Source organism: Treponema pedis (assembly GCF_017161325.1).
GTDB lineage: Bacteria > Spirochaetota > Spirochaetia > Treponematales > Treponemataceae > Treponema_B > Treponema_B pedis.
On sequence record NZ_CP045670.1, the window covers coordinates 2710557 to 2825899 of the forward strand.

Annotated in this window: 111 protein-coding genes and 5 pseudogenes (2 of these 116 cut by a window edge); 23 read left to right on the plus strand and 93 right to left on the minus strand. The window is 38.0% G+C overall.

Features of this window, described 5'->3' with window-relative positions; translation table 11 throughout:
• The 30 genes and pseudogenes from secY to DYQ05_RS12630 form a co-directional block, all read right to left on the minus strand.
• Positions 1 to 1018: the 5' portion of a preprotein translocase subunit SecY gene (gene secY, locus DYQ05_RS12485; RefSeq protein WP_024465640.1), read on the minus strand. Its footprint begins 305 nt before the window's first position; only the first 1018 of its 1323 coding nucleotides appear in the window; its start codon is at positions 1016 to 1018; its stop codon lies off the left edge, out of view.
• Between the two features lie 11 nt (positions 1019 to 1029).
• On the minus strand, positions 1030 to 1482 hold the full coding sequence (rplO, locus tag DYQ05_RS12490) for a 50S ribosomal protein L15 (protein WP_020966394.1): 453 nt from the start codon (positions 1480 to 1482) through the stop codon (positions 1030 to 1032).
• A complete protein-coding gene (rpmD, locus tag DYQ05_RS12495) occupies positions 1482 to 1667 on the minus strand; it encodes a 50S ribosomal protein L30 (protein ID WP_020966395.1) in 186 nt (61 codons plus the stop codon). The genes rplO and rpmD overlap by 1 nt, the downstream gene beginning before the upstream one ends.
• Positions 1668 to 1670: 3 nt before the next feature.
• Positions 1671 to 2192, minus strand: a complete 522-nt coding sequence (gene rpsE, locus DYQ05_RS12500; RefSeq protein WP_020966396.1) for a 30S ribosomal protein S5 — start codon at positions 2190 to 2192, stop codon at positions 1671 to 1673.
• 8 nt (positions 2193 to 2200) lie between these two features.
• Positions 2201 to 2563, minus strand: a complete 363-nt coding sequence (gene rplR, locus DYQ05_RS12505) for a 50S ribosomal protein L18 (RefSeq protein WP_020966397.1) — start codon at positions 2561 to 2563, stop codon at positions 2201 to 2203.
• Between the two features lie 9 nt (positions 2564 to 2572).
• On the minus strand, positions 2573 to 3112 hold the full coding sequence (rplF, locus tag DYQ05_RS12510; protein ID WP_020966398.1) for a 50S ribosomal protein L6: 540 nt from the start codon (positions 3110 to 3112) through the stop codon (positions 2573 to 2575).
• 10 nt (positions 3113 to 3122) lie between these two features.
• The gene (rpsH, locus tag DYQ05_RS12515) at positions 3123 to 3521 is read right to left on the minus strand and encodes a 30S ribosomal protein S8 (protein ID WP_024465638.1); all 399 of its coding nucleotides are present in this window, start codon (positions 3519 to 3521) and stop codon (positions 3123 to 3125) included.
• 11 nt (positions 3522 to 3532) lie between these two features.
• Positions 3533 to 3718: a type Z 30S ribosomal protein S14 gene (locus DYQ05_RS12520; RefSeq protein WP_080653134.1), complete on the minus strand. Its 186-nt coding sequence runs from the start codon at positions 3716 to 3718 to the stop codon at positions 3533 to 3535.
• A gap of 11 nt (positions 3719 to 3729) precedes the next feature.
• Positions 3730 to 4281 carry a 50S ribosomal protein L5 gene (rplE, locus tag DYQ05_RS12525; RefSeq protein WP_029409954.1) on the minus strand — a complete coding sequence of 184 codons (552 nt, stop codon included), beginning with the start codon at positions 4279 to 4281 and terminating at the stop codon, positions 3730 to 3732.
• The gene (gene rplX / locus DYQ05_RS12530; RefSeq protein WP_024466591.1) at positions 4281 to 4595 is read right to left on the minus strand and encodes a 50S ribosomal protein L24; all 315 of its coding nucleotides are present in this window, start codon (positions 4593 to 4595) and stop codon (positions 4281 to 4283) included. Before rplX ends, rplE begins: the two co-directional genes overlap by 1 nt.
• Positions 4596 to 4605: 10 nt before the next feature.
• Positions 4606 to 4974, minus strand: a complete 369-nt coding sequence (rplN, locus tag DYQ05_RS12535) for a 50S ribosomal protein L14 (protein WP_020966402.1) — start codon at positions 4972 to 4974, stop codon at positions 4606 to 4608.
• A 16-nt stretch (positions 4975 to 4990) separates the two neighbouring features.
• On the minus strand, positions 4991 to 5263 hold the full coding sequence (rpsQ, locus tag DYQ05_RS12540; protein WP_020966403.1) for a 30S ribosomal protein S17: 273 nt from the start codon (positions 5261 to 5263) through the stop codon (positions 4991 to 4993).
• Positions 5264 to 5273: 10 nt separating this feature from the next.
• The gene (gene rpmC / locus DYQ05_RS12545) at positions 5274 to 5483 is read right to left on the minus strand and encodes a 50S ribosomal protein L29 (protein WP_020966404.1); all 210 of its coding nucleotides are present in this window, start codon (positions 5481 to 5483) and stop codon (positions 5274 to 5276) included.
• Between the two features lie 12 nt (positions 5484 to 5495).
• Positions 5496 to 5915 carry a 50S ribosomal protein L16 gene (gene rplP, locus DYQ05_RS12550; RefSeq protein ID WP_144299210.1) on the minus strand — a complete coding sequence of 140 codons (420 nt, stop codon included), beginning with the start codon at positions 5913 to 5915 and terminating at the stop codon, positions 5496 to 5498.
• Positions 5916 to 6635 (minus strand): 30S ribosomal protein S3, encoded by a 720-nt coding sequence (gene rpsC / locus DYQ05_RS12555; protein ID WP_020966406.1) that lies wholly within the window; start codon positions 6633 to 6635, stop codon positions 5916 to 5918.
• Between the two features lies 1 nt (position 6636).
• Positions 6637 to 6999, minus strand: a complete 363-nt coding sequence (rplV, locus tag DYQ05_RS12560) for a 50S ribosomal protein L22 (protein ID WP_029408910.1) — start codon at positions 6997 to 6999, stop codon at positions 6637 to 6639.
• A gap of 4 nt (positions 7000 to 7003) precedes the next feature.
• Complete coding sequence (gene rpsS, locus DYQ05_RS12565; protein ID WP_024466154.1) at positions 7004 to 7282, minus strand: 30S ribosomal protein S19; 279 nt, start codon at positions 7280 to 7282, stop codon at positions 7004 to 7006.
• Between the two features lie 14 nt (positions 7283 to 7296).
• Complete coding sequence (gene rplB, locus DYQ05_RS12570) at positions 7297 to 8124, minus strand: 50S ribosomal protein L2 (RefSeq protein ID WP_020966408.1); 828 nt, start codon at positions 8122 to 8124, stop codon at positions 7297 to 7299.
• A gap of 34 nt (positions 8125 to 8158) precedes the next feature.
• Entirely contained in the window at positions 8159 to 8443 is a 285-nt protein-coding gene (locus tag DYQ05_RS12575) for a 50S ribosomal protein L23 (RefSeq protein ID WP_020966409.1), read from the minus strand.
• Positions 8443 to 9078: a 50S ribosomal protein L4 gene (gene rplD / locus DYQ05_RS12580; protein WP_024467396.1), complete on the minus strand. Its 636-nt coding sequence runs from the start codon at positions 9076 to 9078 to the stop codon at positions 8443 to 8445. Before rplD ends, DYQ05_RS12575 begins: the two co-directional genes overlap by 1 nt.
• Positions 9079 to 9092: 14 nt before the next feature.
• Positions 9093 to 9719 (minus strand): 50S ribosomal protein L3, encoded by a 627-nt coding sequence (gene rplC, locus DYQ05_RS12585; RefSeq protein ID WP_020966411.1) that lies wholly within the window; start codon positions 9717 to 9719, stop codon positions 9093 to 9095.
• A 53-nt stretch (positions 9720 to 9772) separates the two neighbouring features.
• On the minus strand, positions 9773 to 10081 hold the full coding sequence (gene rpsJ, locus DYQ05_RS12590) for a 30S ribosomal protein S10 (protein WP_020966412.1): 309 nt from the start codon (positions 10079 to 10081) through the stop codon (positions 9773 to 9775).
• A gap of 69 nt (positions 10082 to 10150) precedes the next feature.
• Positions 10151 to 11339, minus strand: a pseudogene (gene tuf, locus DYQ05_RS12595) (elongation factor Tu).
• A gap of 523 nt (positions 11340 to 11862) precedes the next feature.
• Complete coding sequence (locus DYQ05_RS12600; RefSeq protein ID WP_206183534.1) at positions 11863 to 12858, minus strand: AAA family ATPase; 996 nt, start codon at positions 12856 to 12858, stop codon at positions 11863 to 11865.
• Positions 12859 to 12871: 13 nt separating this feature from the next.
• Positions 12872 to 13708, minus strand: a complete 837-nt coding sequence (gene thyX / locus DYQ05_RS12605) for an FAD-dependent thymidylate synthase (RefSeq protein ID WP_206183535.1) — start codon at positions 13706 to 13708, stop codon at positions 12872 to 12874.
• A gap of 123 nt (positions 13709 to 13831) precedes the next feature.
• Positions 13832 to 14317, minus strand: a complete 486-nt coding sequence (locus DYQ05_RS12610; RefSeq protein WP_206183536.1) for a hypothetical protein — start codon at positions 14315 to 14317, stop codon at positions 13832 to 13834.
• Positions 14318 to 14566: 249 nt separating this feature from the next.
• Complete coding sequence (locus tag DYQ05_RS12615) at positions 14567 to 15055, minus strand: hypothetical protein (protein WP_206183537.1); 489 nt, start codon at positions 15053 to 15055, stop codon at positions 14567 to 14569.
• A gap of 162 nt (positions 15056 to 15217) precedes the next feature.
• Positions 15218 to 15715, minus strand: coding sequence for a hypothetical protein (locus DYQ05_RS12620; protein ID WP_206183538.1), 498 nt, complete (start codon positions 15713 to 15715; stop codon positions 15218 to 15220).
• A 103-nt stretch (positions 15716 to 15818) separates the two neighbouring features.
• A complete protein-coding gene (locus tag DYQ05_RS12625; RefSeq protein WP_206183539.1) occupies positions 15819 to 16313 on the minus strand; it encodes a hypothetical protein in 495 nt (164 codons plus the stop codon).
• A gap of 104 nt (positions 16314 to 16417) precedes the next feature.
• Positions 16418 to 16909: a hypothetical protein gene (locus tag DYQ05_RS12630; protein WP_206183540.1), complete on the minus strand. Its 492-nt coding sequence runs from the start codon at positions 16907 to 16909 to the stop codon at positions 16418 to 16420.
• A 281-nt stretch (positions 16910 to 17190) separates the two neighbouring features.
• Here DYQ05_RS12630 and ftsH point away from each other — a divergent pair, with 281 nt between their 5' ends.
• From ftsH to DYQ05_RS12650, 4 genes are all read left to right on the plus strand, one after another.
• Positions 17191 to 19218 carry an ATP-dependent zinc metalloprotease FtsH gene (ftsH, locus tag DYQ05_RS12635; RefSeq protein ID WP_290121745.1) on the plus strand — a complete coding sequence of 676 codons (2028 nt, stop codon included), beginning with the start codon at positions 17191 to 17193 and terminating at the stop codon, positions 19216 to 19218.
• Positions 19219 to 19504: 286 nt separating this feature from the next.
• Positions 19505 to 20836: an ATP-binding protein gene (locus DYQ05_RS12640; RefSeq protein WP_206183541.1), complete on the plus strand. Its 1332-nt coding sequence runs from the start codon at positions 19505 to 19507 to the stop codon at positions 20834 to 20836.
• 208 nt (positions 20837 to 21044) lie between these two features.
• Positions 21045 to 21815: an oxygen-binding di-iron domain-containing protein gene (locus DYQ05_RS12645; RefSeq protein WP_020966426.1), complete on the plus strand. Its 771-nt coding sequence runs from the start codon at positions 21045 to 21047 to the stop codon at positions 21813 to 21815.
• 14 nt (positions 21816 to 21829) lie between these two features.
• Positions 21830 to 22687: a methyl-accepting chemotaxis protein gene (locus DYQ05_RS12650; RefSeq protein ID WP_020966427.1), complete on the plus strand. Its 858-nt coding sequence runs from the start codon at positions 21830 to 21832 to the stop codon at positions 22685 to 22687.
• Between the two features lie 30 nt (positions 22688 to 22717).
• Here DYQ05_RS12650 and DYQ05_RS12655 read toward each other — a convergent pair whose 3' ends face one another.
• From DYQ05_RS12655 to DYQ05_RS12705, 11 genes are all read right to left on the minus strand, one after another.
• Positions 22718 to 23050, minus strand: a complete 333-nt coding sequence (locus DYQ05_RS12655) for a hypothetical protein (RefSeq protein ID WP_020966428.1) — start codon at positions 23048 to 23050, stop codon at positions 22718 to 22720.
• A gap of 48 nt (positions 23051 to 23098) precedes the next feature.
• Entirely contained in the window at positions 23099 to 23599 is a 501-nt protein-coding gene (locus tag DYQ05_RS12660) for a pyridoxamine 5'-phosphate oxidase family protein (protein WP_206183542.1), read from the minus strand.
• A gap of 548 nt (positions 23600 to 24147) precedes the next feature.
• Positions 24148 to 25209 carry an alpha/beta hydrolase gene (locus DYQ05_RS12665; protein ID WP_353934605.1) on the minus strand — a complete coding sequence of 354 codons (1062 nt, stop codon included), beginning with the start codon at positions 25207 to 25209 and terminating at the stop codon, positions 24148 to 24150.
• A 21-nt stretch (positions 25210 to 25230) separates the two neighbouring features.
• Positions 25231 to 25476: a hypothetical protein gene (locus DYQ05_RS12670; protein ID WP_206183544.1), complete on the minus strand. Its 246-nt coding sequence runs from the start codon at positions 25474 to 25476 to the stop codon at positions 25231 to 25233.
• 131 nt (positions 25477 to 25607) lie between these two features.
• On the minus strand, positions 25608 to 25808 hold the full coding sequence (locus DYQ05_RS12675; RefSeq protein WP_206183545.1) for a hypothetical protein: 201 nt from the start codon (positions 25806 to 25808) through the stop codon (positions 25608 to 25610).
• The gene (locus DYQ05_RS12680; protein WP_206183546.1) at positions 25805 to 26671 is read right to left on the minus strand and encodes a hypothetical protein; all 867 of its coding nucleotides are present in this window, start codon (positions 26669 to 26671) and stop codon (positions 25805 to 25807) included. The genes DYQ05_RS12675 and DYQ05_RS12680 overlap by 4 nt, the downstream gene beginning before the upstream one ends.
• Before the next feature lie 103 nt (positions 26672 to 26774).
• Complete coding sequence (locus tag DYQ05_RS12685; RefSeq protein ID WP_020966435.1) at positions 26775 to 28118, minus strand: RNA-binding domain-containing protein; 1344 nt, start codon at positions 28116 to 28118, stop codon at positions 26775 to 26777.
• Positions 28119 to 28261: 143 nt separating this feature from the next.
• Positions 28262 to 28459: a hypothetical protein gene (locus DYQ05_RS12690; RefSeq protein ID WP_206183547.1), complete on the minus strand. Its 198-nt coding sequence runs from the start codon at positions 28457 to 28459 to the stop codon at positions 28262 to 28264.
• A 133-nt stretch (positions 28460 to 28592) separates the two neighbouring features.
• Positions 28593 to 29081, minus strand: a complete 489-nt coding sequence (locus tag DYQ05_RS12695) for a hypothetical protein (RefSeq protein WP_020966437.1) — start codon at positions 29079 to 29081, stop codon at positions 28593 to 28595.
• A gap of 33 nt (positions 29082 to 29114) precedes the next feature.
• On the minus strand, positions 29115 to 29354 hold the full coding sequence (locus tag DYQ05_RS12700) for a hypothetical protein (RefSeq protein ID WP_206183548.1): 240 nt from the start codon (positions 29352 to 29354) through the stop codon (positions 29115 to 29117).
• 120 nt (positions 29355 to 29474) lie between these two features.
• On the minus strand, positions 29475 to 30056 hold the full coding sequence (locus DYQ05_RS12705; protein WP_252723401.1) for a hypothetical protein: 582 nt from the start codon (positions 30054 to 30056) through the stop codon (positions 29475 to 29477).
• 446 nt (positions 30057 to 30502) lie between these two features.
• Here DYQ05_RS12705 and abc-f point away from each other — a divergent pair, with 446 nt between their 5' ends.
• The gene (gene abc-f, locus DYQ05_RS12710; RefSeq protein ID WP_080658477.1) at positions 30503 to 31963 is read left to right on the plus strand and encodes a ribosomal protection-like ABC-F family protein; all 1461 of its coding nucleotides are present in this window, start codon (positions 30503 to 30505) and stop codon (positions 31961 to 31963) included.
• Positions 31964 to 32035: 72 nt separating this feature from the next.
• On the opposite strand, the gene DYQ05_RS12715 is transcribed toward abc-f, so the two are convergent.
• The 3 genes from DYQ05_RS12715 to DYQ05_RS12725 all read right to left on the minus strand — a co-directional run bounded on the left by DYQ05_RS12715 (position 32036) and on the right by DYQ05_RS12725 (position 37053).
• Positions 32036 to 33292 (minus strand): YeeE/YedE family protein, encoded by a 1257-nt coding sequence (locus tag DYQ05_RS12715; protein WP_024465547.1) that lies wholly within the window; start codon positions 33290 to 33292, stop codon positions 32036 to 32038.
• A 31-nt stretch (positions 33293 to 33323) separates the two neighbouring features.
• Positions 33324 to 34670, minus strand: a complete 1347-nt coding sequence (locus DYQ05_RS12720; protein ID WP_024467768.1) for an APC family permease — start codon at positions 34668 to 34670, stop codon at positions 33324 to 33326.
• A gap of 685 nt (positions 34671 to 35355) precedes the next feature.
• On the minus strand, positions 35356 to 37053 hold the full coding sequence (locus tag DYQ05_RS12725) for an FAD-dependent oxidoreductase (protein ID WP_206183550.1): 1698 nt from the start codon (positions 37051 to 37053) through the stop codon (positions 35356 to 35358).
• A gap of 456 nt (positions 37054 to 37509) precedes the next feature.
• Between DYQ05_RS12725 and DYQ05_RS12730 the strand changes: the two genes are divergently transcribed.
• Positions 37510 to 38706: a tetratricopeptide repeat protein gene (locus tag DYQ05_RS12730; protein WP_206183551.1), complete on the plus strand. Its 1197-nt coding sequence runs from the start codon at positions 37510 to 37512 to the stop codon at positions 38704 to 38706.
• Between the two features lie 172 nt (positions 38707 to 38878).
• Here the strand turns inward: DYQ05_RS12730 and DYQ05_RS12735 are convergent, their stop codons facing one another.
• The 6 genes from DYQ05_RS12735 to DYQ05_RS12750 form a co-directional block, all read right to left on the minus strand.
• Positions 38879 to 39505, minus strand: coding sequence for a leucine-rich repeat domain-containing protein (locus DYQ05_RS12735; RefSeq protein WP_206183552.1), 627 nt, complete (start codon positions 39503 to 39505; stop codon positions 38879 to 38881).
• Positions 39493 to 40419 carry an InlB B-repeat-containing protein gene (locus DYQ05_RS12740; RefSeq protein ID WP_206183553.1) on the minus strand — a complete coding sequence of 309 codons (927 nt, stop codon included), beginning with the start codon at positions 40417 to 40419 and terminating at the stop codon, positions 39493 to 39495. Before DYQ05_RS12740 ends, DYQ05_RS12735 begins: the two co-directional genes overlap by 13 nt.
• Before the next feature lie 277 nt (positions 40420 to 40696).
• Entirely contained in the window at positions 40697 to 41053 is a 357-nt protein-coding gene (locus DYQ05_RS14530; protein WP_353934584.1) for a hypothetical protein, read from the minus strand.
• Positions 40996 to 41538 (minus strand): glycosyltransferase family 2 protein, encoded by a 543-nt coding sequence (locus DYQ05_RS14535; RefSeq protein ID WP_353934585.1) that lies wholly within the window; start codon positions 41536 to 41538, stop codon positions 40996 to 40998. The genes DYQ05_RS14530 and DYQ05_RS14535 overlap by 58 nt, the downstream gene beginning before the upstream one ends.
• A 6-nt stretch (positions 41539 to 41544) precedes the next feature.
• The gene (locus DYQ05_RS14740) at positions 41545 to 42105 is read right to left on the minus strand and encodes a hypothetical protein (protein ID WP_493666652.1); all 561 of its coding nucleotides are present in this window, start codon (positions 42103 to 42105) and stop codon (positions 41545 to 41547) included.
• A gap of 25 nt (positions 42106 to 42130) precedes the next feature.
• The gene (locus tag DYQ05_RS12750) at positions 42131 to 43927 is read right to left on the minus strand and encodes a hypothetical protein (protein WP_206183554.1); all 1797 of its coding nucleotides are present in this window, start codon (positions 43925 to 43927) and stop codon (positions 42131 to 42133) included.
• Between the two features lie 484 nt (positions 43928 to 44411).
• Here DYQ05_RS12750 and DYQ05_RS12755 point away from each other — a divergent pair, with 484 nt between their 5' ends.
• A complete protein-coding gene (locus tag DYQ05_RS12755) occupies positions 44412 to 46007 on the plus strand; it encodes an ATP-binding protein (protein ID WP_206183555.1) in 1596 nt (531 codons plus the stop codon).
• 467 nt (positions 46008 to 46474) lie between these two features.
• Here DYQ05_RS12755 and DYQ05_RS12760 read toward each other — a convergent pair whose 3' ends face one another.
• Positions 46475 to 46918, minus strand: coding sequence for a helix-turn-helix transcriptional regulator (locus DYQ05_RS12760; RefSeq protein WP_206183556.1), 444 nt, complete (start codon positions 46916 to 46918; stop codon positions 46475 to 46477).
• Positions 46919 to 47290: 372 nt separating this feature from the next.
• Between DYQ05_RS12760 and DYQ05_RS12765 the strand changes: the two genes are divergently transcribed.
• The 7 genes from DYQ05_RS12765 to DYQ05_RS12795 all read left to right on the plus strand — a co-directional run bounded on the left by DYQ05_RS12765 (position 47291) and on the right by DYQ05_RS12795 (position 58771).
• A complete protein-coding gene (locus DYQ05_RS12765; protein WP_194075961.1) occupies positions 47291 to 48196 on the plus strand; it encodes a helix-turn-helix transcriptional regulator in 906 nt (301 codons plus the stop codon).
• A 343-nt stretch (positions 48197 to 48539) separates the two neighbouring features.
• Positions 48540 to 48974: a GNAT family N-acetyltransferase gene (locus DYQ05_RS12770; protein ID WP_024466051.1), complete on the plus strand. Its 435-nt coding sequence runs from the start codon at positions 48540 to 48542 to the stop codon at positions 48972 to 48974.
• Between the two features lie 142 nt (positions 48975 to 49116).
• The gene (locus DYQ05_RS12775) at positions 49117 to 49635 is read left to right on the plus strand and encodes a ClbS/DfsB family four-helix bundle protein (protein WP_206183557.1); all 519 of its coding nucleotides are present in this window, start codon (positions 49117 to 49119) and stop codon (positions 49633 to 49635) included.
• 138 nt (positions 49636 to 49773) lie between these two features.
• Complete coding sequence (locus DYQ05_RS12780) at positions 49774 to 50616, plus strand: AraC family transcriptional regulator (RefSeq protein WP_206183558.1); 843 nt, start codon at positions 49774 to 49776, stop codon at positions 50614 to 50616.
• Positions 50617 to 51184: 568 nt separating this feature from the next.
• Complete coding sequence (locus DYQ05_RS12785; RefSeq protein ID WP_020966462.1) at positions 51185 to 55027, plus strand: N-6 DNA methylase; 3843 nt, start codon at positions 51185 to 51187, stop codon at positions 55025 to 55027.
• A gap of 40 nt (positions 55028 to 55067) precedes the next feature.
• On the plus strand, positions 55068 to 57728 hold the full coding sequence (locus DYQ05_RS12790; RefSeq protein WP_024465530.1) for a PD-(D/E)XK nuclease domain-containing protein: 2661 nt from the start codon (positions 55068 to 55070) through the stop codon (positions 57726 to 57728).
• Positions 57725 to 58771 (plus strand): nucleoid-associated protein, encoded by a 1047-nt coding sequence (locus tag DYQ05_RS12795; RefSeq protein WP_024465531.1) that lies wholly within the window; start codon positions 57725 to 57727, stop codon positions 58769 to 58771. The genes DYQ05_RS12790 and DYQ05_RS12795 overlap by 4 nt, the downstream gene beginning before the upstream one ends.
• A gap of 235 nt (positions 58772 to 59006) precedes the next feature.
• On the opposite strand, the gene DYQ05_RS12800 is transcribed toward DYQ05_RS12795, so the two are convergent.
• From DYQ05_RS12800 to DYQ05_RS12825, 5 genes and pseudogenes are all read right to left on the minus strand, one after another.
• Complete coding sequence (locus DYQ05_RS12800) at positions 59007 to 59363, minus strand: FMN-binding protein (protein WP_020966466.1); 357 nt, start codon at positions 59361 to 59363, stop codon at positions 59007 to 59009.
• A 487-nt stretch (positions 59364 to 59850) separates the two neighbouring features.
• Complete coding sequence (locus DYQ05_RS12805; protein ID WP_206183559.1) at positions 59851 to 60648, minus strand: ABC transporter ATP-binding protein; 798 nt, start codon at positions 60646 to 60648, stop codon at positions 59851 to 59853.
• A gap of 12 nt (positions 60649 to 60660) precedes the next feature.
• The gene (locus DYQ05_RS12810; protein WP_206183560.1) at positions 60661 to 61656 is read right to left on the minus strand and encodes a FecCD family ABC transporter permease; all 996 of its coding nucleotides are present in this window, start codon (positions 61654 to 61656) and stop codon (positions 60661 to 60663) included.
• A pseudogene (locus DYQ05_RS12820) lies at positions 61653 to 62794 on the minus strand (FecCD family ABC transporter permease). Before DYQ05_RS12820 ends, DYQ05_RS12810 begins: the two are co-directional and overlap by 4 nt.
• Entirely contained in the window at positions 62794 to 63795 is a 1002-nt protein-coding gene (locus DYQ05_RS12825; RefSeq protein ID WP_206183563.1) for an ABC transporter substrate-binding protein, read from the minus strand. Before DYQ05_RS12825 ends, DYQ05_RS12820 begins: the two are co-directional and overlap by 1 nt.
• Positions 63796 to 64189: 394 nt before the next feature.
• On the opposite strand from DYQ05_RS12825, the gene DYQ05_RS12830 reads away from it, so the two are divergent.
• Positions 64190 to 65164 carry a helix-turn-helix domain-containing protein gene (locus DYQ05_RS12830; protein ID WP_194075971.1) on the plus strand — a complete coding sequence of 325 codons (975 nt, stop codon included), beginning with the start codon at positions 64190 to 64192 and terminating at the stop codon, positions 65162 to 65164.
• A gap of 17 nt (positions 65165 to 65181) precedes the next feature.
• On the opposite strand, the gene DYQ05_RS12835 is transcribed toward DYQ05_RS12830, so the two are convergent.
• Both DYQ05_RS12835 and DYQ05_RS12840 read right to left on the minus strand, forming a co-directional pair.
• On the minus strand, positions 65182 to 66045 hold the full coding sequence (locus tag DYQ05_RS12835; RefSeq protein WP_206183564.1) for an Rpn family recombination-promoting nuclease/putative transposase: 864 nt from the start codon (positions 66043 to 66045) through the stop codon (positions 65182 to 65184).
• Between the two features lie 360 nt (positions 66046 to 66405).
• Positions 66406 to 66576 carry a hypothetical protein gene (locus DYQ05_RS12840; RefSeq protein WP_187289348.1) on the minus strand — a complete coding sequence of 57 codons (171 nt, stop codon included), beginning with the start codon at positions 66574 to 66576 and terminating at the stop codon, positions 66406 to 66408.
• Positions 66577 to 66840: 264 nt separating this feature from the next.
• On the opposite strand from DYQ05_RS12840, the pseudogene hutU reads away from it, so the two are divergent.
• Positions 66841 to 68869: pseudogene (hutU, locus tag DYQ05_RS12845) on the plus strand (urocanate hydratase).
• 88 nt (positions 68870 to 68957) lie between these two features.
• Here hutU and DYQ05_RS12850 read toward each other — a convergent pair.
• From DYQ05_RS12850 to DYQ05_RS12875, 7 genes and pseudogenes are all read right to left on the minus strand, one after another.
• Positions 68958 to 69761 (minus strand): ADP-ribosylglycohydrolase family protein, encoded by an 804-nt coding sequence (locus tag DYQ05_RS12850; protein ID WP_206183565.1) that lies wholly within the window; start codon positions 69759 to 69761, stop codon positions 68958 to 68960.
• Positions 69762 to 69780: 19 nt separating this feature from the next.
• Entirely contained in the window at positions 69781 to 70797 is a 1017-nt protein-coding gene (locus DYQ05_RS12855) for a hypothetical protein (RefSeq protein ID WP_252723403.1), read from the minus strand.
• Positions 70798 to 70803: 6 nt separating this feature from the next.
• Positions 70804 to 71193 (minus strand): annotated as a pseudogene (locus DYQ05_RS14540) (LPP20 family lipoprotein); the annotation flags it as partial.
• A gap of 84 nt (positions 71194 to 71277) precedes the next feature.
• On the minus strand, positions 71278 to 71931 hold the full coding sequence (locus tag DYQ05_RS12860; RefSeq protein WP_206183566.1) for a hypothetical protein: 654 nt from the start codon (positions 71929 to 71931) through the stop codon (positions 71278 to 71280).
• Positions 71932 to 72024: 93 nt separating this feature from the next.
• On the minus strand, positions 72025 to 73377 hold the full coding sequence (locus tag DYQ05_RS12865) for a hypothetical protein (protein ID WP_024468722.1): 1353 nt from the start codon (positions 73375 to 73377) through the stop codon (positions 72025 to 72027).
• A gap of 21 nt (positions 73378 to 73398) precedes the next feature.
• Positions 73399 to 74988, minus strand: a complete 1590-nt coding sequence (locus DYQ05_RS12870) for an ATP-binding protein (protein WP_206183567.1) — start codon at positions 74986 to 74988, stop codon at positions 73399 to 73401.
• Positions 74989 to 75040: 52 nt separating this feature from the next.
• Complete coding sequence (locus DYQ05_RS12875) at positions 75041 to 77443, minus strand: Lon protease family protein (RefSeq protein ID WP_206183568.1); 2403 nt, start codon at positions 77441 to 77443, stop codon at positions 75041 to 75043.
• A 32-nt stretch (positions 77444 to 77475) separates the two neighbouring features.
• On the opposite strand from DYQ05_RS12875, the gene DYQ05_RS12880 reads away from it, so the two are divergent.
• The 4 genes from DYQ05_RS12880 to cbiT all read left to right on the plus strand — a co-directional run bounded on the left by DYQ05_RS12880 (position 77476) and on the right by cbiT (position 81518).
• Positions 77476 to 78588 carry a hypothetical protein gene (locus tag DYQ05_RS12880; RefSeq protein ID WP_206183569.1) on the plus strand — a complete coding sequence of 371 codons (1113 nt, stop codon included), beginning with the start codon at positions 77476 to 77478 and terminating at the stop codon, positions 78586 to 78588.
• 127 nt (positions 78589 to 78715) lie between these two features.
• Positions 78716 to 80350: a sensor domain-containing diguanylate cyclase gene (locus DYQ05_RS12885; protein WP_206183570.1), complete on the plus strand. Its 1635-nt coding sequence runs from the start codon at positions 78716 to 78718 to the stop codon at positions 80348 to 80350.
• 15 nt (positions 80351 to 80365) lie between these two features.
• Positions 80366 to 80965, plus strand: a complete 600-nt coding sequence (cbiE, locus tag DYQ05_RS12890; RefSeq protein ID WP_194075983.1) for a precorrin-6y C5,15-methyltransferase (decarboxylating) subunit CbiE — start codon at positions 80366 to 80368, stop codon at positions 80963 to 80965.
• Complete coding sequence (gene cbiT / locus DYQ05_RS12895; RefSeq protein ID WP_020966485.1) at positions 80952 to 81518, plus strand: precorrin-6Y C5,15-methyltransferase (decarboxylating) subunit CbiT; 567 nt, start codon at positions 80952 to 80954, stop codon at positions 81516 to 81518. The genes cbiE and cbiT overlap by 14 nt, the downstream gene beginning before the upstream one ends.
• On the opposite strand, the gene DYQ05_RS12900 is transcribed toward cbiT, so the two are convergent.
• The 5 genes and pseudogenes from DYQ05_RS12900 to purL form a co-directional block, all read right to left on the minus strand.
• Complete coding sequence (locus DYQ05_RS12900) at positions 81515 to 82585, minus strand: hypothetical protein (protein WP_206183571.1); 1071 nt, start codon at positions 82583 to 82585, stop codon at positions 81515 to 81517. The genes cbiT and DYQ05_RS12900 overlap by 4 nt on opposite strands.
• A 148-nt stretch (positions 82586 to 82733) precedes the next feature.
• Positions 82734 to 84426, minus strand: a pseudogene (locus DYQ05_RS12905) (diphosphate--fructose-6-phosphate 1-phosphotransferase).
• Between the two features lie 119 nt (positions 84427 to 84545).
• Complete coding sequence (recR, locus tag DYQ05_RS12910; RefSeq protein ID WP_024465676.1) at positions 84546 to 85133, minus strand: recombination mediator RecR; 588 nt, start codon at positions 85131 to 85133, stop codon at positions 84546 to 84548.
• Between the two features lie 18 nt (positions 85134 to 85151).
• On the minus strand, positions 85152 to 85448 hold the full coding sequence (locus tag DYQ05_RS12915) for a YbaB/EbfC family nucleoid-associated protein (protein WP_020966489.1): 297 nt from the start codon (positions 85446 to 85448) through the stop codon (positions 85152 to 85154).
• 87 nt (positions 85449 to 85535) lie between these two features.
• The gene (purL, locus tag DYQ05_RS12920) at positions 85536 to 88373 is read right to left on the minus strand and encodes a phosphoribosylformylglycinamidine synthase subunit PurL (RefSeq protein ID WP_206183572.1); all 2838 of its coding nucleotides are present in this window, start codon (positions 88371 to 88373) and stop codon (positions 85536 to 85538) included.
• A 476-nt stretch (positions 88374 to 88849) separates the two neighbouring features.
• On the opposite strand from purL, the gene DYQ05_RS12925 reads away from it, so the two are divergent.
• Positions 88850 to 89293 (plus strand): hypothetical protein, encoded by a 444-nt coding sequence (locus DYQ05_RS12925; RefSeq protein WP_206183573.1) that lies wholly within the window; start codon positions 88850 to 88852, stop codon positions 89291 to 89293.
• A gap of 90 nt (positions 89294 to 89383) precedes the next feature.
• Here the strand turns inward: DYQ05_RS12925 and DYQ05_RS12930 are convergent, their stop codons facing one another.
• From DYQ05_RS12930 to DYQ05_RS12975, 10 genes are all read right to left on the minus strand, one after another.
• Positions 89384 to 90730, minus strand: coding sequence for a hypothetical protein (locus DYQ05_RS12930; RefSeq protein WP_024469577.1), 1347 nt, complete (start codon positions 90728 to 90730; stop codon positions 89384 to 89386).
• A gap of 3 nt (positions 90731 to 90733) precedes the next feature.
• On the minus strand, positions 90734 to 91486 hold the full coding sequence (gene tpiA, locus DYQ05_RS12935; protein ID WP_024466927.1) for a triose-phosphate isomerase: 753 nt from the start codon (positions 91484 to 91486) through the stop codon (positions 90734 to 90736).
• Positions 91487 to 91567: 81 nt separating this feature from the next.
• Entirely contained in the window at positions 91568 to 92590 is a 1023-nt protein-coding gene (gene galE / locus DYQ05_RS12940) for a UDP-glucose 4-epimerase GalE (protein WP_206183574.1), read from the minus strand.
• 48 nt (positions 92591 to 92638) lie between these two features.
• Positions 92639 to 93805 (minus strand): methionine adenosyltransferase, encoded by a 1167-nt coding sequence (gene metK, locus DYQ05_RS12945; protein WP_024465787.1) that lies wholly within the window; start codon positions 93803 to 93805, stop codon positions 92639 to 92641.
• Between the two features lie 212 nt (positions 93806 to 94017).
• Positions 94018 to 95628 (minus strand): ATP-binding protein, encoded by a 1611-nt coding sequence (locus DYQ05_RS12950; RefSeq protein WP_024466930.1) that lies wholly within the window; start codon positions 95626 to 95628, stop codon positions 94018 to 94020.
• Positions 95629 to 95845: 217 nt separating this feature from the next.
• On the minus strand, positions 95846 to 97207 hold the full coding sequence (locus tag DYQ05_RS12955; protein ID WP_024468656.1) for an MATE family efflux transporter: 1362 nt from the start codon (positions 97205 to 97207) through the stop codon (positions 95846 to 95848).
• Positions 97208 to 97213: 6 nt separating this feature from the next.
• Positions 97214 to 98185, minus strand: a complete 972-nt coding sequence (fmt, locus tag DYQ05_RS12960; RefSeq protein ID WP_206183575.1) for a methionyl-tRNA formyltransferase — start codon at positions 98183 to 98185, stop codon at positions 97214 to 97216.
• A 3-nt stretch (positions 98186 to 98188) separates the two neighbouring features.
• Positions 98189 to 98689, minus strand: a complete 501-nt coding sequence (gene def, locus DYQ05_RS12965; protein WP_024465786.1) for a peptide deformylase — start codon at positions 98687 to 98689, stop codon at positions 98189 to 98191.
• 4 nt (positions 98690 to 98693) lie between these two features.
• Complete coding sequence (gene gpmA / locus DYQ05_RS12970; RefSeq protein ID WP_024466934.1) at positions 98694 to 99437, minus strand: 2,3-diphosphoglycerate-dependent phosphoglycerate mutase; 744 nt, start codon at positions 99435 to 99437, stop codon at positions 98694 to 98696.
• 136 nt (positions 99438 to 99573) lie between these two features.
• Complete coding sequence (locus DYQ05_RS12975) at positions 99574 to 101271, minus strand: P83/100 family protein (protein WP_024466935.1); 1698 nt, start codon at positions 101269 to 101271, stop codon at positions 99574 to 99576.
• A 261-nt stretch (positions 101272 to 101532) separates the two neighbouring features.
• On the opposite strand from DYQ05_RS12975, the gene DYQ05_RS12980 reads away from it, so the two are divergent.
• Together DYQ05_RS12980 and DYQ05_RS12985 are read left to right on the plus strand one after the other, a co-directional pair.
• On the plus strand, positions 101533 to 102528 hold the full coding sequence (locus DYQ05_RS12980) for a PASTA domain-containing protein (RefSeq protein WP_020966504.1): 996 nt from the start codon (positions 101533 to 101535) through the stop codon (positions 102526 to 102528).
• Between the two features lie 57 nt (positions 102529 to 102585).
• Positions 102586 to 103314, plus strand: a complete 729-nt coding sequence (locus DYQ05_RS12985) for a hypothetical protein (protein WP_020966505.1) — start codon at positions 102586 to 102588, stop codon at positions 103312 to 103314.
• A gap of 78 nt (positions 103315 to 103392) precedes the next feature.
• Here DYQ05_RS12985 and dnaB read toward each other — a convergent pair whose 3' ends face one another.
• The 13 genes from dnaB to DYQ05_RS13050 form a co-directional block, all read right to left on the minus strand.
• On the minus strand, positions 103393 to 104751 hold the full coding sequence (gene dnaB, locus DYQ05_RS12990) for a replicative DNA helicase (RefSeq protein ID WP_020966506.1): 1359 nt from the start codon (positions 104749 to 104751) through the stop codon (positions 103393 to 103395).
• Between the two features lie 8 nt (positions 104752 to 104759).
• A complete protein-coding gene (locus tag DYQ05_RS12995; protein ID WP_206183576.1) occupies positions 104760 to 105440 on the minus strand; it encodes a hypothetical protein in 681 nt (226 codons plus the stop codon).
• Between the two features lie 109 nt (positions 105441 to 105549).
• Complete coding sequence (locus DYQ05_RS13000) at positions 105550 to 106227, minus strand: tetratricopeptide repeat protein (protein WP_020966508.1); 678 nt, start codon at positions 106225 to 106227, stop codon at positions 105550 to 105552.
• 527 nt (positions 106228 to 106754) lie between these two features.
• Positions 106755 to 107267 carry a Smr/MutS family protein gene (locus tag DYQ05_RS13005; RefSeq protein WP_020966509.1) on the minus strand — a complete coding sequence of 171 codons (513 nt, stop codon included), beginning with the start codon at positions 107265 to 107267 and terminating at the stop codon, positions 106755 to 106757.
• An 11-nt stretch (positions 107268 to 107278) separates the two neighbouring features.
• Positions 107279 to 108703: a hypothetical protein gene (locus DYQ05_RS13010; protein ID WP_206183577.1), complete on the minus strand. Its 1425-nt coding sequence runs from the start codon at positions 108701 to 108703 to the stop codon at positions 107279 to 107281.
• A complete protein-coding gene (locus DYQ05_RS13015; protein ID WP_020966511.1) occupies positions 108652 to 109263 on the minus strand; it encodes a tetratricopeptide repeat protein in 612 nt (203 codons plus the stop codon). Before DYQ05_RS13015 ends, DYQ05_RS13010 begins: the two co-directional genes overlap by 52 nt.
• Positions 109247 to 110203, minus strand: a complete 957-nt coding sequence (locus DYQ05_RS13020) for a vWA domain-containing protein (protein ID WP_024470155.1) — start codon at positions 110201 to 110203, stop codon at positions 109247 to 109249. Before DYQ05_RS13020 ends, DYQ05_RS13015 begins: the two co-directional genes overlap by 17 nt.
• A 28-nt stretch (positions 110204 to 110231) precedes the next feature.
• Complete coding sequence (locus DYQ05_RS13025) at positions 110232 to 111197, minus strand: VWA domain-containing protein (RefSeq protein WP_252723404.1); 966 nt, start codon at positions 111195 to 111197, stop codon at positions 110232 to 110234.
• A complete protein-coding gene (locus DYQ05_RS13030; RefSeq protein ID WP_206183578.1) occupies positions 111184 to 112119 on the minus strand; it encodes a hypothetical protein in 936 nt (311 codons plus the stop codon). Before DYQ05_RS13030 ends, DYQ05_RS13025 begins: the two co-directional genes overlap by 14 nt.
• Positions 112104 to 113051: a DUF58 domain-containing protein gene (locus tag DYQ05_RS13035; protein WP_024470029.1), complete on the minus strand. Its 948-nt coding sequence runs from the start codon at positions 113049 to 113051 to the stop codon at positions 112104 to 112106. The genes DYQ05_RS13030 and DYQ05_RS13035 overlap by 16 nt, the downstream gene beginning before the upstream one ends.
• 46 nt (positions 113052 to 113097) lie before the next feature.
• On the minus strand, positions 113098 to 114408 hold the full coding sequence (locus tag DYQ05_RS13040; RefSeq protein ID WP_252723405.1) for a hypothetical protein: 1311 nt from the start codon (positions 114406 to 114408) through the stop codon (positions 113098 to 113100).
• Positions 114409 to 114445: 37 nt separating this feature from the next.
• Positions 114446 to 115219 carry an outer membrane lipoprotein-sorting protein gene (locus DYQ05_RS13045; RefSeq protein ID WP_024465649.1) on the minus strand — a complete coding sequence of 258 codons (774 nt, stop codon included), beginning with the start codon at positions 115217 to 115219 and terminating at the stop codon, positions 114446 to 114448.
• A gap of 40 nt (positions 115220 to 115259) precedes the next feature.
• Positions 115260 to 115343, minus strand: the final stretch of a protein-coding gene (locus tag DYQ05_RS13050; protein WP_252723406.1) for an efflux RND transporter permease subunit. The gene runs 2643 nt beyond the window's last position; the window shows 84 of its 2727 coding nt (coding positions 2644-2727); the start codon falls outside the window, past its right edge; the stop codon is at positions 115260 to 115262.

Sequence of the window (115343 nt, forward strand, 5' to 3'; positions counted from 1 at the left end):
TCTGTTTTGCAATTTCCATCGGATTTAATGTAACTTGTGTATAAAAGTAAGCAAAGAAAATTATCAAAACAATATATAGGATATTATACCCCCAACCGTCGGAACGCAAAAACCTCGCAATACCTGCAATCCATGCCGCTTTCGTTCCAAGCGTCTGCGAAAGCATAAGCGGGAACGTCAAAAAAGACGATGCAAAAATAATCGGAATAACTCCCGACGGGTTAATCTTAAAAGGAATGTAGGTGTTTTGACCTCCGTACATCTTTCTTCCGATTACCCGTTTTGCATAATGCACCGGTATTTTTCTTTGTCCCTGCTGTTCATAAACTACCAAAGCTATAATAGCTACAAACATTATAAAGGCAATAATGACGAACACAAGGTTTAAATCGGTGTTGCCGGAACTTACCAATTTAATAAGCTCCCAAATAGCCTGAGGAAGACGCGCTACAATTCCGGCAAAAATAAGCATGGAAATACCGTTACCTATACCGCGTGCCGTAATTTGCTCGCCCATCCAGATTGTTATCATAGTTCCCGTAGTAACGGTTACCATTGCAATAAATATTTGCAAAATATGGTTGGAAATTATAACCGCACCGGGGATACTTCCCGCCCAGCTTGCAACCGCCGTAGACTGAAGTATTGCAACGCCGACGGTAAGAATCCTTGTCCAAACTTGAATTTTTTTTCTTCCGCCGTCCTCTTCCGCAATTTTTTTAAGCCGCGGAAAAATTATCATCGCAAGCTGCATTAAAATTTGGGTGGAAATATAAGGCATAACGCCTAACATAAATACCGAAAAATTGGAAAATGCACCGCCTACGAAAAAGTCCATGTGGTCCGCAAAGGCATTACCCTGCCCTTGCGTAAAGTAAATTTTCAAGGCATTAGGGTCGATACCCGGGATGGTAAGTACCGAGCCCAGACGGAAAACCGCTAAAACTATGATCGTAAAGAAAATACGACTTCGTAAATCCTTTATTTTGAACATATTCGCAAATACATTATTAGCCATTTTACCGCCTCTTATGCTTCAGACTGAACTATTGTTCCGCCTGCCTTTTCAATTTTTTCCTTCGCCGAGCCGGAAACCTTATCGACGTCAACGGTTAATTTTTTCGTTATTTCTCCTACACCCAAAACTTTTACAAGCAAAGAAGCGTTTTTAATGAGACCCTTTTTTACCAAAGTTTCCTTATTAACCGTATCGCCGTCATTATAGCGGGCTTCCAGCATTTCTATATTTACAATGCGGAATTCCTTTTTAAACGGATAATTTGAAAAACCTTTTTTTGCAACGCGGCGGTATAATGGCATTTGTCCGCCTTCAAAGCCTGCATAAACTTTTCCGCCTGACCTGGCCTGCTGCCCCTTATGTCCCTTACCTGAGGTTTTACCCCAGCCTGAAGACGAACCGCGTCCTACAATCTTTTTTTTATGTGTTGCTCCCGAAGGAACAGTTAAATTAAATTCGGACATTAGTTTAACTCCTTAACCTCTACTATATGGGAAACGGTTTTTACCATACCCAAAATAGCGGGATTAGCCTCATGTTCCATTACGGAATTAAGCTTTTTTAAACCCAAAGAGCGTACCGTTGCGCGGACATGATGTCTTTGCCCGATTGTACTTTTTACCAATTTAACGCTAATTCTCTTTGCCATATCTTACCCCCATACATCCGCAAGGGTTTTTCCGCGGCTTTTAGCAATCTTTTTGCCGTCCATTAAAAGACCGGCAGCGTCAAAAGTCGCTTTTACAACATTTACGGCAGAACTTGAGCCGAGCGATTTGGAAAGCAAATCGGTAGCTCCCGCCGCTTCCATTATTGCACGGATAGTACCGCCTGCAATGATACCGGTACCGGAACAGGCCGGGCGCAAAAGAACGCACGAACCCTTGAATTTTCCTTGAACCTCATGCGGAATTGTTCCGTTTTTAAGCGGAAAGGTTACCATATTAGCCTTTGCTTTTTCGATACTTTTTCGAATTGCATCGCTTACATCGTTAGCCTTACCGAATCCGTAACCGACACGGCCTTTTTGGTCGCCTACAACGGTTAAGGCGGAAAACGAGAATCTGCGTCCGCCTTTTACAACCTTTGCCGTTCTGTTCAGTTTAACGAGTTTTTCAACATATTCTTTTTCGGAATGTTGATTATCACGTTTTGATTCTTTTTGGTGACTCATAACCTCTCCTAAAACTTAATTCCTGTTTTTCTTGCACCGTCGGCAACGGCTTTTACTACACCGTGGTATAAATAACCGTTCCTGTCAAAAACAACAGTATCAATATTTTTTTCCTTGAGGCGGTTACCGATTACTTCGCCGACCTTTGCCCCAGATTCAACATTAACTTTAAGCGCTCTAAGCTCCTGTTCCATTGTGGAAACGGCAGCCAATGTTGCTCCCTGCACGTCATCGATAACCTGAACCGAAATACGTTTATTGCTTCGGAACACCGTCATGCGGGGACGCTCGGCAGTACCGAAAATTCTTTTTCGGATGTGAACCTTACGCTTAAATCTTTTTCTATCTTTATCATTACGTTTTTTGTCCATAATACTACCCTATTTTACACCGGACTTACCGACTTTTCTGATGATAACTTCATCTTCATAACGGATTCCCTTACCCTTATACGGTTCAGGACCTCTGAGCTTTCTTACCTGTGAAGCAAATTCGCCTACAGCTTCTTTAGAAGCACCTGAAACGGTTACTTTAAGCTGGTCGACTTTTACTTCAATACCTTCGGGAATAAGAACGGCAAAGTCGTTTGAATAACCTAAAGCCATCACCAACAGTTTTCCCTGTACTTCAGCCTTATAACCTACGCCGTTTATAACAAGCGTCTTAGAAAAGCCGGTACTTACACCCTTTACCATATTGTTTAAAAGGCTTCGGTACAAACCGTGATAAGCTCTTGTTTGAAGCTCATCGTTTTTTCGGGTTACTATAGCTTCTTCACCTTCAACTTTAATATCTACCGAATCCGGGTGATATTTTTGTGAAAGTTTACCCTTAGGGCCTTCAACGGTAAAAACACCGTTTGCAACATTTACCTTTACACCTGCAGGAATAGCAACAGGCAGTTTTCCAATTCTTGACATTATCCGCCTCCTACCAAACCTTACAAATAAGCTCGCCGCCTACTTGGCTTTCGCCAGCCGCTTTTCCGGTAATTATACCCTTTGAAGTCGATACAATAAGAGTACCGTAGCCGTTAAAAACCCTCGGTAAGCTCTTATAGCCTGAATATACTCGGCGTCCCGGTGTGGAAACCTTTTCTATGCCGTGAATTACGGACGCTTCTTTATCGTCATATTTTAAGAAAACACGGATATTGTTTACACCGTCTTGGGTTAATTTTTTACAATTTTTAATATACCCTTCCGATTTAAGAATACTGATAATCTCCCATTTTACTCTTGAAGATGGAATATCAACCGATTCGTGACCGGCGGAAGCAGCATTTCTAATTTTTGTGAGCATGTCTGCTATCGGATCTGAAACACTCATTATCGCTCCTCCTACCAACTTGACTTTGTAACGCCGGGGATTTGCCCTTCGCTTGCCAATTTTCTAAAGCAAACACGGCACATTTTGAATTTTCGCAAATAGCCTCTGGGCCTTCCGCAAACCTTGCATCTGTTGTACTGTCGTGTCGGATACTTCGCTTTTCTGTTCGCTTGATTAATTTTCGCTGTTGTAGCCATGAAATCCTCTCTTACTTCCTAAAGGGCATACCAAACTTTGCAAGAAGAGCTCTTGCTTCTTGGTCGGTCTTGGCGGAAGTTACCACGTTTACATTCAAACCCGAAATACGTTCGATTTTATCGAAATCGATTTCAGGAAAAATGATTTGCTCGGTAATACCTACTGAATAATTGCCGCGGCCGTCAAAACCGTTCGGGTTTACTCCGCGGAAATCCTTAATACGAGGCAATGCAACATTTATAAAACGGTCTAAAAATTCATACATTCTAGCTCCGCGCAAAGTTACCATTGCCCCCACCTCATTTCCCTCACGAAGTTTAAAGTTTGCTATACTCTTTTTTGCCTTTGTTTTCACAGCTTTTTGACCTGTAATAATTTCAAGGTCGGTTACTGCAGCATCAAGTAGTTTCCTGTTCGTGAGAGCTACACCAACACCCATGCTTACAACGACTTTTTTAAGCCGCGGAATTTGCATAACCGTAGTATAGTTAAATTCCTTTTTAAGCTCAGGGCTGATTTGTTCCGTATAGACTTTCTTAAGCCGAGGTACATAATTACTCATTATAACGCTTCTCCACACTTACGGCAAACTCTTTTCTTTTTGCCGTCTTCTATTTTATATGCAATGCGCGTTTTTCCGCATTTTTTGCATAAAATCATAACATTAGAAGCTGAAATCGGAGCTTCAATTTCGACGATACCGCCTTGGTCTTGCTGATTTCTTTTGCGCATGGCTTTTTTTACCATATTAAGACCGCGGATAATAACCTTGTTTTTATCCTGTAGGACTTTTACAACTTCTCCGCGCTTACCTTTTTCGGTACCTGCAATAACCTCAACATTATCGTTACGGTGAATTCTGATTTTTCCTGCCATAAACATCTCCTTAAAGGACTTCCGGAGCAAGAGAAATAATCTTCATGTAATCGTAATCACGAAGCTCTCTGGCTACAGGGCCGAAAATACGTTTTCCCTTAGGATTTTTATTATCATCAACAATTACGCAAGCGTTATCGTCAAATCTGATATATGTTCCGTCGGGGCGGCGGTATTCTTTAGAAACGCGCACAATAACCGCTTTTTCTACCGTACCCTTTTTAATAACCGATGTCGGCAACGCTTCTTTAACGGCAACAACGATTATATCTCCAATTCCTGCATATCTGCGTTTTGAACCGCCGATAACCTTAATACATTCTACGAGTTTAGCACCCGAGTTATCGGCAACGTTTAATCTTGTTTCTACCTGTATCATTTACCTTACTCCTCGTTTACTTAGCTCGCTCAATAATTTCCGTGAGCCGCCAAGACTTATCCTTGCTGATAGGTCTGTGTTCTACAATCCGTACCGTATCGCCGATGTGAGCCGAATTCTCTTCATCGTGAGCCTTGTATTTTTTGCTGCTCGATACGTATTTTTTGTACAACTTATGAAGTTTTTTGGTTCGAACTTCGACAACGACGGTTTTATTCATCTTGTCGCTGGTTACGATACCGACAAACTCGCGGTTCCCGATTTTTTTTACTTGTTCTTTAGTTTCCACGGGCCTGCTCCTATTTTACGTTTTCACCAGCCAATTCTTTTTGGCGTATAAATGTATTTAACATTGCAATCTCGCGACGCATAGTTCGTTTTTGAACCGGATTATCCAAATGTCCTACAACAGCTTGAAATCTTAACTCCATGTGCTTTTGTTTTAACTCATTGCGTTTTGAAACAAGTTCAGCATAAGACATTTCTTTGTATTTTGACTTAATCTTCATTCTTAACGCTCCTTAGTCGGCTTGAATTTGCTCGGCAAATTTTGTCTTGAAAGGAAGTTTGCTTCCCGCAAGAAGCATAGCTTCTTCAGCCAAGTTTTTTTCTACACCGGCTAACTCAAAAATAACCGTTCCGGGTTTTACTACAGCTACCCAGTATTCGGGAGCACCCTTACCTCCGCCCATTCGGACTTCAGCCGGTTTTTTCGAATAAGGTTTATCCGGAAAAACACGAATCCATAACTTTCCGCCGCGCTTAATCTTGCGGTTTAACGCAACACGGGCGGCTTCAATTTGCCTGTTTGTAAGCAAAAACGGTTCAAGAGAAACAAGACCGAAATCGCCGAAATCGATGCTGTTGCATCGCGTGGCTTCGCCCTTTATTCTTCCGCGCTGAACCTTTCTATGTTTTACTCGTTTAGGACTAAACATAATTTACTGCCTCCCTGTTTGAGCAGGCTTTTCGGAACGCGGCTTCCTTTGCTTTTTAAGCAAGGCTCCCGCATCTTCTTTTTGTTCACTGCCAAACATCATTCCGCCGTAAAGCCACACCTTACAACCGATTTTTCCGTAAGTGGTTTCGGCTTCGGCAAAACCGTAATCTATATCCGCACGAAGCGTATGAAGAGGAACTCTTCCCTCTTTCATTTCTTCGGTTCGGGACATTTCGGCACCGCCCAAGCGTCCCGAAATTCTAATTTTTATTCCCTGAGCTCCGGACCTCATAGTATTAAAACATGCCTGCTTTAATACCTTTCGGAAAGAAGCTCTGCCTGCAAGCTGGTGCGCAACATTTTGGGCAACTAAAGCGGCTTTAAGTTCAGCCCTTTTAATTTCCTTAATTTTTATCTGCACCTTTTTACCGAGTTTTTTTTGTATCGCGGCACCGATTTTTTCAATATTTGCGCCTTTTACACCGATAATAACGCCGGGTCTTGCAGTGTGAATCATAATCGTTATCCTTTGAGGGTGGCGGATAATTTCAACTTCTGCAATGTCGGCATTTTTACACTCGGGGATATCCCTAATCATAGCACGGATTTTTAAATCCTCATGCAATAAATCGGCATAATCTCTGGGGCCTGCATACCAGCGGGATACCCAGGTTTTATTTATACCAAGTCTTAATCCTGTAGGGTTTACTTTCTGTCCCATTTTATTCTCCTGCCCTTTCGTCAACGACAACTGTGATATGACACATGCGCTTTAAGAGCATGTCTGCACGGCCTTTACCCCTGCACCAAATACGCTTCAGCCTCGGGCCTTCATCAATCATAATATCCTTTACAATGAGCATATCTTCATCTAATTGCTTATTTCTGTTAAGAGCATTAGAAGCGGCAGACTTCATTGTTTTAGAAATCAGAGTTGCGCCTTTTTGGGGCATATTTTCCAAAATCGCCATTGCCTCCGGATACGGCTTGTGTTTAACAACCTTCGCAACCGGTCTTACCTTAGTAGGTGAAGCAATAAGAAATTTAGTTGTTGCCCGATATCCTGTTTTTTCAGTCATCTTCATTCACCTATTTTCCAACCTTCTTGTCCGAATTTGCGTGCTTGCGGAATGTCCGTGTAGGCGCAAATTCGCCAAGTTTATGCCCAACAAGATTCTCGGTTATATAAACCGGAATCCACGTCTTGCCGTTATGCACCGAAATGGTGTTACCGACCATCTCGGGAATAATAGTAGAACATCGGGAATAAGTCTTTATCGGCCTCTTTTTACCCGATTTGTTCATTTCGTTTACGTTTTTAAAAAGGCTCTTCGCAATAAAAGGCCCCTTCTTTACTGATCTTGACACTTATTCACTCTCCCCTACTTTTTCTTTCGTCTTGAGACAATGAACTTATCGGAAGGATTGCGCTTTTTGCGGGTTTTGTATCCCTTACAGGGTTGCCCCCAAGGAGTAACGGGATGCCTTCCCTTTCCGCGACCTTCACCGCCGCCTAACGGATGGTCAATCGGGTTCATAGACATACCGCGTACGGTAGGCCTTATACCCAGCCATCTTGAGCGTCCTGCCTTGCCAAGACTTGTATTCATATGATCTTCATTGCCGACTTCGCCTATGGTAGCATAACATTTTTTATGTACTAAACGCGTTTCTCCCGAAGGCAGTTTTATGGTAACATATTCGCCTTCTTTTGCAGCAACCAACGCACCGGCACCTGCCGAGCGTACCATCTGTCCGCCCCTTCCGATTGTAAGCTCAATATTATGAACGGTAAAACCTACAGGGATTACCTCCAGCGGAAGAGCATTTGCAACATCTAAAGCCGCCATCTCCCCGCTCATAATTTTTTGCCCGATTTTTAATCCCTTAGGAGCGATAATATATCGCTTTTCGCCGTCGGCATAGAAAATCAATGCAATATTTGCACTGCGGTTAGGATCATATTCAATCGTTCTCACAGTACCCGGAATACCATATTTATTTCGCTTAAAATCGATTTCTCGGTATCTCTTTTTATGTCCGCCGCCCTGCCCGCGAACCGAAATGCGACCTCTTGAATCACGACCCGCTCTGTTTTTAAACCCCTTTGTAAGAGATTTTTCAGGCTTTTGAGCCGTAATTTCATCTTTGCGCAAATCAATCCGTCCGCGTAGTCCGGGCGTCATCGGCTTATATTCTTTTAGAGCCATCTTGCTATCCCCTTAAAACATAAGCATTTTAAGCTTATGCACCTTCAAAAACCTTAATCGTTTCGCCTTTGGCAAGTTTTACAGTTGCTTTTTTCCAAGAAGAAGTTCTGCCTTCTTTGTAGCGAAGCCTTTTAAGCTTTCCTCGAACATTAACAACAGTACAATCGGTAACTTTAACGTTGAACAATCGGCGTACTGCTTCCTTTATCTGAATCTTTGTAGCCTTTTTTGCCACTTTGAAAACATATTTTCCCTGCTCGCGAAGCTCTGTACTTTTTTCGGTAAGAACAGGCGCGATAAGTATATCATTATATTCCATTATTCGGCCTCCTTACATCCGTAAAATTGAGAGAGATTTTTTGCGGCAGTTTCAAGCATAATAATCTTTCTTCCGTAAAACAAATCATGAGCGCGAAGCCTGTTATAAGATAAAAACGAAAGATGAGGAATATTTCGTCCCGCCCGTTTAAGCAAAGCGTCATCATCTTTTAAAATTACAACGGCACGTTCATTCTTTGCAAAATTATTTAAAATTTTAACCAAATCCTTTGTTTTACCGCTTTCTACCGTAAAATCCTCAACAACCGTAAGCCTGTCGTTTTGAGCTTTTAAACTCAAAATGGATTTCATAGCCAATCTTTTTGCCTTTTTCGGCATAGAATAGCTGAAATCGCGCGGCTTCGGTCCGAAAACAACACCTCCGCCCACTAAAAGGGGAGATTTTTTATCGCCTCGTCTGGCACGCCCCGTACCTTTTTGACTGTAAGGCTTGGCATTGGAACCGTGAACCTCCGCCCGCCCCTTTGTACAAGCCGTTCCGACGCGCTTGTTGGCTAATTCATTATTGATGGCGTAGTAAATAACATCATCATTTACGGGAAGACCGAATACCTTGTCATCAAGATTTATTGTCCTCAATTCTTTACCATCGACTGAATAGACTTTCTTTTCCATGTCTTCTACCGTCCTTATCTTGCACGCTTAACTGCGGATTTTAAGAATACCGTAGCATCCTTTTTACCCGGAACAGAACCGCGAACCATTACAACACCCAATTCAGGATCAATTTTTACAACCTGCAAATTCTGAACGGTAACCTTATCGGAACCCATTCTGCCGGGCATTGTAGTGTTTTTAAAAGAACGACCCGGAGTTGTACATTGTCCCGTAGAACCCGCTTCACGGTGAAATTTCGAACCGTGACTTGCTCTACCGCCGCCGTAACCCCAGCGTTTCATAACACCCTGAAAACCCTTTCCCTTTGAAATTGCGGTAACATCTAAATAAGAAACTTTTTCAAAAAGCTCCACACCGAGCTTATCCCCTACTTTTACTTCTTTTTCAAAGCCGCGGAATTCCTTTAAAAGGCGTAAAGGCTTTACACCTTCGGTAAATTGCCCCGCATAAGGTTTACTCGTATGCTTTTCTTTAAGCTCGCCCAAACCGAGAACAACGGAAGAATAACCGAATTTTTCTTCATTCTTCAAAGCCACCACGGTATTGGGTTCAACCTGAATAACAGTAACCGGCATAAGATGCCCGACTTCGTTGAAAATCTGCGTCATACCGATTTTTTTACCAATCAGTCCAATCATTTAAACACTCCTAAGGTACGCACCCCTGATTAAAGGCCGTCTACCATACATATTTATTGTTTAATTTCTACATCAACACCGGCGGATAATTCCAAAGCCATTAAAGCGTTCATAACATCCGCCGAAGGCTCGATAATATCTATCAGCCTTTTATGCGTTCTCATTTCGAACTGCTCACGCGATTTTTTATTTACGTGAGGAGAACGAAGTACCGTAAATTTGTTAATCCTAGTCGGAAGCGGAATAGGCCCGCAAACCTTTGCACCGGCTTTTTGAACGGCCTGTACAATAGCTTTTGAACTTTGATCAACCAATTCTACATCGAATCCGCGAAGTTTTACGCGAATTTTTTCTTTTATCATCATTTCCTCCGAAAAGATGTAAAACGGCCGATTGCCGGAAAAACCGGCAAAAGCCGTATTTTACATCGTTTATTCGATAATTTGAGTTACCTGACCGGAAGCGATAGTTCGTCCGCCTTCACGAATAGCAAGTTTAAGACCTTGGTCCATAGCAATCGGGTGAATAAGCTCGCCGAGAATCTTTACGTTATCGCCGGGCTTAACCATGTCCGTACCTTCGGGAAGATTTACCGTTCCCGTAATGTCGGTAGTTCTGAAATAGAACTGAGGTCTGTAACCGGAGAAGAACGGGCTGTGCCGTCCTCCTTCTTCTTTTGAAAGAACATAAATTTGAGCTTCAAATTTTGTGTGAGGCTGAATTGAACCCGGTTTGGCAAGAACCTGCCCGCGTTCAACTTCTTTCTTTTCAATACCGCGTAAAAGAAGACCTACGTTATCTCCCGCTTCACCTTCATCAAGAAGTTTGTTGAACATTTCAATACCGGTAACAACGGTTTTTTTTGGTAGGTCTGATACCTACGATTTCAACTTCTTCGTTCATCTTGATTACACCGCGCTCGATTCTTCCCGTAACAACGGTACCGCGTCCCTGAATTGTAAAGATATCTTCAATCGGGAGCAGGAAGGGCTTATCGGAATCGCGTACGGGGTCCTTGAAGTAATCGTCCATAACTTTAAGAAGCTCTTCAATACAAGCCGTATCTTCGGCGGGAGCTCCGTCCTGTAAGGCTTTAAATGCCGAACCCTTTACAATCGGAGTATCTTCAGGGAAGCCGTAAGAAGACAAAGTTTCGCGAACCTCTTCTTCTACCAAGTCTACAAGGTCGGGGTCATCAACAAGGTCAATCTTGTTAAGAAATACGATAATCGAGGGTACACCTACCTGACGTGCAAGAAGTATATGCTCTTTTGTCTGCGGCATAACCGAATCGGGTGCGGATACTACAAGAACGGCACCGTCCATCTGAGCGGCGCCGGTAATCATGTTTTTAACATAGTCGGCGTGTCCGGGACAGTCGATGTGAGCATAATGCCTTTTATCGGACTGATACTCCAAGTGCCTGGTGTTGATTGTAATACCTCGAGCCTTTTCTTCCGGCGCATTATCAATCTCGTCATATTTTAGAAGCTTATCACCGTACTTCTTTGCACAATACGTAATGATTGCCGCCGAAAGAGTAGTTTTACCATGGTCAACGTGACCGATGGTACCAACGTTCATGTGAACTTTCGTTCTGTTAAATTTTTCCTTTGCCATGATATCCTCCTAAAAGACGTAGGCAAGTCTAATATTTCCCGCATTATAAATGACGAGATTTCAAAAGTTAACGAGTCTTTCAAATCGAAAAACAAGCTTAACAGCCTGAATCGAAAAAACATGCAGTGTGATTAAAATCAGATAAGACGGAAGGCTCATATTTAAAGCACTTTTAGTTTATTATCCATAGGTTTTCGGATAATATTCGGATCCACCTGATGACCATCAAAACCGCCGCTTCGATGACTGGTTTGGTATCCTGCGGAATTTATTCACGATTCATCATAAAATGAATACCGGCACAAGCCTGCCTAAAAAAGGTTTTACGGCGGTGCAAAACTCCTAAAGAACACCGGCTTAAAATACCGCTCAATAAGACAGAAACGGTTTTCAGCCATAAGTAAACAAGAAGCTTACTGTAAAATATAAGGAAGTTTATACCATAAAGAAAAAAAAATGTCAAGAGGATTTTTTATTAAAAATTTATAAATATAAGTTGTAAATTTCAAGCTTTTCGGAATTTTTAAGGCTGAGGAACAACGCTTAAAAGTTTTTCTATAATGTCATCGGACGAAAGATTGTCGGCGGCCGCTTCGTAAGAAAGTTTTAAACGGTGCCGTAAGGCGGGGTAAGCCGCATACTTAATATCATCGGGAATTACAAAACCCCGCCCTTCAAAAAGAGCCCTTATCTTTGCACATTTTTGAATTGCAATTGCCGCCCTCGGAGACGCCCCGAAAAGGATATAGCTTAAATAATTTCCGCGCGAGTAGGCATCCTGTTTTACATTTTCTGCAGGACGAGTAGCCGCAACTATTGAAACGGCATACCTTGTTATCTCTTCCGCACATTTTATATTTTCGGCAGTTTGCCGCAATAACGCCAAATCTTCGGAATTTAAAACGGGCGAAAGTTTTTCTTCTTCATCGCCATCTTTTTCGGTTAAACGGGAAAATTTGTTTACAATACCGATTTCCTCTTCAAGCGAAGGGTACGGAACAAAAAGTTTCAGTAAAAAACGGTCAAGCTCGGCTTCAGGAAGAGGGTAAGTCCCCTCCTGTTCTATAGGGTTTTGGGTAGCCAATACAAAAAAAGGAGACGGAAGTTTATACGAGGTTTCTCCGATAGTAACCTGTTTTTCAGCCATAGCCTCCAAAAGTGCGGACTGAACCTTTGCAGGCGCCCTGTTTATTTCGTCCGCCAAAATAATATTTGAAAAAACCGGACCCTTGCGTACGGAAAATTGCCCCGGATTTTGCTGATAAATAAGAGTACCTATTAAGTCGGCGGGCAAAAGGTCGGGAGTAAATTGAATACGTTTAAACTCGGCATTTACGGTTTGTGCAAAAGTCTTTACTATAAGCGTTTTTGCAAGACCGGGAACTCCTTCAAGTAAAATATGACCTCCGGCAATAAAGCCCGTAAGGATCCCGTCTATAAGCTCGGTTTTTCCTACAATTTTTTGAGCCATTTGTTTTCTAAAATTATCTATGACAGTTTTACACCTTGTTTCTTCCATAAATACAAACCTCTTACAACTGCTTTCCGGTTTTAAGTTTTTCATTAAAGCGCTCCGAAGCCTTTCCGGTTAAACCGCTTTCTTTTCCGTCAAGCAAGTTACGTATTGCCTGAAGTTCTTCTGCCGAAAAATTAACTCCGTTTTTTTCGTGCCGCTCAAAAGAGGCGCAGGCAAGCGGAGCAACTTTTTTACAAATGTCAAACATCGTTTCAGCATAAACTCTTATTTCCTTTTGAGCATGGGAATCCATTCTAAGACGTAAAAAATGGAAGAGATTATGTAAATCGATTTGCCAATACCATTCCGTGTAGGTTGATAAGGGAAGGTTTATACGCGCCAATTCGCGGGCAATATTTTTATCCAAAAGCCCGCAATAAGCTTTATAAGAATCTTCCTGCTGCCGGGTTAAAGCCCGGATAACATCGCCGCTCAATTCATCGGAAACAGGTTCCGCTCCCCTGCCCTGCTTGTTATTGGAGCTTTGAAAAGCTATATCGCAAGGCTCCGGAACGTAAAATTCGTTTTTTAATACGGAATATCGGCCTGAAATTTCGTTTAGGCGGGCGGTTCTGTGCCTAATCCATTGGCGGGCAATAAAAATCGGAAGTTTAATATGAAAGGTTAAAACCACTTGCTCAAAGGGAGATGTATGTTTATTCCTTAAAAGATAATCGATAAGGGCCGCATCTTCCCGGACGGTTTTCGTACCCTGCCCGTAAGATACCCGTGCGGACTGTACAATACGTTCGTCCGTCCCCAGATAATCGACTAATCTTATAAATCCCTTATCGAGGACTTTAAATTCTTTATCTAAAATTTTTTCAGCTTCAAGCGATATACAGTGTGCCATAAGTTATATTAGCATAACGGTATGAAAAAAACAAGAAGGCTTGAGTGTTATACAATAAAAAAGCCGTAAAGTAATCACACTTTACGGCTTTTTTCAAAGATTGCTTAATACTCTCGCCTAATTCTACTCATTAACCTTTTTAATGGCATCACCCGTGTAATCCGTAGTTTTTTTTGCTTTAAACCCGCTATGCTCGTCTCCCACAACAAGAGTATCACCTTCCTCTGTATGAGAATATTTTCTATTATTAAAATAGAAGTTACCGTTTTTAAGTGTCCAGCCGGCAAACAGAGCTACAGGGTCATCAGTCCTTTTTAAATCTCCACCCTTCTCCGCTTTCGCATCATAGATTTGCCCGTCGGGGCCGATATAAATGTACAAATGTGTACCGTCTTTAGGATAACCTTGACCCAAATACTCCGTTACCTCCCATACCGTATTCAAAAGTTCGGAAGGCTTTTCAGGGCTTGTATCAGTGCCGGACTTTCCGGGGGTTACAACGGCAGAGTCTTTTTTGGAGTTTATGCCGTTACCGTTGCAGCCCGCAATCGAAATTGTAAGCACCGCCGATATGCAAACGGCTAAAATAAATCTTTTTCGTCTTTTCATTTTAAACACCTCTTTAAATTAAAACATTCGGTTTTATCAAAATAAAAAAGACCGTAAAATAAAGTTACATTACAGTCTTCCTTATTTATTCTAAAAGCACCTTTAAAAAAGCGGGAAAAACTTTTTAAAAGACGCCTTAAATTTTTATCAATGACTTGCAAAAATATCGCAGTCGAAATTTAAGTAAACCTTTTAAAAACAAATATTTTTAAAAGGTTTACTCACGGGTATTACGAAAAATAAAGCGGGCTATCGGGGTAAACAGCTTTTAATCATGTCTTTAGAAGGTGTTCCGCGGGTATCCGCCTTTTTTGCTTTTACATCTACAATCTTTAAACCGCCCTTATTCAAATGAACTATAAGAACTCTGTCTTTTACTTCATAAGAACTTTTACCGTTCGGTGTATATAAATAGCCGTCTTTTACATCTACAAAACCAAAAAAACGCTCTCCTTCATTGGGATATCGCAAATTACCGACCGTATCTTTGACGGCCTCATACAGTTTACCTGCGGAATCCGCATAAATATAGTAGTTAGTTATACCGACCTTGCCATACGACGTGGAATCTACCGATTCAACTTCCCATATCTTATCGAAAATACCGTCAGCTGCGGGCTTGGCAACGGCAACACGCGGCGGACTTACATTGCCTCCTGCCTGGCCTCTGCAACCTGCACTTAAAAAAGCCGCACAAATCAATAACGCTAACGCACCTATAGTTAATCTTAATTTCATTTAAAAACTCCTTAATTTTGAATACACTTTCATATTTATCAATTTTGTTAATTTTGTCAAGAGAATAAACGCTCAAAACATAAAAAAAATTGCTTAAAAAAAAGAAAAAAGCGGCAGTGAAAATAAATTTTCCGTTACCGCCTTGTTATTTTTTAAATAATTTCAGTTTTGCGGAGCATTTTTAATTTCTTCCCCTGTAGGACTGGTAATTCTTTTTGCCTTTAGGTTAAAATTTCCTTGATTGGGAGTAAAATCTCCTACAGTTAAGATATCTCCTGTTACCTTGTGAGGGACTTCCTTACCATCTACCGTAAATTTATTATTTTTAAATTTCACGGTTCCAAATAAATCGGGATTAGGTTTCCTTAAATTCTCCTGATTTAAAGCTTTTATCGCTTCATATATAGTTCCGTCCTCTCCAATATAGATATAGTAATGCTCGCTATTTGTTTCAGGATAAGAATCGCCCCACAGCACTTCGGCTTCCCATACCGTATTTAAAATATTTTCTTGAGCTTCTTTTTTATCGGCTTGGGTTTCTTCTTTTTTGTCGGTTTGTTTTTCAGAACTTGCAGGTTTTACCGGACAAGCCGTTAAAAACATTAAACCTAATAAGACGGTTATTCCTGCAATTAAATTCGATTTTCTTTGTTTATTCATTTTAAACTCCTCTTCATTTTCACGAATATTTTTTTTATTTATCAAATTTAAAAATAAAAGCCGTAAATTTTTACGGCTTTTATTATGTCGTATATTGTAAAAACTATTGAATCTGTTCCGCTTCAGCTTTGTTCTTTTGAACAGCCATTATTTCCTGCCCTGTAGGAGAATCTACTTTAACGGCTTCAAGACCGAAACCGCCCTTCTTACCTGGTTCTCCTACAGTCAAAGTACCGTTTTTCAGCGTATAAGTATAATCTACACCCTCAAAAGTAAATATATTGCTTTTAAAATTTGCACCCTCAAGCCATTTTTGTTCAGGTTCTTTTAAAAAACCGGTATTTTTATCTTTTTCAGCCTCGTATACGGAACCGTCATTTGAAACATAGATATAGCGGTGCGGAGAAGTATCCGGACGGTACTTTCCATAGAATGCGGTTATATCCCATACCGTATCTAAAATATTTTCTTGAACTTCTTCTTTTTTATCGGTTTGTTTTTCAGAACGTGCAGGTTTCACGGGACAAGCCGTTAAAAGCATTAAACCTAATAAAGCGGTTATTCCTGCAAGTAAAACCGATTTTCTTTGTTTACTCATTTTAAACTCCTCTTCATTTTCACGGATATTTTTTTTATTTATCAAAATTTAAAAATAAAAGCCGTAAAATTTTACGGCTTTTATTATGTTGTATATTGTAAAAATTATTGAAGCTTCTCTGCTTCAGCTCCGTTCTTTTGAACAGCCATTATTTCCTGCCCTGTAGGTGAAGTTACTTTAACGGCTTCAAGACCGAAGCTGCCGCTCTTACGGGGTTCTCCTACAGTCAAAACACCGTCTTTCAGCGTATAAGGGTATTTTTGACCGCCTTGTACAAACTGATTATTTTCAACTTTTGCATTACCGCCAAGCAAAGGTATATCAGGCTTCTTTAACTCTGCCCCATTATCTTTTTCAGCTTCATAAACGGTACCGTCCGGACCTATATAAATATAATAATGTTTATTCCCATTAGGATACCCATCATTACCATACCACTTTACTTCAAAAACCGAATTCAAGACGCTTTCGGGTGTTACTTCCGATTTTTTTTCATCGGCAGGCTTTGCAGGTGTTACGGGACAAGCCGTTAAAAACATTGTCAGCAATAAAGCGGATATTCCTGTAATTAAAATAGATGTTCTTTGTTTAGTCATTTTAAACTCCTCTTCGTAATTCTTACGAAAATTGATATATCTCTATTATATATATTTTCTCCTTTTTTGTCAATATAAAATGAATAATAAAAAGCTTTAAGATAATTAAATTTTACCTTACGGCTATGTTTTGTACCGTATTAAAAAAACAACTTGATATTTTTGATTTTTTATGTCATCGGGAAGATAAAAAACAAACCGATATTTTCCCCTTCCTATCGACTTTTTACGTTTTTTTGTGTATTATATATTTAAATAGATAATCGTAATTTGGAGAATTTATGGGCAACGAAAATAAAGATAAGGATAAAAACAAAAATCAAAATGATCCTTTTAACTTTTTTAATTTTGACAATGACGAAAACGACAAAAATATGTCCAAACCCCCGTTTTTTTCGATGTGGCTTTTACTTCCGTTAGTAGTAGTAATTATAATTTTGGTAAACCAATTTATAGCCCTGGAAAGAGCGGCTATGATTCCCTTTTCGGAATTTAAAGACAGGGTTGCGTCAGGGCAAATAAAAAAAATAGTATTGGGTCCCGTTTATTTTACGGGCTATACTACTGCCGAAATTGAAGATAAATCTTTTTCAAGTAAACTTTTTTCTTTTTCTTCTCCCCGAGCTTCCAATGAATATACAACAGCGGGAATCCTTACCGAAGATTTTTTACGCCTTTTAGATGAAAAGAAAATTATTTATTCAATGAAACCTAACGAAAAAAATTATTTTTTGGATATTCTTTTGCAATGGCTTTTACCCTTCGGCATAGTTATTTTATTTTGGAGGGCCGTAATGAAGCGGGTAACGCATAATATGGGAGGCTTGGGCGGAAGCTTTTTTTCTCCCGGTCAAGCAAGGCGTGCCGCAATAGACGAAGGAAAGGTTACTACACGTTTTAAAGACGTTGCAGGCGTTGATGAAGCAAAAGAAGAATTAATGGAAGTTGTGGATTTTTTAAAATATCCTAAAAAATATACCGAAATAGGCGGAAAAATTCCTCGGGGCGTTTTACTTGTAGGGCCTCCGGGAACCGGAAAAACTTTACTTGCGCGCGCCGTTGCAGGTGAAGCGGGTGTTCCTTTTTTCAGAATAAGCGGTTCGGATTTTGTTGAAATGTTTGTAGGCGTCGGAGCTTCCCGTGTACGCGATTTATTCCGCCAAGCCCGCGAAAAAGCTCCGTGTATAATCTTTATAGATGAATTGGACGCTATCGGAAAATCGAGAATAAATTCCATGTCTTCAAACGATGAGCGCGAACAAACTTTAAACCAGCTCTTAGTCGAAATGGACGGCTTTGATAATACCACAGGTTTAATCCTTTTAGCGGCGACAAACCGTCCTGACGTTTTAGACCCCGCTCTGTTACGTCCCGGCCGGTTTGACAGACAGGTAGTAGTAGACCGCCCGGATTTAAAAGGCAGACAAATGATTTTAGAGCTTCACTCAAAAAACGTTAAACTTGACGAAACCGCCAATCTGTCGGAAACAGCAAGAATTACCAGCGGCTGTTCCGGAGCGGACTTGGCAAATATTATAAATGAAGCGGCCTTACTTGCAGTCCGCAAGGGACGAAAAAAAGTTTCAATGAGCGATTTGGACGAAGCCGTTGAAAAAGCCATGATAGGTTTACAAAAAAAATCCAAAGTTATCCGCGAAGAAGAGCGGCGCATTATTGCCTATCATGAAACCGGTCATGCAATTCTGGGAACATTTACGGAAGGAGCCGACAAGGTTCATAAGGTAACAATTGTTCCTCGCGGAACGGGAACTTTAGGATACACATTCCATATACCTGAAGACGATAAACACATCGTAACCCAAAAACAGCTCATTGCCGAAATTGATGTATTGCTGGGAGGACGGGCTGCCGAGCAGGTTACTTTCAATATGGTTTCTACGGGAGCCGCGAACGACCTTGCAAGAGCTACGGACATTGCAAGAAGCCTTATTACGGAATACGGTATGAGTGAAAAGTTTAAAAACGTAGCCTTAAGCAAACGCGGGGCGGGTTATCTCGGAAATAACGAACCTCAACTTGTACGTGAATATGCTGAAACGACACAGCAATATATTGACGAGGAAATTGCTAAAATAATTGATGAACGTTACGAATGCGCCATAAAAATGCTGAACGAAAAAAAGCCTTTGCTTGAATATATAGCACAAAGACTTTTGGAAAAAGAAACGATAGAAAACGATGAATTTAAGGCAATTATTGCGGCCGAAAATAATTTGGAATCGCTTAGCGGCGGAACTTCCGCCGTAACGGCGGAAACGGAAACTGCGGAAAAGCAAACGGAAAATTAAAAAATTCGGCATATAAACCCGGTTTACTTACGGTAAATCGGGTTTATTTTTGCCGATAGCATGAAAAATTTCAATATATACAAAACCTTAAAAAGCAATAACCGGAAAAACTCATTAAAAAATAAATATTATAAAAAGTCCCTTAAAAAAACACCGAATTTACAAAAAACTCCCTTGAAAAAAATAATAAATATTATAAAAAGTCCCTTAAAAAAACGCCGAATTTATAAAAAACTCCCTTGAAAAATAATAAAACTTACGTATAATAAATATCGGAGGCTTTCTTGTGTTAAAAAGAAAAATAGAAAACAAACTCTCGGAATGGAAAAATCTGGAAAATAAAAAACCTCTTATTTTAAGAGGATTAAGACAGTGCGGTAAAACTTTTTCCGTAATGAATTTTGCAAAAAATAATTACGAACACATAATTTACTTAAATTTTTTTGAAAATCCGAGCTATGCAACCGCTTTTTCCGGTTCGCTTGAAACAGACAACATTATAATGCAAATTTCGGCTATGATAGGCAAAAAGGCTGTTTTTAAAGCCGGAAAAACGGTTCTTATTTTAGATGAAATTCAGGAATGCCCGGAAGCAAGAACCGCTCTTAAATTTTTTTGTTTGGACGGACGATTTGATATAATTGCAACAGGCTCTTTATTGGGTGTCCGCGGGTACGGGAAAGCTCCGAAATCCATTCCTGTAGGGTATGAAACCTCTCTTGAAATGTATCCTCTTGATTTTGAAGAATTTCTTTGGGCAAACGAAATTCCCGAAGAGATTATAGAAGTCTTAAAAAACCGTATTACGGAAGTAAAGCCCGTACCCGATGCACTGCATCAAAGAATGCGGCAGCTGCTTTTCCAATATACGGTAGTGGGCGGAATGCCCGAAGCAGTCAACGCTTTTGTAAAAACAAAACAGATAAACACGGTCCTTGCAGTACAAAAAGATATTATCCGCTCATACGAAGATGATATGCTGAAACACGCTCAAACAACCGATAAATCAAAAATTGTAGAATGCTTTAAATCCGTTCCAAGACAACTTGCAAGAGAAAATAAAAAGTTTAAATATTCGGAGGTAAAAAAAGGAGGCAGTGCATCAAAATATACAGGAAGTTTACAGTGGATAGAAGATGCCAGTATTATTACACGCTGTTTTAATTTGGAAACTACGGAACTTCCATTCAGCGGATATTGCATAGATGACGTTTTTAAAGTTTATATGAGCGATACGGGACTTTTTTCCTCAATGCTTGAAGACGGAACCTCTTTTGATATTTTAAACGGTAAACTTTACGCTTATAAGGGCGCAATTTTTGAAAACCTTATAGCCGATATTTTTTACAAAATGGGAAGAAAATTGTATTATTTCAGAAAAGATTCCGGTCTGGAAATAGACTTTCTTATACGCTACAAAGGAAATGCAACGGCGGTTGAAGTAAAGGCTGTAAACGGAAATGCAAAGAGTTTAAAAACCGTATTAAAAAACAAAGAAAAATATCATCTTAAAAACGCAATAAAGCTAGGCGATTACAATATAGGGAAAATAAATATAGAAGAGGCGGAGGTGCTTACTCTTCCTCTGTACGCCGCATTTCTTTTAAGAGAGGTATAAGAAACGGAATAACTTATTTAAATACCTTAAAAGTATTTGTTACAAAACACCTTTAGTAAATTTACATCTGCCGTTGAAAACACAAGCCGTTATTTGTAAGGTTTTTAAGATAAATCAGTGTATAATTTGAGAATTTGGATATACTTGCAATCGACACAATAATATAGTATACTTATCACGTACAAAGTTATACCTCAAGGAGTTTTAGATGAAAGACGCGAACAATATTGACGGAATTGTTTTATATGAAGATAACGACCATAAATTTATTTGGTTGGGTTCGGAAAGTAAGAACAGAAAAGGTGCTGTCCAAACCATGCAATACCTTATTATAGACCATGGACGAGGAGTATTGCTTGACCCGGGCGGAGTTCACCTTTTTTCGCGCGTAGTAACGGCAGTAAGCCGTTTTATATCGGTGGATAAAATCGATACTATTTTCTTTTCACACCAAGACCCGGACGTATCTTCAGGGATTGCTCTTTGGTTGGGTGTAACAAAGGCAAAGGTATATATTTCAGGTTTATGGGTAAGGTTTATGCCGCATTTCGGTATAGTAGATATTTCAAGAATTATCGCCATTCCGGATAAGGGCTTAAATATTGCACTTCCTTCAGGAGCATATATGCGCTGTATTCCTTCACATTTTATGCATTCTCCGGGCCAATTCGGACTTTACGATGAGCGCTCCCGCATTTTATTTACGGGCGATATAGGAGCGGCGGTTTTTGAAGACGATAATGAAACTACTTTTGTTGAAGACTTTTCAAAGCATATTCCGCTTATAGAAGGTTTTCATGTGCGGTATATGGCCTCAAACAGTATCGCACGCAGATGGGCGGAAACAGTGCGCGCATTAAATCCCATTATGATAGCACCGCAACACGGTGCCATTTATAAAGACGAGCAGGTGAATAACTTTTTGAATTGGATATCGAATTTGAAGTGCGGTATCGATTATTTGGAAAGATTATTTTAAAGCAGGAACGGTTTATGAATGAAGATAATAAAAAAATAGTTGAAAATTTCTCGGATTTGGTAGATAAAATAGTTGTTCAATATAACAGAGGTATCGTTCTGGATTTTGTAACTTCAAATTCGTTTGATATAATTGAAGAATCGATAGACAATTTGCAGGAACGTTTTAATACGATTCTTTCTTTATTTGAAGAAATACAAAAAGAAAGCAGTTCTTCTGCGGAAAATGCAGGGAAAATCGATGAGATGATAGGAACCGTTTTGGAAAAAAGAGAAAATGTTCAAAGGGAAGTTCATAAACGGGTTGAACAAATTGAAGCTACAGCAGCAAATGCGCAACATGCCGCCGATGCTTTTACCGTGTTAAAGGATAGAACGGCGGAGGTAAAAGATATGCTTTCAAGTATTCAAGAGGTATCGGTTAAAACCGGAATTCTTGCAATTAATGCTTCAATTGAAGCCGCGAGAGCGGGAAGTTTCGGGAGCGGTTTTAGGATTATTGCAAATGAAGTACGCTCTCTTGCAACTCAAACGGGCGATTTTGCAAAAAATATTCAATCAAAACTTGATGAATTAAGTAAGTCCGTAAGTGAAATAAATGACAGTATGTCCCTTTTTATATCTCTTTTTTCTAAATTTCAAAGTTCGTTTAACGGGGTTTTAAACAATCTTGATGAAAATTCAATAACTTTGAACAAGGCAAGCGATTTCCTTACGGAAATTACTTCATCGATAAAAGAGCAGGATATTACTATAAGAGAAGGTTTTTATTCTCTTAAAAAGATAGACGGTCTTTTACGCGAAACAGGGGCAATACTCGATGTAGTGCAAACCAGCCACGAACACTTGGGCACCTTGTTGCAGCAAAAATAAGAAATTACGGGGCCAAGGCTTATGCGGAGTTTACTCTATAGTATACTCTACATAACCTTGGGATTTTTTTACGATAATTTCTCCTATGCCGGCTCTTACCGTACGAACATTTTTATAGTTGATTTCATCGCCGCCCAAAGCGTTTTTACATAAAGCAACATCGTACCCGGTGCCTATAAGTTCGTTATTCAAGCTGCGAAAATTATTTACAATATCTCCCGCGCATACAATTTCTATATGGGCATCGATATTTTCTTCCGCACAGTACCGGTCAAAATTTTTAAGCTTTACAAGAAGTTTTTCAAAAAGATTCGCTTTTTCGATTCTGAAAAGCACATTTATAAATTTTTTATTATGTTCCATAATATTTCCTTATATTTTATTTATCTTAAGTATATCCGTCAATCGGTTTTATGTATTTTCAGGTTCGTGTTGACCGGGCATAGGCCGCTCCTTTGCAGTCATATTAATAACGGTTAATTTAAAAACACAAACGGAGTTAATATCCGCCTCTGCAAAATGCCAGTCCGTTTTACCCGTATGGTGCTTCATCAACAAGGTAAGAGCATGTTTTTTTTCTTCCGTATTATTTACAAATTGAACCGTTCCGGTTCCTATTATGGACCTGTATGCGTATCCGTAACTGCAAGCCGTATTTCCCGATATAAGACTATGATTAGTATCAAGCTCAAAGCCCGCTTTCGGATTTTTTTGTATTAAATCTATTTTTCTCCCTTTTCCGGCACCGTGAAAATAAAATATAAACCGTCCGTCAATTTCTTCATAGCCGTAATTAAGAGGAATAATATAAACCTCTCCGCAGTCAATAAATCCAAGTCTTATGCAATCGCTTTGTTCTATAATCATTTTAATTGTTTTACAATCGGTTATTTCCCTGTCTTTTCTTCTCATAGATTTTCTCCTATAACATTTTAAAAAAATTATCAAATTTTTAAAAACCTTTCAAGTGTTTTTATAAGTGAAACTTAAAAATATATTTCAAGTGTTTTATTTATCTTCTTTTATATATTGAGGCATAAATGATAACAGGCTTTTTATCACTTATGTTCCGATTTATTTTATTACAACGCCGGTTATTAAATTTCGTGTAAGGTTGTTTTTTTTCGATATTACCTGCCGTTTTGTAATATATTTTTATTATAACAAAAAATAAAATAATTTGTAAGATGAATAAATAATAAAAGTTTTAAAATCTGAAAGTTGTGTGTCATTTTAAAGGGAGATTAGTATAAAACAGAAAATTTTATAATTTGGTTATAGGGGCTTTGCGTTAGCGGCGGGAGCGGAACCGTACAAGTTTTTTAAAACTTGTACGGGTTGTACACAAACGTGCAGTAATTTCTGCACGTTTGTACCGGAGCGAAAGCGGAGCCGCGTACAGAGCGGCGGTTTGTATCACAAACCGCAACGCCCGTCTTTTTAACGGGGCTTTATAAATTTTATTGTGCCTTTATCAATGCTGCAATATCATATTGAACCTGTTTTGCTTCGGGAATAGGATACAGTGCATAAGCGTGATTCATTTTCTCCGCAATGACTATGGAGTGTTCGGCTCCTTGCATTTTTAATAAAGAATGAAATTTTAGTATATCCGGATAGAGAATGTCATGGGTACCTGTGAACATAATAATCGGCGCGATACCGTTAAAGTTTCCGTAAGCCGGACTTACATACGGCTCTTTTATATTTTCTTTACCGCCCGCCCATGCTTCACCTGCAAGTGCGAGATACGGACCGTAAAGCATCGGGTCGGTACTTTCATAGTTTTTTATTTCAGGATGAGTCATAGTTACATCGACCCAAGGAGAAAAAAGTACGAGACGTGCAGGCTGTGCTTGTTGCGTGTCGCGAAGGTAGAGCGCAAAACCGAGTGCAAGTCCGCCGCCGGCGGAATCCCCTATTACGGTTATTTTTTCCGCCGCCGAAGTTTTAAGTATTTCTTTGTAGAGTTCGTTTAATTGCCGGTACACCGTTTTATATGTTGTTTTGGGTGCAAGCGGATAAACGGGAAAAATAACTTTTGCTCCCGCCGCTTTTGCAATTGTTGTAACGGCGGTATAATGCTGATTTACGGCATGGTTAATATATGACCCGCCGTGAATGTACAGAATTATTTTTTGATTTTGATTGTAAAAATCATTCCAGATAAAAACCTGCATACCGCCGATTTCGGTTTCCGTTACGGGCATACCGAGCAGTTCGGACGGATTGTCCGTTTTATCAGGTTTTTGTAATCTTTGTAATTCGGTTAAACCCGCTTCGGCAATTTGAACCGACAGTTTTTTTGTGCCCATAAACCAAAAAGCTTTTTCAATTACCCAACTCGATAAAGACCGATGTTCTATAAATTTGATGTATCCTACAAGAACGGCGAGTATGAAAATCAAAGCAAATAAAATACATAAACACAGTTTTTTTTTATTTTTCATCATAAAATTATTAACCTCCGATATTTTTTTAACGGGATTGTAAAACTTTGAGAGGCTTTTGCCCGTTTGTATTCAATTAGAATACTTCATATTTTACTCCTCGTTTATTCCTTCATTAAATAATTTTTTTATATATCCGCTCGCATTTTTATTATATAAGCACTTTATACATTTACCGTTTTTAAAGATATGCTTGCAATTCGGATATCCATATAATATATGAGCGCAATTAGGACATATAGCGTCCATTTTTGAAGAAGATACCAAAAATGGACTTCCGCATTCATCGCATATTTTTACGGTTTTACTGTTCTCTTTTATATTTGATATTTCGCTCATTTTAATCCAAGTTCCTGCAAATATGCCGTTCTTATTTTTTTCGATTTTTCATGTATTATCAGCTTGCCCGGTTAATCGCAATAATTTGTTTAAGTTCAATTATTATATCACATTATATCTTAATAAAAAAGTTATATGTATTGAAGCATTTTATCTTCTATCACATAAAACGAAAAAAACACTTTATTTGCCGCAGTCTCCTTTCCCGAAATTACCTTCAATATTTTTATGGAATATTCTGCATTTTTCTTTTGTAAATGCTTGAATAATACCGTGTCTAAATACAGATTCCGCTCATCGCTGTCCCCATATATGGTGCAATAGTTTATCATTGAATTTCCTCCAAAAATCCATGCATCCGTTTTTCATCATTTAGCGGATACAGTTCATTTGCTTGATTCAGTAAAAGCAGTATTTTTTCTTTTCGTTTCTTTTTTGCAGTTTCGCTTTTTAAGTTTTCGATTCCTTCAATCAGCTTTTGCGCTTCCGTCTTTAACCTGTGCCATTTTTGCCAATCATAATCCGACATTTTATCCGCTTTTTCTTTTAAACTATTCAATTTTAAAAATTGTTCCGTGATTTTATGAAAATCCTCAGGTTCTCCGAGTATTGCCGGCTCAAAATAAATCTCATCGGAAAATCTTGTTTCTAAAAATGATTTTATCTTTTCACTCACATAGATTTCCTGACTTTTTAATGAATGTACTACAAAAATATCTTTTGCGGACAGTGTCGATTTTACTAATTTTTCTTTAGTATCTTTTTTATCATAATACGCATATCCCTCTTTTTCAGGGATTAAAGCATACAAGTTTCCCAACTCCTGCGATAAGAGCTCATTAGGCTTTCTGTTTGTAATATATTCTTCCGCATCCATATCGCCTGATGGGTACAGTTTCGGTTCATCTGCGGATAAATCCCAATCCTGCCAGTCCAATTTGACAATTTTATCTTTTCGGATTTTTTTAAAATTAAAATTTAAAAAACTTTCTTCTATCAGTTTTTTTATATGCTCTTTTACTATAATAACGGGGCATTCTCTATCGTATTGACTTCTGTATATTTCGGGACAAAAAGGAGCCGTTCTTAAATGACAGTGTTCTTTTTTCTTTTTATCGAAGAAATAAATTCCCTGCCATAGTATTTCTCCGTAATTCCCCCACGGCATTTTTTTATTTTTTAATATATAAATCATAAGTTTCCTCCCTGAGTTTTTTTGCTTTACACCATTTAACAACATCGTCCGTATCGAAAGCGAGATTTCGACAGCCGAAGTTAAATTTCATAAAGCTCCTCTTTTACCCTATTACAATCCAGTTCCCGTCACGCTTTGACCCGATTCTCTCTATTATACTTTTTTCTTGCAAAGTCTTAAAAGTTCTTTCAATTGTTCTTTTGGAAACTCCTATTTTTGCTGCAATATCGATAGACGTATAACTTGGATTTTCTATTAACAGTTCAATCACTATTTTTTCCGTTTTATTCAAACCGACATTCAAACCGACATTCAAACCGACATTCAAACCGACATTTTTATTCGGAAGCACGGCAAGAACTTCTTTTTCAAATGGAATTATGCAATGAATATAGTTACTTTCAATTTCGAAAATTTCTTTTCCGTACTTTTCGACGATTGTCGGTATTCCATGCCCTGTATGTTCCGTCAGCCCCATCGCCAGAAAAATTCGCATCAATGTTATGTTTCTCGGTTTACTTATACCCGCAAAGAATTGTTTCTTACTTAACCCGTTTGGGAGCCCTCCATGTGATAATATTTCCAATCTGTCATTATACATAGATATTTGCGGTTCGGTAATTAACCAGTCATTATGGACTAATGCATTCAGGATAGCTTCATTTACGGCATCATAATCAAATAAATAAATATCTTTTCTCGGTCTGACAGTGGTATCGGAGATACATATATTTTCAGCTTGTAATCTATTTTTTATTTTGCTATAGGTTGTTAAAAGGCACCCACATCCATAGTCGCTCCTTTCGGAGATTGAAGCTTTGTTTTTTCCTTGAAATTTTACAAATATAAAAGGAATATTGTTTTTATCCGATAATAATTCAGCTAATAAATTGTATTCTCCGGCTTCATTTCGTAAGTTTAAATTACTTTCAAAGGTTCGGTCTTCCAGATGATAACCTTTTTCAGAATAATATATTTTAAGCTCTTTAAAAGATAATTCTTTTAAATTTGATTTTTTCTTAATCATGTATTCGCTGTCAATAAATTTCCGCTCATACCTTATTTTTATTTGTTCTGCAGTCATTTCTTTGCAAGTTGTTCCTATCCTTATAGTACATCCGGTAGAAGAAAAGCCATACTTCTTTTGACAATAAATATGGTTTCTGCCTTTACGGATATGAATTAAAACGATTGTTTTTCCGCTATCAAATCTTAGTTCTAATCTTATTTCGTCTTGAGGATTCGGTTCTATTTGTGCTGTTATAACATCGGAAATTCTTCTTAATACTTCATCAATTTTATTGACACCAACGACTGCTCCATTATTCTTTACTCCGATAAGGATTGTTCCGCCGTCTCCATTAAGAAAAGATACTATTTCTTTTGCAATCGTATCAGTATATTTTTCTTTTAATTCTACAGCTTCCGATTCCAAATATTTTTTCATTTTTAAATCCTCCTATTGTGATAAATTATATCATAAGTGAGACATTTATTAAATATAAGTCGATATTTTTAATTTATATTATTAAGAACTGCGAATCTTACAAATCAACAGTGGAACTCACATTTAAGTTTCCTGCCATTGCCCTAAACAATATTACGTCTTTGATAAACTCCGCAATAATTATTAACGACAACTTTGTACTCGCTCGACCTTCCCTTTATTTCTACAACTTTATTATCCGTTAAATTCTCTTCACAAAATAACGGCATAAGTTCTTGCGCATGTAATCTATACTTATCCGTATCTACCGCATTTGTCATTTTACCGCTCTTTTTTGTCATACAATTTAAACCTCCCGTAACATACATTACCAAAATCCAACAAGCCGGAACACAGCTGAACCTTCAATAAATCATTTTAAATTTAAAGTACTTTTACAAAATCACTGTCCGTACAAGTACTTCCAATATGCAATCAGCAGTCTTTATATTTTTCTACAACATCTTTGAATGCCAATGTTGTTCTAACCATAAGTAATATGCAAATACCCGTGCTTATGCCATCCGCAAAAAACACAGCGTGAGCTTCTTTTTTATAAATCCCTGAAAACCCTCTTGCTTTACCTATTTCAATCCGACTTTTTGACGAAATCCATTTATTACTATCTCTACAAAAATCTTTACAGATATATATAGTACTGTCCCAACCGTTATCTATATCATAGTAAAGACAAAGAGCTTTTGCAGATTCTCTTTTTGCTCTTTCAATACACTGCTGCATATAAACATCAATTTTATTAGAATAGCTTTTTAAATTAACTGCAAAAATCTTTTCCATCAATTCATCGGAGACACCAAAGTCTTTAGCAAGTTTTTTTGAGAAAGCTGTTATTTCCGATGTATTTTTTTCTTCTAAATACTTAATACACTTTTCCCAGTAATTCCAATATTCCTGACCGCTCATCCGTATTTCCTTCTCTTCAAAAAATTCAACTTTTTATAAAATAGATTTAAGCCAGTTAAATACTTTTCTTGTAAATTTCGATGTTTCGATATTTTTAGGGAGAATTAAAGTTATTCTATGACGCTCTTTTGTATAACTATTATTAAATATAATCAAAAAAGGACCTTCATCGGAAATTTTATCTGTATAAAAGCCTTTTTCATCCATAAGATCAAACATTGCTTTACTTTTGGCAACATAAATATCTGTTGTTTCATCTTCAGCCTCAATCACAAAATAAGGATTGTCCCATAATGAAAAAGATTTTTTTCATTTCGTGAATGAATACACCCTTTCTTTTCTGTGTATATAAAATGTAATCAATGCCTGTAATCATATAATACCCCTATCCCTCTACTTCCAAAAGCCCAAGAGTTCAAAATCCATACAATCAAATGCATTTATTTTATCCCAATCCCTTGCTAAGACAATATCATCCACCTGCTTTGCTTTATATAATTCGTCCAATGTGTTAAATACTCGTTCACCGCTTTGTATCTCTTTTGCACCGCATCGCTGAAAAGAACAATGGTCTTTATAAATAATTATCATATATTCATAAGGATTGTTTTCAAAATAAAGACTTAGTTCCGCTTCGCAGTTATATTCTCCAATACTCTTTAATAACAACATCTTAATCTCTTCAAAACTAAACTCCGCTTTGTGATGAGTCTTTTCAATCCATGTAATATTTTTCTTTGATTTTTCAGCTGTTTCTTTACATTCTTCTATACTGTAGAAAAGATAATCACCGACTGTCGTAAATTTTTCATCACAGAAAAACAGATAATATCCTTGCGTATTGTCATACTTGCATATTGCAAGGTAATTTATATTTATCATTTTTTCTCCGCCGTTATAATCTACAATTCCGAAGTTATCTTTTTTTGTATAAAACTTAACTTTTGCACCGTCTAAGTAATCGGGAAACATCATTCTCTCCATTTTATTTACGGCAATTCACCTTAAACACCGTACCAATAATTTTGTTTTCGGGATAGCATTGTTTTAATGCTTTCATATTTTCATAAAAATATTTTTTTCTTCCATATATTCGGAAAAAGAATATACCGCCGTTTCGCAACGAAGTGAGAAACGGCATACAATACACGACGTTTGCCGAAAGGTAAACTCGCACGTTTTTTTAATAAGTATATTTCAAAGTATCGGAAAATTCAAGCCTATATTAACAGTAACGCCGACTATCAATTATGCAATAAACCCCGCATTACATAATTGACATCAATAAAATTTTATGTTATATCTTATTATAAGGAGCTTTAACACTATAATGAATAAATAACCTCTTATACTGTACAAATTGAATATTCTCACATCACACGTTTTATAAAACGTTACGGAGTAATAAAAGAGAGGTTATTATGTTAATAGATATTAAAAATCTTACATTTGCATACGAAGGGCAAACAGAGCCTGTTTTTGAAAATCTTACAATACAATTAAACACCGATTGGAAGCTCGGCTGTATCGGGCGTAACGGATACGGCAAGACTACCTTTTTGCATTTATTGCAAAACAAACTGGAATATACGGGTTCTATTATTGCGCCCGTGCAATTCGAATATTTTCCGTATTCCTTTACAAATACGGAAGAGTTTTGCTATAAAATACTTCAAGAGCGTTTTCCAGATATTGAGATAAAAGAACTCGAAAAAGAACTTTCACTTTTAGATACGGAAAGTGCCGTACTTTACCGCAGTTTTTCTACCCTAAGCGCGGGCGAACGGACAAAGCTTCTTCTTGCCGCAATGTTTGTATATGAAAACCGCTTTTTGCTTATAGACGAACCTACTAATCATTTGGATATGTACGGCAGAAAAGCGGTTGCCGAATATCTCAGACGAAAAAGAGGCTTTATTTTAGTTTCGCATGACAGAGATTTTTTAAACCGCACAGTCAATCACATATTGGCAATAGAAAAAAACAATATAACCGTGCAGATTGGAAACTACGATACATGGGAAGAAAACAAAATACGGCGGGATAATTATGAAATTGAAAAAAATATCCGGCTGCGTAAAGAAATCAAACGCTTAAAAGAAGCAGCCCGACAAAGAAAGAGCTGGGCCGATTTAAAAGAAAAAACAAAAAAAGGAGCCGAAGACAAGGGCTTCGTTTCTCATAGGGCGGCAAAACTGATGAATCGTGCAAAAAATATTGAACACAATGCGGAAAAAGCCGTAACCGAAAAAGCAAAACTTTTAAAAAACATTGAGCGTCTTGAAGATATACCTATGAAGCCGCTTATTCATCACGCAAAAAAATTGATAACAGCTGAAAAGCTTTCGGTATTATATGACGGAAAGAAGGTATTTGTTCCGGTCGATTTTAGTCTTTGCGGGGGAGAATGTCTTTGCATAAACGGAAAAAACGGGGCGGGCAAATCGAGTATTTTAAAACTGCTTACAGGTGAAGCTCTTGAATTTACAGGCTCTTTTAACAAGGCCTCAGGTTTAAAAATATCGTATCTTCCGCAAAACTTTCAGTTTTTATCGGGAAGTTTATTTGCATTTATTGAAAAATACAATATAGATACTACCGTTTTTTTAACAACACTGCATAAATTAAACTTTCCGCCCGAATTATTTGAATGTAATATGCAAACTTATTCAAGCGGACAAAAAAAGAAGGTACTTTTGGCAAAATCCATTTGTGAAAAAGCTCATGTATATATTTGGGACGAACCGCTTAACTATATTGATATTATTTCGCGTATTCAAATTGAAACAATGATTTTAAAATACAAACCTGCTCTTATTTTAGTTGAACACGATATAAGATTTACCGAAGCGGTCGGAACGGATTTATTACATCTTAAATAATGTGATGAATCGGTTAAAAGTAATCGGCAACAGTATTTTTACTTTTGCCGATTATCCTCTAACAGGCCGTATCTAACCTATTCTTTTCATTTTTTTCAAAAGAATATTTCCCAAAATTCCGCCTGAGGTTACCACAATAAGGTAGAGCCAGCCGGAAAGTGAAAAGTTTGCAATGGGTGTATAAAGAGCTCCCGCATTACAGCCGTTTGCAAGACGCGTGCCTAAACCCATAGTAAAACCTCCTACGGCAAAAACTATTACGTCCATAAATGTAATTTTAAGTTCGGATTTAAAAGTTTTTGTAAATGTCCCCGCAAGCAATAAGCATACAAGAGTTCCGAAAATAATTCCTATATCCTGTACTGAACCTCCGTTTGCAAAAACCGCTCCCGAAAAAAACTCAGGTGTTTTACCAGTAAACTCTGCAAGGGATTCCGCACTTACGCCGAAAACATATAACAGTTTTCCGAACCAAAAACCGAAAGGTGTGGAAACTCCCCAACCCGATTTCGTTACTCCCATCAACAAGGTAAATAAAACGGCAAAGGCAAAGGCTCCGGTTCCGAGCGACCACGGTTTTGAAAATATGTGTTCATAATTTTCTTTGCTGAAAAATTTATAATTTTTAGTATCAAGCTGTTGTACTTCATCTTGAGCCCGCTCATCTCCTACACCGGAAAAACTGTTTTCGTTTTTTCTCTTCCTCTCATACATATACGAAAGAACGCTTACTATCGAAGCAAACAATACGGTTACCAGTATCGCTCCCAAGTAGCCGCCCTTTCCGTCCGAAGAAAACCAATCGGGTATAAAAACGCCCTTGTGGCTTCCCGTACTTATGACAGAATCTTTTACCCATGAGGCTTTAGCTTGAAACGGAAATCCTAAAAATACACCGAGGCACATAAAGAAAAGCGTAACCGCAGCGCGAGGAAGCCCCGTTACTATATCGGTTAAAGAGCCCGAAGCACAGCATGAGCAAAGGCTCATTCCGAAACCGAACAATAAACCGCCGAGTACCAAACCTAAATTAATAGGGTGAACCGAAAGCTTAAAAGCTTTAGGGTCGCCGAAAATCAAAAAAGATGCGGTAAGAATAGCCGTTACCGTAAACATCAGCATAAGAGTACGCATAAGTTTTGTAGAACCTGTACGGAACGCTCTGTTTACGCTTCCTGCAAATCCGAAAAAGGCTCTGGTTAAAACATAACCTATTCCGATGCCTATCATCCAACGGAAGAACAGCATTTGCGTTTTTAAAAACGCATAACCTAATACAATGCCGAGTATAAGCACGGCAAACCCGATAATGTTTTCTGTTTTTTTCATTAAAAACCTCCCCAATATAATAAACAATTTACTATGAATTACGCTGTTTTGTTCCGAAACGGTAAAAAAGTACACCCAATAGTCCCCATGCAATTAAAAAAATCATAGACCCCTTACTCAATTGCGCGGGAGAGCCCGGTATTAAAAGCAAACCGATAAAAACGGCTCCCACAAGACAAGTAAGAATGCACATAATTTTTTCAAATACCGAAAGACTTTTTTTTATTCCTATAAAACCGACATACGTATATGCCAATGCGGCTAAAACAGACGCCATATCTACAATTAAAATAATTACTTCACGTCCTATCCAAGGCCCTATTAAACTTACGGCTGCAATAAATAAAATCGCTTTGTGATAAATCCCCTTTTCGTTTTTTTCACCTAAAAATTTCGGGCTTAAATTTTCTTGAGAAATAGCGCCGAAAAGTTTACTGCTGCTTATCATAAAACCGTTTATGCCTCCGGTAACGGCGGAAAAAAGAGCAACCAGTAAAAATAAAAAACCTATAATTCCTGTTTTATCCGTTACGGAGCTTCCGACCGCCCATTCGACTTGAGCCGCTTCGGCAGGACCGTAACTTAAACCTGCAATCATATTCAAAAGATTATATAATAAAATTCCGAAAAATATTGCAAGAATTGTCGTGTGATGCGTTTTTGAAGGGCTAAAACCCAAATCGACCGAAACTTGCGGCACTACATCGAAACCTACAAATAAAAACGGAATAATGGCTATGACGGAAGCGGCTTTTATAAAAGAAATTTTTTCAAAGCCTAAATAATTTTCCGAAAAAGCTTTTAAATCGCTTTTTGTAAGAATTATAAAAAATAATCCTATTACTATTATTACAAGCGAAGAACTCATTATATTTTGAATTTTACTGCTTAACTGCAATCCGCGTAAATTTATTAAAGTAAAAATTATGATGGGAGCGGAAGCAATAAGAATATCCGCCAAGTATACGCTTGTCGGGCCGAAATTATACATATATCCCCAAAGCATTACCTTACCGAAAATTTTACGCAAAATTAAAACATAAGCCGTGGCGTTAAGGGGAATCATACTTAAATAACAAAGACTGAGCGACCAGCCGACAGCAAACCCGTGCACCTTTCCCATATTGGAAAGCGTATACGAAAATTCACCGCCCTCCCCCACATGGCATCTAAGCATAACCTGATAAGCTTTTTGTATGATTATAACGAAAACGCCTCCTATGCAAAGTCCTAGTGCCGTGTTTATTATTCCGGAATTAGGTAAAAAAGAAACTCCGGGTAAAATAAAAGAGCCCCAGCCGATGATGGCTCCTATTACCAAGTTTAAAATAGCAAACTTGGATAACCCCGTTTTTTTTATTAAATTATTATTTTCCAAAAAAACCTCCCTATAAATTCTGCAACCGCAGGAATTTTCAAATTCCGAGGATTGTTTATTTTCCGCCGTTTCGCAACGAAGTGAGAAACGGCATACAATCACGACGTTTGCCGACAGGCAAACTCGCATGTTAAAATTAAGCGACGCTATCTTAGGAGCTTAATTTTAACCTCCCTTATAAAATAAGCAAGCGGAAAAAATATCAATTTTTGAGCATTGCTTATTTTCCGCCGTTTCGCAACGAAGTGAGAAACGGCATACAATCGCGACGTTTGCCGACAGGCAAACTCGCATGTTAAAATTAAGCGACGCTATCTTAGGAGCTTAATTTTAACCTCCCTTTAAAATAAACAACCGCAAGAATTTTCAAATTCCGAGGATTGTTTATTTTCCCGCACTTTTGCAATGTAATTAAAAACGGTATAAAATACACGACGTTTGCCGACAGGCAAACTCGCATGTTAAAATTAAGCGACGCTATCTTAGGAGCTTAATTTTAACCTCCCTTTAAAATAAACAACCGCAAGAATTTTCAAATTCCGAGGATTGTTTATTTTCCCGCACTTTTGCAATGTAATTAAAAACGGTATAAAATAATTTTTACGAATTAACTTTCCGCAGATACTTCAAGATATTACCGCCGCTTTAAAATTTTGTCAAAAAGCGGCGGTACCGTTTTTCGGTTTTAGTTAAAATTATATGCCGTAACAATGGGTTTGCGGTTTTGAATCTTATCGGTGTAATATTCGTATACGCTTAATCCCAAGAAAGAGCCCATAATGTTATACACATTTCTATAACCTAATCCCTGCAAGGCGCAAATTGCATTATAACTTCTTTGGCTTGAGCGGCAGTGCAAATATACCGGTTTATCTTTAGGAATCTCTTTCACTCTTTCCCTAAACTGACTTAACGGAATATTTATTGCATTAACGATATGTCCCGCTTCAAATTCGTGCGGTTCCCTTACGTCAATAATGCAGGCGTTTTTTTCTACAAGCTCGCGTACCATAGTAACGGGTACTTGCTTAAATACTCCGTTTAAAATATTGAGAGCTACAAGGGCTGCATGGTTTACAATATCCTTTGCCGTTCCGAACATGGGAGAATAACAAAGCTCCAATTCTTTTAGGTCTTCAAGAGTTCCGTTCAGCATAATAAACGAGGCGATAACATCAACGCGCTTATCTACATTACCCTTTCCTATAGCTTGTGCACCGAGAATTCTTCCTGACGGCTTTTCAAAAATAAGTTTAAAGAAAAGCGGATTTGAATTGGGCATAAGACCTACCTTATCACCGGGGATAAGATAAACGTAATCGTAATTTATTCCGTTCGCTTTACAATCCTTTTCGTTAAGCCCCGTGCATGCCGCATTATAATCAAAGCAGTGGATAACGGAAGAGCCGATAACGCCGGTATTTCTGTGAGGAATTCTGTACATATCATCGGCTGCCGCTCTGGCTTGTCTTTGAGCGGGACCTGCAAGCGTAAGACGGGTCTTTTTGTTTGTAATAAAGTGGCTTACTTCTATGGCATCTCCTACCGCATAAATATCGTCAATATTGGTGCGGTAATTATGGTCTACAAGGATAGCTCCCGTCTCTCCCAATGTAATGCCCGCCGACTTCGCCAATTCCGTTTCAGGATATACACCCAAAGAAAGAACTACAGCCTTTGCGGTAACCTTTTTACCGCTTTCCAAAACTATATTATCATCGTTTATTTCTTTTATGCCGTCACCAAGGATAAGATTTAAACCCTTATCGTACATTTCTTTATGCAAAAGCTGCGCCATATCGTAATCGAAGGGGGCAACAACTTGATTTAATTTTTCGACCAGGGCTACGTTTTTCCCTGCAAGACGCAAGTTTTCCGCAGTTTCAACACCTATGTATCCGGCTCCGATAACGGCAATATCGTTGACGTTATTGGTTTGAATATAATCGTCTATCTTTTTAATATCGACTACATTCCTTACGGTAAAAACATGAGGTTTATCCGCCCCCTTAATCGATTTGGGAACCAAAGGAGAGGCTCCCGGAGATAAAACCAGAGTGTCGTACGATTCTTCAAATTCTTTTCCCGAAGCGAGGTCTTTAACCGTTACGGTTTTTGCCTTTGCATTTATTTTGATAACCTCATGCGAAGTTTTTGCAATAATATTGTATTGCTTTTTAAACTGCTCCGGGCTCATCAAAACAAGATTTTCACTTTTCGGTACAATTCTGCTTAAAAAGAAGGGTAAAGCGCAGTTGGAAAAAGATACGTTAGGTCCTCTTTCAAACATAATAACTTCCGCGCTTTCGTCCAAACGGCGTACTCTTGCGGCAACGGAAGCTCCGCCCGCAACGCCTCCTACGATAACAACTTTTTTTGCCATACTTTTCCTCCTGACAATAATATTTATTTTGTAATACGTCTTATATTATATACTTATTTTTCAGAAAACGCAAGGTTAAAAACGGTAAATAAATTATCTTTTTATTAGAAAAATTATCGATAATTTTAACTATCAGGAATAAACAAAATATCGGTATAAACGTCTTTACAGTTTAAAAACGGTCTATCGGAATAAACGGGAACATATAATAAACCTGTCCCCTTGAAAAAATCTTTCGCAATTATATAAAATATTAATTGATTTTTAATTACAGCGTTTGCCGAAATAAACACCGCAGCGTTAATTTTTCTTCCTATTCAAAAGTAAAATCTTACCTTCTTAAACCGAAAATTTATTTTTTTTTAAGAACTTTAAAAAACATTGACAGCATGTAAATTATAAAGTATAATCGCAAGTGTTATCTTATAGCATTAAAAACTTATAGGAGAAAAATTTATGAAGAAGTTTGCAAGTTTGTTATTTTATTTTTTGTTTGCGCTGAGTTTGATGTCCGATGAAACCGTTACACATACAATGCTTAAACCGACAAAAAATAAAAAAGCTGAAAAAGCTTATTTACAGGCGACAGAGCACTATCAGTCCAAGAACTACGAAAAAGCCGAAGAAGAGTTAAAAGAAGCTCTTAAACTGGACCCGGATTTTATTGATGCGGCCAACATGTTGGGATTGGTATATTACCTGCAATTTAAAAAAGTTGAATCTATAAACACCTTTGAAAAAGCCATAAAGGACGCAAAGAGATTAAAGGTGTCGGACATTATGCTTCACCTTAATATTGCGCTGGCTTACGAATCCAACGGAATGATTGATAATGCAATTGATGCGTACAATTATGTTATTACAACCGATACAAACAACCCGGAAGGTTATTATGGATTAGCTGCATTATTGTATTCTACAGGACAGGAAATTCATGCACTGCGTTTTTTTAAAAAAGCTTTCGCTTTGTATATAGGGAACGAACCGACTTATGCGGCGCAGACTTTATGTTATATATGCAGCTCTTATTGCAGAATCGGTGATTATAACTATGCAAAAATTTGTTATAATGAAATTAAAAAGCATTCTTCAATTTTAAAAGAAATCGATTTTGAACAAAGAGATATGGAAGCTATTGAAAATTCCGCAAAAGCTGAAAAAGCCGCCATTAAAAAAGCCAAATTTAAATTTCAAAAGTACGGATTAAACGTTAATAAAGCTTCTTATTTAAAAGAGATTGACCCTCCTAAAAAATTCGGTATTCCGATTGAAAAAGCTTTTGAATTTAAAGACGGTTCCGGCATAATTTATTATGCCTTTGCAAAAGAAACTAAGGATTCGGGTTTTGACGCAGCTTATGCCTTTATTCATCAAACCTCACAAAAGCTTGCAGGAAAAGAACCGAGTCTTGCCGATATACATTCTTCAAATATTATACAGGATACGGAACTGAAGAAATATTTAAAAGCGGACGTCAACGTTTTAGATATATCGGTTTCTCCCGTTGCTTCTGATGTTAAAAATTATAAACATTTTGTAGCGAATACAATATACCGAAAAGGAGAGGGCATTATATTCCAAATTATACTGCTTAAAGATGATGATTTTAATTTGGATAACTTGGTAAACGCCTATACACTTTGCGGATTTTAATATCCGATTTAATATAAATTAATTTTTCAAGTAAAACAGGTATGAATTGCTCCGCTTTGTCCGGTGCGGCAACCGTTATTATTAAATTTGTTTTAAAGCCTTAGGCTGTACGCCCTTGCCGGACAAGCCGACAAGGGCTGGGCTGAGGAGGTCAATTTCGCTCAGTTTTAAATCAGTCTATGGTTACAGGAGGGGCTCCTACTTTTATATTTCCATCCGGAAGACCTTTACCCTTTGCTTTAGTTTGAACTTCAGCTGTTTTTGCATACACTTCTGCATTTTGATTACACTCATTAAATGCATTTGCTCCTACAGTGGTAACACTTGAAGGCAAACTTACAAGTTTTAAGTCCTTGCATTTTTCAAAAGCGTTACTTCCAAGCTCTTTAAACCCTTCTGGAAAATCTACCCTTTTTATACCGCTGGATTTAAAGACGCTAGAACCTGCTTTAACAAGTTTTGGAGATAAGATAAGTTTACTTAACTTATTGCAACCCTCAAAACTACCGCTTCCGAATTCAATAACATTCTCATACATAATTACAGTTTTTAAATTTTCACATTTTTCAAATAATGAATCCGTAATCTTTGTAATACCTTTAGGAATTGTTACGGTTTCCAAACCGCTGCTTTTAAACACTCCGGTTCCCAACTCGGTAACCTTAGGCATATTTACAGTTTTAAGATTTTTACAACCTGAAAATGCCGAACTGCCTATTTTAGTAACTTCAGGAATTGTAATGCTTTCTATTTCGGTATTGGCAAAAGCTCTGTCACCTATTTCGGTTACTTTTGGCAATTCAATACTTGCCAGCTTTTTACAAGTTTTTTACAACCTGAAAAAGCGTTTTTACCTATAGTTTTGATTCCCTCTTCAATAACCACTTCGGTTAAATCCGTACAATCTTTAAAAGCATTTTCTCCTATATTTTCAATATCCTTTCCGTAAATATTACGAGGTATTACCAGCTTTCCCTTGGGTTTTTCACCGTTATATTTCTTAAGAGTTTTAGTTGTGACATCTATATCAAATGCTTTATCCCATTTTGCATATAAGGTCATAGCTTCAGTTACAATATCGTTTTCAAAGTTCCAAGCAGTACCGCCGAAAGAAGGGTCTTTATACCAGCCTTTAAAAATATAAGTATCTTTTGTAGGGTCGGAATCGGGTTTTTGTATTTTTTGACCGTGCTGTATACTCTGTTGCGGATAAGAAGCGGGAGTGCCGCCTTTCGTATCAAAACTTACAGTGTAAGTCGTAATGCCAGAAGCTGGTGTAACAGTTCCGGAAGTTTCTTCCGAATCGGTATAAGTAACCGAACCTACCTTTTGACCGACAGCTTTCAGTTTATAGTTATAAGACGTACCGTTAGTCAACCCGGTTTTACTTATTGAAAGTTGTGAGGCGGGAAGTTTTTCTTCGGCTCCTCCGTTCCAAACAAGACTATAACCGGAAGCATTAGGAATACCGCCCCATAAAAGGGTTACCTTACTATCTTCTGCGGTTGTATTAACTACCGGTTTGGAAAGCCTTTCCACGGGTGCTGCCGGAGGGGGCGTACTATCGTCAGATAAAGTTGCAGGGGGTGTAAGAGTATTTCCTTTATGGCGGCATGCGGTAACGGAGGTCAAAACGGATACCGCAAAACAGATTAGCAAATACTTGCTATTGATTGTTCTAATTTTGCATCGATTATTTTGTTCTTTATTCATAACAATTCTCCCTAAAAATAATAAACATATTCTTAGAGTATGACAGTTTTTCTCAATTTAGTCAATAGTTTTACCCTGTTTTTCTATAATTTTTCTCTATTTTCTCTATAATTTTTATAAAATTTATTATCTCCAGCACATATTAAGTCAAAATATTATAAAAATAGAGAAATAATATATAATTTTCAAAATATCGAAGAAGATAACGGTCAATTTTCAGATAAAAATTTAGCGGGTTAAGTAAAATAAGGTTTTGTTCTATAATAAACCGGCTGGATTAACAATCGATTCCCTCTCCCCAATACTCGCATAAGATTTTTTTTGCTTCGGGCTGCAGGGCGGGACTGACGCGCTGTAAGTGGTTCAGGTTCATTTTCATGTGGGAGCGGCACAGGTCTTTTAGGCTTAAAAGGATTTTTTCGGCGTTGGGAACGGTAAGAGGGTGTTCTTCGAGATGGGAAAAGATTATCGTAAATACGGAAGCGGCGGAACAGGCGCGCTCCCATTGGTCGAGGGAGGTTATTTCGCGGTTCGAGCTTATGCCGCGCCCGAGTCGGTAGGTGTATACGATTTCTTCTATGCCGTAATAGCGGGAGTCCGCCGCATGTAAAAGAATAAAAAAGTAAATAAGCAAGTCTTCCGCCATGGTACAAAAGGTGTGCGGAATGTCTTTAAAAGCGTTGCGTAAAAGCTCCGTGCGGAAAAGTTTTCCGCATAAAAAACTTGAATGCCCGCACCGGAAGCAAGGGCAGCCTTAATAAGCAGGGCAAGGGAATCGGGCGGCAGGCTGTCGTCGGAGTCGGCAAAAACCGTATACGTGCCGCTCGCATGTAAGCAGGCGGTACGGCGGGCTTCAAGGGTGCCGAGGTTTTTACGGTGCTCAAGTATGCGGACGGAACCGCACAAGGCGGCCAAGGCTTTTTTATAGGGCTTTATGATTTTAGGGAGCAAAGTCCCGTCAGGGCTCCCGTCGTTTACAATGAGCAGCTCAAAGGGAACGGCTACTCCGCCCGCTTTTCCGTCCGTAAATAGGCTTTGCCCTGCAAGGGAATCGAGCAGTTCCGGTAAAACGCTTTCCGTGCCGTAAACGGGAACGGAAAGCGTAATAAGTGGTGCCAAGAATAATTACCATTCAAATGTGTCAGTCATTATTTTAGAAAATTCTATCTCAGCGTTGACGGACTGAATGTTAAACGTATCAAGATTAAAAATAACCACATTATTTTTTTGAACCATATTAGCACTGGTATTATCTTTAGCATAGTACCCGTCCGAAGCGATAATAAGCTTTTTCGGTTTAAGGGCAATAAAGCGGTACGGAGAAAATGCACCTGAAACCGTAGCAGCATTTATATCATCAACACCCGTAAGTGTAGTTTGATAAAGAGGAGCCGGACTTACGGAAAAATCGGAAGTCTTGCCTATAATAATCAGCTTGCCGGTAATAACCGACTTATCCGGGCGAAGCGTATCTCCACCTGATTTTAATACAACTCCGATACGTTTTGTCGTTACCGCATATAAAAAGCCGTCTTTAATATGCAGCGCATTTAAGTTTTCACTTATATATTTGTTAGCGTCTTCAGCAGTACTACCAACATAATAGTTCCAATGGGTTTCCGTTTCATTTACTACCGTTGCCTCACCGGCTGAGCTGCCGCTATGTTCATATTTTTTTACCGTAATTTTATAGCTTTCACCATTATCGTTTTCATTGGTTACCTTTTGTTACCGCAACAAAAAGACCGTCTCTGTTTGCGGCAAGGGCGGTAACCTCTTCGTCGGGGTCAAAAGTAATAGGAGTAAAACCGCTATCATCACCGGCAGTGCTAAAAGCATCGTCCCATTTTAACCGTTTGATTTTATATTTACTATCTTTAAAAGCATAATACAAATAGTTTTTTATATCTTCATTAGCACCGGATACGTCTACTGCAAAACACGTAGGAACAGAAGTTGTAGAAAGACCAGAAGGTGTTATAAGGTTAGTATTATATTCCTCACCGTTTTCCTTCAGTTTAAATTGCGCAATAGTGTAGGCTGGACCGTTTTGTTTACCTACATACAAATTACCGTCCTGGTCAAAACAAAAAACATCGCCATAATCTTGTTGTGATATATTACTAACTATACTAAGGGCACCGCTATAATCGAATCCATGCACACCCTTTTCCCACAACAGAGCTTTTGTATTAGGAGAGCGCCGTTCATCGTATTCGTTAAACCAAGTTACGACGGTTTCCGCAAAGATAAGGGCATTTGTATTAAAACCGAGGTAGGCAATGCGGTTTCGGTTTTTTATAATGCGCGCCTTTTCGTTAATATAGGCGGCGGCAAAGCCGTCGTCGGCTATGTAAAGACCGTCTTCGTCAAAACCTACAACCTTTACAGCCCCGTAAAAATAGTTTCCGTAACCGTAGTTGTTAAGTACGTCGTTTACAAAGTCGGGGGCATCATTAAACCCGATTTTTAAAGGAGGCTCTTCCAAATTATTTATGTTATAGCGCAGCACTCCTCCTAAAGAATAGAGCCGTTTATTATCATTCTCTATTTTTTCATTAAAAGCGTTAAAAAGCACGTAAGCATAGTTCCCTCTTATAAAGATATCGGTTACCTTACCGTCAGGTAAATTCCCGATTTTAATATCATCTTTGATATCTCTGTTATTTGAACCGACGTAAATTTTAGGTTCACCGGGCATATCTTCCCATAAATACACTATCTGCCCGTTATCAATTGCGGCGACATTCTTAAAATGGCTCAGAGTAGTCGACGATAGTACAGAAAGAGAAGAATCTTCTATCACGTACACCTTTCCGCTCGTATCAACAAGATACGTTTCCCCCGCCGTAAAATCGCTCATAATAACCGAGGGGGTAACCGGCTGAGGCGGAATTGAAGTATCCTTTAACTCAAAGGCGTTTCCGTCTTCCTCTCCTTCCGCCGTATAACGCTGTAATTTCCAGTCTGTGGTGTCCTTATACGCAACGTACATGCGTCCCCTGTTGTCGCGGGTAAAGACTTGTCTTTCTCCGTCGGAATACGGGGCGTTTACGGTTTTAGTCCCCAGTGTAAATGTAAGTTTATAACCGTTCCCGGTATCCTGTTGAGTAAATAAAAGCCCGTGTAAGTCCGCTATTTTTTTGTTTAATTTTATGGGCACGTTATTGGTACCTGAAATAACCGCATGAACCGCCTCTCCCTGCCAAGAGCCTGAAGGCGTTATAAGATAAACGCGGATTTTTATTGTTATACCGGTCGGCACTTGAAACATAATGTTTTCTCCGGCATTTTCAACCCTTTTGGTAAGAATAAGGTCTTCCGTTTCGGTGTTGTATACCTTTATTTCTACCGGAACCGTTCCGAATACGGGTAAACCGTCGCTTCCTATAGCACGTCCGCTCTCTCCGAAGTTTAAAACAACCTCGCCGACGTTTTCATTTAAGCTCAATTTGCAAGCTGTAAATAAAACCGTTTGCACCAACAAAATAAAAAATATCTTTTTCATAACGTTCTCCTTGTAAATAAAATAAGGCTTAAATTTCAGGCTAAATTTGAGTGAATCTTTATATCATTATATATCAAAAAAAGCAAAATAACAATGAAAATTAAAAAAAAATTTAAAAAAAAGAGGAAAAAGGCTCTCCCCCTTGTAAATCCGGCATAAAAAGGTTAGAGTCCGAAGTTTTTTGGTGCTTCGAGTTTTTTACGGAAAACTCGAGACAGACTCTTCTAACGAACGTCCTGTCCGTGAAGGCGTAGGGGCTTAGATTGCGGCTCCTGTTTGCAATCGCTTTGGGAACGGTGAAACTGATGAAGCGGCCAATAGAAAACTTATAATAAAAACACCGAGAACCGACACGGATAAAAAGACGGAAACAGGATTTGTAAAACCGGCTGAACAAACGGTATGATTATATCGGCAATTTCTATAAAGAACTCTTCTTTTACAATCCTGAAAAATATGCTATAATAACGGCAGAGGGACGCTTATGGATTTTAACCGAAAACTGCCTATCGGCGTACAAAGTTTTAAAGATTTACGCGAAAAAGAATTTCTTTATGTCGATAAAACCGCATTTATTCCTAAACTCGCAAATTCAGGCAAGGTATATTTTTTAAGCCGCCCGCGCCGCTTCGGTAAAAGTCTTTTTCTTTCGACGTTAAAAGCATACTTTTTAGGGCAAAAAGAATTATTCAAACAGCTTGCAGTCGAGCAATATGAAAATGCAACAGATGAGCCGTGGCAGGAATATCCCGTTTTTTATTTTGATTTTAATGTCGGGGAGTTTAACTCAAAGGACGATTTAAAAGCGCGGCTTAATTTTGAGTTAAGCAGATATGAAGAAATCTACGGCGGCATATCGGACACACCGGCTTTACGGTTTCAAAAACTCCTTGAAAGAGCGTATGAAAAAACCGGAAAGCAGGTTGTTGTGCTTGTAGACGAATACGATAAACCGCTTTTACAAACAATGAATGTAAACGAAACATTAAATGAAGAATACCGCGCAACACTCAAGGCATTTTACTCGGTGTTAAAAAGTGTAGACCAATATGTACGGTTCGCCTTTTTAACCGGTGTTACAAAATTCAGTAAGGTAAGTATTTTCAGCGACTTAAATAATTTACGCGATATAAGTTTTGAAGAAGATTTCAGCTCCGTATGCGGACTTACACAAACGGAACTTGAAAAAATATTTGAACCTGAAATTAAGATATTACAGGAAAAAGCGGCTTGTTCTTATGATGAAATAGTGTTGCAGTTAAAACAAAAATATGACGGCTATCGGTTTCATCAAGCAGGTGAAAATGTGTATAATCCGTTTAGTGTAATAAATGCATTTGCAAAAAAAGAATTGGGAAATTATTGGTTTGAAACGGGCACACCGACTTTTTTGGTAAACTCTTTAAAAGATTGTTCCTATAATATTCCCGACTTGGACGGACATGTGGAAATGGATGCCGCCGGTTTATCCGATTACCGGGCGAACTCAGGTTCGGCAATTCCTATTTTATTTCAAGCGGGATATTTGACAATAAAAGATTATGATACCGATTATAAGATATACCGCTTGGGCTTTCCCAATGACGAAGTGCGCTACGGTTTCTTATATAACCTTTTGCCCGCTTATTCAAATGTAAACTTTTCCGATACGGCGTTTAGCGTTGTTACATTTACTAAAGACTTACGAGCCGGCAAGGTAAACGAATTTATGCAGCGGTTAAAATCGATAATGGCGAGCGTACCTTACGACACGGTAAAAAAAGAAAGTACGGAAAGCATTGCGTTAAGGGAACACAATTTTCAAATATGCGTATACTTAGTCTTTGCACTGATGGGGCAGTTTGTAAAAACGGAAACTCCGTCATCAACGGGAAGGAGCGACTGTACGGTAGAAACCGAAACGGCGGTGTATATTTTTGAATTCAAGTTAAAAGATTCCGCAGCTGCCGCCTTGCAGCAAATCAAGGAAAAAAACTATGCGGAACGGTACAGGGCGGGAAACAAAAAAATCGTGTTAATCGGAGTAAGTTTTAATGCCGAAGAGAAAACCGTCGGTGAGTGGATAATTGAAGAAGCGTAAACCGACGGAATAAATCCGCAAGAGTAAGAAAAGGATACGGCTGACCGTGAAAATGCCGAAAGAAATTGATACGAGTATGTTCGCCCCGTGCGGAATGAATTGTAACGCTTGTTTCAGACAATGCAGATGGCATTGTCTGAAAACGCTGCCCGAGTTTGTAAAACAAACTCGCAATATTGTATGTGCGCTTTTCGCGCACGAATGCAACAGTTTCCAAAGTTCAAACTTTGTTCAACTGTTGCATTTTAAGGAAGGTTTATTTTAAGCGGCTCAAATAGCGCCGCTTAAAAACACTGTCAAGTTTGCGAAGCAAACTTGCGGATTGTATGTGCTTTTTCAGGCTAACGCCTTACAAAAGCACAGGAATTCGACAGTCTCAAAATCTGAAGATTTTTTCAACTGTCGAATTTATAGGAACGGGCTTTACGCATAAAAGAAAATGACTATTCTTTTATCACCATCAGCAATTACAACTGTGTCCTTATCCCAACAATGCGTATTGCTTCTTTTTTTTCAATATGATAGGCAATACCATTTCCTCCCGTTACCTTGACTGAAAATTGTATAGCCGGATAAGCATTTAATTTACTTCCGATGTTCTTAGCTTCAAAAGGAGCTATTCCGTGAACACTCTGAAAAGCACGATTAAATGATGTCGGTGATGAATAACCGTATTTAAGTGCAACATCTATCACTTTCTGTCCCGTTCGTTGTAGTTCAAATCCCGCTTGCGTCATTCTTCTACGACGAATATATTCGGACAAAGAAACTCCTGCTACATAAGAAAAAATTCTTTGAAAATAGTAGACGGAGCAGCACGCTGCGTGCGCCGCTTTTTCAAATGAAATTTCATCTTCCAAGTGTTCTTCAATATATGATAGCGCATTGTTTAATTTTTCTAACCATTTCATAATTTGACCTCTTATAAGAGATAGAATACACGTATTTAAAATTATATTCCTCGCTTTTTATGTTATCTTTTGTAAATAAGTTTAATTGAATAAAAAATTCATATCAATGCGTTTAACGAAAAAAAATATCGGAATGGAAGCAGGGGGAGCCGGGCGGATAGGTACATAAAGCCGTACGGATAAGTATCGTTTTATGTACCGGTGTGCCGCCTTTCCAATCTCTAATGATGCACATTTTTTAATAACAATTATCCCGTCTAACGGCAGCTTGCAATTCAGTATTATTGAAAACTCTTCTTGAAAATTATATAATAAAGGAAAACAAAACATAAGTTTTCGCAAAAGAATCGGAATTTTAGAATAGATTTACCTATGCGCTCGGAAAGACTTTTTGAAATTGTATTTATCCTCCTCAACCGAAAGCAGACAGCTGCACAAGAACTTGCAAAAAAATTCGGCGTATCGGTTCGTACTATTTACCGTGACATAGATATTTTGAGCAGTGCAGGAATCCCCGTGTATACAATGCAGGGTACAGGCGGCGGTATTTTTATTGATGAAAGCTACGTAATCAATAAATCGATTTTGACAAAAGAAGAACAAGAAAAAATACTGCTTGCTTTGCAATGCCTTTCACCGGTTGATGAGATACATACCGAATCTATCGTAAACCGTTTATCCGCAATTTTTCAAAAAAATGCCGATTGGATTATGGTCGATTATTCACGCTGGGAAAACAAAAACGATCATCAAGTTTTTGAAACCCTCAAACAGGCAATTTTGGAAAGAAGAGCCGTCAAGCTGGAATACCTCAGCTCTTACGGAGAAAAAAGTGAGCGTACCGTCTACCCCTTGCGCCTTTTGTATAAATCGAAGGCTTGGTATGCCGAGTGCTATTGTACGGAAAAAAATGCCTACAGACTTTTTAGATTAACCCGTATTCTTTCTATTATAAAGACTTTAAAAACATTTAACCGTGCGGACTTACTTGATAAAATACCTGACGATAAAGAGGCAGCCCCTCCTCTCCTTACAACCATTAAATTAAAATGTACCGCGCAAACTGCCTACAGACTCTACGATGAATTTCCTCCGGAACGTATCACAAAAAATTCGGACGGCTCATATACCCTCAATGCCGATATTCCCCTTGACTCGTGGGGCTTCGGTTTTATCCTGTCGCTCGGCACCGAAGTAGAAATCCTTGAACCGGAAAGTTTAAAAGAAGAAATCTCCCGTCTTGCAGAAGGGATTATGAAAAGGCATAGAAAAGTTTAAATTCTTTTTTTTAACCTGACACTCCCTGACAGGTTGATGTAGTATAATAGACTACATATTTTTACAAGGAGATATGATAAATAGTTCGGCAGAAATTGAGCCTTACTGTTTATTTTTAAGTTTTGTGCGACACACAAAACATCGCTTATTTTATGCGGTTTGTTTATAAACCGCTTGCAAAAACTTATTATAGGATTTGATTCGCTATCCGCTTTAGCGGATTAAGAAAAAACACAGTGGTTGCAAGAACAAATATTCAGCTTGATTAAATGACAAAATGTAGGAAAAGCGATATAATAAGATGAATGAGAAATTGATAAATTAGAAGTTGTAAGGTGCTGAAATGATTAGAAACATAAAAAAAGAAGATGCTCAATCAATACAGAAAATATGCGATATTTCTTTAGGATACATAGCTTCTACTGAGTTAGTGGTTAGGCAAATCGCTAAACTGTCGAACGATATAAATCATCATTGGATTTATGTTTATGAGGATGAGGATTCACATAAAGTTGTTGGTTTTATAGAGGCTGAGATTTATGAGAGCCTTTACTCAGAGGATGGTTTGAACATTCTAGGATTGGCTGTTTTGCCAGAGTTTCAAGGAAAAGGTATTGGAAAGAAACTGATGGAGCATTTAGAATTGAATGCACAAAAAAAATCAATTAAATTTATTAGATTAAACTCAGGAGAAACAAGGGTAGAGGCACACAAATTCTATGGAAATATTGGATATGTATGCGATAAAACCCAAAAGAGATTTATTAAAATTTTTTGATTAAGCAATCCCCGGTTTGTCAAAGTAAAACAACTAAATAAAATCACTAAAAGGAAGTAAAAGAAAATAGCCGATACTTCCTTGCAAAACAAAGCCGCAAGGCTCTGGAGTTTCCTGGAAAAACTTATTATAGGAGAAAACTATGTCGAGACCTGCAACAAAAAAAGATTTATTGGAAGCCGCCGAATTGCAGTTTGCAACCTTGTGGGAGCTCATTGACGGAATGAGCGAGGCCGAACAAACCGCCGATATTGTACCGAACGAACGCGATAAAAATGTGCGCGATGTGCTGACTCATCTTTATGAATGGCACTGCCTGCTCATTGATTGGGTTACATCGAATACAAAGGAAAAGGCAAAACCGTTTTTACCCGAACCGTATAATTGGAAAACCTATCCTGCAATGAATATTGAGTTTTGGAAAAAGCATCAAAACACGCCTTATGGCGATTCGCAAAAAATGCTCAAAAAAACTCATAAAGAAGTTATGAAGCTCATCGAAGGTTTTTCCAATGATGAGCTTTTTTCAAAAAAATATTTTAACTGGACGGGAACGACTACGTTGGGAAGCTACTGCGTTTCCGCAACTTCCAGCCACTACGATTGGGCAATCAAAGATATAAAAAAAGCGTTAAAAAAATACAGGGGAAGTCGCAGTTAAAATTGCGCTCTTAAGACGCACAATGAATTTTGTACAAAAAATATCGGGACGGCGGTTTTATTTTTTTATATACTCTCCATAATACTGATAAAGTAATGCCGGTAAAAAACGGCGTTATAAAACAGCGGGAAAATAACTATGAACAGTATACAATCATTTAACGGAACAATGGACTATCTCGAACGTACTCTTGATACGGAGCTTGATGAAAAAGAAGTCGCGCGCCTTTCTCATTATTCTTATCCGTTATTCAGTAGGCTCTTTTCGATACTTGTCGGTTACCCGCTCAATGAGTACCTCCGTTTCAGAAAGCTCAGCCGCGCCGCCGCCGATTTACGGAACGGCAATGAAAAAATTATAGACATTGCATTTAAATACGGCTATGAATCCCCCGATTCTTTTGCGGCGGCTTTTAAAAAATTTCACGGTGCGAGCCCGAGTGAAGTAAGAAACGGAAAAGAGTTCAAATCATTTTCTCCGCTCAAATTATCCTTAACGGTTAATGGAGGACAAACTATGGAAATTAAGATTGAAAAAAAGAAAGCGTTTACGGTTGCCGGCGTAAAAGTCGAAACGGATAAAACGACCGATTTTCCGCAAGTGTGGGACAAGCTCTTTAAAAAAGTGCCGTATGAAGAACGGGCAAAAATCGGAAGCGGTCAAAGTTACGGGCTCTGTTATGATGTAAAGGACTGCACGGTTTTTAATTACATGGCAGCGTATGATTGTATCGATGGGCAAAAGGCGGCAGCACTCGGTTTATCCGTGCTGCACATTCCGGAAGCGGAATATGCAGTTGTTCAGCTCAAAGGTCCCGTACCCGATTGTATTCATCAAGGATGGAAATATGTTATGGAAACGTTTTTCCCCGAGCAGGGTTTACGCCATGCGGGCACTCCCGATTTTGAAGTGTATCGGGAAGGCGATATGTATGATAAGAACTACACAATGGAATTATGGGTTCCGATTGTAAAAGCGTAGGGGTGTCTTTTTGTTCATGGTAGACTGATATTCTTGCAAGAACGATGTTTCCTATACATAAGGCAGAAACCATCGTTTATTATGTTCCTATAAAATCATCAAGCGCAAATTTTTTTAAAAATCGAGCATTGGTGAATTCCCGCACTTTTGTAAGGCAAAGCCTGAAAAAGTGCATACAATAATGCGAGTTTGTTTTACAAACTCGGGCAGCGTTTTTAGACAATGCCATCTGCATTGTCTAAAATAAACCTTCATATAAATTCGACAACCGCAGAAATCATTAGATTTCGAGGACTGTCGAATTCCTAGACTTTTGTAAGCGAAGCTGAAAAAGTGTATACAATAATGCGAGTTTGTTTTACAAACTCGGGCAGCGTTTTTAGACAATGCCATCTGCATTGTCTAAAATAAGCCTTCATATTTTTCCATTACATCCCCGTATTTTAAGTATGCCGCGAAAAGACGGAGTTTTCTTAATTCACAATTCCTCATGCCCTCTTTAATTTTTTGTGTAAAACGACTATACTGTAGAAAATAGGCATTTTATGAGGATTCAAAATAGAGGCGCATGATAACAAAGGCAAATTTACCGGAAGTATTAAAAAACTTAAGGTTTATTCAATCGAACTTACTATTCTCAAAACATTTTGAAAAGTATAATTGCGGTATAACCGTTGATTTTTCCAACGAAACCATCACCTACCCGCCGGAAATAGATACCGGTGCCAATACAACAACCAATTTTAGCCAAAATGAGAATTTTGTGGTGCTTGAATGTGTGTGCCGGCTACTTGAAAAGGGGTATGAGCCGCACACAATTTTTCTTGAAAAAAGCTGGCAGCTGGGGCATACGGGAAAAAGCGGACGGGCGGATATAACGGTCTACGATAAGGATGCGGATGGAACGCCCAATCAACCCTATTTGATTATCGAATGTAAAACGCAAGGGGAAGAATTTACTCATGCGTGGGAGACAACTCTAAAAGACGGAGGACAGCTTTTCAGTTACTTTCAGCAAGAGCGGGCAACACGTTTTCTCTGTCTTTATACAAGCGGTTTTGCAGACGGTAGCATACAAAACGAATATCATCTTATAAAGGTAGAAGATAATGAAAAACTTTTAGAGACTTTGGAACACCCTAAAACCTATGCAAAAGCGGGAAACAGCAAAGAGCTTTTTGACGTATGGAAAGAAACGTATAAAAAGGATTTTTCTTCTGTAGGGCTTTTTGAAGATGATATGCAGGCATACAGAATCGGTAAAAAAAATTACACCGTTGCAGATTTAAAAGAAATTGATTATTCCTCAATGCAGAAAAAATATCACGAATTTGCAAAGATATTACGGCAGCATAATGTATCAGGGAGAGAAAATGCTTTTGATAAATTGGTGAATTTATTTTTAGCAAAGGTCGTTGATGAAAAAGAAAACGCTGCGAACTTAGCCTTTCATTGGAAAGGAGCCGCTTATGATGATTATTTTAGCTTACAAGACCGTTTGCAAAAACTATATAAAACAGGGATGGAGCAGTTTTTATCGGAAGACGTTATCTATATTGATAACGATGATATATACAATGCTTTTTATCTTTTTAAAAATGATCCCGATGCAACACGTGATACCATTTTAACATATTTTAAGCAATTAAAGTTTTTTACAAACAGCGATTTTTCTTTTATCGAAGTACACAATGAAAACCTCTTCCGCCAAAATGCAGTTATCCTCTTAAAAGTGGTTCAAATGCTTGAAAACATCAAATTAAAAACGGAGGAACAAAATCAGTTTTTAGGCGATTTATTTGAAGGTTTTTTAAATCAGGGGGTAAAGCAAAGCGAAGGGCAGTTTTTTACCCCTCAGCCGCTGGTACGCTTTATCGTTTCGTCTTTACCCTTACAAACGATAATAAACGGAAAGGAACACGCACCCCATGTTATTGATTATGCATGCGGTGCGGGACATTTTTTAAACGAATATGCACAGCAGATTAAACGATTTGTAGAAAAGAAACATTTAAAAAAATATTATTCTGCAATTACCGGTGTCGAAAAAGAATACCGGCTTTCTAAGGTTTCTAAAGTTGCTGCATTTATGTACGGGCAGGATGATATAAATATTATCTATGCCGATGCTCTTTCACGTATAACCGGCAAAAAGAGCGTTAAAAATAACAGCTATTCTATTTTGATTTCTAATCCTCCTTACAGCGTAAAGGGATTTTTAGAAACCTTAAGCTCTGCCGATAAAAACCGCTTTAGTTTAACGGAATTCGTAAACGATACGGTTAAAAATAATGCCATAGAAACGTTTTTTATCGAACGTGCTGCACAGCTTTTGTGCGATGAGGGGATTGCAGCTCTTATCCTCCCTTCTTCCATTTTAAGTAACGGCGGTATTTATATTAAATGTCGTGAAATTATTTTGAGCAGTTTTGATATTATCGCTATTGCAGAATTCGGTTCTGGAACTTTCGGTCAAACGGGCACAAATACGGTAACACTTTTTTTGCGTAAAAAGAAAACCCAGCCCTTACTTGCTGACCATTACAAAAACCGTGTACAAAGCTGGTTTCACAATGATAAGCATAAAGATATTGTCTTTGAAGATTATCGGTTATTTGAAGCCTATTGTAGGCATGTAGGTGTAAAGACGGAAGATTATAAAGCTCTTTTTACCTATACTGCCGATTGGAAAAAAGCATTAGGCTCTTATGAAATATTTAAGGAGTATATTAAAGAGTTTTCAAATGATACCAAAGCAAAAGCTATTCAAAAAAAGAAGATAAGCGGTAAATATACAAAAGAAATGCAAAGCGATGAGCTTGAACGGCATATTTATTATTCGGTTTGTCAAATTGAACAGGAAAAGCTTTTGTTTTTTTGCTTGACTATGACGAACGGGCAAGAGGTGGTTGTGATACGATCGCCTGCCGCAACTAAAGAAATGAAAGTTTTTTTAGGTTACGAATGGAGCGGTGCAAAGGGGAATGAGGGGATTAAATATCTCGGCGTTACTAATGAAAGAGAAGATGACGAGCTTACACATAATAAGGGTATCCGGCATATTAGAACACCGCTTTTTAATCCTGCCGATTTTGAGGACACCGCAAAACTGAATACGCTTATCCGTACCGCTTTTGAAAAAAAGCCTGTAATAATCCCGGATAATTTAAAAGAATTTGCTTCGATCATCCCTTTACCTTTTATGCTTGATTTTAACCGAGTAAAATTTGATAAAGCTCTTAAACTCACCGCAGATAAAAAAGTTGAAATTAAGAGTAAGTATCCGTTGGTAAGGCTGGGAGAGATTGCGGAAATTATTAGAGGTGTAACTTATGATAAAGATATGCAAACCAATGAGAGAACAAAAAATATTATTTTAACTGCTGATAATATTTCTTTAGATGGTACATTTACCGTTACAAAAGAAATATTTGTTTCCGATAGTGTTGTGTTTGATAATGAGAAAAAATTACGTAAAAATGATTGTTTTATGTGTTTTTCTAGCGGAAGTAGGCTTCATGTGGGAAAACTCACTTGTATTACTGAAAACACAAATTACTATGCCGGTGGTTTTATGGGAATACTTCGTGCAAAAAATGGTATTGCTTCTAAATACATATTTGAAATCCTCAATGAAAAGTCTATGCGTGAAATTATTCGGTCTAAAGCTACCGGATCGAATATACTAAATCTTTCAAATTCAATTTCCGATATAAAAATCCCGCTCCCGCCTCTTGATATTCAGCAACACATTGTTGCCGAATGTGAAAAGGTTAATGGAGAATACGGCACTGCGCAAAAAACTATTGAAGAAAATAAACGGAAAATTGAAAAAATAATGAGTGAAGTAAAAGGGGAAATGATGAAAATCAAAGATATGTGCAGCTTAATGAAAAGAGGTAAATCTCCTATTTATGGAAACTCAAATTTGCAAATTATAAAGTCAGGGCAAGCAAGAGGATATACTGATTTTGATTTTGAAACTAAGTATTTTGCAGCAGAACATTTTGATGTTGATAATAGAATATTACAAACTGGAGATATTCTTATTAACTCTACAGGAATCGGCACCGCAGGGCGTGTAACGCTTTTCGAGTTATCAGGTAAATTTACGGTTGATTCTCATATTACCATTTGTCGTTTAAATCAAAATGTTATTCCAAAATTCATATTATATTCGTTGGCAGGAATAGGATTTAAAACAATAGAAAAAATGGCAAACGGTGCAAGTGGACAAATAGAATTATCATTAGAGATTATTTCAAATATCTCATTATGTATTCCTCCTCTTGAGGAGCAGCAGCATATTGTACAAGAAATCGAAAGCTACGAAGCCGCTATCACTGCTGCAAAATCGGTAGTGTCCGCTTGTGCAGATAAGAAAAAAAGGATATTACAGAAATGGTTGTAGAATTAAAATAGGTAACTATATATACGTGAGGAGAAATGAAATGAATGGAAGCTATGCAATAAAGGGGTATTTGGTTCAATCACTTGTATCTTTACTAGATTCTTTTAAATTGGATTGGGAAACTGTTTCCGTGGAGCCCAATGATGAATCTGAAAAAGTTGATATACGATGGACATACAAAAATAATAAGAAAAAATTTGTTCAGGTAAAGTCATCAAAAAATGTCTTTCCATTTTCCTCTGCTGAACATTGGGCAAATGAGCTGGTAGAAAAAAGTGGAAATGATGTTGATGAGTATGAATTAATATTAGTTGGCTGTGTTGACGCAAAACTACGAGGACTTGAAAATAATAAGATTGGAAATGTTTTGATTACAAATAGGAATCTATCAATTGAAGATTTTGAAAATTTAGTTGTTTTAAAAATTAATGAATTTTTTGAAACCAGAAAAGAACCTCTTATTGGTATTAAATTAGGAAGATTGTTTGCTAAAGCAATGAATGAAGATGTATTCCATAAATCTATAAAAGGGGAAAGTGTTACACGTATCGAGTTTGAAAACTCTTTGATGAATGCACTAAATGCAGTTGAAAATTATTTAAAGACCACTCCATATTCAATATTACTTCGTGATTCTACTACAGTAAATGAAAATACAGAATCTACAATTATTAAGCATATTTTAAAATTGATAGGTTGGGATGCCTTTAATTTTCAAGAACAGGTAAAAATTTACGATGAAAAATTAGAGAAGGATAAAGTTTTTCAATTAGATTATTGGGGTAATAGAGATAGTCCATTAAAAGATAATAAGCAGGATATTATTTATGTGAATGCTGATGTAGTATCTACATATCCTTCTAATTTTTCAGAAGAAGTAAAAAAGAAAATTGATGATTTTAATATTGTAAGACAAAGTCTCATTAATAAAAATAAATTTAACATAGAGGAAACTGTTGAACATTATATTCAATTTGTACTTTCGCTTGCTCCATCTGAAAACGGTAAACAAATACAGAGCCTATCAGATTGTTTTCAAACTCAGTATTTACGTGATAACCTAATATATTATACTGTCGATAATAAGCAAATTGATTTTATTATCAGTTCTATTATTACTGCTAGAGAATATAGAAAAGAACTAGTTACAAAATTTTTATATCCAATTACAGAAGACAATTCACAGATGAATAAAATAGGGCGAAGAGATACCTATTTACCGCCTCAATATATTAATTCTTCAATATTACCGATTGTGAAAGAAGATGAACAGAAAATCAGTGTTTTGCTTTTTTGTTCTGATCCCTACAACAAAGAAAGGTTGAAAAAACTAATATGGCTATTAATACGCCTTACAAGCGGGTTAGCAAATGACTATAAGATATATTTTTCAGATTATGATAAACAATATAATAATGAAGTAAATGAAATTATTCGTAACTATAAAAATAACGAATTGGTTAAGAAAATAGAAATTGAAAAATTGAATTTATGCAATTCGAGAGATTTATCAAGAATCCCAATAGATATATCAGATAATTTGAAAGATAGTCATTTTGATGAAACTCGAAATAAGGAAAAAAAGTTAAGAATAGAGCCGCACTTAATAGAGTATCTTCCATACGGTGATTCATTAAAGCCTTTTTTAAATTCAGATGCTATTCTGCCTGATGATCTCAGGTTGTTTTTAAAAAACAAGGGGATTATTTTTAAGACAGCTGCAAAAACAAAAATACTTCAATTAATGACCAGTATATTATTTAGTCCAATCGACATTGAATCTATTGTTGATATCGTGAATATTAAAGATAAGCCGTTAAGTTTAAGCTCTTTACGTTTTGGGTTACTGGATAAGGATGCAAAAACCAAAGATATATTTATTGCCGATATGATTACTATTTCTGATTTACATACCGATTTAAAAGCTGATATACTTTCGTTTGAACCAAAGTATCCACAAGGTGACGATGATATTTTCTGTGTTACAGTACAATTAGCCCAGAAAGAGCCTACTAAACAAGCACTGGTTAGCACTTCATATAGTACTGCAAAAGTTACTGCAGCAGTAGATAGGCAAACAATGACATTAGACTTTATTAAGGAACATAATTCAAAGCAGGCTAGAATTGTTGCAACAAGAATTGTTAAAAAATTGTCAGAAATACTTATTCAAAGAGGTAAAATAGATAGTATTGCTATTGAAACAAAATTTTCTGATTTTAAAAATAAAGAGCGAGTAAACTTTTTACTGAGTTTTACCAATATAGGTTCATCTATTATTTTTAAAGAATGTGATGCAAAATTATTTAAATATATGTATGATGAATCTTTAGAATTACCAGTAGAATGTCAGGATAAAAAAGGAAAAGAGTGTACGATGCAACTACAAGGAAATAAGTTAGATACAATCAATGAACTACAGGAAGATACCTTGAAAGAAATTATTCTTGCTGAAGAATTGAAAATAGAATACCAATATAATATAAGAGGAATATCAGGTCGCTATATTGTTGAGATAAATTTTTCTAATGCATTAAAAAATAAGCCGACCCCAGATGGTTTATTTAAATTTAAAGGTGTAACTGATATAGCGCGCAAAGATAAATTAAAAGTTACAAGTATACAAAAAATCGATAGCGAATTAAAAAATGAGTTTAGACGTTTAATTGACGAAAAATTAAAGGAGTATAAAAAGATATGATTTCTCTTATTGACGTTTATATTGAAAATGCATCAGTACACAAAGTTGGCAATAAATTACGAGGTGAAAATATCTCTTTTTCTCGTTCGATATTGGATAATGATTTGATGGATGAAATTTTAATATCCTACTTCCTTACTCCTTTTACTTCCGAAGAGTTTTATCAGTTTCATCATGAAAGTGATTTAGCTCTGAACGAAGTATATACCTATGTGTCAAAAATATTTGATAATCAGGAACAGCTTTATGAACAATCTGTAAATCTGGCAAAACACCTCTACGAGCAAAGTACACATCCTAAAATCAAAGGAGGGGAGTTTTATACTGTCTACTTCAAAGACTGTATTTTAGACGGTGAAACGCTTGATGCGGTGGGTTTATTCAAATCGGAAAATAAAGATACTTTTTTAAAAGTATTGCATGAAAATGACAATTTTAACTTGCAAAGCGAAAAAGGTATTAACATAAAGAAACTGGATAAGGGGTGCCTGATTTTCAACAAAGAACAGGAAAGCGGTTATGTGGTTGCGGTAGTGGATAATACAGGGAGAGGAGTTGAAGCCCGTTATTGGCTTGATGATTTTTTGCATGTCCGCCGTCGGCAAGATGCATATACGAATACACAAAACCTTATGACCTTAGCAAAAAACTTTATTACACAAGAAATGCCTAAAGAATTTGAGGTTTCAAAAGCCGATCAAATTGGCCTTTTAAATAAATCGTTAGATTTTTTTAAAGCCAAAGATGAGTTTGCTATAGATGATTTTACCAACGAGGTTATGACGGAGCCGGAGATAATCGAAAAATTCCGGCAGTATAAAAAACGCAGCGAAGATGAAAACGGTATTTCAATAGACAATCAATTCCCTGTTTCCGAAGCTGCCCGGAAAAAACAGCAGCGGTCGTTTAAGCGAGTTATCAGGCTGGATAAAAAAATACAAATCGTCATTTCAGGTAACCGCCAAAATATCGAACAAGGCACGGATGAAAAAGGCAAGTTTTATAAAGTGTATTATACCGAAGAGAACGCGTCCTTGAATTAATTAGTAATTTTGCTTGTATAACTAATACCGGATAAGTTTTTTTGTTACAACTTATGATGTTTAGGCAGTGTCGTCACTCCCTTCAACTCTAACGCTGAACGGCTTTCATGACAATGCTTACTTCGTGTTTTATAGAAACGAGTGAGAAACTATCAATTTTCGAGCCTTGCCGGCTTTCCGCCTTGTATACACAAAGACGAAAAACCGCCGGCCAATACGTGAGGTGTTCCTGTCTTTATTTTTTTATTTTTGCCTGTTCCGTACAATCCTTAACCGCATTGCAAATCGCCTTACTCGTAATCGTTGCGGCAGTAATAGCGTCCACCTCCCATGATTGGGCATTGACAATTTTTGCGGGCAGCTCGTTTACCGCACGGTCTCCAATGTCTAAAGTTTCATTATGCGAAATAATCTTGACGGACAATATACTGTATTCGTCAAATGTTACTTCCACCGCAACGGGACCCGCATAACCTTTCGCCGAAGCGGTATAATCGCCTGCGGTATAAACAACTTTAGACTTACTGCAGCTTGTGCAAAACGGCAGTATACAAAACAACATAAGCACGCTCGTTACTATTTTATTTTTCATTTTTTCTCCTTATACATTATCTTTGAGGCTGTTAAAAACCGATGTTTTTAAACAGCCTATTTTTTATCCGTTCAATTTGTGCGCGAAAAGCGCACATACAATAGAGCGAGTTTGTTTTACAAACTCGGGCAGCGTTTTTAGATAATGCTATCTGTATTGTCTAAAATAAGCGTTCTTATAAAATCAGCAAGCGCAGAAAATATCAATTTTCGAGCATTGATGAATTTCTGCCGTTTCGCAACAAAGTAAGAAACGGCATATAATACACGACGTTTGCCGAAAGGCAAACTCGCAGTGTTTTTAAGCGGCGCTATTTTAGCCGCTTAAAATAAGCGTTCCTATAAATTCTGCAACCGCAAGAATTTTCAAATTCTGAGGATTGCAGAATTGCCGCACTTTTGCAAGCGAAGCCTGAAAAAGTGCATACAATAATGCGAGTTTGTTTTACAAACTCGACAGCGTTTTTAGGCAATGCTATCTGCATTGTCTAAAATAAGCGTTCCGTTTTCCTATACGGGAAGCATACGGGAACATGTAACACCGGATGGTTTATAATCTCCGCCTCGATATCAAAAACGTCATGCAAGGTTTGCGGAGTGATAACCTCTGCCGGTGTACCGAAAGCGTATAATCTTCCGTCTTTTATCGCTGCAAGAAAGTCTGAAAACATAATGGCGTGATTCAAATCGTGAAGAACCATTACGACGGTTACACCGTTTTCCCTGTTGAGCTTGCGCAAAAGATACAGAATGTCCAACTGATGGGCAATATCCAAATAGGTTGTCGGCTCGTCCAAAAACAACATGTCCGTTTTTTGTGCAAGTGCCATAGCTATCCGCACCCGCTGCTGCTGTCCGCCCGACAGTTCTCGTATCTCACGGTGAGCCGACTCTGTCATGCCGGTACAGGCAAGTGCCCAGCCGATAATTTCTTTATCCTGCATACTGAGGCCGCCGAAAGAAGAGCGGTACGGGAATCGTCCGTATTCAACCAAATCACTTACCGTAATACCGTAAGGGCTTTGCGTTTCTTGCGGCAAAAGAGCAAGTTTTTGCGCAACAATCTTCGCCGGCATTGTATGAATTGCCTCTTTATCCAGATATACAAAGCCTGAATCGGGAGAAAGGATACGGCACAGCGTTTTCAAAATGGTGGATTTTCCGGAGCCGTTTGCCCCGATAAGCGTTGTGATTTTACCCTCAGGAATATCTAAATTAAGGTTTTCAAATACTTTCTCGCCGTTATATCCTGCGGATAATTCTTTTGCCTGCATACGGGATTGCATAAATCTTTCTCCTTAAAACCGCTTATGAAGTAAAAACAAAAAGTACGGGGCTGCGAGGCAGGCGATTACGATGCCGGCAGGAATTTCGCGGGGCTGAAAAGCCGCACGTCCGACCGTATCCGCCGAAAGCAGCAGGAGCGCTCCGAAAAGCATGGACACCGGCATTAGTATTCGATGTCTGCCGCCGATGAGTTTCCGCGCTATGTGCGGAGAAACAAGACCGACAAAGCCTATCCCGCCGCTGACGGAAACACATGCCGATGTGAGAGCAACGGAGGCTGACAAGAGCACTCTTCGCTCCATTTCCACACGGACACCGAGGGATAAGGCGGAATTTTCTCCCAAAGTAAGGATATCCAAGATGTTTATTCTTGTAAAAAGAATCGGAAGCAGGATAACCGGATACGGCAGTAAAACCCTAACCTGATACCAGCTTGTTCCCCACATATTCCCCGCAAGCTGCCGTGCGACAATCTGATAACTGCTGTTATCCATATTTGCAGCCATAATCAGCATAAAAGAGGAAAAAAGTGCTGTAAGACCGGCTCCTCCCAGCAAGAAATATGTAGGATTCAGTTTTCCTTTCCGTTCGGCAAAAAGGTAGAGTATTCCGGTTGTGCACAGTCCTCCCGCTATGGCGAAAATCGGCTGAAAGACCATTGTGCGTATGTGCAATGCGGGAAAGAAGGTTAAAAACAACATCACGGCAAATCCCGCTCCGGCATTGATGCCCAATATTCCCGGGTCTGCAAGCGGATTTCCCGTTACCGTTTGCATAATACAGCCTGAAACGGCAAGCCCCATGCCGCATAAAAGCGCAAGCACAATCCGCGGAAGCCGGAACTGTACGGCAACTACGGAGGCTTCCTCCGAGGCGGGGAACAATAGGCTTTTAAATAGCACGGAATGCGGTATTTTTGCGTATCCGCTGTTTACGGAGACCAGCACCCCCGCTGCAATCGGCAAAAGAAGGACAAGCGGTACACAGTTTTTGTATGCTTTTTTCATAAGGTATGTATCCCTTTCCGGTATGTAAGTGCAAAAAAGACGGGTACACCGATTATGGATACCAGTGCCCCGACAGGTGTATCGAAAGGGGCATTGACCGTGCGGGCTACTATATCCGCTATGACCAGGATAATACCGCCTAAAAGTGCGGATATCGGCAGTATCCTCTTATAATCTCCGCCGACAAAAAAGCGGGAAATATGCGGGACAATCAACCCGAGAAAGGATATCCCTCCTACAAGCGAAACGCTTGACCCGGCTAAAAGCAGTACCGCAAAGATACATATCAGCCGGACGGCACGGACATTGATACCGAGTCCGGCGGCACTGTCTTCCCCCAAGTCAATGCCGACAAATACCCCGATAGCAGCATAGCGATGCCGCCTGCCGTAATAATAAACGGTGCAATCAGCCGTAAACTCTGCCATGTAACTCCCGATAAGCTGCCCGCACTCCAAAAAGACAGGGGCTTTGTAATGCCGAAAGCAAGAGAAACCGCCTGACTCAGCGCGGTAAGTAAGGCTGAAACCGCAGCCCCCGCTAAAATCAGTCTAAAAGATTCCGTTTTTCTCTTTCCGACACCGAATTCATAGACGAGGGTCGCCGCAAACGCCGCCCCTGCAAAAGCCGAAACTATCGTAACGATTTTCGGAGCGGCAGGCAAAAAAACGGCGGTCAGTGCAACGGAAAATCCCGCTCCGGCATTGATTCCCAAAAGACCTGCGTCAGCCAAAGGATTGCGCGTAAGCCCCTGCATGACGGCACCGGAAAGAGCAAAGGTGGCTCCCGTAATACAGGCGGTCAATGCTCTCGGCATGCGCATATCCATTATGATTTTACCGATGCCGGAAGCGCGGGCAGGATACATGATGGTATGTGCAAAGGTTTCAATGTTTCCTCCGGCTATCCCGGTACAGACGGAAAACACAATCGAAAGAAGCAACACCACCGTTAATACGCCGATTAAAAGCATAAACGATGCGGCAGACAGTCTATGTCTTCTTTGTACGGGCGCTTCATTCGCCGCTTTGCAGGGTTCTTTGTGTGCTGCTGTGTGCGGGAGTTTGTGTGCCGCACAATGCGGTACACGGTGCGGTACTGTGTACCCGCATTCTTTTTTCAGCCGAAGCCTATCCATTATTCAACATTTCCGCGATTTAAAATTGCATTTGCGAGTTTTTCCAGATAGAGGGCTTTGCCCGTAGCCGTATATGCCATGTTATACTGTTTTTCATTTTTACCGAAATGCACATTTCCTGCTTGTACGGCTTTAAGATTTTTCCATGCGGCAAGTTTTCCCGTGTCTCCGGCAGTACCGTCATCGCTGAAAAAGAAGATGTGATCCGCATCAATCAGCGAGAAGTATTCGGCATCAACAACCTCTCCCCAAACATTCTCAGGCACTCCCGCCGAGGGGTTGAGTTTCAGTTCGTCATAAATCAATTCACCCGGTCCTCCGGTGCGGTAAACATAGTAAGAACCGAAATGAACGGAATTTGCTTCCAAAACGGCAAAGGTTTTATCGCCGACCGCTTCCTTGATTTTTGCCGAAAGCCCGGCAGCCTTACTGTCATAGTCCGAAAGCCATTTTTCCACATCATTTGTTTTATTGAACCACTGCCCCAACTGTTTAAAACGGCCGCGCCAATTTACATAGCTGATGTCGTCGTTAATCATAACCGTAGGAGAGATGTTCTTAAGCTGTTCGTACACCTTGTCATGCCTGATATTCATAATGATGAGGTCTGGCTTTAATTGCGCAATTTTCTCAAGATTTAAATCGCCCGTCGAAGAAGCTCCGGAATAATTTCCTACAACTTCGATATTGTTTTCGGCAAATGACTGTTTTAAATGCTCCGGAACGGATACCCCGTCAAACATACTGGTGTTAGCCGAAGCAATCACGTTCATGTTCAAAATCAAAAGCTCCTCCGTCAATCCCGCTGCATCAACAATACGCTTCGGTTCGACAGGGATAGTAACGTCTCCTTTCATGTCCTTTACAACAACGGTTCCCGTGTTTGCACTGTTTTGAATTGCCTTATCCGATGAGCCTTGCTTTTCGTCCTTCTTTGAAAAACAAGCTGTCAGAGAAAGTACAAGTGTAAGACATAAAAGTCCGATTATCCTTTTTTTCATTTTCATTTCCTTCAAAATAACGGTGCCGTAAATTTTATTAGGCTAACTTATAAGTGAAATTACCGATTAAAATCAGTGTTTTTAGTATAGCTTATTTTTTGCTTGTTTCTGCCCCGTAACGGAGTTTTTTTACCCAAAGCGGGACAGTACCGGCTTGCACTAAATATATAGAAAAACTTGACATATTAGTTATATCTAACTATAATTTTACGCATAACGAAGGTTTATTTTAAGCGGTAGAAATACTACCGCTTAAAAACACCGGCGAGTTTGCCTTTATGCAAACATCGTGTATTGTATGCACTTTTTCAGCTTCGCTTGCAAAAGTGCGGTAAAATCATCAATCCTCGACATTTGATATTTTCTGCGCTTGCTTATTTATAGGAAAATTTTAATGGCGTATTTCCCGTTTAAATATGAAGCTTCGGATATTTTTCCGCGCCGGATGCTTGCCGTTCGGCCGGGATTGCACATAGCTGCGTCCGCCGGAGTATGTACGGATAAAACAAAAAGAGAAACGGCGGCTTTATCCCCGCTGTTTGAACTGAGTTACACACGGAAAGGCACTGTTTGCGGCGAAGTGGGGCATACACTTGTAGAGGTTCGTCCCGGTAATGCCGCACTCGGTTTTATGAATTCCGTCAGCTGCCGCTCCGAATATAAAAGCGGTGAAGATGTGCAGCTTTATTCCATTTGGGCAAGTCCCCGTGTATTTGACGGATTGTGTGAAGCCGTCGGCGGAAAATCTGGAATCGGTTTTCAGGATTTCCGGAATAGGGATTATTCATGCCGCTCTTTTACGATGGATATGCAGGAAGAATATATTTTAGGAAAATTGGACAGGTGTTTTTCCGGAGGGCGGGATACAATAAATCGTTTGCTGGTCGAAAGCTGTGTACTGGAGCTCTTGTCCGTCAATCTGGAGCGGTTGCTTTTTGACGGCTGTGTGAACCGAGCGGGCGGTTTGTCTAAAACGGAAACGGACAGTTTAAAACAGGCCAGAGAGATTTTGCTCCATAGGCTGGAATCGCCTCCTACACTGCTTGAGCTTTCCCGTTTGGTTCACTTGAATGACTGTAGATTAAAAAAGGCGTTTAAACTCTTTTTCGGCAAGACGGTCTATGAATATGTAAGAGAACAACGGCTTGAAAAAGCGTTCCATTTGATAGAAAGCGGCACGTGCAATGTAAGCGAAGCGGCATGTGCCGTAGGATATACAAATATAAGTCATTTTTCCGAGGCGTTTCGGAAAAAATATCGTGTATTACCAAAAACGGTAAAAAAGAAGGCGGCTGAGGTTACGCCAGATTGTTTTTTATCGAATGATAATACTATTGAAAATAAACGGCTGTGTGCATTGGTTATTTAACGGAAATGTTGAGGAAACTACAGCTGTTCTATTTCGCTTTTGGTTAAATTTGTTGCCTGCATTATTTTTTGTACCGAATCGCCAAGCCGCTTTAATACTTTTGCCGTTTCCAGTTTGTTTTGCCTCACGCCGTCGGAAAAGCCTTGTGCTATACCTTTTCTCATTGATTCATTTATCATAGAAACGCGGTCGCTCTCGTATCGCCATGCAGCTTGGTAAAGGGCACGTTGCTCTTCAACAGTGTAGAATTCTTCCATCGTGTCTTCGGCTTTTTGCATTAAAGGATTTTCTTTTGCCAACATCTTCCTCACCTCCTTCTCGTCGGTTTGTATAAACAGCAGCCATTTTTCCAGTTCGCTGCGCTGTTCTTTTGCTATTTTCGTTAAATCCAAAAAGTGGATTTCAAGCATGCCGTCCAGCTCGCTGTGTTCTTCCGTTTCCAAAATCTTATAGACGGAGTGGATTTTATTAGCAAGGTGAAACGGCTGGTTGAGGATGTTTATCGCTATGCATTTTTTGAGTTCGCTGTAATCGGCTCCCTTACTGAAGTCTTCGAGAAAAAGCTGCGTCCAATAAAAAATGCTGCGTGTGGTAAAGTACTCGAACCAGATGTTTTGCATTTCGAGGTTGATTTTTTCGCCTGAGTGCAGTTTGATTTTTATGTCGAGTCTGCCGGTTTTTTCATCGTAAAAGCGGGTAGTAAGCTCCGTGTTTTCAAGCCGTACATCGGCAAAAGTATTTTCTTGCATTCCGGTTACAAGCGAGACGAATTTTATGAGAATGTCTTTATTCTTTTCCGTGCCGAAGACTTTTTTAAACGCATAGTCGTTGCGGACGGTGAATTTTTCAGGCGGTGCAAGTGTTTCTAAAGTGCTTGCCATAGCGTCTACCCTCCTCATAGTTAAGTATAGCATAAGATACGGGGATTTAAAAGGGGGATAGAGAACCCCGTTCCGAGCAGGGTTTTCTCTCTCCCCCTGTGACCCCCTCTCTTTTCAAAAGAACCGCTTAGGGGCTTAGATTGCTGCGCCGGCTTGCAATCGCCTAAGAACCCCGCCCAAAAAGGTACGTCCTGTACCTTTTTGGGCTTCGAGTTTTCTTGCAGAAAACTCGCGACAGTTTTTTTTGGGGCCGGTTGCGGGGGCAAAGGCGCTTCGCTGTTTGCCTGTGTGTGTTGAGGCAAGGCGCTTCTACTCCAGCTTTTTTCGATAATGAGCCCTTCCTCGATAAGTTTCTTTTAATTACTTCATACGGCTGCTTGTAATAACAATACCTTCTATCTTGTCGGAAGACTGCGTAATGTGTATTTCAGTAATTTCAAATAGACAATCCAATTTAATGTGTTTATGACGGATAAATAAATCTTGTCTTCTTTTACATTCATGCATTTTTACAACAAACTTACAAAACATAGGAATTCCGAATTGTAAAAAGCTGTATAGTATATGAAATACTGTAAAGAAAAACGGCATTCAATTTAACGGAAGGCGTCTTTTTTTCATATAAAAAAAATTCTATAACATCACTATTATCGTTTTGTAAATTGATTTTTAATTTTTATGCGGTAAGAGCCTCCCCTCGGCGATTAAAATAACATTGAATATTTTAATTATTCGTGTTATACTTAATCCTTAAAAAAAGAATTATATAATTTTTAATATTTAGGGAGAACCAGTATGATTACAAACAAAGAAATCGCTTCTGCAATGACGATTAAACTTGATGCGGTGCTTCCGCCCGACCCCGTGTTTGAAAAAGGAATCAGGCGGGCTCCGAGCCGCGGCTTTAACTTAAGTAAGAGCCAAACCGAAACGGCATTAAAAAATGCCCTCCGCTATGTTCCCGAAGAGCTGCACGAAAAACTCGCTCCCGAATTTTTGGATGAGCTTTTCACTTACGGACGCATTTATGCTTACCGCTACCGCCCTCAAGGAAATATTTACGGCAAACCCATCGATGAATACAAGGGCAAATGCCTTGCCGCAAAAGCCATGCAGGTTATGATAGACAACAACCTCGACTTTGATGTTGCCCTTTACCCTTACGAACTGGTAACTTACGGTGAAACCGGTTCCGTTTGTCAAAACTGGCTTCAATACCGGCTTATCAAAAAATATTTGGAAGAATTAACCGAAGAGCAAACTCTCGTTATGGAATCGGGGCACCCCTTGGGGCTTTTCCCCTCAAAACCCGACGCACCGCGCGTTATTATCACAAACGCTTTAATGGTCGGAATGTTCGACAATTATAAAGACTGGGAAATAGCGGAAGAAATGGGCGTTGCAAACTACGGGCAGATGACCGCAGGCGGCTGGATGTATATAGGGCCGCAAGGCATAGTACACGGCACTTTCAATACGATTCTCACTGCGGGCCGCAAGGAACTCGGCGTTGCCCCGGACGGTGATTTAAAAGGAAAACTCTTTATCTCTTCCGGACTCGGCGGAATGTCGGGTGCTCAGCCTAAGGCTTGCGAAATTGCAAATGCAGTCGGCGTTTTTGCCGAAGTCGATAAATCGAGAATCAACACCCGTCTCGAACAAGGCTGGGTTCACGAAATGTCCGATAACCTCGATGAGATTTTCAAAAAAGTAGACGAGTATTTAAAAAAGAAAGAGCCTATTTCAATTGCCTATCACGGAAACATCGTAGAGCTCTTACAATATTGTGTAGATAAAAACATTCACATAGATTTACTTTCGGATCAAACCTCCTGCCATGCTCCTTATGAAGGCGGCTACTGCCCCGAAAAGATGACCTTTGAAGAACGCACAAAAATGCTTTACGAAAACAGAGAAGAATTCCGTAAGCGTGTGGACTCAACCTTAAAACATCATTTTGAACTGATTAAAACACTTTCAAAACGAGGCACCTACTTTTTCGATTACGGCAACTCGTTCCTCAAATCGGTTTTTGACGCGGGCGTTAAAGAAGTTTCCAAAAACGGCGTAGACGAAAAAGACGGCTTTATCTTCCCCTCGTATGTGGAAGACCTCATGGGGCCTGAACTCTTCGATTACGGTTACGGGCCGTTACCGCTGGGTTTGCTTATCGGGAAAACCGGAAGACCTCGACAAAACCGATGCCGCCGCAATGAGCTGCATTAACCCCGACCGCCGCGGACAAGACCGCGATAATTATTACTGGGTACGCGACGCCAAAAAGAATAAACTCGTTGTCGGCACGCAGGCACGCATTTTGTATCAAGATGCGGAAGGCAGACGGGACATCGCTTTGAAATTCAATGACATGGTACGAAAGGGTGAAATCGGGCCGGTTATGATGGGACGCGACCACCACGATGTCAGCGGCACCGATTCGCCGTTCCGCGAAACTTCCAACATCAAAGACGGAAGCAATGTGATGGCGGATATGGCCGTGCAGTGCTATGCCGGAAATGCCGCCCGCGGAATGAGCCTTGTAGCCCTCCATAACGGCGGAGGAGTGGGTATAGGTAAGTCGATTAACGGCGGATTCGGGCTTGTTTTGGACGGAAGCGAGCGGGTTGACGAAATTATAAAATCCGCAATTATGTGGGACGTAATGGGAGGAGTTGCAAGACGCAACTGGGCACGGAACGAAAACTCGATTACCACCAGTATGGAATACAACAAAAACTATTCAGGCTGCGGACACATTACAATACCCTATGTTGCAAAAGACGAGTTTGTAAAACGGCTTGTTGAGCAAAAATATAAAAAATAGAATAAAACGTCCTGTATATTTTTTAAGTAAAATATACAGGGCTTTATTTAACCCGGAATATAAAAGTGCCGGTTGATTATACCGTTTTTTAAATTTCCCAATCGAAAAGTTGTTGAAATCCTTTTACCGTTGCAAAGAGAGTCTTACCTATTTTATCTTCCGCTTGTCGGATAAGCTCTTTAGGAATTTTTTTATAAAATGCTTCGGCAATTGAACCTGTAATGCATGCCAGCGTATCGGTATCTCCGCCTATGTAAACGGCTTTTTTAATTGCATCTTCAAAAGAATCGGAAATTAAAAAAGCGAACACAGCTTGAGGCACGGTATTTTTGCATGCAATTTCAAACTTATAATTTTTATGAAGTTCTTTAAGATTAAATTTAATAGGATAACCTATTTCTTTTTCTATAAATTCTTTTATAGTTTCTTTTGAAGAACCGCTCCTTGCAAGAAAAATAGAGCCTGCAACCGCTTCGGCGCCGGCTATTCCGTCAGGGTGATTATGAGTTACGCTTGCAGCTTCCGCCGCTTCCGAAAGTGTTTTTTCAAGCGTATCAAAGGCATAGCCTACGGCTCCGGTTCTCATAGCCGAACCGTTCCCGTAACTGTTATATGCCTGCGGATTTTTTGAATTAAACCATGCATGAAATCTTTTCCCGTACCCCGCATCTTTATATTTTCTTGCGTATTCTAAAAGATACAGACGATAAATACTTGCGGAATTTTTAAAACCGTTTTTTTTCATATATATTAAAGCATCCGCAACGGCAATTGATAAAATGCTGTCATCGGTAAAAAAACACTCACTTGAAATAATATTTTTTAAAAGCGGTTTTTTATTTGAGAATTCATAAACGGAACCTGCAATATCTCCTATAACCGCTCCTATCATTTTAAATTCCCGTAATTTTTTATTCCGTTTTTGCTGCAAAAACGGAGGCTATTTGTTTTGCCAGCGCAAACGATGCGGAGGATATTGCTTCCGTTTCGGAAAATCCTGCACCGCGTTTTGAAATATCCTGTGCATAAATTATTTCACCGGTTTTTAAATTATGAATTTCAACTTCAGCAGTTAATTTTGCAAAAACTCCCGAATCGATTATTTCAATATTGTCGATACTTACTATTGCACAAATAATAAATTCGGCAAATGAATTTTTAGAATTTATTTTTTTCGCATCGAAATTCATTTTTTGTAAAATTTCAACCACGGCTTTTTCCGTTTCCGATTTTATTAAACGTTTTCCGTCTTTGCCGTACTGTTCGGCAAAAACATCAACTTTTTTATTTTGAATAAATTGAGTTTCCTTTTCCTGTTCAATCGTATAGTTAAAACCGACGGCGGACTTTACTGCAATCTTTTTTAGTTCGTTTATTTCTTTTTCTGCAAAATGTTCGTTCGTATCTTTTAACATTTTACGTAATTCTTCAATATCCGTTTCAATTTTTACCGTTCCCGTACAAGCACTTTCTTGGAGCGGTAAAATAAATTCCGCAATACCGTCCGTTCCGGCTTCAATTTTTTCCGTAAATATTTTTTGTTTTGCACCGGCCGAAACATATTTTATCGTATATGTTACAATTAAAGGAAGCTCTTCTTCGAAACAATTTATTTTAAATGCGGGTAAAAACTTTCCGCTCTTACCTTGAACGGAGACTTCCGTTGCGGGTTTCAGCTCTATTTTTTTTAAGCTTTGTTTTGCATTCTTTATATCGGCTTCAAATTTTATTTCGGCATTTTCAAGCTTAAAATTAAAAGCTGCACAAGCGGCTTGTACATAATTATAAGCGGCGGCAAAATACTTTTTTTCGGAATAAAATTTTTCGGCATTTTTTACGGGAAGATTTACGGCATTTGTTTTTTCTTCCGCGAGATGTAAAAGACGCATTTTTTCTTTTTGCAGCTCCGTTTTATCGTAAGCTGCCAAAAGATAAACCGTAGAATCGCTAATGTTTTTTTCTATGTATCTTTCTTTTATTTTAAGGCCTTTTATATTTGCTCCGGAGTATTGTTTTATCTCCCGTTCAATAATTTTATCGATATTGTTAATATCACCTGAAAGTATTGAAGTTGTATTCGCTTTAACGGAAACCCCGAATATTTTTAAAACTTCACCGATTAAATTATTTTTCGCATCATTTTCGGCAAGAGTTAAATTTTTATTTGTTCCGGAAGCGGTAAAGTATTCATATTGAGAATCGGCTTTAGGGACGTTTAATACCCAGTCGGGAATATTTCCGTTGTTTTTTATCTCGGAATTTGTAGCACATGAAAAAATAAGTAGAGTTACACTGAAAGATATAATAAAAAATATTTTTTTTATTTAATTGAGGCATAGGTTTTATTTTTAATTGCAAATTATGAAAAGAGGCTCAACCTCGATCCATAATTTGCCGTAATGAAATTTTTAAATTCCTTCTTTAAGAGCTTCACGAACTCTGTCGCGTACCGCTTTTTCGGTTTCCGTTTTGGGCTTAACTTCATCTGCACCGTTTACGGCATCATTTATAAGTCTGTCCAAAGTTTTTTTAGGAATACTGTACAATATGATATAAGTAAAATCATCGGCTTCGGGTTTTCCTTCCGAATCGAAATAACGCATTTGTACCCAATAATCGCTTTCTTTTTTAAAGCCTGAAAGTTTTGTGTCCGTGACGGTTTTTACAACATCTTCAATATATCCGTCGATTTTATCTTTATCGCCGGCAGCTGCCGCAGCGGCCTTACTTTCAACTCTCATTTTTACCATTCTTGCCATTTCGGACGGAACGGAAAAATCTTTTGTCCAAAGTTCGGCACCTTCTAAACTTTTAGACCGCGGCGATTCGAACTTAAAAAGATATACGTCTTTGTAGTCCGAATTTTTTTGAAGGCTTTGCGGTTCTTCCGCTACCCAACCGGGAACATCTTTGTTCCATTTTAAATTTTTGTGGTCGATAAGTTCAGGCTTTTTTACATTTGCAGAAACCGTTCCTAAGGTTTTAGGCCCCTTCGATGCACAGTCTGAAAAAATAGCTGCCGCTACAGCTAAGCCGATAATTACATTTATTGCTTTTTTCATTATTTTTGCCTCCTAGCAAAAAAGTTTTATTTTAAATAGGCTTTTGCCTAATTAAAAACAAATTCAATAGTTTAAATATGCGGTTAAGCGATTTTAAAATCCCGATTTAAAAGTTAAGGTTTTCCCTCTAAGCACTACAAGTTCCATTTTTTCAAAACCCGGAACGGCTTCGGCAGTATCATAAACAATTGTTTCCAAATCGTCAATTGTACCGAAAAGAAAAACGGCATATTTTGTTTGAGCCGCCGATTGATGCAGAGTTTTTAAATCTCGTACATTGTTTTTTAATTCTTTTCTGAATCTTGCCATACTTTTACTGTCCGGCGTATCATTAATTGTAATTTCGTATCTTATTCCCCCTGAATATGCTTTTGCCAAAAGGATTTTTGCCTGGTCAATTGCAAGCGGTAAAGCTTTATATACCGTCGATTGAATTGCATTCGATTGAGCGTCGTAACTGCTTGTCTTACTGAAAGTTTTGGGGCTTGAATAGGGCACGGAGCCTAAAAGTTCTCCCGTAGACGGATTAAAAATTTTTAATGTAATTTTTGCAGAACCGTAATAACCTCCGTTTTCATATCCGCCTTCGGTTACAGCGTCAAGTTCCATATAAATGTCGGCATTCAGTTTTTGTGCAATGAATTGAATAACCGAAAGATTTTCCGAAGAGCTTTCGGTATAAATAAGAGAGTTGTCTTTTTTTAATTTTTCAACTTCGGCCGCATCGACGGCTCTATAACCTTGTTTTAAAAGATAACCGTTTGCCGTTTCTACGCCGCTTTTTAATAAAAATCTATCCGCACTTGAGTTTTCCGCATTAAAAACCATATAAGTAATATTTTCGATATAATTATTTAAAAACCGAATATTTTCTTTACCTTGAGAAGAAGCTATAGCTTCGGCAAGAACGGTATCCGCATCTTTATGGTTTCGGGCTGCCGAATTTTCATTATCGTTTATTGCGCCTTCTCCGAAGGCCAAATCGTCTATTGTTTTAGGGGCCGGCAAGTTTTCGCTTTTTTCACTTATACCGGCACTTTGAAGTAGAGAGGCAACTTCCCGCATTTTTACAGGAACTACGGCTTTACAAATATAAAGATTTCCGTTTTTGGATTTTTGTAAAATTTTCATATCGGCGTTTACTATATAGCGGTTGGGATTTTCCGTATTGTATAGAATTTCTTTTAGACGCTCCTGATTTGCCTGTTCGGAATAAAGTCCGATGATATCTATAACACCTTGCCGTATAGCACCGATTTTAGCCTTGTTTATTGAGCGCATAAAAGATTCATCTTCGCCCAAACTTGTATATTCCTGAATATCTCTGTATTCTGGAGTTTCAATATTTCGGGGTTTCCCGAAACCGTTTTTTGTGCTTTCTTCAATGGCTGCACACGAGGTAAAAATTAAAATAATTGTTCCCAATAAAAATATCTTTTTTTTCATTTTTTTAATCTTCTCCGATTATTAAATATTTTCCATTTTCCATTCGCCTAAGTTTTCTTTTTTTTCATCAAAGGCTACACCTATAAGTTTTATACTTTTATTTTTTGCCCTATACTTTTCGCCGTAACCCCTTTCTTTTATTTGCTCCAAAGCCTCTTCCGCACTTCCTTTTTCTAAAAGTTTTATTTCAAATACATACACGCTCTCCTCCGTTTCCACTATACAGTCAGCTCTTCCTTTTAAACTGTGCACTTCCGTTTGCGTATACTGCCCCATCAGCGTAAAAACAAGATACAAGGCTATATGATAGTCCCTTTCCCTCATTTCCGAATTCGTTTTATCCGCACAGCTGTAAGGCAGCCCTGCATAACGGCCGTTAAACGCCTCAAAATTCTTCCACATTACCGCTTTCAAATCTTCTACAAACCTTCCTACAAAAAATTCTCCCACCGCTTTTTTACTTAAATATTCGGGCAAAAGATTTTCTAAAAACGCATACTTTACCTCTTCATTCGGAAACTTAAGCGAAAAGGAGCGGAAGCGGGGATTGTATTCTTTTAACGTTAAATATCCCGCTTGAAATAAAATCGGTATAGGGTTTTCAAGTTTAGGCTCGCTGTTCCGTAAACAATCCAATGAAACGCTTTCAGTGTTATCCAAGGTTCGAATATCGAAATTCCCTTGCTTTAAAAGATTTATTAAAAAAGTCGGGGTGCCTGTTTGGTACCAATAATTTTCAATTTCTTCCGCCGATAAACAACTTAACAAACTGAAAGGATTGTATAAATGTTTTCCGTTTTTTGAAAATCTGTAGCCGTCATAATGAGTTTTTAACTCAAGCATTGCTTCATCAAACTTTAGGTTGTTTTTTTCAGCGAGTTTTTTTATTTCAGGGGTAAAAGTGTTTTTCAGTTCTTCTTCGGTAATGCCGCAAATTTCCGCAAAACCGTCATCGGTGCTTATGTTGATAAACTGGTTCATATCGCTGAAAATACTTAATCGTGAAAACTGGCTTACTCCCGTTAAAAATACAAAGCGTAAATGTCCGTCGCTTGCCTTTAACACTCCGTAAAAACCTTTTAAAATATTTCGGTATTTTTCGTTTAATTCGGCATTTATATACTGTGTGGAAAGAAGGGGTTTATCATATTCGTCTACAAGCACTACTACTTTTTTCCCGGTTTTGGAGTATGCCGAAGCTATTACGGCATAAAACCGCGAGGCAAAATCTTTTGCTTCCGATGTGCCGTATATTTTTTCATATTCCGAAAGCATAAAGTCCAATCTGTTTTCCAAGTCTTTAACGCTGTCATATTGTCCCAGACTGAAATCAAAACGCAAGACAGGATATTCCTGCCAAGGCTCTTTTTGGGACACTTCATATTCGGCAATTTTTAATCCTGTAAACAATTCTTTTTTGCCTGAAAAATAGGCTTCCATTGTTGAAAGTAAGAGGCTTTTTCCGAAGCGTCGCGGCCGGCTTAAAAAATAGGGCTTACCGAAGGTTACCAGCTTCCAGATAAATTCCGTTTTATCAACGTAAAGATAGCCGCTTGTTATGAGGTCTTCAAAACTTTGTATGCCTATGGGCAGTTTGCGCAAGGGTTCCATATAAAAAGTATAGCATAAAAATGAGGCTTTTGCAAAGGTATAAATACTTATTTTACTTTTTTATACTTATTTCCTTTACCTTTTCGTAAAACTCATTCAGTTTGGAAGAAATTTTTTGCGTATACGTTTTTTCGTCAAGACCGGATAAAAGTTTAATGCCTTCATCAATGGTTTTAATTGTCCAAATATTAAATTTTCCTTCGGCGGCAGCCTCGATAATTTTTTTAGGTAAAAAAAGGTTTGTTTTATTGCTGTACGGAATCATTACACCTTGACTGCCGGTAAAACCTAAAATCTTACATGTATTAAAAAAGCCTTCTATTTTTTCACTTATTCCGCCTACGGGCTGTACCATTCCATGCTGGTTTAAACTTCCCGTTACGGCAATATCCTGCCGCATAGGGAATTCTCCTATTGCCGAAATCAGGGCTAAAAATTCTGCACAAGAGGCGGAATCGCCGTCGATGTAGCTGTAAGACTGTTCAAAACAAATACTTGCCGAAATTGAAAGAGGTGTGTTTTGCGAAAATTTTTGACGTAAAAGCGAGGTAATAATTAAGTGCGCCTTATCGTAAATTTCACCCGAAAGTCCGGCTTCATGTTCGATATTGACTATACCCCCTGTTCCCGGAGAGGCTTGGGCCGTAACAGCTACCGGTACGCCGAAAGCATGATACCCGCGCTCTTCTACGGCAAGCCCGTTTATCTTTGCAATTTTTTTGCCTGCAACATCTATTAAAATTTCTCCCAGTTGAACCATTTCCGTAAATTTTTCTTCGGGAAGAGAATGAAAATAGCGGCGTTTTTCTATAGCATCATTTAAAACTTCATTGCAAATTGCTTTTTTACCCTGTTTTTTTGCATAAAAATCCGCTTCAATAATTAAGTCGGAAATTTTAGTAAACTGTGCGGTAAGAAGAGTTCTTGAACCTGCAAGTTCCGAAGAATAAGAAACAAGACGTGCACAGCCCGAATCCGTAAGCGGAAGAGTATTCTTTTTTTTGCATAAATAATCCGCAAGACTTATCAAAGCGTCTATATTTTCATCGTTTTTTTGCATTACGGAATCGAATTCGGCGCAAACTTTAAAGAGTTTATAAAAATCAGGGTCTTCTTGATACAAAATATCGTAAGTATATTCACCGCCTATAATAATTACCTTAAAATCCGCAGGCAAGGCTTCCGGTTTAAAAACACTCGGTGTATGGTTCCCCGAAGGAGGCATTTGTATTTCTATTTTTCCGGATTGGAGAATTCTTTTAAGATACATCCACGAATCTTCTTCTTCAAGTAAATCGCGGAAACGCACGATAAGGTACCCGCCGAAAGCTCGGTGAACAGCGCCTTCTCTAATTTTTAAATGCCCGTTAATTTCAGGGATATTTGAATCGGAGTGAGTTTCTATAGTTCCGAATAAATTTGTAAAGTTGGGCAGATTTTCGGTTATCACATAATTTTTATCGCTTTTGTTTTCACAAATTAAATTTATTGTATATCGTCCCAAAAAGGCTTTTTTTAATTTATTTGATTTAAACTCGCTGCTGTATATTTTCATTCGTTTAATTAAATCTTCTTCAATGCGTTTTAAAAATTTTAAAATCTTTTTTGTATTTTCTTTTTGTTTTCCGTTTTTACAGGAAGAGTTAAAAGTTTCAGTCATTTGAAAAAGAGGCTTTAATTCTTCTTCTACAATCGGTTTAATCGACTCTTTTTGGTGTTCCGTCAGTTTTGTATCCGCCTCAATCCTTTTTTCCCGTAAAAAAGAAAAAAGATTGGACATTTCATCAAGCGAAGCGTAATACTTTTCGCGCAAAATATTTAATTCCTGTTCAGGGAATTTTCCTTGTGCAGCCTTTGACTGTAATTCTCCCATAGGAATTTCTTTTCCTTTGATAACAGGAATTAAATCTACCGATTGATTATTTTCATCTTTTATTTGAAGCATTTTAAAACCCGCTTTTAACATTTTCGTTTCAAATTCCATCAGCAGGGTATTTTCTTCATTATCCGTTTGAGTTATAATCGCCTTTTGTTCCGCGGAAAAAAGCTCCGATTTTAAAAGCTGAAGAGTTCGGGTATGAATTTTTTCGACGGCTTTTTTCAGCATAGTACGGAATATTCTTCCCTTACCTGCCGGAAAAAACAGAGCGGCAGGTTCTATGGGACGGGTAAAATTATAAACATAAGCTATGTCTTGAAGTTTTGCCCGATTAGGTTTATAATTTTTCAAGAGCGATGAAAGAACGGTTCTGCGTCCCGTTCCGGGAGCTCCCATAACGAAGATATTATAACCTTCCCCAGTAATGCCGAGACCTAATTCTATTGCTTTAACGGCTCGGTCTTGACCTACGATTTGAGGTTCAACTCCGTTATGCTTTAATTCCCGGATTTTATTTTCAGGGAACAAAAATTCCAGTTCGTCTAAATTTAATTTTTCGGCAAGGCAGTCCGTCATATAAGCTCCTTTAATTTTTTATGAGGTAATTTATGTCCGATTTTTTGGTTAGTGAGATACTCGTTTTAATTTTACTTATTCCGCCCTGTTTGCGCCCGTTTTCTAAGGGGTTGAAAAAAGCCGGCGCCGTTCCTCTTCTTCCATGGTTTGCCGCCGTTATTCTTCTTTTTATAATGTTCGGGCAGGGCATAACGGTCTCTCTCTTACCTGTTATCGCCATAGCTGTAATCTGTATTATAACAGAATTTGCAAGATTTGTAATGTTCTTAAACGGTCTTCCCAACGGTTTTTATTCCGGTTTTTCGTATTTTTTGCGTATTTTTATGCTTATTTTACTCAGCGGAGTCTTTTTTTGCACTTTTTATTTTTCACCTGAACGCGATTACCCTGCAAACTATTCGGACTTTACAAAAGAGGATTTGATTTTTAACACTAACGGTAAAGAATTTTGCGGAGGCGTTTTTTATAAACCGCAAAATGTCAAAAATGAACATATTACGGTTGCGGTTTTAAGCGCTTATCCGCATTGCAGCTCATACTCCAATACGTTTAGCCGTTTTTTTGCAAATGCGGGCTATAACACCGTTGAACTTACAAATCCCGAAAATATAAATATAAAATTTTTACCTAAACGCTATACGGAATTTTTAGCTTCCTGCAATGCCGTTTTAAAACAGAACGGCAAAGAAGAGAATAAAGAAAAACAAAATTCCGATTTTTTTAATTTTACCGTTTCGGAAATTTTAAATTTAAGAAAAAATTCATCTTTTTACGTAATTGCCGAAGGACGGTACAGGCAAGCCTTATATGATTATTTCGTGCAAAATCCCGGAGCCTTTTCGGGAATCTTTTTTATTCTTTCCGAAGAGGAAGAAATAAGCGGACTTAACAGGGAACGTTCTTGTATTTTAGATGAACGCGGTCAGCTTAAGTTTTCGCATGAGCTTTCGGAATTTCCCGTTTGTTTATTTATCCGTCCTAAGGAAAAACTTTCCCAATTCGGAGAACTGAGATGCGATGATGTTTTAGCTGCAAGGCTTTTAGGAGCTTCAAGAGATTTGGGCAGAAAAGACAGGATTACGGCTGCGGAAGTTTTTGAAAAATGGCTGAAAATACGTGATGAAATTACAATAGGACATCTTTAAAAACAGATGTTTTAAAGGCGTTCCTGAAATTTTTAGATTTTTGATATTGTAAATACATTGTTATTTTTGATGTAATGTGATATAATGAAGTATGATTTGAACAATTTTACTTTAGAGGATTTTCGGCATGAAAAAATCATTATTGATAACATTCATATTTGCAGTTTTTTTATTCGGCATTCATTACTTTATGAATATTTCCAATCATCTACCGGATGAGTTTTCTAAAAGGTGGAATTGCGTAGATAGAGAAGATGCCGAGTGTAACTCGGTATTTAACTTGCCCGTAAAATTTAAAAATCTTACAAATATTAAAATCCAAAGACAGCTTCCTGAAATCCTTGATAAAACTACAGATACTCTTTTCTTTTATACTTCCGAGCAATGCGTTGCCGTTTTTATTGATGATACCCAGATTTATGAATACGGTATGGAAAAAGATACCAGACCGTTTATGAAATCCCCCGCCGCCTTGTGGCATAAAGTAAAACTTGAAAAGTCTTATGAGGGGAAGAAGCTGAGCCTGTTTTTTTCGTATCCGTACAAAAAAAACAGAGGTAAAATTTTTAAAGTTTATCTTTCAAATTATCAAAATTTTAATAAATATTTAATGAAAAAATACTTTCTCGGTTTGGAATTCGGTATTTTATGTTTGGTTTTTCCGCTTGTAGTAAGTCCTTTATGTTGGGTATTCAGAAAATATAAAGATAAAATTATGCATATTCTTTGTATTTGTATTTTTTCGGTACTGGCTGCCGTTTGGTATATTTCGGATAACAAGCTTATAATATTCGTAACAAGTTATCCGAAAGTACTGTTTATGATGTCTATATTATCGTTAATGTTTATCAATTTACCTTCGCTTATATATGCCGTAAATATCAAAGATTTAAAGCTGCGTTCATTTTTATTAAAAGTTATAATTGCATTCAGTATAACATATTTTGTCCTGATTATTTTGGAATTTTTTTCGGTTATAGATATTTACATATATAGAAGTTACGTCCATTTGGGTATCTATGTTTCGGCTCTGACATATTACATTACACTTGGCATTTCCTTAATACGCGATAAACGCAAAGATGTAAAATTACCTTTTTTGGCATATTTATTTTTAATTGCGGGTTCGTCTATAGATTTCTTTATTTACCTTACCGATGAAGAACAATATTCCGCTTCTTATGCATCGTTTTCAGCATTGGTTTTTATAACTTTTTTATTCGTTTCCGCCGTTAACAGTTTACATAAAATGATAGAGCAAAATAAAAAGGCGATACTTCATAAAGACCTTGCTTCCAAAGATTTTATGACAGGCACAAAAAATAAATCTTCATTTCTTTCAGATACCGATAAGGCGATAGTATCTGAAAAAGTTGCGGTAATTGTTTTCGATATAAATAACTTAAAATATATAAACGAAGAATTCGGGCATGAAAAGGGTGATGAAGCCTGTATAAAAGTTGCGGAATTGATAAAGAATGTTTTTTTAAAATACGGTGATTGTTATAGAACTGGAACGGATGAGTTTTCCGTTTTAATTCAAGATTGCACTCAGCTTGATATTTATGAACTGCTTCAAAAATTTATTGAAGTGTTAAATTACGAAAATAACAATCTTTCTTATAAATTGGGGACTGCGATGGGCTTTGCGGTTTTTAATCCTAAAATAGACAATAAACTTAAAGATACTATCGACAGAGCAAAAGACAATATGATAAAAAACAAAGCAAGCCAAAAATTTGCGGAAAACTCCACTATATAAAAAGCGGAAATAACTATGGGTTTAATTATTGCCGGAGCGGGACCGGGAAATATAAGACTGTTAACCGGAGAAGTCTTGGAAGAAATAAAAAATGCGGACATCGTTGCCTCATTTGAGCGCATCGCAGATGACTTAAAAACAATTAAAAGCGGCGTTTTAAAACTTAAATCTTTAACCGATATTATTGATTTACCGTTTGGAGAAAAACGAGTATTAGTGCTTGCCTCCGGAGACCCGTGTTTTTTCGGAATAACCGCTTATTTAAAAACGAAAAACATTAATATGGAGAAAATACTTACAGGTATTTCTTCAATGCAGTATTTTATGTGTAAACTGCAAAAACAATGGCATTCATTAAAATTTTATTCGCTTCACGGCCGCAGCGCGGATTTTACGCAAATGAAAAACGACAAAGCTTTTTTTATTTTAACGGATAAAACCAATAATCCCGATTTTATATCGCAAGAATTAAAGCGTAACACTTTTTGCGGTAAAATTTATGTAGGTTATAATCTTTCTTACGAAGATGAATGTGTAGAAGTTTATAATATCGGAGAAAAAATTAAGGTAAAATCTTTTTTAAATACCGTGATGGTGGAAAATGAAAAATATTAAAGACAGCGAATTTATACGTTCTACGGTACCTATGACGAAATTCAATATAAGAAATCTTTCTATAGCCTATTTGAATATTGAAGCAGGCGATGAGTTTTTAGATATAGGCGGAGGTACCGGTTCGGTTTCGGTGGAAGCGGCTTTAAACGGTGCAAACGTTACCGCAGTTGAAACCGATGATGAAGCCTGCGCTCTTATAAAGCGCAATGCGGAAAAATTCGGAGTAAAAATCAATTTAATAAAGGGAAAAGCTCCGGAAATTCTTTTAAAAAAAGAATATGCTCATCTTAAATTCAATAAGTGTTTTATCGGAGGAAGCTCGGGAGAGTTAAAAAACATCTTTACCTATTTGGAAAACGGTTTGGAAAAAAACGGAATTCTTTGTGCCGACTTTATTTTAATTAAAAATTTAAACGAGTGTTTAGACCTTTTAAAGCAATTTAATTACACCGATACGGAGGTTAATTTAATTCAAACGGCTTCAATGGGAAAGGCCGGTTTATTTAAAGGTGAAAATCCAGTTTATATTGTAAAGGGTATTAAACGGGCTTAATTTAAATCTTCAGCTTTTTTAAGCCAATTATAAAATTCCAAGCCGCTTACAAAACCTTCAGGATTGAATTTATTTCCGTCTACGAGAGGGATTACGTCTTCTTCAACGGTTCCTAAAACAGAATCGAAATAAATTCCGTCAGAGTTCACATCTTTAACGGGGCTTTTTTTCCCTGAATATTTTCTGCTGTATTTACTTAACAATTCCGTATCGTTCCCCGCGATTAAATGCCATAGAAAAAGAGCCGCATCTTTACGTCTTGCATAATCTTTTGCGATATCCGCATCGGCGGCATACCAGCCTGCGGCTTTTAACCTTTCCGCAAGCATTAAAACTTTCCACGCATTAGTCCCGGTTATAAAATCCAAAGCGTTTGTTTCTCCCTGTGTTAAGGCAGTCATATCGGATAAAAGAATTTTACTTCTTTCCAAAATTCGCGCAGTTTCTTTTTTTATGTCGGAATCCACTTTGTAAAATTTGCGGCAATAATCCCGTTCCGCTCCGTAAAGAAGAGTATATTCTTCAGGTAAAAAATCAAGTGATGCGTCAAAATTTACCAAGGCATTTGTATAATCTTCCATAAGATAAAACACAAATCCCAGTTCGCAGATTAGTCTGTAAGAATTGCTTTTTTGATTTATTGCATTTTCAAGATAATATTTTCGCTCTTCGTTTTTTAAAATAAGGCGCGAAGCTGCAAGATGGACATATTCTTCGTACGGATTGTTGTTTTCCGCATTTTTAAGCATTTTTTTTGCAGCCGATTTATCTTTTTTTAAAATAAAATAATCGGCATAGAGAGCATAAAGCTTTGCCTTATATTCCGAATCGGTAGAAGGTACCGCTAAAAGTATATCCAAGTCGGCTTTGATTTTTGCCGACAAATCCGTATTTCCTCCCGATTTTATTTCGGCATATTGTTTTATAATATCTTTTTCTATTTGCTCTATAATCAAAATATTATCGGTCTTTGTGGAACCCGAATAAATTGCATCTTGAGTTTGTTTTATTGTAGAACAAGAAAAAAAGAAAACGCTTAAAAGCGCTGCGGCCGTTAATTTTTTCATAATTTATCCCTTCCTTTTATATATCGTATTTAAGTAAAATATATGCGAGTTTAAAATTTTTTAAGCTTAAACATTGCTTAAGTACTATAACACAAATACGGGAGATTTTCAATGCGGTTTATTTTTAATAACCATAGCTTTTTTAAATTTATTTTGCTTTTTTCCCCTTTCGTTTTTGCTTTAAGTTTCCCTTTTCAAGTAAAAGAGTTTTTGTGGGTATTTCGCATACTTCCGAATCTCCGAAGTATTGAATTGCACCGGGAAATCTGTAAACCGTGTTTATCGCCCAGTTATCCCTGTTTTTTTCAAACTCTTTAAAAGGTTTTCCGTTTAAATCGATTAACGATTTTTTAATAACAGGCACCGTTTTTCCCTTTCTTTTTTCCATTGTCATCATCATAGAAAGCGGAACTCCGTAAGGCTGCCAATATTTAACTTCATCGGTTAAATTTTGAACGGAGGCTATATAACCTGAAAATCCGTTTGCCGCAAGTAAAAATGCGGTAAACCCCAGAGTATAGCAATAATCGGAATCGAAATTTGAAGGAAAGGCGGAGCGGCCCTCGTAACCGAAAAAGTGTGCATAAGTGCTGAATTTTCCGTTAAATTTTCCTTCTTTTTTAAGCTCTTTTATTTTGTTTGTAACAAGACTGATTAAAAGTTTTTCCGTTTCAATACGGGAGACTTGAACATTTCCGTGAGGGTCTCTATCCATTAAAAGCTGTAACGAAATTGTTTCAGGTAAACTGTCGAATAAATTGAATGCTTTTTTTGAAAGTTTCTTTTTAAGCCAATTCAGTTTTCCGGTAAAGGTTTTTAATTTCGTAAAACTTGCAGCATTGGCCGCCATTAAATCGTTAAGTTCTTCTATAAGTTCGTCCATTTCAGGAATAAATTCAATTATCCCTTCCGGAACTAAAACTACACCGAAATTTTCTCCGTTTTGCGAGCGTTTTACAATAATATCGGTAATGTATTCGGTAACTTGTTTTAATGTCCATTTTTTTTCTGCAAGCTCTTCACCGATTAAACAGACATTAGGTTGAGTTTTTAAGGCACATTCAAGTGCAATATGGCTTGCGGAGCGGCCCATAAGTTTTATAAAGTGCCAATATTTTCTGGCTGAATTAACGTCCCGGCAAATGTTTCCTATAAGCTCCGAATATAATTTAGTTGCGGTATCAAAACCGAAAGAAATTTCTATGTATTCGTTTTTTAAATCACCGTCTATGGTTTTCGGTACTCCTATAACCTTAGTGTGTAATTCGGCTTTAATAAAGTACTTTGCCAAAAATGCGGCATTGGTGTTCGAATCATCTCCCCCGATTATTACAAGAGCGTCAAGCCCCAGTTTTTTTTACATTTTTAATGGAATCGGCTACCTGTTCTTCCGTTTCTATTTTTGCTCTGCCCGAACCGATTATGTCAAACCCGCCCGTATTTCTGTATTTATCGATAAGCTCTTTTTTTATTTCGATATAATTGCCCTTTACCAGCCCTTCAGGCCCGTATAAAAATCCGTACAGTTTTGAATTCTTATTGCTTTTTTTTAAAGCATCGTAAAGCCCCGAAATAACATTGTGCCCTCCCGGGGCCTGTCCTCCTGAAAGAATTACACCGAATTTTAAAGGCTTTGAAGTGCAGCCGGATTTTCCTTCTACAAATTTTATAACCGGCATTCCGTAAGTATTGGGAAAGAGTTCTTTTAATTCTTCCTGATTGGTAAGCGCCGCAGTGCTTTTCCCTATTTCAGGTTTTATTGAAGCGAAGTCTTTATAAAAGACATCAGGCATTTTGGGTTTATAATTATATCGCAATCTCTGCATTGTAGAGTAATTCATTGTTTCTCCCGTAAAGGTAAAAGTATAACATATTTTCGGAAAAAGGCAAAGAGGCGTTATAAATTGTTTTACCGAGTTTTTCAGTTTATTTTGTTACTACCCGAATATTTTATATTAACTTAAAATTTGACGCGTCCGTTAAAACTGCGGGCAAGGGTTAATCTGTCGGCATATTCCAAGTCGCCGCCTACGGGAAGACCTGAGGCAAGCCGTGTGATTTTTACGGGTAAATCCTGTAAAACTTTTTGAATGTATAAAGCTGTCGTATCGCCTTCAATTGTCGGATTTGTAGCCAGTATTACCTCGGTAACGCCGCCCTCGTGTATTCTTTTAATAAGTTCCGAAATCCTAAGATTGTCGGGGCCTATACCTTCAAGCGGTGCAATTAAGGCTCCAAGTACATGAAAAAGCCCCCGGTATTCGGGTATTGCCGCAATTGTATTTACATCTTGAGGAAAACCTACTACGCAAATCGTAGATTTATCGCGGGTATTATCGGAGCATACGGAGCAAATTTCATCTTCGGTAAAAGAGCCGCAAATACTGCAAGGGTGAATTTTTTCGTGCAAAACCGAAACGGCTCTTGCAAGTCGTTTAGCTTCTTCAGGACTTTGTTTAAGTAAATGATAAGCGATTCTTGCGGCGCTTTTATTTCCTATTCCCGGAAGTCTTGAAAAACAGTCTATGACATCTTCTATTGCATTCATATTTTAAATTTTGAAAAATTATAGCGGCAGTCCGGTCGCAAGAGGTCCGAATTTGGATTGGATAAGCTCTTTTAATTTTATTACGGCGTCATTATGAGCGGCTCTAATTAAATCCTCAAGCATTTGTACGTCCCTGTTATCTACGGCTATCGGGTCAAGCTCGATGGATTCAAGCTGCAATGAAGCTTTTAATCTAAGTTTAACCAAACCTCCGCCTGAAACGCCTTCAACGCTTTCATGTTCCATATCTTCTTTTAACGAAGAAATCTTTTCTTGAATTTCTTTTGCATTTTTCATTAAATCAAACGGATTCATTTTTTTATTTTATCTTAAATTCGATTGTCTGTCAATCGATATAAAAAGCGGTTATTTTATTCGCCTGTAAGTTATGTAAAATACAGCTTATATTTTATAAGTTTCGCCTATGCAATAAAATGTAGAGCCTTCCATAATTTTTTCAAAAATATGTTTTTTATCTTGCGGGATTTCAACTGTAAGGCAGCCCGTAGTTTCTCCGAAAAGAACGGCAACTTGCGGACAGTTTAAAATCTTATCCAAATCTTTTTTTTGCTTTATCCCTATTCCTCCGAGGCTCATTTCGTGTAAGGTTACCGCAAGCCCTCCTTCGCTTAAATCGTGGCAGGATAAAACGCAGTTTTGCGAGATTGCCTTATGAAGATTTTTGTAAAGTTCAGGTGTTTCTTTTTTTACGGGAGGAACCCTTTCCGCCTTTTCTTTTTCCATTTCGGCGGGAATACCGAAAAGCTCCGCAAACACGGAACCTGCAAAACCGAATTCGGGTTTTCCTACAAGGTAAACCGAAGAGCCTTCTTTTTTAAATTCCGTTCCCGGAACCTTTGCAATATCGGGGACAATTCCTATTGCCGAAATTAAAAGCGAAGGAGGAATTGCAACCCGTTTTCCGTCGGAAGTTAAGTATTCATTATTAAAAGAATCTTTGCCCGAAATAAAGGGAGTACCGAACATTACAGCATTTTCGTAACAGGAGCGGGCCATTTCAAGCAGCGTCCACATTGTATCGGGGCGGGTAGGAGCGCCTAAACAAAAATTATCTAGGATTGCAATTTTTTCAGGGTCGGCTCCTACGGCGACGGCGTTTCTTACGGCTTCATCGATTGCGGCGGCGGCGGCTGCATACGGATTGCAAAGCCCCTGTCCGGGGTTTAAGGCGTTGGAAATCGCAACACCTTTTTTCCCGTCCGTTTCCATAGGTTTTACCACCGCCGCATCTTGCGGAATATTTCCCGCAGCTCCGCCGTACGGACGTAAAATTGTTCCGCCTTGAACTTCGTGGTCGTACAGACGTACAATATCTTCTTTCGAATTTACCGCATGATGATTTAATATGGAATTTAAAGCCTTATCAAAGTCGGGAGTTTTATATCCCGGGTATTTCATTATTAAAGATATGTTATCGGTTTTAGGAGGAGCCGCTTTTAATTCTTTTTGAGGCGGCCCTGAATGTAAAAAGCTGCAATCCAAGCTGATGATTTTTTTATCGGCAAAGCGTACCGTTAAAATTCCGTCTCCGGTAAAAAAGCCCAAATCGGTAAGCTCCACATCGTTTTCGGCGGAAAGTTTTTTAAGTTCATCTAAATTTTTTTCGGGAACGGCAATTACCATACGTTCCTGAGCTTCGGAAAGCCAAATTTCCCAAGGAGCAAGACCTGCGTATTTTACAGGCACGACTGAAAGGTCTACATCGCAGCCTAAAACGGAAGCCATTTCGCCTACGGCGGAAGAATAGCCTCCCGCTCCGCAGTCGGTTATTGCGTTGTAAAGCCCCCTGTCGCGGGCTGAAAGGAGCACTTCAAGAACTTTTTTTTGAATAATAGGTTCTCCTATTTGTACGGAAGAGCCTGCAACATCTCCGGTGCTTGCGTCCATAACCATAGAAGAAAATGTCGCTCCGCGTAAGCCGTCTCGTCCGGTTTTTCCGCCGAGCGAAATTATTCGGTCTCCCTTGAAGGGTTTTGTACGGTGAGTTCCGCGCGGAGCGATTCCCGCACAACCGCAATATACCAAAGGATTTGAAGTATAGGCTTCATGATAATGAACTCCGCCGTTTACCGTAGGAATGCCCATTTTATTTCCGTAGTCTTTAACACCTTCTATTACGCCTGAAATAATTCTTTTAGGGTGCAGCGTCCCTTCGGGGATTTTTTCCGCCGGCATATCGGGTAAACCGAAGCACAAAACATCGGTTACGGCAAAGGGGCGTGCGGAAACTCCCATAACATCGCGGATAACTCCTCCTACACCGGTATTTGCACCGCCGAAAGGTTCAATTGCCGAAGGATGATTATGCGTTTCGGCCTTAAAGGAAATTTCGTATTTATCGTCGAATTCTATTATTCCGGCATTATCTACAAAGGCGGATAAAACCCAAGGGGCGTTTATTTCATCGGTTGCTTTTTTTATATAAGTTTTAATTATACTGTTTATGCAAAAATCAGGATAAAGTTTTTTTTGCTCTTCGTTTAAAGAATTTTTGTCGATATATATTTTTGCTTTAAAAGTTTTATGTACGCAGTGCTCGCTCCAAGTTTGTGCAATAGTTTCAAATTCCGCATCGGTACACTGTTTTTTTGTTTTTCGATAATATTCTCTAACAGCCTTCATTTCTTTTAAATCCAAGGCTGCCCGTCTTTTTTCGGAAAGTTCTAAAAGCTGTTTATCGTCCATTAAAGCGATATCGAAAATTTCAACGTTTGAGTTCGGTTGATTTTCCGAAGTCCATGCGGGTTCTATAGCACCCAGTTTATACCGCTCGATTACTTCGTTGCATAAAAGATTTTTTGCCAAACGGTGTAAATCTTTTTCCGTTAAATTGCCGGTTATTTTATAAGATGAACCGCTTGTAATTTCCCGAACGCCTTTAATGCCCAACTCTTTTACGGCGCGCAAAGCTTCGCGCGAAGAAGAATCGGTTACACCCGCTTTTAATGCGGTTTCTATTATATGAAAGTTACCGCCTTCCGGTTTTTCAGCCGTATCGGTTAGACAATATTCGTAAAGCTCATCGCAAAATAAAAATTCCGCTAAAACTTTTTCTTCCGAAGCTGAAAGATTTCCGCGTACAAAATAAAGCTGCGACTTGGAAATATCTTTTACGGCGGAAAAACCTAAAACCTTCGCCTGTTCGGAAAGTGTGTTGTTTTTCGGCATTTCAATAAAGCCGTTTTGTTTAAGCTTAACGGAAAATCTGTAAACGTTCATATTTAGCCTCGTAAAAATTAAGGATTAAGCAAAGTATAATTTAACCAAAGGAAAAGTTCAAGATGTACCGCGGCTTGCAGATTTGTCAACGTCCCGGTTTTCTTTCTTTTATCGGACGGCAAATCTTTTTTTTTTACATATTTATTTATTATAACATCTTATCACCGGATATTCAATTAAAACGGGAACGAACCGCTTACGGCAATTTATCGCTGCCTCATCAAATTCCGGGCAAAAGCTTTTTATCCTGACAGTTAAGATAAAATAGTCTAAAAACTTAAAAAACCGTGTCAAGGGGGTTGACAAATGGGGGGGGGGGGGGTATAATGAAAGAAATTTTACATATACATAAAACGTTTTTTTTAAAAGGTCTATATTTTAAAACTCATGAAATTTAGACGGAACCGGATAAAAAAAGTTTTATGGAAGTAAAGTTAAAAATTCTGTAAAAGAAGGTTACAGAAAAGGAGTTTTATATGAAACATAAAAATAAGGTTTTCTTTATCGGAATGCTGATTTTTGCAGTCTGTATTATAGCATTGTCTTCAGGCTGTTCAAGGACATGGAAGGTTCAGGGTGTTTGGCAAGTAACAGGCATTACGGAAGGCGGCGTATCAGAGCCATTAGAGAGTTCTTTTGCTCTATATTTTTGTTTTACAGGCAATAATATTATGTACGTGGCTCGGAAAATAGACGGCAGTCTTGTAAGAAGCGGACCCATGGCATATACCGTTGACGGAAACAAATTGATAACAGGCGGAGCTGAAGGCGGTACCTTTGTAATCAAAGGAAAAACCGCAACGCTTACTTCTGAACGTAAAGATCATACCGGAACAACAGTTAAAACGGTTATGACCTTTACAAAGGTAAGCTTTCCTACGGTTAAGGAGATTGAAAAGGCGAAAGAAGAAAATAATTAATTTTAACGTAATAACGAATTTCAGCGGGGTTTAACGTTTTTCAGGTTCCGAAAACGAAAGCCCCGCTTTTTTTTCAGGTAACCGATTAAATTAAAACTTTACGGTAAGGCCTATTCCTACCAAGGGCCTAAATAAGGAGCCTTTTATTTCTTTAAAAGCAAGTCCCGCCTTAAATCCCGCATCAAACCCCAGTTTTATATCTCTGGTTATAAGCCAGCTTGTATGAACAAAGGTTTTAATTCCCGTTTCATAGGGTTTAAACCTTTCAGCCTGATTATATGAGGCAAGAGAGGTATAAAAAATTTGCACTGTAGGTAAAATTTGCACTTTTCCTAAATATGTGTTCCAAATTTCCATACCCAGTAAAACGGAAACCGGTATACCCTCGCTTATTTTCGCGGAGGAAAAACCCGCTTCTATCGCATAGCACGGTCTAAAACGGTAAAAGCCTCTTGTGTGCGATACATGAAGACCCGTTTGAAACACGGAAGAACTCTTAGCCTCGCCCGCCTTTTTTAAGGTAAACTCGCCTGTAAAGAATATCCTGAATTCTACAGGAAAACGGGGCACTTCTTTTAATTGGTCTCCTATTGTTATAGGCCGATTTGAAAAAAGAGTAAGAGCTGTAGAAAAGTCTTCTTCCGTATCGGTTACAACAACAAAACCCGTTTCCGCTTCGTTATTGTTTTCATCGTAACCGATAACTACATATTCATCGCCTTTTTTAACTCCTATATCGTTTCCCAATTCAAAATGAACATTGTTTTTTTCAGTTTTTATAACGCCAGTTTTTATTCTGAAATCTTCAATACCGCGTAATGCCCTTTCAAATTTTATTCCGAAAAATGTAATCGCCGAGTTCAGAGCTTCTTCAAGGTTTTTAGAGGACGCTTTTTCTTCAATTACAAAATAAGCGATTTTATTTTTTTTCTGCATAGAATAAATATGAAACTCTACCGAAAATTTAACTTTATAAGTAAATACGGGTTCTCCGTACGGATTTTCATCGTCGTTATTTTCTTCTTCGATTATTTTTAAAGTATAGCTTTGTACTATAGGCACAATTATATAGTAAGCATTGACGGTTTTTTCCCAGTCGGTGCGCGTAAAAGATTCATGCCCCATAAGAACTTCTTCCGGTATGGGGGTATCGGTTTCACGGGATTTTATAATTGCGGCATTAAATGTTTCCAAATCCAAAGCGGAAAATCTATGCTCCATTGCGATTATATTAAACCGCTCAAGAGCGAAAAAATTCCTCATAATTTCGGCATCGATACCTTCATATAAAATCTCGGGTATAGTCCAACCGTAATATGAAAGAGGAAAGACCGCAATATCCTGTTTTTTACTTATGCTTTGTGCAAAAATCGCTCCCGCAGCTAATATTAAAAAGAGAAAACCTGTAATTTTTTTTATAAAAAAATTAAGTTTCATAATTTAACAGCCGAACATGGCAATCGGCAAAAACGTTTCGGATTTTAATCCTGCCCCGCCTATTAGACCTCCGTCTATGTTTTCTTTTTTAAGTAAGCCTTCCGCATTTTCGGGTTTCATCGAACCGCCGTATTGAATTATCATATCTTTTGAAATTTTTTCATTGTACATTTTTTTCAATACGTCTCTTATATAAGAGTGAATTAAATCGGCATCTTCGGGTGTCGCATTTTTTCCCGTGCCTATTGCCCAGACAGGTTCGTAAGCGATTGTTACTTTTTTCAGATGTTCGGCAGAAACGTCTGCCAGGCAGTTTATAATTTGCGCCTCGCAAACCTCTTCGGCTTTGCCCGCTTCGCGCTCTTCTAAAAGTTCTCCTACGCAAAGGATAACTTCAAGACCGTGCCTGAGAGCAAGTTTTACTTTTTTATTGATAAGGGAATCCGTTTCGCAATAGTTGTGGCGCCTTTCAGAATGGCCCAGTATAACGGTTTTTACTCCTACGTCTAAAAGTTGTAAAACGGAAACTTCGCCGGTGTGAGCGCCTTTTTCTTCCGCACTCATATTTTGAGCTCCAAGTAAAATGTTTGAGCCTTGCAAAATCTTTGCAACGTCTTGTAAAAGTGTAAAAGAAGGGGCTATCATATATTTGTTTTTTCCGTCTTTTAAACCTTCGCGCATTTGTTCGGCGAGTTTACAAGCCTCAAGCCGCGTCATATGCATTTTCCAATTTGCCGCTATATAATATCTTTTCATTTTTTCCTCCGTAAAACGGTATTTTAATAATATATTGATAAAAGTTAAAGTATAGACCTTTGCTTTTTAAAGTTCTTTCTTTTAACTTTCAAAACCGGCAGGGTGTTTTTTATACCAAGCCCAACCGTCTTGGGTCATTTCTTTTAAATTACGCCTTGCTTTCCAGTTAAGTTCTTCTGCGGCTTTTTTAACGTCCGCTTTTAACACGGGAACATCTCCTGCCCTTCTTGAAGTAACTTGGGTTTTAATTTTTATTCCGGAAGCTTCTTCAAAAGCACGGACTATTTCCCAAACCGAATAACCTTGTCCCGTTCCCAAATTAAAAGCATTAAATCCTTTTAATCCTGAATTGATTTTTGTTAAAGCTGCCGAGTGTCCTTCGGCCAAATCGCAAATGTGAATATAGTCGCGAATACAGGTTCCGTCAGGGGTAGGATAATCGTCTCCGAAAATATTAAGCTGCGGGAGTTTACCCAAGGCAACCTGAGCAATATACGGAAATAAATTATTCGGTATTCCCGAAGGAAGTTCTCCTATATCCGCACTTTTATGCGCTCCTATAGGATTAAAGTAACGTAAAGAAATAACGCTCATATTTTTGTTTGCAAAAGCACTGTCGCGTAAAATTTCTTCCGACATTATTTTAGTTTTAGCATAAGGATTAACACCGAAAATAGCGGAAGTTTCCGGTATGGGAATTATTTCAGGTTCTCCGTAAACCGTTGCGGAAGAACTGAAAATAAAATTATCCGTTCCGGTTTCCCGCATTGCAAAAAGCAGGTTTATTATTCCCGAAATGTTATTTTCGTAATATTTAAGCGGTTTTTCTACGGATTCGCCTACAGCCTTATAGCCTGCAAGGTGAATTACGGCATCAGGTTTTGATTGGGCAAAAGCGGAGCAAACGGCAGACTTGTCTTTTAGGTCAACGGTGTAAAGCCGCAGTTTTTTACCCGTTATCTTTTCCAATATCGGAATTATTTTAGGCGATGAGTTGGAAAAGTTATCTAAGATTATAGGTTCATAACCTTTTTCCGCCAAGTCGCAAACAATATGCGAACCTATAAACCCGGCTCCGCCGGATACTAAAACTCTTTTAATCATAAACAAAACTCCTCTTAAGTCCGCTGTTTTTATCCTTATAACTTCCCTTTAAACGGAGCGCTTTAGAGCTTCCGCCTTATCCGTTTTTTCCCAAGAAAATTCCGGTCTTCCGAAATGACCGTAAGCTGCGGTTGCTTGGTAAATCGGACGTTTTAAGTCTAAGGTTTTTATAATTCCCGCAGGCGTCATATCGAAATTATCTTTTACCGCTTTTTCTATTTTTTCTTCAGGCACTTCGCCGGTACCGAAGGTGTCTACCCGTACCGAAACGGGAAAGGGAACTCCTATGGCATAGGCAAGCTGAACTTCGCAGCGCTCCGCAATTTTTGCAGCAACTATATTTTTTGCGATATAGCGGGCCATATATGCAGCCGAACGGTCTACTTTGGAAGGGTCTTTGCCGGAAAAAGCGCCTCCGCCGTGTCTTCCCATTCCGCCGTAAGTGTCTACGATAATCTTACGTCCTGTAAGCCCCGTGTCTCCGAAAGGGCCTCCTACAACAAAGCGTCCCGTCGGATTTATAAAATATTTCGTATCGGGTGCTAAAAGCCCCGTAGGCTCAAGCACGGGTTTTATAATTTTTTCTATTATAGTATTTTTTAATTCGTTATATTCCACATCGGGGTAATGCTGGTGAGATAATACAACGGTATCTATTTTAACGGGTTTAAACCCTTCATATTTTACCGTAATTTGAGTTTTTGAATCGGGACGGAGCCATTTTATAATGCCTTCTTTTCTTAACTTTGCCGCATAGCGCAAAACCGAATGGGAAAACATAATGGGAGCCGGCATAAGTTCCGGTGTTTCGTTACAGGCAAACCCGAACATCATTCCCTGGTCGCCTGCTCCCTGCTGTCCCTTAAATTCTTCCAAACCGTTACCGTCAACTCCTTGTGAAATATCGGGCGATTGGGAGTGAATCATATTCATAACCGCCATAGAATGGCAATCCAAACCGAAGTCGGTATTTGTATATCCTATTTCACGGGCAATGTTTCGCGCTATTTCCTGAATATCTACAAATGTAGATGTTGTTATTTCTCCTCCTACGAGAACCAAGGCTGTAGATGCATAGGTTTCGCAGGCTACATGGCTTTCTTTATCGTCTTTTAAGCAAGCGTCTAAAACCGCGTCCGAAATTTGGTCGCAAAGTTTATCGGGATGTCCCTCGCTTACCGATTCAGATGTAAAATAATTGATATTGTTTTTCATTATGAATTCCTTTATGTCATTAAATGTACTACCGATATAATACTTAAAAAATGTTTTTGTTGCAATGGCGCCCAGATTTTTCGTAAAAATGAAAATAATGCCCGAGAAGGCGGCGGGAGAATTTTTCGATTTTATTCGGGTTATTCTATGTAATCCGTTATAAAATAAGCGGTTGAAAGTTTTATCCGATTATGTCGGAGGTATTTTATTTTTCAGTATCGGACTTTTTCCGTAAGCCATTCTCCTATTGTTTTTTCTTCCGCATTAAAACTTACGCCTATTAAAACTATTTCTTTGTTTTCAGCCCTGTACGCTTCCGCATAATTTTTTTCTTTTATTTGCTTTAAGGCTTCCTCCGCACTTCCTTTTAATTTAAACTCGAAAATATAAATCGTATTTTCGGTTTCCACCGTACAATCGCTCCTCCCGCCTGCACAATGCGTTTCGGTTTTTACAAACTGTCCCATAAGGGCAAACACCAAATAAACGCATATTTGAAAATTATGCTCCCTTAATGCAAGACTTTCTCCGCTTTCCTTCTTTACATTATCGTAGGGAATACTCGCCATTATGGACTTTAACCTTTGCATAAACTCTTCCACCCTGCCTGAAGTAATGTCGCGGTAAAATTGTGCAACGGAAAATGCCGCATTGGAGTAAAGCACATTTGAATAACCGGGTAAAAGGTTGTATAAAAAGCCGTATCTTACCTCATCATTGGGAAAGCCTAGCCTATACAGTTTTACTACAGTATCGTAGCCCTTTATAGTTAAGTATCCCGCTTGAAATAAAATAGGTATTGCAGAATCGCTTTCCGCCCTGTAATCCGATAATCCCGATGCGTTCACTTCCACATTTCCGTCCAAATCGGGTATATTATACTTATAATCTTTTAAATATCTTACCAAAAATGTAGGTGTTCCGGTCTCAAACCAATAATCTCCCAATTCTTTTTTTGCAAAGGCGTTTATTAAACTGAAAGGGTTATACACCGCCTCGCAATTTTGATAAAAACGGTAACCGTCATATTTTTGTTTTAAGTTTTTTATGCACTGCTCATAGCTTAACCTGTTTCTTTCCGCCAAGACTTCTATTTCGGGTTTAAAAGTATTTTCAAGTTCGTTTTGAGTAATTCCGCAAATTGCCGTAAACTCTTCTTCCATACTGATATCACGTAAATTGTTTAAATCGCTGAAAATACTTACCTTACTGAACTTGGTAACTCCCGTTAAAAAGGCAAAGCGTATAACGCTGTCCGAGCTTTTTAATACCGAATAAAAGGCTTTTAAAATTGCCCTGTATTCTTCATTTAATTTTTCGTTTACATTCATTGTCTGCAAAAGAGGCTTATCGTATTCGTCTACCAAAAATACTATTTGTTTACCGGTTTTTTCATATACAGTTTTTAAAAGTACTGCAAATCTTTTTGCGTAGGAAAGAGTATTTTGAACGGGTAAATTGTATTTTTCTTCTTTTTCTTTTAAAAATAAATCTAAGTTTTCCGTTAAGGCTTCTACACAGTCGTATTTACCTACATTAAAGTCCAAGTAAAAAACGGGATACTCCTTCCAAGGCTCACTTTGTGAATTTTCCAAATTTTCAATTGCCAGATTTTTAAAAAGCTCCTTTTGTCCAGAAAAATAGGCTTTAAGCGTTGAAAGAAAGAGGCTTTTACCGAAACGGCGCGGACGGCTTAAAAAATATACCCTGCTTGAATTAACGAGACGGTAAATGAATTCCGTTTTATCGACATAGAGAAATTTATCGTTACGCATAACTTCAAAACTTTGTACGCCTATAGGCAATCTTCTGCTGAAATCCATAATACCCTCCGCTTTGTATTATAGCATAAATTTACAAATTTTATAAGATATTGCGGTTGTTTATTTTCGGTCGTTTTGTAATGCAATGAGAAAGGGTATAAATATTATAAGCCATAACATTTGAAATCCGTTTTTCTATCGGAAGCAGTCAATTGTCCGTAATGACACTACTCCACCGAAGTTTTTTTTACGTTTACAAGAAAAAGTGCTAAAAATTCTAAGAGCTTAAATTAAAAGACTGTAGAGTTTTTCTATAAAAAAAGAAATAAACCGTAAAAACAACACTTGTCAACGTCCACGAAATCGGAAAGGCTAAAACTATTATTTCTATTACAGGATTTAAAGGAACAATAAAAAATATCCATAAAATTCGGGAAGCGCAAATACCCAAAAGTGTTATAATCATAGGTTTAAAGGTTTCGCCTGAAGCATGAATTACCGCAGAAAAAATTTCCGTAAAAACAAAAACTGTGTAAAACGGAGCTAAAATACGCATAAGCCGTTCCATTACTTTAAGAACTTGATAATCTTTCGAGTTAATAAAGAGCTTACCTAAAGGAACATTCCAAAAATAAAGAACCGTACAAATCGCCCCTATAAGGATTAACGACATAATAAGGCCCGTTCGGGTAACTTCTATAACGCGCTTATATTTCCCGGCTCCGTAATTTTGTGCGGCAAATGTTGAAACGGAAACCGTCATAGCTTCAAGTAAAATCCAAATCAAAAAGTCGAGTTTTCCGCAAAGTGCCCATGCAGCTATATTCTCGGTTCCGGTACCGTTTACCCTTGCCTGAATAATCATATTTGCTATAGGGAAAAAAGCGGCTTGTATTCCTATAGGAAGACCGGTTTTTGTAATACGTATTGCGTCATATCTATGAACCTTCAGTTTACTTATTTGTAACGGACTTAAACTTGTTTTTTCAGTAAGAGCAAAAAAAATTATCAATGCACTGAAAAATTGTGCAAGTACGGTAGCAAAGGCGGCGCCTCCTATTCCCCATTTTAAAATACCTATAAAAATTAAATCCAAAGCAACGTTTAATACGGAAGAAATTATAAGAGCATAAAACGGTGTTTTGGAATTTCCCATAGCCCGTAAAATACCTGCACCGATATTATAAAAAAGAGAAACCGCCATACCTGCAAAATAAATTCTAAGATAGGCTAAAGTCATTTCAAAAATATCTTCAGGTATATTCATTATAAAAAGCAAGGCCGGTGATATAAGAACGCCTATAACGGAAAGAACCGCTCCTAAAATAAGAGTAAGAGCCGTCGAACAGTGAAGTGTATTTAAAAGCTCTTTATATTTTTTTGCACCGAATAATTGGGATACTAAAATTGACGTACCTGCCGATAAACCGCTGAATAAATTTACGGGCAATTTTAATAAACTAAGTACGGAATCAATTGCAGCAAGACCTTCCTTCCCCGTAAACTTTCCTACAATTACGGCATCTGCTGCGGTATATAAATGCTGAAAAAAATTACCAGCCAAAATCGGAAGAGTAAAGATAATCAGAGTTTTCCAAATTACGCCTTCGGTAAGATTTAAATTTTCTTTTTTATACATTTTTTTTCAGTTTATATCAAAACCGCTTTCTAAAAATAAGGGGGAACCGTTTAAAAAATCTTTCCAAAAAAGTTTATTTTTTGTTTGCCTTTGTAAAACGGAAACCGCTAAAACACCTTTGCCGGTTAAAACCAAAATACCTGAATTTTTATCGGTACCCAGTATTGTACCGGCTTTTTTACCTTTTACATCTTCTTCGGAATAATCGGTGAAATTTTCGGCTTTGATGATATTTATTTTTTCACCCTGTTTATACGAAAAAGTTCCGGGCCAAGGAGTAAAAGCCCTGATTTTCCGCTCTATTTTTTCCGCAGGCTCGGACCAGTCTATTAGAGCATCTTCTTTTTTTATCATTGAAAAATAAAGAGCCTCGTTTTCGTTTTGGGCTTTTGCATTTTTTAACTTGTTTTTAAAGTCGGAAAGCACCTCGGATAAAAGCGGGCAACAAATTTCCGCACAGCGGGACAAAAGAGTTTCCGTCGTATCCGTTTTTTCTACGGCAAGTTCGGTTTGCGCAAGTACGGCTCCCGTGTCTGCCTTAGGCGCAACAGTCTGAATTGTTATTCCCGTAACTTTATCGCCTGAAAGAATTGCAGCGGGTACGGGAGCACAGCCGCGCCAGCGCGGAAGAAGAGAAGGATGAATATTTATTCCGCCCAAAGGAAACAGCTCCATAGTTTTCGGTCCGAATATTTTGCCGTAAGCAAAACAGACAAGTAAATCCGGCTTTAAATTTAATACTTCTTCTCTGAATTGTGCATTTAATTTTTCAGGAGTTAAAACGGGAACCGAACCTTTTAATGTTCCGTTTATCTTTAATTCTTCTGCGGCAAGGGCAACTTCGGAAGCAATAAGTTTTTTAGACCGCCCTTGCGGAGCCGGAGGGTTTGTAAGTATTCCGCAAAGCTCAAAATTTTCCGCCAAGGTTTTTAAGGCGGGAACCGCACAAGAAGGAGTTCCGGCAAAAAGAATTCTCATCGTTTAAACCCTGTTTTTTAAAAGAAGGGCTTTTTTTTGCTCAAACCTTTTTACGGCCTGTTCTTTTGTTGCCTCATCAAGCCTGTCTAAAAAAAGTACTCCGTTTAAATGGTCGTTTTCGTGCTGAATAACTCTTGCCAAAAGCCCGTCGGCATCTATGGTTTTTATTTTCCCTTCTATATTCATAAATTGAACTCGAATATTTGAAGGCCGCTGCACAACTTCGTATATTTTAGGAATACTTAAGCAGCCCTCTTCCATAGAGCATTGCTCTTGCGAGGTTTCTATTATTTGAGGATTTATAAAAATATATTTTTCGCCTCCCACCGTTGCTATAAAAAGCCTTATATTCCGCCCTACTTGCGGAGCCGCTAAACCTATTCCGTCCTGTTTTTTTAAGGTTTTAAACATTTCGGTAATAAAGTCTTTCAGTTCTTCATCTATTTTTTCTACGGGTACGGAAACTTCGCGAAGCGATTGTTCTCCCATATACAATACTTTCATCTTTTTACTTCTTTTTTCCTTGCGCAGCAACGGCATTAATCTTCGCATTTATTTTTTCCTGATCTCCCAAATATCCTTTTTTTAAGATTTTAAAAGCGGAATCGAATTCGTAAACTAAGGGAACTCCAGTCGGAATGTTTACCGATATAATTTCTTCATCGCTTAAATTTTCAAAATACTTAACCAAGGCTCTTAACGAGTTTCCGTGTGCGGTAATTAAAATTCTTTTTCCTTCAAGCATTTGAGGTTTTATGTTTTTTTCAAAATACGGAACTGCGCGGGCGATAGTGTCTTTTAAACTTTCCGTAAGGGGCAATTCCTCTTGAGGGATACCGCGATATTGTTGTTGAAGATAGGGGCAGCGCTTATCGTTTTTTTCCAAAGCGGGAGGCGCAATATCAAAAGAGCGCCGCCAAATTTTTACCTGCTCTTCACCGTATTTTTCGGCCGTTTCCGACTTATTAAGCCCCTGAAGAGCCCCGTAGTGTCTTTCATTTAACTTCCACGTTTTAATTACCGGAAGCCATTCCCTGTCCATTTCACTTAAAATATAGCCGAGCGTATGAATAGCCCGTTTTAAATATGAAGTATAGCAAATATCGAAATCAAAGCCTTCGCTTAAAAGAGCCTTGCCGCCTTCCTTTGCTTCTTCAATACCTTTTTCCGTTAAATCCACATCGGTCCAGCCGGTAAATAAATTAAGTTTATTCCATTCGCTTTCGCCGTGTCTTACTAAAACAAGTTTCATAAAAATTCTCCGTATTTTAACACTGTTTTCACTTAAATAATATTATAACAATTTTTTCGGAAAAATAAAAGGGGGAAAATAAAGTCCGAGGAGCAAGAAAAAGCCCCCCCGATAAATTCTCAAGGGGGCTTTTTCCTTATTCTGTAACTACAATATTCGTTAAATCGGTAAGTTTAAGCAAACGGACGGCTCCGCTTGAATCTTGTACAAGTAAGCCCTTATCTCCTATTGTAACCGGCGTATAAGGAAGTACCTGTATTGCGGACTTTGCCTGAAGTTCCAATTTATCGTTATATCTGCCGAGATTGTATTTTCCTCCGTTATTGATAACGGCATAATAATCATCTCCGTTTTTTATTAAAACGCTGTCGGCAGCAATATTTTCACCGCTTTGTTTAACGATTTCAAGCGATTTGGAATCGATTAAAACCAAAGCAATTACACCGTTACCCGATTCGGTACCTGCAATTGCAAGAAGATTTTTACCTACAACATAAAGACTTCTTCCGCGTATCGTTGCAATACTTGAAGTTTTCAGTTCGTTTTCGGTTTTTAAATCTAAAAGAACAAGTTCCGAAAGCAATTTCGCTTCATCTACAACTTTCAGACCGTAGCCGGGAATTGCAGAAGCAATAGCCGCATCTCCTTCGGCTTTTTTTTCGGCTTTTTTTTCTTCGACTATTTTTTGAGTATCGGAAGCTATATCTTTTCTGTCTTCTTGCGCTTCATCGGCTTTTTTATCGGCCATTTCCTGCTCGTCTTTCGCTTCATCGGCTTTTTTATCGGCTTCATCTTTTGCCTTATCGGCTTCGGCCTGTTCCTTATCGGCTTGCTCTTTCGCCTTATCGGCTTCAGCCTGCTTTTTATCGGCTTGCTCTTTCGCCTTATCGGCTTCAGCCTGCTTTTTATCGGCGGCGGCTTTGTCTTTTTCATCGCCGGTTTTTTCAGCCTTAGCCTTTGCAGAATCGGCTTCTTTTTGTTTTTTATCGGCTTCTTTTTGTTTTTTATCAGCTTCTTTTTGCTGAGTTGCCGCTTCTTTTTTTTGCTTATCCGCTTCTTTTTGCTGAGTTGCCGCTTCTTTTTTCTTTTCGGCAGCTTCTTTTTTTATCTCTTCAGCTCTTTTTTCCGCTTCACCGCTTTCACGTTCTTTTAAATCGACCATATCTTTTCTTGCAGCAATTTCTTTATCATCGCTTTCCCGCATTTTTTCTACGACATTTTTATCCGAAATTGAAGAAGTATCGACTGAGCTTAAAGTGCCCGAATATTTTTGGTCAGTAAGCGGAATTACAATTTGAGTTTGACCGGGCCATTGGTCGTAGCGCAAGGCTATACCGGCTTTTTCCGCAGTTAAATTATTTAAAACAACCTGCTTATACTTTTCTTTAAAATATGAAAAATTGGAGCGGTAAACCGCATTATATACGGTAACAAAGTGAGCTATTGTCGCAGCATCTTTTTGAGAATAACCGTAGGCGGCGGATAAATATCCTGCAATCATTAAACGTAAATTGTTAATATGGTCAACTCCCGCATTTTTTCCGATTATAAAAATATCGGCATCGAAACCCGTTTTAACGGCAGGGTCTACACAGTGAATAACCGCATATTTTTCGGTATCTCCGGCACGGCCTTGTCTTACTGCCGGGCCCAATGCGGAACCTATTGCACGTATAGTTTCTACGGAATCTACCGTATCGTGTTCGCCGGTATAGTTAATAAATTCTATAACCCGATTTTTTACCGTATCTATTTCGGGTCTGTCCACTTCAATTGCAGCGGCAGCCGAAAATACGGCAGTTAAAAATAAACAAAAAACCAAAAGCTTTTTCATCATTTTAATCCTCCGATTAAGTATATTCTACTATATTTTTCTTTTTTTGTCTTGTATAAAGACCTAAAAGATGTAATTAAAGTGAAGGTTTTAACTTTAAAACCCGTCCGATTTATTCCGAATCCCATATTCATTTATTTTAAGTAAATGACAAAAAGAAAAAAATTTGATATAATACCAGTACGCAGTTAAATTTTAATAAACTCTCTTTTTTAAGAGAAAATCACGGCGTATAAATTTATTTATAAACAGGAAAGAAAAATGGGATTTTCAGATATTGCAGACGGAATCGAAGGAAACGGAAAAGTAATTATAATTACCTCGCTTGTAATGCTTATTTTTGTTATGCTGGTATCAACAATTGTGTTTTTTACATCTCTTAAAACGGCGGATCAGGTTTTAGTGCCGAACATCGAAGGAGAGCAGCTTGCTGAAGCTATGCTGAAGCTGCAAGTAAAAGAACTTTATCCGCGCATTCAGCTTAGATTTTCGGATAACCCCGACGATGCGGGAACAATTTTAGAGCAAAACCCTCCGGCAGGCACAATTGTAAAAGCCGGAAGAAGAATTAACGTAATAGTAAGCCGAGGGGCTGTAATCGACAGGGTGGAAAATTATGTAGGAAAAAGTTTAAACGACGTTCAACAGCACTTTGCCTCACTTTTTACCGCAGGCAGAAAACAACTCGTTTCAATAAAAGAACCCCTTATGTATAAATACAGCTCTATTCCGGCAGGTACGATTCTTGAGCAAAATCCCTCTCCCGACACTCAAATTCATGAAGGAATCGAAATAGAATTTATCGTAAGCAAGGGGCCTGAAAACGAAAAAGTTACCGTTCCCAAATTGGAAGGAGCCGGTCTTGAGGAAGTTTATGCCGCAATGCTTAACAATAAACTTATTTTTACGGTTAAAGCCGAAACCGATTCTTCACTGACTTCTCCTTCGGTAACGTCCCAAAGCGCCGCTCCCAATTCCGAAACGGAGGCTTTTTCGCAAATTCAAATTTCGATAAAATTCCCCGAAAACAAAGGAAACACGATATACGGGGTTTACTCGCCTAACCTGCCTAAATATCCGTACCCCGTAAAAGTTTCACTTGATGCCGTTTACCCCGACGGAAAACAGGAAGAGCTTGTGAACTTTAAAAATGCAGGCGGTAAATGCGATATTCCTTACGGTGTTCCTGAAGGCACGGTTTTGGTTTTAACGGTATTAAACAAAAAGGTGCAAACCTTTGAAGTACGCCCGGAATAACGGGTATTAAATGTAACAAAACAAAATTAAAGCGGTTTTTATACAAAGAGGTACAAAATGAACAAAATAAAATTAAGTATATTGCCGGGATTACTGATAGTGTTTTTTTCGCTATCCTGTAAAACACTTCAAAAAAAAGATGACCCTAATTTTTTGGGAGATTTTTCGCCTAAAACAATTGCCAAAGTAATGGCGGGAACCGTAAAAAGAACAAAAAACGAAATTAAACCCGCCGAATTTACGTTTGTATTCAGCCCCAGGTCCAATACCGTAATGCTTCATCATAAATTTTTAGGCGACAATATTTGGGTAACTCTTACGGAAGAAAACCGCAAAGTTATTATTGAAGGAATGAACCTCTACATTGAAGAATATAAAAATAAAAATATAGACGCCGCAAACAATAAGAAAAAAGCATATTACGGTAAGACGCCTATAGAACTTTCATGGGGCGTTTTAGGAGCGGGACGCTTCGGAAAAGCGGAGCTGCGCTGCGAATTTCAACTTATAACAAATAACCGTCCGTATTTTATTCTGGGCAATGCAACTCAAACAAATAAAGAAGGAGCAAACTGCCCGGCTATGCGTATGGCCTTTTCCCCCGCCCAATGTGCAGATATAATCGAAATTCTAAAGCAGGAAAATCTAAATAAACTCGTCGCGGAACTTCAAAAAGAATTCGGTAAATACGAGCTTGACGAAGAAGGAAATTTTAAAGACGATATAGAAAAATCCGCAAAAGAAAGCAGCGAAGAAGATACTGTAAACTACGATTCGGATTTTTAAATCAAAGCGAAGAAAACTATACAAAAAGCACCGGCAAGACGAAAAAGTTTTTCCGGTGCTTTTTTTTAGTCTAAAAGGTTAACCGTTTGATTTTGCGGCAATACCGAAGGTGGTATATTGAGGCAAGAACACTAAGGGCACGGTGCCTATGGGGCCGTTTCTCTGCTTTGCCAAAATAAGCTCCGTTGAAATCGTTTTTTCGGAATCATCTGAGGTTTCCTGTCTTTCTCTATGCAAAAACATTACAACATCGGCGTCCTGCTCAAGAGAGCCCGATTCCCTTATATCGGCAAGACCGGGTTTTTTACCTTCGGCATCGCGGGTCAGCTGAGAAAGAGCTACAACAGGAATGTTTAACTCACGCGCTAAACTCTTTAAAGAGCGCGAAATTTCAGCTATTTGTTCATGCCGCGGAATTAACGAATTTTCACCCGTTATAAGCGTAAGATAATCTATAAAAATTATTTTTACATTATACGGAGGGCTGCAAAGCCTTCTTGCCATTGCCCTTAAATCCAAAAGCTTCATATTGGGCATATCAACCAAATAAAAAGGGGCGTCATACAAGGCTCCGCAAGTTTCCGCAATTTTTCTAAAATCTATTGTACTTAAATTTGCAGAGCGCATTTTATTGGAATTTATTTTTGCTCGTGAAGCAATTAAACGCTGAACAAGCTGCATATCCGACATTTCCAAAGAAAAAAACGCCGTAGGAATTTTTTTGTCTATTGCAATATTTCCGGCCATCGTCATAGCAAGAGCGGTTTTACCTACCGAAGGCCGGGCACCTATAATAATAAATTCCGAATTTTGAAATCCGTAAGTAAGAGAATCCAAATTTTCAAAACCGGACGGAATACCCGTATATTCGCCCTTATGTTTGTGCATTTTCTCAAGTAAATCTATTGTAGGAATAATAACTTGAGAAAGAGATTTAAAGGTAGCGGCATTTCCCGCATCGGTAAGTTCAAAGATATTTTTTTGCGCTTCTTCCAAAACGGTACGGCTTTGAACGGTTTCATCATAAACATCCGCCGAAATTTTAGCGGAAACGCGCAAGAGGTTTCTGCGTATGGACGCTTCCAAAACCATTTTGGCATAAAATTCTATATTTGCCGAGCTGGGCACCGCATCCGTAAGAGAAGCAATGTAGCCTGCACCGCCTGCCTGCTCAAGTTCGTTTAAAGACCTTAAGGTATCCGTTAAAATTAGAATATCGGGCTTTTGCCCGCGCGTATCCAATTCGGAAATCGCCTTATATATTTTTTGGTGCTGCGGCGAATAAAAAGCTTCAACCGGTAAAATAGGACGAATAAGACCGAAAACGTCCGGGTCAAGCAATACCGCACCCAAAACGGCCATTTCGGCTTCTATATTATTGGGAGGTAATTTATTTTTTAAATTTTTAATATGTTTATTATCCTGAATACTTGCCATTATTTAAATTACCGATTAATCATATCAACGGCACTTGTATTAACATCAACTTTTTGCTCCGCATTTAACTCCGCTTTTTTTTCGGAGCGTACTTTGTCAATATATTCCGCATTATTCATAAAATCGTATAATTTTTTTATATCGCTATAATAAAACGGAATGCTTTCCACATCATCATCAAGCGTTTGTTCTCCATAAATTCTTTTTATATGAAATTTATTTAAAACGAGATATGTATTTTTGTCTTTTACCAAAAAACTGAATTCAACGGCATTTTTTCCGTCGGCATTGGCGTCCAAGCGTGTTATTTCTTCGTTTCCGTCAATACCGGAAAAAGAATAACAATAAAGCAAAGACGTTCCTATTTTTTCAGAGCCGTATTTTTTTCCGTGTTGCCCGACATACTCGTTTAAGGCTATAACATCGGTAATTATTTTTTTAATTTCTTTATTTGCATAAAAATCAAGCCGATATTTATGTACGGTATTATACAGCGTAAAAGATATATAATCGTTTTTTGCATCTTTTCCGATATTAAAATCTATAGAATACGATATATCGAACCCCGATTCCAATGTATTAACTTCAACATTGTTTGCTATATTATGCCCGTATATTCCGGTTAAGGGTAAGGTTGTGCAGCTTACAAGATATAAACTCATAAAGACTAAAAAAATAATTTTTTTCATTTTACATTCCTCTTAAAGTATAATTTTTTTGCTATTCTTTGTTACACCTTTAAAAATAAAAGCGGTGTTTTTTTTCGTTAATATAATAACCGCCGCATGATTACGTTCTTCAGTTATCAGCCGTATCCATAATCATATCATAGTGAGCCGAAATTATCTTATTTTCGGGAAGCTGCTCCTTTGCTCTTTTTATATATGAAGCGGCTTCTTTAGGTAATTCCATTTTGTGATAAATAAAAGCCATAGAGTCCAAATATGCCGGATTATCGGGTTGCCTTTCCGAAGCTTTTTTACATAAAACCAATGCTCGGGTTAAATCCCTTTCCGTTTCCGCCAATATATAGCCGAGGCCGTTAAGAGCCGTACTGTTTTCGCTGTCCGTTTCCAAAGCTTTTTCATAATAATCTATGGCTTTTTGCACCTCGTTATGCTCATAAGAAACATAGGCCATTGAAGAAAACACTTGAGCCGATTCATAGCCGCCTTGTATAAGCTTTGAAAGCTCAAATTCGGCAAGACGGGTGCGCTCCGTATTCGCATAAATAAAGGCTAAAATAAGCCGGCACTGATATACCTTTGCAATATCGGTATTAGCCGTAACAACCTGTTCAAGATACTCCAATGCATGTTCATATTGAACTAAACGCGAATAAATTAAACCTATATAATAATCCAGCTCGGTTTTAATATTTTTGTCTTCGGTTGAAACACTTAAAAAAAATACTAAGGCTTCATCGTACTTTTTATTGTTGTATAAAGATATTCCGTCTTTTAACTCAAGATACATACCTTACCTCCCTATAAAGCGATTATCCTTACAAGCATTTTTATAAAATAAGCTTGCCGTAATTTTACACAAAACCAAATTCCATACTCTTAAAATAAACAACCGGAAAAATCTTCGGATTTTGAGGATTGTTTATTTTCCGCCGTTTCGTAATGCAATGAGAAACGGCATACAATCACGACGTTTGCCGAAAGGCAAACTCGACAGTTTAAATTAAGCGACGCCTATTTCAGGAGCTTAATTTAAACCCCCTCTTAAAATAAACAACCGGAAAAATCTTCGGATTTTGAGGATTGTTTATTTTCCGCCGTTTCGTAATGCAATGAGAAACGGCATACAATCACGACGTTTGCCGAAGGGCAAACTCGGCAGTTTAAATTAAGCGACGCCTATTTCAGGAGCTTAATTTAAACCCCCGTTTTAATTAGCTATTATACAAAAAAACCGATTTTTACGCAAGACTTTACCCGAATTTTACAATTACCGCTTAAAATCTAACCTTTTTATGACGAAATTTTCAAATCCGCTTAATTTTTTATAATAACCCAAGTAGAGCCGGAGCCTCCGTCCGCACTTTTAGGGTGTCCCGTTTCTCCCGCCGCTTTTTGCTTTTCCAAATACGAACGCACAAAAGGAGCAAGCACCGCCCCTCCCTGCGAATGATTTCCCTTTCCGTGTATAATAAGAACTTTTTTAAAACCCATTCGCTTAGCTTGTTCAAAAAAAACATTTAAAGCGGCTTCCGCTTCATCACAAGTCATACCGTGTAAATCAATTTCGTCTTCATGCCGCATTTCCCTCAATTGTTTACGTAAGCCGGCATAATCTATTTTATTTTTTTCCGTTACGGCATCCTTATCATAAACGCCGTTACGTCTGAGCCAAAGCTCCATGGGATTTATTTTTTTTTCATTTTCCGCCTTTATCTTATTTTCAACTAAATTTTTATTTTTCCTGTCTTTTTTTATTTGTTTTTTCCCATAAGGCTTTCCGGTCATTTCTTCCCATGCATATAATATATCTCCAAAATTTTTCGGCATAAAATCCCTCCCTAATCAATAATTATAAATTCCGTAATATCCTTCCAGCCGCTTGTTTTATCGCTTTTTTCTACATAAAGCCAAAAAGCGTTTTGTTTCTTTATAATCACGGTTTCTCCTATTTTTAATTCTCCCGCAGCCGTACCCGATACTTCAGGTATTTGATAAATAAAACGTGATTTTTTTTCGCTTGACGGAACATAAACGGCTTTTTTATATTTTCCGTTAATAAAAAAATATAAACATACCGCTATAAGAAAAAATACACAAACTATACATACGGTAAATACAAAATTAAAAGATTTTTGGTTTTTCTTTTTATTTAAAGCAAAAACAATACAAATGACAAAAATAAAAAGAAACAATAATATTAAACCCGCTTTTTTTAAAACAATAGAAGTAACTGAAAAAGATTGAATAATATTTAATTCTTTTTCAATTTCAAGTCTGCGGTTTTTTATTTTCATAGGAAATATAAATTTCGCTTCCTGTTGCCTCAGCTCCGCAATCAGTTTTGCCTTTTCGGTTAATGTTTTAAAATCTATATTTTTATTTTGCCGCGAGTTTTCCGATACATCTAAATTCCCGTCAAAGGTTTTTTCTAAAGTTTTTTTTGCAATTTCATCATTTAAAAATTCGTCGGTTTGTACTATACCCGCATTGCGTACAAATATTTTTTCCGCAGGTATAAAAGTTTTTTCAACGGTATTATTTTTAGAAGGTATCGATAAAACTGGAGAAGGCAACCGCTGTTCGCCGCTTTCAAGCGGAGTCCAATAAAAGCAGCCTACAGGTTTCCAGCCTTGTTCGCTAAAAAGAAAATAAGTTAAATTTTCATTTCCGCATGTTTCTAAAATGGAATTTTCAGGAGGCTGACAATTCACTTCCCAAAACGGAATGGAATTTATTTTTGTATTCGGAATATAAAAAAAGCCGAAAAGGACTATTTTATATCTACCCCCTTTAACGGTTTCTAAAACAGGTTTATTTTTATCCGAAAATATTTTCCATTTAAATTTCGTATTTACGGAAAGTTCGGGAGGTTCAACATATATGGAAAATTTATTAAGTTTTTTTATTTTTTTCCCCAATATCAATTTGGGTTCCAAGGTAAAATCTCCGGTTTTTTTTAATTTATATTTATTTTTTATTAAAATACCGTCATATAATTTACTTGCTTCCGATTCTACAAGCTCAAGAGCGGCATCCTCTATAACTAATTGCGGAAATTTTAAAAATTCATTATCGGAAAATGAATCGGCGTCCAATTTAATTTGAGCCGTAAAAAAAGAATTTAAAAACAAAACATCGTTTTGAAACTCCGGCTGAGGCAAAGTTTTAGTTTCCGAATATAAAATAAAATTTAAAAATATAAAACAAAGAATTAAAAATCGTATGCGGCGGCTTTTTTTTCTTCTTGAGTAATTTTTTGCCATTCGTCTTTCTCCTTTTTACGTATTAAGTCCATAACAGCCTTGTCAAAAACCCCGTCTTCCTTCTCCGCAGCCCCCTTAGTTCCGCCGCTTTGAGTTTTACTTTCGGATTTTTCCGAATACTTTTTACTTAACTCATAATTTATTTTTGCGTCTACATTATCCGAATCGAATTCCAAAGATTGTCTAAAACAATCGGCAGCTTTATCATATTGTCTTAATTTAAATGCTATAATTCCCCGCTGATAATAAAGAGAAGAATTTAACCGATTGTCTTTTGCATTTTTAATATTTTCAAAACGTTTAAATGCGGAAAGGTCTTCATTTTGCATAAGATAAACGGAGCCTATTCCGAAATTGGAATATATTTTTATCTCTTCGTCATTTAACTGTTCAGCCAGTGCAAGCGAATTCAAAAATGATGAAGAAGCGCTTATCCAATCATTTTGTTTCCACGCCATATAACCTGCAAGGGAATCCAATTTCGCTTTAGCCTGTTTTGTACATGCAAGGATTAAAAAACAGCAAATAATATATAAAATAAATCTAATTTTCTTTGCCATAAAACGATAACCCTCCTAAGCAGATAAAAATAAAAGAAATTACGAGCATTTCAAAATTTCTTTTTACCGGTTCTTGAATGTAAATCATTTTTTCTACATCGTCAACTCCCGCATCGATTATTTTAAGAATATCCGCAATTGCACCGACTTGAGTTGCTCTAAAATATTTCGAATTATCCCCCGAAGCGCTTGCAGCTGCATTTAAAAAACTTTCATCCAATTTTGAATCTATAAGTTTTACGGAGCCCGTTTCATCATATACCGAAATTTTTGTACCGGCTTCGGTTCCGAATCCTACAATCAATAACACAGCTTCGGTTTTTTTTACGGCTTCTGCGGCGCGTAAAAGAGATCCCTCCGTTTCTCCTCCGTCCGTACACAATATTATAATTTTGGAATTTCCCCTCTTTTCTCCGAAAGAATTTAAGGCCAATAAAATACCGGCTTCCAAATTAGTTCCGTATGAAGAAAAAATATGCGGCGATAATGAATCTATTGCAGAAAACATTGCATGTTTTTCATACGTAAGAGGCACTGTTAAAATACCCTCGCCCTTAGTAATAACCAATCCGCAGGAAGCTCGTTTTAATTTTTCCAAAAACATTTTTAAAAATTGCTTTTGTACCGATAAACGGCTGGGTTTAATATCCTGAGCCGTCATGCTTTTTGAAATATCGGCAACAATCATAACCGAAACGCCCTTTCTTCTTACCGACACGGGTTTTGCACCCCATAAAGGGCATGCAAGAGATAAAATTAAAAAAATCCATGCTAAAGAAAAAAATAATGTACGCAATTTTATTCCGGCAATTATTTTGTCGGAATTTAAAATATTGGAATACGACTTTTTCAATTGCCGTATATTTATAAAAAATAAAATCAATATGGGAATTAAAATTAAAATAAAAATCAAATAAAAATAATTTTCGAATTTTATCATAAAGCAATCCTTAAAAATATACGGCGTATCACCCATGCGCCTGCAAAACAAAAATTGCCGCAAACAAAAAATAAGAATATAAATTTTCTTCGGTTATTTTAATAAAATCCGAAGGAGCGGCCGGAACCTGTTTGGAAATAACGGAAAAAATTTCTTCAAGCATTTCAACGGAATTTGCCGAAGCATATTTTCCGTTTCCGTATTGAGCAATATTTTTTAATTCTCTTTCATCGAATTTTGAATAAAAAGAAGCGGAATAGGTTTTTCCGTTTTTTTTATCGGTATACTCCAAAACCGTATAGCCCGAATTCCCTATTCCTATAACATAAAAACCTATCCCCTTGCGAGTTAAAGTTTCCGCCGCAGTTTTGGGATTTATTTCGCCGGTATTATTTTCACCGTCGCTTAGCAAAATAAGATAAGCCGAATTGGGTTTTGTTTTTGCCGTGTAAACCGAAGAAACGGCAATACCCATACCTATTGCAGTACCGTCTCCCAATTCTCCTATGGATAAAGAGTCAAGCCGCGATAAAAAAACCTTATGGTCAATTGTAGGCGGAACAATAAGAGCGGCGGAACTTGCAAGAGCCGTAATTCCGAAAGAGTCTCCGGGATACTTATGTACGAATTTGCGGATAATTTTTTTTGCCGCGTCAATACGGGTTTCTCCGTTAATATCCTTTGCAGCCATTGAAGGGCTTATATCCACCAAAAACATTATCGAATTTCCCGAATCCGTGTATACTTGATTATTTTTAAATACTACAGGCTCGGTTAAAGCTGTAATTACAAAAATCACTCCCGCATAAAACAACAACCGCGAAATAAAATACAAAAAAGCCGTAAACGGATTTACTTTAGGAGCAATGCCGTTCCAATTAACTAAATTTAATTTAAATTCCGGTGAAAAAAGAATCTTTGACTTTTTTAAAATTACGAAAATAGGGAATACTGAAAATAATAAAAACAAAATCGGCCGGTTAAAACTGAGCATAACTTACCTTCTTTTTATCCTGTTTTACGGTTTCAATTTTACGTATTTCAATTTCGGTTATTTTTACAAGATTAAAAATCCTGCTTAAAAAATTTATACATTCTTTTTCGATATTAACTTCGGATAAAAGAAAATTATCAAACCGCAGTTCCTGTAAACGTAAAAATATTTTTTCAAATTCAAAGTATATACCGTATGAATTTTTAAATTTATTTTTAAGCTCAAAAAGAATTTCGGAATATGTAAAAGCATTAAAGGCGTCGGCATTTTTCGTATATGCCGTATTTGTTATATTAAAACAATAAATTCTAACCGCATTTTCAAATTCTTTCAGCCAATTTTTTCCGAACAAAACAACTTCTTCGCCGCTCTTTTTTTGAATCGGTTTTGTTTTAGATTTTTTTTCAAGCCGCTTTAACTGCTTGTATAATATACGTACGCGTTTTTTTTGAGTGTGAAAAAATGAATCGGTAAAAAATCTTTTACGTACGGCATTTATAATAAATATAAAAATTCCTATACCTACTATGGCCGCAGCACCGGCCGTATAAAGTAAATTTACGGTTCCCGGTATTAAAACCGGAGGCCGCGGAGGTTGCAAAATATCCGTTTGCATTGTTTCCAAAATTGAAGAAATATATACTTGAGGAAGTTCATCATATATACCCGCTTCACGTAAGGACGGAAAAGAAATATACCCCGTTTCCCACGGAATAAATGTAATTGAAATATAGTCTTTTTTTTCCTGCTGAGTAATTCTGATATCCGTAATTTGCATTAAGCCGTTTTGCTTTATTTTTCCTATTTGAAAATTTCCCGATGTTAACACAGGTGATTTAAAGTCGGCTAAAATATCTATCGGAAACAAAAATTCGGCAGTATCTCCTATAAATACTTGCTGCGGAATTAAAATTCCTTCCATATTTTTTCTCCGATTTTTTCTATATTATTTTTTAAAACATACCTGTTATTTTGTTTGGATAAAAAAAAGTTGGATAAAACTTTTGCAGCGTCATCATTTATATTTAACAAAATCGGGTGAGCAAGACACCGTTTACATAAATTTTTCCAACGCAATAATTCTTCGTAATAAGCCTTTGCATATTCGGTTTGAAAATTTTTATTACCGGTAGGAACCAGCATTTTAAAGTCCGCTTCGGAATCTTTTGCGGGGATTGTTCCCGCCTTAGGAAGAGCAGAATCCATATCACTTGCAAGCCTTATACAGACTACATCGTTTTTCGATGCCAAAAAACCGAGCTGTTTTTCAAAACCTTCAACTTTAAAATCGGAAATTACAATTACCAGCGAGCGGGAACGTAATACCTTTGAAACCGCAGTTAAAGAAGAAGCAAGATTTGTTCCGCGCATATTCAAATCCGATTTTACCGAAACCGCAAAATTTTCCATAGATTTTAAAATTGTAAGAATATAATCTTCTCCCTCATGCGGTATAAAAAGAGGGCCTTTTTCGCTTGAAAAGAACAAGGCTCCTACGGGTGAAAAAATATTACGGGCGGCAAAGGCTAAAAGAGCGGCGGTTTCCACCGCCTTTTCTTTGGGAGAAATCGAATTCGAGCTTATTTCCATTGAAAGCGAAAAATCAATACATAAAAAAACAGTTAAATCCCGATCTTCACGGTGAAGTTTAAAAAAAGTTTTACCGCTTCGGGCGGTTAAGTTCCAATCTATGCTTCTAACGTCATCTCCCGCTTCGTATTCACGTACCGAATCGAATTCTATACCGTGCCCGCGGAAGGCGGAGCTGAAGCCGCCTGTCCGTAAACCTTCCGAAACGGAAAGAGAGGATATTTTTAATTGCTTTGCCCGCTCGGCAATAAATCCTATTTTCACAATAACTTATTTTAGTAAGATCGGGCTTTTTTTTCAATAGGAGCAATTAAAATGCGTATCCTACGCTTAACTTTACAAAATGGTTATCACGGAATCTTCCTAGTTTACCGTCTTTTTTACCTCCGAAAAATCCCAAATCCGCATCTATTAAAATAGTGCCCGCCTGCCAATGAAGCCCCGGAGAAATCATAAAGTCTTTATCTTCAATTCCGATTATAGATACAATCTTCCACTCCAAGGAACCGCGTACAAGTTTTTGCGATATCGTAAACATAATCCTCGTATCGGTTGTTTTTAAATCTTTTTCCATATCTAAAGAACCCGCTCCGCTTTGAATATGTTTTCGGTTTAAACGGATTGTTTCCGCGATATGAGCAGCAATGCTTATTGAAAGGGGCAGTGCATAATCAAATCCTAAATTCCATGCAAGGTTAGGATTATAAATATAAGGGTTATCGCCTTTTAAGTCGTTTGTAATGTTGGCGGCAAATTCTCCGCGCAAGTTTATAAGACCGAGAGCGATGCCGCAGTCCATTCCGACGTGGTGATAACGGTTATAGCTAAATTCGGGTTTTCCGTTTACCGCTTTTAACACGGGAAAAGGAAGCACCCCGTAAAAATACTGCAATCCTCCGTCAAATACTCCATCTAAAGAAAACGTAAATCTTGCTCCGCCTTGAGAATATTTATAAGTATTTGTTTTTACGGATTTTAATTTTTCGACTTCACTCGGAGAAAAATCGGCACTTTTCCACCGTCCGTCAACCGTAAATCGATTCGGTTCAAAAATAGGAAGATATACAAGGCTTAATTTAGTTTCAAACGGCATATAAGCCGAAAGATAAAACATAGGCTGCGGTATCTTTATTTTTTCCGTATCAAGTTCGGAAAAATCGGTATAATCCCTAGGGTTAAGCACGTCCAATACGCTCATAGCGTCGGCTCTTCCCCAAGTCATTTTTTTTACTCCTCCGCCGAAAACTATATAATCGGTAATTACCTGCATATAAGCCTGCTCAATCCACGGCGGAATTATAGGCTTGGGTAAACTCTCCGCCTGTTCTCCAAGTCGAACGGGAAGAGTTTTACCGTTCAGCACAACACCGAAATAAGCCTCCGTAAGAGGCGCCTTGGCTTCAATATGAAGATTACCCCATACGGGAAGAGCCGGTTTATAAGTTTTTAAATTCTTAAAATCTTTAAAAAAGAAATTAGCCCCCGCATACAGGGAACCGCCTATACCTACACTGAAATTCCCTTCTTGATTATTTTCCGTTTCCCCGAAATTAAAATCCGAAGAAACGTCTTCTTGCGGAAAAAGCAAAAAATATGCGGAAAAAAACAACAGAAAACTCAAAATAGTTTTCTTTATATTTGTGTGTAAGGATTTCAATTTATTTCCCCGTTTCCAAATATTTTGAAGTAAAAAGTTTGTCCGGAATATTTATTCCGTATTGAATTTTTTCTATATGAACTATAGTAGAAGTATTTACCTTAACGCTGGAAAGTTTTGTCGTAAACGGGGTCATTATTCCGTTTACATCTTTATAATCCGATAGCTCCATCAATTTTTCCAACTTATCTTTTGCATCATAAAATTCGCCCTTTAAAAGGGTGTTTGATTCTTTTTCAATCCACATTAACATTTTTGAATATGCATATTTTTTATCTTTAGGGACGGCTTCAATTACATAACATTGCTTTCCGCCCAATTCTTCTTCGCGTAACACCGTATGCGTATCAAGAGAAACGTCCCTATCCATAAAAGATACATCATTATATGAAAAGTCGGTTCCCATAAAAGATTCGCTGCCCTCGTTTTCCGAAGCTATACGCCTTACTTTCCCGAGATTGGGAAGGAAAATCCTTTGGTCCGCAGAACCGTTTGCTTTTTTTAACATCAAAAAACGTGTCCCCTTTGCATTTGCCGGTTCTCTAAAACTGATTAAGGTACGCTGCATTCCGTCCTTATCTTTTGAAGAAAACTGGTCAATTACCAAAATATTAAGAGTTTGTCCGCTTTTTTGTATCTCCATTTTAGACCGCGTTGCCACGGAATTAACGGAAGACTTTGTTCTTGCCTTGCTTACAATTTCTTCAGCGGTTTCAGCAAAAAGAACACCGCCTAAACCTGATACCAATAAAATAATCGAAATTATTTTTTTCATTTTATGCCTCCAAAATATCAATTAATAAAAGTACCGCTTCTCATCTATCTACAGGTAAAACTTTTTTTATAAACTTAGGTTTCAGTAAATTAAGCAAAATAGGCAGTACGGTTAAACTTCCCAA

Excerpts from the sequence above, each read along its gene's own strand:
- rplO (WP_020966394.1), bottom strand. The coding sequence starts at position 1,482 with ATGTCCGAATTTAATTTAACTGTTCCTTCGGGAGCAACACATAAAAAA.
- rpmD (WP_020966395.1), bottom strand. The coding sequence starts at position 1,667 with ATGGCAAAGAGAATTAGCGTTAAATTGGTAAAAAGTACAATCGGGCAA.
- rpsE (WP_020966396.1), bottom strand. The coding sequence starts at position 2,192 with ATGAGTCACCAAAAAGAATCAAAACGTGATAATCAACATTCCGAAAAA.
- rplR (WP_020966397.1), bottom strand. The coding sequence starts at position 2,563 with ATGGACAAAAAACGTAATGATAAAGATAGAAAAAGATTTAAGCGTAAG.
- rplF (WP_020966398.1), bottom strand. The coding sequence starts at position 3,112 with ATGTCAAGAATTGGAAAACTGCCTGTTGCTATTCCTGCAGGTGTAAAG.
- rpsH (WP_024465638.1), bottom strand. The coding sequence starts at position 3,521 with ATGAGTGTTTCAGATCCGATAGCAGACATGCTCACAAAAATTAGAAAT.
- DYQ05_RS12520 (WP_080653134.1), bottom strand. The coding sequence starts at position 3,718 with ATGGCTACAACAGCGAAAATTAATCAAGCGAACAGAAAAGCGAAGTAT.
- rplE (WP_029409954.1), bottom strand. The coding sequence starts at position 4,281 with ATGAGTAATTATGTACCTCGGCTTAAGAAAGTCTATACGGAACAAATC.
- rplX (WP_024466591.1), bottom strand. The coding sequence starts at position 4,595 with ATGGCAGGAAAAATCAGAATTCACCGTAACGATAATGTTGAGGTTATT.
- rplN (WP_020966402.1), bottom strand. The coding sequence starts at position 4,974 with ATGATACAGGTAGAAACAAGATTAAACGTTGCCGATAACTCGGGTGCT.
- rpmC (WP_020966404.1), bottom strand. The coding sequence starts at position 5,483 with ATGAAGATTAAGTCAAAATACAAAGAAATGTCTTATGCTGAACTTGTT.
- rpsC (WP_020966406.1), bottom strand. The coding sequence starts at position 6,635 with ATGGGACAGAAAGTAAACCCTACAGGATTAAGACTTGGTATAAATAAA.
- rplV (WP_029408910.1), bottom strand. The coding sequence starts at position 6,999 with ATGAAGATGACTGAAAAAACAGGATATCGGGCAACAACTAAATTTCTT.
- rplB (WP_020966408.1), bottom strand. The coding sequence starts at position 8,124 with ATGGCTCTAAAAGAATATAAGCCGATGACGCCCGGACTACGCGGACGG.
- DYQ05_RS12575 (WP_020966409.1), bottom strand. The coding sequence starts at position 8,443 with ATGGAATATAATGATATACTTATCGCGCCTGTTCTTACCGAAAAAAGT.
- rplD (WP_024467396.1), bottom strand. The coding sequence starts at position 9,078 with ATGGAAAAGAAAGTCTATTCAGTCGATGGTAAAGAATTGAGGACAATA.
- rplC (WP_020966411.1), bottom strand. The coding sequence starts at position 9,719 with ATGATTGGACTGATTGGTAAAAAAATCGGTATGACGCAGATTTTCAAC.
- rpsJ (WP_020966412.1), bottom strand. The coding sequence starts at position 10,081 with ATGATAAAAGAAAAAATTCGCGTAAAACTTCGCGGATTCGATGTAGAA.
- DYQ05_RS12600 (WP_206183534.1), bottom strand. The coding sequence starts at position 12,858 with ATGGAAGAAACAAGGTGTAAAACTGTCATAGATAATTTTAGAAAACAA.
- thyX (WP_206183535.1), bottom strand. The coding sequence starts at position 13,708 with ATGGCACACTGTATATCGCTTGAAGCTGAAAAAATTTTAGATAAAGAA.
- DYQ05_RS12610 (WP_206183536.1), bottom strand. The coding sequence starts at position 14,317 with ATGAAAAGACGAAAAAGATTTATTTTAGCCGTTTGCATATCGGCGGTG.
- DYQ05_RS12615 (WP_206183537.1), bottom strand. The coding sequence starts at position 15,055 with ATGAAATTAAGATTAACTATAGGTGCGTTAGCGTTATTGATTTGTGCG.
- DYQ05_RS12620 (WP_206183538.1), bottom strand. The coding sequence starts at position 15,715 with ATGAATAAACAAAGAAAATCGAATTTAATTGCAGGAATAACCGTCTTA.
- DYQ05_RS12625 (WP_206183539.1), bottom strand. The coding sequence starts at position 16,313 with ATGAGTAAACAAAGAAAATCGGTTTTACTTGCAGGAATAACCGCTTTA.
- DYQ05_RS12630 (WP_206183540.1), bottom strand. The coding sequence starts at position 16,909 with ATGACTAAACAAAGAACATCTATTTTAATTACAGGAATATCCGCTTTA.
- ftsH (WP_290121745.1), top strand. The coding sequence starts at position 17,191 with ATGGGCAACGAAAATAAAGATAAGGATAAAAACAAAAATCAAAATGAT.
- DYQ05_RS12645 (WP_020966426.1), top strand. The coding sequence starts at position 21,045 with ATGAAAGACGCGAACAATATTGACGGAATTGTTTTATATGAAGATAAC.
- DYQ05_RS12650 (WP_020966427.1), top strand. The coding sequence starts at position 21,830 with ATGAATGAAGATAATAAAAAAATAGTTGAAAATTTCTCGGATTTGGTA.
- DYQ05_RS12655 (WP_020966428.1), bottom strand. The coding sequence starts at position 23,050 with ATGGAACATAATAAAAAATTTATAAATGTGCTTTTCAGAATCGAAAAA.
- DYQ05_RS12660 (WP_206183542.1), bottom strand. The coding sequence starts at position 23,599 with ATGAGAAGAAAAGACAGGGAAATAACCGATTGTAAAACAATTAAAATG.
- DYQ05_RS12670 (WP_206183544.1), bottom strand. The coding sequence starts at position 25,476 with ATGAGCGAAATATCAAATATAAAAGAGAACAGTAAAACCGTAAAAATA.
- DYQ05_RS12675 (WP_206183545.1), bottom strand. The coding sequence starts at position 25,808 with ATGATAAACTATTGCACCATATATGGGGACAGCGATGAGCGGAATCTG.
- DYQ05_RS12680 (WP_206183546.1), bottom strand. The coding sequence starts at position 26,671 with ATGATTTATATATTAAAAAATAAAAAAATGCCGTGGGGGAATTACGGA.
- DYQ05_RS12685 (WP_020966435.1), bottom strand. The coding sequence starts at position 28,118 with ATGAAAAAATATTTGGAATCGGAAGCTGTAGAATTAAAAGAAAAATAT.
- DYQ05_RS12690 (WP_206183547.1), bottom strand. The coding sequence starts at position 28,459 with ATGACAAAAAAGAGCGGTAAAATGACAAATGCGGTAGATACGGATAAG.
- DYQ05_RS12695 (WP_020966437.1), bottom strand. The coding sequence starts at position 29,081 with ATGAGCGGTCAGGAATATTGGAATTACTGGGAAAAGTGTATTAAGTAT.
- DYQ05_RS12705 (WP_252723401.1), bottom strand. The coding sequence starts at position 30,056 with ATGATGTTTCCCGATTACTTAGACGGTGCAAAAGTTAAGTTTTATACA.
- abc-f (WP_080658477.1), top strand. The coding sequence starts at position 30,503 with ATGTTAATAGATATTAAAAATCTTACATTTGCATACGAAGGGCAAACA.
- DYQ05_RS12715 (WP_024465547.1), bottom strand. The coding sequence starts at position 33,292 with ATGAAAAAAACAGAAAACATTATCGGGTTTGCCGTGCTTATACTCGGC.
- DYQ05_RS12725 (WP_206183550.1), bottom strand. The coding sequence starts at position 37,053 with ATGGCAAAAAAAGTTGTTATCGTAGGAGGCGTTGCGGGCGGAGCTTCC.
- DYQ05_RS12730 (WP_206183551.1), top strand. The coding sequence starts at position 37,510 with ATGAAGAAGTTTGCAAGTTTGTTATTTTATTTTTTGTTTGCGCTGAGT.
- DYQ05_RS12740 (WP_206183553.1), bottom strand. The coding sequence starts at position 40,419 with ATGAATAAAGAACAAAATAATCGATGCAAAATTAGAACAATCAATAGC.
- DYQ05_RS12750 (WP_206183554.1), bottom strand. The coding sequence starts at position 43,927 with ATGAAAAAGATATTTTTTATTTTGTTGGTGCAAACGGTTTTATTTACA.
- DYQ05_RS12755 (WP_206183555.1), top strand. The coding sequence starts at position 44,412 with ATGGATTTTAACCGAAAACTGCCTATCGGCGTACAAAGTTTTAAAGAT.
- DYQ05_RS12760 (WP_206183556.1), bottom strand. The coding sequence starts at position 46,918 with ATGAAATGGTTAGAAAAATTAAACAATGCGCTATCATATATTGAAGAA.
- DYQ05_RS12765 (WP_194075961.1), top strand. The coding sequence starts at position 47,291 with ATGCGCTCGGAAAGACTTTTTGAAATTGTATTTATCCTCCTCAACCGA.
- DYQ05_RS12770 (WP_024466051.1), top strand. The coding sequence starts at position 48,540 with ATGATTAGAAACATAAAAAAAGAAGATGCTCAATCAATACAGAAAATA.
- DYQ05_RS12775 (WP_206183557.1), top strand. The coding sequence starts at position 49,117 with ATGTCGAGACCTGCAACAAAAAAAGATTTATTGGAAGCCGCCGAATTG.
- DYQ05_RS12780 (WP_206183558.1), top strand. The coding sequence starts at position 49,774 with ATGAACAGTATACAATCATTTAACGGAACAATGGACTATCTCGAACGT.
- DYQ05_RS12785 (WP_020966462.1), top strand. The coding sequence starts at position 51,185 with ATGATAACAAAGGCAAATTTACCGGAAGTATTAAAAAACTTAAGGTTT.
- DYQ05_RS12790 (WP_024465530.1), top strand. The coding sequence starts at position 55,068 with ATGAATGGAAGCTATGCAATAAAGGGGTATTTGGTTCAATCACTTGTA.
- DYQ05_RS12795 (WP_024465531.1), top strand. The coding sequence starts at position 57,725 with ATGATTTCTCTTATTGACGTTTATATTGAAAATGCATCAGTACACAAA.
- DYQ05_RS12800 (WP_020966466.1), bottom strand. The coding sequence starts at position 59,363 with ATGAAAAATAAAATAGTAACGAGCGTGCTTATGTTGTTTTGTATACTG.
- DYQ05_RS12805 (WP_206183559.1), bottom strand. The coding sequence starts at position 60,648 with ATGCAATCCCGTATGCAGGCAAAAGAATTATCCGCAGGATATAACGGC.
- DYQ05_RS12810 (WP_206183560.1), bottom strand. The coding sequence starts at position 61,656 with ATGAAAAAAGCATACAAAAACTGTGTACCGCTTGTCCTTCTTTTGCCG.
- DYQ05_RS12825 (WP_206183563.1), bottom strand. The coding sequence starts at position 63,795 with ATGAAAAAAAGGATAATCGGACTTTTATGTCTTACACTTGTACTTTCT.
- DYQ05_RS12830 (WP_194075971.1), top strand. The coding sequence starts at position 64,190 with ATGGCGTATTTCCCGTTTAAATATGAAGCTTCGGATATTTTTCCGCGC.
- DYQ05_RS12835 (WP_206183564.1), bottom strand. The coding sequence starts at position 66,045 with ATGGCAAGCACTTTAGAAACACTTGCACCGCCTGAAAAATTCACCGTC.
- DYQ05_RS12840 (WP_187289348.1), bottom strand. The coding sequence starts at position 66,576 with ATGTTTTGTAAGTTTGTTGTAAAAATGCATGAATGTAAAAGAAGACAA.
- DYQ05_RS12850 (WP_206183565.1), bottom strand. The coding sequence starts at position 69,761 with ATGATAGGAGCGGTTATAGGAGATATTGCAGGTTCCGTTTATGAATTC.
- DYQ05_RS12860 (WP_206183566.1), bottom strand. The coding sequence starts at position 71,931 with ATGAAAAAAGCAATAAATGTAATTATCGGCTTAGCTGTAGCGGCAGCT.
- DYQ05_RS12865 (WP_024468722.1), bottom strand. The coding sequence starts at position 73,377 with ATGAAAAAAAAGATATTTTTATTGGGAACAATTATTTTAATTTTTACC.
- DYQ05_RS12870 (WP_206183567.1), bottom strand. The coding sequence starts at position 74,988 with ATGGAACCCTTGCGCAAACTGCCCATAGGCATACAAAGTTTTGAAGAC.
- DYQ05_RS12875 (WP_206183568.1), bottom strand. The coding sequence starts at position 77,443 with ATGACGGACTGCCTTGCCGAAAAATTAAATTTAGACGAACTGGAATTT.
- DYQ05_RS12880 (WP_206183569.1), top strand. The coding sequence starts at position 77,476 with ATGTCCGATTTTTTGGTTAGTGAGATACTCGTTTTAATTTTACTTATT.
- DYQ05_RS12885 (WP_206183570.1), top strand. The coding sequence starts at position 78,716 with ATGAAAAAATCATTATTGATAACATTCATATTTGCAGTTTTTTTATTC.
- cbiE (WP_194075983.1), top strand. The coding sequence starts at position 80,366 with ATGGGTTTAATTATTGCCGGAGCGGGACCGGGAAATATAAGACTGTTA.
- cbiT (WP_020966485.1), top strand. The coding sequence starts at position 80,952 with ATGAAAAATATTAAAGACAGCGAATTTATACGTTCTACGGTACCTATG.
- DYQ05_RS12900 (WP_206183571.1), bottom strand. The coding sequence starts at position 82,585 with ATGAAAAAATTAACGGCCGCAGCGCTTTTAAGCGTTTTCTTTTTTTCT.
- recR (WP_024465676.1), bottom strand. The coding sequence starts at position 85,133 with ATGAATGCAATAGAAGATGTCATAGACTGTTTTTCAAGACTTCCGGGA.
- DYQ05_RS12915 (WP_020966489.1), bottom strand. The coding sequence starts at position 85,448 with ATGAATCCGTTTGATTTAATGAAAAATGCAAAAGAAATTCAAGAAAAG.
- purL (WP_206183572.1), bottom strand. The coding sequence starts at position 88,373 with ATGAACGTTTACAGATTTTCCGTTAAGCTTAAACAAAACGGCTTTATT.
- DYQ05_RS12925 (WP_206183573.1), top strand. The coding sequence starts at position 88,850 with ATGAAACATAAAAATAAGGTTTTCTTTATCGGAATGCTGATTTTTGCA.
- DYQ05_RS12930 (WP_024469577.1), bottom strand. The coding sequence starts at position 90,730 with ATGAAACTTAATTTTTTTATAAAAAAAATTACAGGTTTTCTCTTTTTA.
- tpiA (WP_024466927.1), bottom strand. The coding sequence starts at position 91,486 with ATGAAAAGATATTATATAGCGGCAAATTGGAAAATGCATATGACGCGG.
- galE (WP_206183574.1), bottom strand. The coding sequence starts at position 92,590 with ATGATTAAAAGAGTTTTAGTATCCGGCGGAGCCGGGTTTATAGGTTCG.
- metK (WP_024465787.1), bottom strand. The coding sequence starts at position 93,805 with ATGAAAAACAATATCAATTATTTTACATCTGAATCGGTAAGCGAGGGA.
- DYQ05_RS12950 (WP_024466930.1), bottom strand. The coding sequence starts at position 95,628 with ATGGATTTCAGCAGAAGATTGCCTATAGGCGTACAAAGTTTTGAAGTT.
- DYQ05_RS12955 (WP_024468656.1), bottom strand. The coding sequence starts at position 97,207 with ATGTATAAAAAAGAAAATTTAAATCTTACCGAAGGCGTAATTTGGAAA.
- fmt (WP_206183575.1), bottom strand. The coding sequence starts at position 98,185 with ATGAGAATTCTTTTTGCCGGAACTCCTTCTTGTGCGGTTCCCGCCTTA.
- def (WP_024465786.1), bottom strand. The coding sequence starts at position 98,689 with ATGAAAGTATTGTATATGGGAGAACAATCGCTTCGCGAAGTTTCCGTA.
- gpmA (WP_024466934.1), bottom strand. The coding sequence starts at position 99,437 with ATGAAACTTGTTTTAGTAAGACACGGCGAAAGCGAATGGAATAAACTT.
- DYQ05_RS12975 (WP_024466935.1), bottom strand. The coding sequence starts at position 101,271 with ATGAAAAAGCTTTTGGTTTTTTGTTTATTTTTAACTGCCGTATTTTCG.
- DYQ05_RS12980 (WP_020966504.1), top strand. The coding sequence starts at position 101,533 with ATGGGATTTTCAGATATTGCAGACGGAATCGAAGGAAACGGAAAAGTA.
- DYQ05_RS12985 (WP_020966505.1), top strand. The coding sequence starts at position 102,586 with ATGAACAAAATAAAATTAAGTATATTGCCGGGATTACTGATAGTGTTT.
- dnaB (WP_020966506.1), bottom strand. The coding sequence starts at position 104,751 with ATGGCAAGTATTCAGGATAATAAACATATTAAAAATTTAAAAAATAAA.
- DYQ05_RS12995 (WP_206183576.1), bottom strand. The coding sequence starts at position 105,440 with ATGAAAAAAATTATTTTTTTAGTCTTTATGAGTTTATATCTTGTAAGC.
- DYQ05_RS13000 (WP_020966508.1), bottom strand. The coding sequence starts at position 106,227 with ATGTATCTTGAGTTAAAAGACGGAATATCTTTATACAACAATAAAAAG.
- DYQ05_RS13005 (WP_020966509.1), bottom strand. The coding sequence starts at position 107,267 with ATGCCGAAAAATTTTGGAGATATATTATATGCATGGGAAGAAATGACC.
- DYQ05_RS13010 (WP_206183577.1), bottom strand. The coding sequence starts at position 108,703 with ATGGCAAAAAATTACTCAAGAAGAAAAAAAAGCCGCCGCATACGATTT.
- DYQ05_RS13015 (WP_020966511.1), bottom strand. The coding sequence starts at position 109,263 with ATGGCAAAGAAAATTAGATTTATTTTATATATTATTTGCTGTTTTTTA.
- DYQ05_RS13020 (WP_024470155.1), bottom strand. The coding sequence starts at position 110,203 with ATGATAAAATTCGAAAATTATTTTTATTTGATTTTTATTTTAATTTTA.
- DYQ05_RS13025 (WP_252723404.1), bottom strand. The coding sequence starts at position 111,197 with ATGCTCAGTTTTAACCGGCCGATTTTGTTTTTATTATTTTCAGTATTC.
- DYQ05_RS13030 (WP_206183578.1), bottom strand. The coding sequence starts at position 112,119 with ATGGAAGGAATTTTAATTCCGCAGCAAGTATTTATAGGAGATACTGCC.
- DYQ05_RS13045 (WP_024465649.1), bottom strand. The coding sequence starts at position 115,219 with ATGAAAAAAATAATTTCGATTATTTTATTGGTATCAGGTTTAGGCGGT.